At 65.3% G+C, this 111,836-nt stretch carries 121 protein-coding genes and 1 pseudogene (2 of these 122 running past the window's edge); 38 read left to right on the top strand and 84 right to left on the bottom strand.

Features of this window, described 5'->3' with window-relative positions:
- From ACZY1I_RS02235 to mdlC, 3 genes and pseudogenes are all read right to left on the bottom strand, one after another.
- A protein-coding gene (locus tag ACZY1I_RS02235) for an FAD-binding oxidoreductase (RefSeq protein ID WP_463753468.1) crosses the window boundary here: on the bottom strand, positions 1-1,855 show its 5' portion. It extends 17 nt beyond the left edge of the window; the window shows 1,855 of its 1,872 coding nt (coding positions 1-1,855); the start codon lies at positions 1,853-1,855; its stop codon lies off the left edge, out of view.
- A 1-nt stretch (position 1,856) separates the two neighbouring features.
- The gene (locus ACZY1I_RS02230) at positions 1,857-2,246 is read right to left on the bottom strand and encodes a tautomerase family protein (RefSeq protein ID WP_463753467.1); all 390 of its coding nucleotides are present in this window, start codon (positions 2,244-2,246) and stop codon (positions 1,857-1,859) included.
- Positions 2,247-2,282: 36 nt separating this feature from the next.
- Positions 2,283-3,900: pseudogene (gene mdlC / locus ACZY1I_RS02225) on the bottom strand (benzoylformate decarboxylase).
- A gap of 211 nt (positions 3,901-4,111) precedes the next feature.
- Between mdlC and ACZY1I_RS02220 the strand changes: the two are divergent.
- Both ACZY1I_RS02220 and ACZY1I_RS02215 read left to right on the top strand, forming a co-directional pair.
- Complete coding sequence (locus ACZY1I_RS02220) at positions 4,112-4,405, top strand: ATP-binding protein (RefSeq protein ID WP_463752640.1); 294 nt, start codon at positions 4,112-4,114, stop codon at positions 4,403-4,405.
- Positions 4,406-4,420: 15 nt separating this feature from the next.
- Positions 4,421-6,883: a helix-turn-helix transcriptional regulator gene (locus ACZY1I_RS02215; RefSeq protein ID WP_463752639.1), complete on the top strand. Its 2,463-nt coding sequence runs from the start codon at positions 4,421-4,423 to the stop codon at positions 6,881-6,883.
- Between the two features lie 76 nt (positions 6,884-6,959).
- Here ACZY1I_RS02215 and ACZY1I_RS02210 read toward each other — a convergent pair whose 3' ends face one another.
- Both ACZY1I_RS02210 and ACZY1I_RS02205 read right to left on the bottom strand, forming a co-directional pair.
- Positions 6,960-7,883 (bottom strand): NADP-dependent oxidoreductase, encoded by a 924-nt coding sequence (locus ACZY1I_RS02210; protein ID WP_463753466.1) that lies wholly within the window; start codon positions 7,881-7,883, stop codon positions 6,960-6,962.
- A 91-nt stretch (positions 7,884-7,974) separates the two neighbouring features.
- Complete coding sequence (locus ACZY1I_RS02205) at positions 7,975-8,832, bottom strand: alpha/beta fold hydrolase (protein ID WP_463752638.1); 858 nt, start codon at positions 8,830-8,832, stop codon at positions 7,975-7,977.
- A gap of 201 nt (positions 8,833-9,033) precedes the next feature.
- Between ACZY1I_RS02205 and ACZY1I_RS02200 the strand changes: the two genes are divergently transcribed.
- Together ACZY1I_RS02200 and ACZY1I_RS02195 are read left to right on the top strand one after the other, a co-directional pair.
- Positions 9,034-9,768, top strand: coding sequence for a superoxide dismutase family protein (locus ACZY1I_RS02200; RefSeq protein ID WP_463752637.1), 735 nt, complete (start codon positions 9,034-9,036; stop codon positions 9,766-9,768).
- Between the two features lie 70 nt (positions 9,769-9,838).
- A complete protein-coding gene (locus tag ACZY1I_RS02195) occupies positions 9,839-10,342 on the top strand; it encodes a hypothetical protein (RefSeq protein ID WP_463752636.1) in 504 nt (167 codons plus the stop codon).
- On the opposite strand, the gene ACZY1I_RS02190 is transcribed toward ACZY1I_RS02195, so the two are convergent.
- From ACZY1I_RS02190 to ACZY1I_RS02140, 11 genes are all read right to left on the bottom strand, one after another.
- A complete protein-coding gene (locus ACZY1I_RS02190; protein ID WP_463752635.1) occupies positions 10,339-11,856 on the bottom strand; it encodes an adenylate/guanylate cyclase domain-containing protein in 1,518 nt (505 codons plus the stop codon). The two genes, ACZY1I_RS02195 and ACZY1I_RS02190, sit on opposite strands and share 4 nt — an antisense overlap.
- An 89-nt stretch (positions 11,857-11,945) precedes the next feature.
- Complete coding sequence (gene groL / locus ACZY1I_RS02185; protein ID WP_463752634.1) at positions 11,946-13,568, bottom strand: chaperonin GroEL; 1,623 nt, start codon at positions 13,566-13,568, stop codon at positions 11,946-11,948.
- A 100-nt stretch (positions 13,569-13,668) separates the two neighbouring features.
- Positions 13,669-13,971: a co-chaperone GroES gene (gene groES / locus ACZY1I_RS02180; RefSeq protein ID WP_011739140.1), complete on the bottom strand. Its 303-nt coding sequence runs from the start codon at positions 13,969-13,971 to the stop codon at positions 13,669-13,671.
- 257 nt (positions 13,972-14,228) lie between these two features.
- A complete protein-coding gene (gene tsaD / locus ACZY1I_RS02175) occupies positions 14,229-15,257 on the bottom strand; it encodes a tRNA (adenosine(37)-N6)-threonylcarbamoyltransferase complex transferase subunit TsaD (protein WP_463752633.1) in 1,029 nt (342 codons plus the stop codon).
- Positions 15,254-15,721: a ribosomal protein S18-alanine N-acetyltransferase gene (gene rimI, locus ACZY1I_RS02170; protein WP_463752632.1), complete on the bottom strand. Its 468-nt coding sequence runs from the start codon at positions 15,719-15,721 to the stop codon at positions 15,254-15,256. Before rimI ends, tsaD begins: the two co-directional genes overlap by 4 nt.
- Positions 15,718-16,332 carry a tRNA (adenosine(37)-N6)-threonylcarbamoyltransferase complex dimerization subunit type 1 TsaB gene (tsaB, locus tag ACZY1I_RS02165; protein WP_463752631.1) on the bottom strand — a complete coding sequence of 205 codons (615 nt, stop codon included), beginning with the start codon at positions 16,330-16,332 and terminating at the stop codon, positions 15,718-15,720. The genes rimI and tsaB overlap by 4 nt, the downstream gene beginning before the upstream one ends.
- On the bottom strand, positions 16,329-16,793 hold the full coding sequence (gene tsaE, locus ACZY1I_RS02160) for a tRNA (adenosine(37)-N6)-threonylcarbamoyltransferase complex ATPase subunit type 1 TsaE (RefSeq protein WP_463752630.1): 465 nt from the start codon (positions 16,791-16,793) through the stop codon (positions 16,329-16,331). Before tsaE ends, tsaB begins: the two co-directional genes overlap by 4 nt.
- Positions 16,786-17,847, bottom strand: a complete 1,062-nt coding sequence (locus ACZY1I_RS02155) for an alpha/beta fold hydrolase (protein ID WP_463753465.1) — start codon at positions 17,845-17,847, stop codon at positions 16,786-16,788. The genes tsaE and ACZY1I_RS02155 overlap by 8 nt, the downstream gene beginning before the upstream one ends.
- Positions 17,848-17,905: 58 nt before the next feature.
- Entirely contained in the window at positions 17,906-19,072 is a 1,167-nt protein-coding gene (gene alr, locus ACZY1I_RS02150; RefSeq protein WP_463752629.1) for an alanine racemase, read from the bottom strand.
- Between the two features lie 45 nt (positions 19,073-19,117).
- On the bottom strand, positions 19,118-20,497 hold the full coding sequence (locus ACZY1I_RS02145; RefSeq protein WP_463752628.1) for a glutamate decarboxylase: 1,380 nt from the start codon (positions 20,495-20,497) through the stop codon (positions 19,118-19,120).
- Between the two features lie 24 nt (positions 20,498-20,521).
- Positions 20,522-21,937, bottom strand: coding sequence for an NAD(P)H-hydrate dehydratase (locus ACZY1I_RS02140; protein WP_463752627.1), 1,416 nt, complete (start codon positions 21,935-21,937; stop codon positions 20,522-20,524).
- 240 nt (positions 21,938-22,177) lie between these two features.
- Between ACZY1I_RS02140 and ACZY1I_RS02135 the strand changes: the two genes are divergently transcribed.
- Genes ACZY1I_RS02135 through ACZY1I_RS02125 form a run of 3 tightly spaced genes read left to right on the top strand, consistent with a single transcriptional unit; the run spans position 22,178 to position 24,035 of the window.
- Positions 22,178-22,618 carry a hypothetical protein gene (locus ACZY1I_RS02135; RefSeq protein WP_463752626.1) on the top strand — a complete coding sequence of 147 codons (441 nt, stop codon included), beginning with the start codon at positions 22,178-22,180 and terminating at the stop codon, positions 22,616-22,618.
- A 26-nt stretch (positions 22,619-22,644) separates the two neighbouring features.
- Entirely contained in the window at positions 22,645-23,568 is a 924-nt protein-coding gene (locus tag ACZY1I_RS02130) for a type III secretion system chaperone family protein (protein WP_463752625.1), read from the top strand.
- Entirely contained in the window at positions 23,565-24,035 is a 471-nt protein-coding gene (locus ACZY1I_RS02125; protein ID WP_463752624.1) for a YbjN domain-containing protein, read from the top strand. The genes ACZY1I_RS02130 and ACZY1I_RS02125 overlap by 4 nt, the downstream gene beginning before the upstream one ends.
- A 113-nt stretch (positions 24,036-24,148) precedes the next feature.
- On the opposite strand, the gene ACZY1I_RS02120 is transcribed toward ACZY1I_RS02125, so the two are convergent.
- From ACZY1I_RS02120 to glmS, 3 genes are read right to left on the bottom strand one after another with little or no spacing between them, the layout of a single operon-like run.
- Positions 24,149-25,060 carry a DUF4436 domain-containing protein gene (locus tag ACZY1I_RS02120; RefSeq protein ID WP_463752623.1) on the bottom strand — a complete coding sequence of 304 codons (912 nt, stop codon included), beginning with the start codon at positions 25,058-25,060 and terminating at the stop codon, positions 24,149-24,151.
- A 4-nt stretch (positions 25,061-25,064) separates the two neighbouring features.
- On the bottom strand, positions 25,065-25,955 hold the full coding sequence (locus ACZY1I_RS02115) for a DUF4436 domain-containing protein (RefSeq protein ID WP_463752622.1): 891 nt from the start codon (positions 25,953-25,955) through the stop codon (positions 25,065-25,067).
- A 12-nt stretch (positions 25,956-25,967) separates the two neighbouring features.
- Entirely contained in the window at positions 25,968-27,833 is a 1,866-nt protein-coding gene (glmS, locus tag ACZY1I_RS02110; protein WP_463752621.1) for a glutamine--fructose-6-phosphate transaminase (isomerizing), read from the bottom strand.
- Positions 27,834-27,915: 82 nt separating this feature from the next.
- Here glmS and ACZY1I_RS02105 point away from each other — a divergent pair, with 82 nt between their 5' ends.
- Genes ACZY1I_RS02105 through ACZY1I_RS02090 form a run of 4 tightly spaced genes read left to right on the top strand, consistent with a single transcriptional unit; the run spans position 27,916 to position 30,804 of the window.
- Entirely contained in the window at positions 27,916-28,494 is a 579-nt protein-coding gene (locus ACZY1I_RS02105; RefSeq protein ID WP_463752620.1) for a DUF2510 domain-containing protein, read from the top strand.
- 9 nt (positions 28,495-28,503) lie between these two features.
- Positions 28,504-29,355 (top strand): dienelactone hydrolase family protein, encoded by an 852-nt coding sequence (locus tag ACZY1I_RS02100; protein ID WP_463752619.1) that lies wholly within the window; start codon positions 28,504-28,506, stop codon positions 29,353-29,355.
- A 25-nt stretch (positions 29,356-29,380) separates the two neighbouring features.
- Complete coding sequence (locus ACZY1I_RS02095) at positions 29,381-29,731, top strand: nuclear transport factor 2 family protein (RefSeq protein WP_463752618.1); 351 nt, start codon at positions 29,381-29,383, stop codon at positions 29,729-29,731.
- 29 nt (positions 29,732-29,760) lie between these two features.
- Positions 29,761-30,804, top strand: a complete 1,044-nt coding sequence (locus ACZY1I_RS02090) for an LLM class F420-dependent oxidoreductase (protein ID WP_463752617.1) — start codon at positions 29,761-29,763, stop codon at positions 30,802-30,804.
- A 14-nt stretch (positions 30,805-30,818) separates the two neighbouring features.
- Here ACZY1I_RS02090 and ACZY1I_RS02085 read toward each other — a convergent pair whose 3' ends face one another.
- The 9 genes from ACZY1I_RS02085 to eccCa all read right to left on the bottom strand — a co-directional run bounded on the left by ACZY1I_RS02085 (position 30,819) and on the right by eccCa (position 40,610).
- On the bottom strand, positions 30,819-32,126 hold the full coding sequence (locus tag ACZY1I_RS02085) for a hypothetical protein (RefSeq protein ID WP_463752616.1): 1,308 nt from the start codon (positions 32,124-32,126) through the stop codon (positions 30,819-30,821).
- Between the two features lie 2 nt (positions 32,127-32,128).
- Positions 32,129-32,416, bottom strand: coding sequence for a type VII secretion target (locus tag ACZY1I_RS02080; protein ID WP_463752615.1), 288 nt, complete (start codon positions 32,414-32,416; stop codon positions 32,129-32,131).
- 48 nt (positions 32,417-32,464) lie between these two features.
- Positions 32,465-33,802, bottom strand: a complete 1,338-nt coding sequence (gene glmM, locus ACZY1I_RS02075; protein WP_463752614.1) for a phosphoglucosamine mutase — start codon at positions 33,800-33,802, stop codon at positions 32,465-32,467.
- A 140-nt stretch (positions 33,803-33,942) separates the two neighbouring features.
- Positions 33,943-34,410 (bottom strand): 30S ribosomal protein S9, encoded by a 468-nt coding sequence (rpsI, locus tag ACZY1I_RS02070; RefSeq protein ID WP_463752613.1) that lies wholly within the window; start codon positions 34,408-34,410, stop codon positions 33,943-33,945.
- Complete coding sequence (rplM, locus tag ACZY1I_RS02065; RefSeq protein WP_463752612.1) at positions 34,407-34,850, bottom strand: 50S ribosomal protein L13; 444 nt, start codon at positions 34,848-34,850, stop codon at positions 34,407-34,409. The genes rpsI and rplM overlap by 4 nt, the downstream gene beginning before the upstream one ends.
- 160 nt (positions 34,851-35,010) lie before the next feature.
- A complete protein-coding gene (locus ACZY1I_RS02060; protein ID WP_463752611.1) occupies positions 35,011-35,310 on the bottom strand; it encodes a WXG100 family type VII secretion target in 300 nt (99 codons plus the stop codon).
- 11 nt (positions 35,311-35,321) lie between these two features.
- A complete protein-coding gene (locus tag ACZY1I_RS02055; RefSeq protein WP_463752610.1) occupies positions 35,322-35,648 on the bottom strand; it encodes a WXG100 family type VII secretion target in 327 nt (108 codons plus the stop codon).
- An 82-nt stretch (positions 35,649-35,730) separates the two neighbouring features.
- Positions 35,731-36,996: a type VII secretion-associated protein gene (locus ACZY1I_RS02050; RefSeq protein WP_463752609.1), complete on the bottom strand. Its 1,266-nt coding sequence runs from the start codon at positions 36,994-36,996 to the stop codon at positions 35,731-35,733.
- The gene (gene eccCa, locus ACZY1I_RS02045) at positions 36,993-40,610 is read right to left on the bottom strand and encodes a type VII secretion protein EccCa (RefSeq protein WP_463752608.1); all 3,618 of its coding nucleotides are present in this window, start codon (positions 40,608-40,610) and stop codon (positions 36,993-36,995) included. Before eccCa ends, ACZY1I_RS02050 begins: the two co-directional genes overlap by 4 nt.
- Before the next feature lie 116 nt (positions 40,611-40,726).
- Here eccCa and eccD point away from each other — a divergent pair, with 116 nt between their 5' ends.
- Both eccD and mycP read left to right on the top strand, forming a co-directional pair.
- Positions 40,727-42,070 (top strand): type VII secretion integral membrane protein EccD, encoded by a 1,344-nt coding sequence (gene eccD, locus ACZY1I_RS02040; protein WP_463752607.1) that lies wholly within the window; start codon positions 40,727-40,729, stop codon positions 42,068-42,070.
- Positions 42,067-43,377 (top strand): type VII secretion-associated serine protease mycosin, encoded by a 1,311-nt coding sequence (gene mycP / locus ACZY1I_RS02035; RefSeq protein ID WP_463752606.1) that lies wholly within the window; start codon positions 42,067-42,069, stop codon positions 43,375-43,377. The genes eccD and mycP overlap by 4 nt, the downstream gene beginning before the upstream one ends.
- Here the strand turns inward: mycP and eccB are convergent.
- Positions 43,374-44,783: a type VII secretion protein EccB gene (eccB, locus tag ACZY1I_RS02030; RefSeq protein ID WP_463752605.1), complete on the bottom strand. Its 1,410-nt coding sequence runs from the start codon at positions 44,781-44,783 to the stop codon at positions 43,374-43,376. The genes mycP and eccB overlap by 4 nt on opposite strands.
- Positions 44,784-44,964: 181 nt before the next feature.
- Between eccB and ACZY1I_RS02025 the strand changes: the two genes are divergently transcribed.
- The 4 genes from ACZY1I_RS02025 to ACZY1I_RS02010 all read left to right on the top strand — a co-directional run bounded on the left by ACZY1I_RS02025 (position 44,965) and on the right by ACZY1I_RS02010 (position 48,782).
- Positions 44,965-45,747: a cutinase family protein gene (locus ACZY1I_RS02025; protein ID WP_463753464.1), complete on the top strand. Its 783-nt coding sequence runs from the start codon at positions 44,965-44,967 to the stop codon at positions 45,745-45,747.
- A 95-nt stretch (positions 45,748-45,842) separates the two neighbouring features.
- Positions 45,843-46,508, top strand: coding sequence for a cutinase family protein (locus tag ACZY1I_RS02020; RefSeq protein WP_463752604.1), 666 nt, complete (start codon positions 45,843-45,845; stop codon positions 46,506-46,508).
- A gap of 110 nt (positions 46,509-46,618) precedes the next feature.
- Positions 46,619-47,683, top strand: a complete 1,065-nt coding sequence (locus ACZY1I_RS02015) for a PPE family protein (protein WP_463752603.1) — start codon at positions 46,619-46,621, stop codon at positions 47,681-47,683.
- 13 nt (positions 47,684-47,696) lie between these two features.
- Complete coding sequence (locus ACZY1I_RS02010) at positions 47,697-48,782, top strand: PPE family protein (RefSeq protein WP_463752602.1); 1,086 nt, start codon at positions 47,697-47,699, stop codon at positions 48,780-48,782.
- Here ACZY1I_RS02010 and truA read toward each other — a convergent pair.
- The 8 genes from truA to infA form a co-directional block, all read right to left on the bottom strand.
- A complete protein-coding gene (gene truA, locus ACZY1I_RS02005; protein ID WP_463753463.1) occupies positions 48,779-49,621 on the bottom strand; it encodes a tRNA pseudouridine(38-40) synthase TruA in 843 nt (280 codons plus the stop codon). The genes ACZY1I_RS02010 and truA overlap by 4 nt on opposite strands.
- Positions 49,617-50,156, bottom strand: a complete 540-nt coding sequence (rplQ, locus tag ACZY1I_RS02000; protein WP_463752601.1) for a 50S ribosomal protein L17 — start codon at positions 50,154-50,156, stop codon at positions 49,617-49,619. Before rplQ ends, truA begins: the two co-directional genes overlap by 5 nt.
- A 116-nt stretch (positions 50,157-50,272) precedes the next feature.
- Positions 50,273-51,316 (bottom strand): DNA-directed RNA polymerase subunit alpha, encoded by a 1,044-nt coding sequence (locus ACZY1I_RS01995; RefSeq protein ID WP_055579866.1) that lies wholly within the window; start codon positions 51,314-51,316, stop codon positions 50,273-50,275.
- Positions 51,317-51,395: 79 nt separating this feature from the next.
- Complete coding sequence (gene rpsD, locus ACZY1I_RS01990; RefSeq protein ID WP_463752600.1) at positions 51,396-52,001, bottom strand: 30S ribosomal protein S4; 606 nt, start codon at positions 51,999-52,001, stop codon at positions 51,396-51,398.
- A 6-nt stretch (positions 52,002-52,007) separates the two neighbouring features.
- Positions 52,008-52,427, bottom strand: a complete 420-nt coding sequence (rpsK, locus tag ACZY1I_RS01985; protein WP_463752599.1) for a 30S ribosomal protein S11 — start codon at positions 52,425-52,427, stop codon at positions 52,008-52,010.
- Between the two features lie 5 nt (positions 52,428-52,432).
- Positions 52,433-52,807 (bottom strand): 30S ribosomal protein S13, encoded by a 375-nt coding sequence (rpsM, locus tag ACZY1I_RS01980; RefSeq protein ID WP_463752598.1) that lies wholly within the window; start codon positions 52,805-52,807, stop codon positions 52,433-52,435.
- 258 nt (positions 52,808-53,065) lie between these two features.
- Complete coding sequence (gene rpmJ / locus ACZY1I_RS01975) at positions 53,066-53,179, bottom strand: 50S ribosomal protein L36 (RefSeq protein WP_003879483.1); 114 nt, start codon at positions 53,177-53,179, stop codon at positions 53,066-53,068.
- A 59-nt stretch (positions 53,180-53,238) separates the two neighbouring features.
- Positions 53,239-53,460: a translation initiation factor IF-1 gene (gene infA, locus ACZY1I_RS01970; protein WP_003418601.1), complete on the bottom strand. Its 222-nt coding sequence runs from the start codon at positions 53,458-53,460 to the stop codon at positions 53,239-53,241.
- A gap of 239 nt (positions 53,461-53,699) precedes the next feature.
- Between infA and ACZY1I_RS01965 the strand changes: the two genes are divergently transcribed.
- The 5 genes from ACZY1I_RS01965 (at position 53,700) to ACZY1I_RS01945 (ending at position 57,654) form a co-directional block, all read left to right on the top strand.
- Positions 53,700-54,575 (top strand): LLM class F420-dependent oxidoreductase, encoded by an 876-nt coding sequence (locus tag ACZY1I_RS01965; protein WP_463752597.1) that lies wholly within the window; start codon positions 53,700-53,702, stop codon positions 54,573-54,575.
- Positions 54,572-55,432, top strand: coding sequence for an LLM class F420-dependent oxidoreductase (locus ACZY1I_RS01960; protein ID WP_463752596.1), 861 nt, complete (start codon positions 54,572-54,574; stop codon positions 55,430-55,432). Before ACZY1I_RS01965 ends, ACZY1I_RS01960 begins: the two co-directional genes overlap by 4 nt.
- A 9-nt stretch (positions 55,433-55,441) precedes the next feature.
- Positions 55,442-56,437, top strand: coding sequence for a dTDP-glucose 4,6-dehydratase (gene rfbB, locus ACZY1I_RS01955; RefSeq protein WP_463752595.1), 996 nt, complete (start codon positions 55,442-55,444; stop codon positions 56,435-56,437).
- A 1-nt stretch (position 56,438) separates the two neighbouring features.
- Positions 56,439-57,059, top strand: coding sequence for a dTDP-4-dehydrorhamnose 3,5-epimerase (rfbC, locus tag ACZY1I_RS01950; RefSeq protein ID WP_463752594.1), 621 nt, complete (start codon positions 56,439-56,441; stop codon positions 57,057-57,059).
- 76 nt (positions 57,060-57,135) lie between these two features.
- A complete protein-coding gene (locus tag ACZY1I_RS01945) occupies positions 57,136-57,654 on the top strand; it encodes a lipoprotein LpqH (protein ID WP_463752593.1) in 519 nt (172 codons plus the stop codon).
- Positions 57,655-57,661: 7 nt separating this feature from the next.
- Here ACZY1I_RS01945 and ACZY1I_RS01940 read toward each other — a convergent pair whose 3' ends face one another.
- Both ACZY1I_RS01940 and ACZY1I_RS01935 read right to left on the bottom strand, forming a co-directional pair.
- Positions 57,662-58,372 carry a Rieske (2Fe-2S) protein gene (locus ACZY1I_RS01940; RefSeq protein WP_463752592.1) on the bottom strand — a complete coding sequence of 237 codons (711 nt, stop codon included), beginning with the start codon at positions 58,370-58,372 and terminating at the stop codon, positions 57,662-57,664.
- Positions 58,369-58,938, bottom strand: coding sequence for an RNA polymerase sigma factor (locus tag ACZY1I_RS01935; protein WP_463752591.1), 570 nt, complete (start codon positions 58,936-58,938; stop codon positions 58,369-58,371). The genes ACZY1I_RS01940 and ACZY1I_RS01935 overlap by 4 nt, the downstream gene beginning before the upstream one ends.
- Before the next feature lie 81 nt (positions 58,939-59,019).
- Here ACZY1I_RS01935 and ACZY1I_RS01930 point away from each other — a divergent pair, with 81 nt between their 5' ends.
- From ACZY1I_RS01930 to mmsB, 4 genes are all read left to right on the top strand, one after another.
- Positions 59,020-59,244 (top strand): hypothetical protein, encoded by a 225-nt coding sequence (locus tag ACZY1I_RS01930; RefSeq protein WP_463752590.1) that lies wholly within the window; start codon positions 59,020-59,022, stop codon positions 59,242-59,244.
- Between the two features lie 114 nt (positions 59,245-59,358).
- Positions 59,359-60,879, top strand: coding sequence for a CoA-acylating methylmalonate-semialdehyde dehydrogenase (locus ACZY1I_RS01925; protein WP_463752589.1), 1,521 nt, complete (start codon positions 59,359-59,361; stop codon positions 60,877-60,879).
- 8 nt (positions 60,880-60,887) lie between these two features.
- Positions 60,888-62,057, top strand: coding sequence for an acyl-CoA dehydrogenase family protein (locus ACZY1I_RS01920; protein ID WP_463752588.1), 1,170 nt, complete (start codon positions 60,888-60,890; stop codon positions 62,055-62,057).
- Between the two features lie 11 nt (positions 62,058-62,068).
- Positions 62,069-62,956 carry a 3-hydroxyisobutyrate dehydrogenase gene (gene mmsB / locus ACZY1I_RS01915; RefSeq protein ID WP_463752587.1) on the top strand — a complete coding sequence of 296 codons (888 nt, stop codon included), beginning with the start codon at positions 62,069-62,071 and terminating at the stop codon, positions 62,954-62,956.
- A 6-nt stretch (positions 62,957-62,962) separates the two neighbouring features.
- On the opposite strand, the gene ACZY1I_RS01910 is transcribed toward mmsB, so the two are convergent.
- The 6 genes from ACZY1I_RS01910 to secY form a co-directional block, all read right to left on the bottom strand.
- Entirely contained in the window at positions 62,963-63,457 is a 495-nt protein-coding gene (locus tag ACZY1I_RS01910; RefSeq protein WP_463752586.1) for a MarR family transcriptional regulator, read from the bottom strand.
- Between the two features lie 81 nt (positions 63,458-63,538).
- Positions 63,539-64,348 (bottom strand): anti-sigma factor family protein, encoded by an 810-nt coding sequence (locus tag ACZY1I_RS01905; RefSeq protein ID WP_463752585.1) that lies wholly within the window; start codon positions 64,346-64,348, stop codon positions 63,539-63,541.
- A 48-nt stretch (positions 64,349-64,396) separates the two neighbouring features.
- Positions 64,397-64,924, bottom strand: a complete 528-nt coding sequence (locus tag ACZY1I_RS01900; protein WP_463753462.1) for a sigma-70 family RNA polymerase sigma factor — start codon at positions 64,922-64,924, stop codon at positions 64,397-64,399.
- Between the two features lie 98 nt (positions 64,925-65,022).
- Positions 65,023-65,823: a type I methionyl aminopeptidase gene (gene map / locus ACZY1I_RS01895; RefSeq protein WP_463752584.1), complete on the bottom strand. Its 801-nt coding sequence runs from the start codon at positions 65,821-65,823 to the stop codon at positions 65,023-65,025.
- Between the two features lie 2 nt (positions 65,824-65,825).
- Positions 65,826-66,371, bottom strand: a complete 546-nt coding sequence (locus tag ACZY1I_RS01890) for an adenylate kinase (protein WP_463752583.1) — start codon at positions 66,369-66,371, stop codon at positions 65,826-65,828.
- The gene (gene secY / locus ACZY1I_RS01885; protein WP_463752582.1) at positions 66,368-67,696 is read right to left on the bottom strand and encodes a preprotein translocase subunit SecY; all 1,329 of its coding nucleotides are present in this window, start codon (positions 67,694-67,696) and stop codon (positions 66,368-66,370) included. The genes ACZY1I_RS01890 and secY overlap by 4 nt, the downstream gene beginning before the upstream one ends.
- Before the next feature lie 288 nt (positions 67,697-67,984).
- On the opposite strand from secY, the gene ACZY1I_RS01880 reads away from it, so the two are divergent.
- Together ACZY1I_RS01880 and ACZY1I_RS01875 are read left to right on the top strand one after the other, a co-directional pair.
- Complete coding sequence (locus ACZY1I_RS01880) at positions 67,985-68,929, top strand: class I SAM-dependent methyltransferase (RefSeq protein WP_463752581.1); 945 nt, start codon at positions 67,985-67,987, stop codon at positions 68,927-68,929.
- A gap of 2 nt (positions 68,930-68,931) precedes the next feature.
- Positions 68,932-69,867: a class I SAM-dependent methyltransferase gene (locus ACZY1I_RS01875; RefSeq protein WP_463752580.1), complete on the top strand. Its 936-nt coding sequence runs from the start codon at positions 68,932-68,934 to the stop codon at positions 69,865-69,867.
- Here ACZY1I_RS01875 and ACZY1I_RS01870 read toward each other — a convergent pair.
- The 4 genes from ACZY1I_RS01870 to ACZY1I_RS01855 all read right to left on the bottom strand — a co-directional run bounded on the left by ACZY1I_RS01870 (position 69,851) and on the right by ACZY1I_RS01855 (position 75,266).
- Positions 69,851-71,158 (bottom strand): cytochrome P450, encoded by a 1,308-nt coding sequence (locus ACZY1I_RS01870; RefSeq protein ID WP_463752579.1) that lies wholly within the window; start codon positions 71,156-71,158, stop codon positions 69,851-69,853. The genes ACZY1I_RS01875 and ACZY1I_RS01870 overlap by 17 nt on opposite strands.
- Positions 71,159-71,162: 4 nt before the next feature.
- On the bottom strand, positions 71,163-72,908 hold the full coding sequence (locus tag ACZY1I_RS01865; RefSeq protein WP_463752578.1) for a peroxidase family protein: 1,746 nt from the start codon (positions 72,906-72,908) through the stop codon (positions 71,163-71,165).
- A 297-nt stretch (positions 72,909-73,205) separates the two neighbouring features.
- The gene (locus tag ACZY1I_RS01860; RefSeq protein WP_463752577.1) at positions 73,206-73,871 is read right to left on the bottom strand and encodes a GNAT family N-acetyltransferase; all 666 of its coding nucleotides are present in this window, start codon (positions 73,869-73,871) and stop codon (positions 73,206-73,208) included.
- A gap of 51 nt (positions 73,872-73,922) precedes the next feature.
- Entirely contained in the window at positions 73,923-75,266 is a 1,344-nt protein-coding gene (locus tag ACZY1I_RS01855; RefSeq protein ID WP_463752576.1) for a xylulokinase, read from the bottom strand.
- Between the two features lie 30 nt (positions 75,267-75,296).
- On the opposite strand from ACZY1I_RS01855, the gene ACZY1I_RS01850 reads away from it, so the two are divergent.
- The 3 genes from ACZY1I_RS01850 to ACZY1I_RS01840 are packed head-to-tail and all read left to right on the top strand — an operon-like array spanning position 75,297 to position 77,847.
- Positions 75,297-76,286 carry an NAD(P)-dependent oxidoreductase gene (locus ACZY1I_RS01850; RefSeq protein WP_463752575.1) on the top strand — a complete coding sequence of 330 codons (990 nt, stop codon included), beginning with the start codon at positions 75,297-75,299 and terminating at the stop codon, positions 76,284-76,286.
- On the top strand, positions 76,283-76,936 hold the full coding sequence (locus tag ACZY1I_RS01845; RefSeq protein ID WP_463752574.1) for an L-fuculose-phosphate aldolase: 654 nt from the start codon (positions 76,283-76,285) through the stop codon (positions 76,934-76,936). The genes ACZY1I_RS01850 and ACZY1I_RS01845 overlap by 4 nt, the downstream gene beginning before the upstream one ends.
- A complete protein-coding gene (locus ACZY1I_RS01840) occupies positions 76,933-77,847 on the top strand; it encodes an MBL fold metallo-hydrolase (protein ID WP_463752573.1) in 915 nt (304 codons plus the stop codon). Before ACZY1I_RS01845 ends, ACZY1I_RS01840 begins: the two co-directional genes overlap by 4 nt.
- On the opposite strand, the gene ACZY1I_RS01835 is transcribed toward ACZY1I_RS01840, so the two are convergent.
- Positions 77,844-79,070, bottom strand: coding sequence for a cytochrome P450 (locus tag ACZY1I_RS01835; RefSeq protein WP_463752572.1), 1,227 nt, complete (start codon positions 79,068-79,070; stop codon positions 77,844-77,846). The genes ACZY1I_RS01840 and ACZY1I_RS01835 overlap by 4 nt on opposite strands.
- A complete protein-coding gene (locus tag ACZY1I_RS01830) occupies positions 79,067-79,645 on the bottom strand; it encodes a TetR/AcrR family transcriptional regulator (RefSeq protein ID WP_463752571.1) in 579 nt (192 codons plus the stop codon). Before ACZY1I_RS01830 ends, ACZY1I_RS01835 begins: the two co-directional genes overlap by 4 nt.
- A gap of 76 nt (positions 79,646-79,721) precedes the next feature.
- Here ACZY1I_RS01830 and ACZY1I_RS01825 point away from each other — a divergent pair, with 76 nt between their 5' ends.
- Positions 79,722-80,759, top strand: a complete 1,038-nt coding sequence (locus tag ACZY1I_RS01825; protein WP_463752570.1) for an NAD(P)H-dependent amine dehydrogenase family protein — start codon at positions 79,722-79,724, stop codon at positions 80,757-80,759.
- Here the strand turns inward: ACZY1I_RS01825 and ACZY1I_RS01820 are convergent.
- Positions 80,728-81,588: a helix-turn-helix transcriptional regulator gene (locus ACZY1I_RS01820; RefSeq protein WP_463752569.1), complete on the bottom strand. Its 861-nt coding sequence runs from the start codon at positions 81,586-81,588 to the stop codon at positions 80,728-80,730. The genes ACZY1I_RS01825 and ACZY1I_RS01820 overlap by 32 nt on opposite strands.
- Before the next feature lie 74 nt (positions 81,589-81,662).
- Here ACZY1I_RS01820 and ACZY1I_RS01815 point away from each other — a divergent pair, with 74 nt between their 5' ends.
- A complete protein-coding gene (locus ACZY1I_RS01815) occupies positions 81,663-82,304 on the top strand; it encodes a class I SAM-dependent methyltransferase (protein WP_463752568.1) in 642 nt (213 codons plus the stop codon).
- A 15-nt stretch (positions 82,305-82,319) separates the two neighbouring features.
- On the opposite strand, the gene ACZY1I_RS01810 is transcribed toward ACZY1I_RS01815, so the two are convergent.
- Positions 82,320-83,075 carry an SDR family NAD(P)-dependent oxidoreductase gene (locus ACZY1I_RS01810; RefSeq protein WP_463753461.1) on the bottom strand — a complete coding sequence of 252 codons (756 nt, stop codon included), beginning with the start codon at positions 83,073-83,075 and terminating at the stop codon, positions 82,320-82,322.
- Between the two features lie 117 nt (positions 83,076-83,192).
- On the opposite strand from ACZY1I_RS01810, the gene ACZY1I_RS01805 reads away from it, so the two are divergent.
- Both ACZY1I_RS01805 and ACZY1I_RS01800 read left to right on the top strand, forming a co-directional pair.
- Entirely contained in the window at positions 83,193-84,146 is a 954-nt protein-coding gene (locus tag ACZY1I_RS01805) for a class I SAM-dependent methyltransferase (RefSeq protein WP_463752567.1), read from the top strand.
- Positions 84,147-84,159: 13 nt separating this feature from the next.
- Complete coding sequence (locus ACZY1I_RS01800; RefSeq protein WP_463752566.1) at positions 84,160-85,074, top strand: class I SAM-dependent methyltransferase; 915 nt, start codon at positions 84,160-84,162, stop codon at positions 85,072-85,074.
- On the opposite strand, the gene sppA is transcribed toward ACZY1I_RS01800, so the two are convergent.
- On the bottom strand, positions 85,071-86,861 hold the full coding sequence (sppA, locus tag ACZY1I_RS01795; RefSeq protein ID WP_463752565.1) for a signal peptide peptidase SppA: 1,791 nt from the start codon (positions 86,859-86,861) through the stop codon (positions 85,071-85,073). The two genes, ACZY1I_RS01800 and sppA, sit on opposite strands and share 4 nt — an antisense overlap.
- A gap of 49 nt (positions 86,862-86,910) precedes the next feature.
- Here sppA and ACZY1I_RS01790 point away from each other — a divergent pair, with 49 nt between their 5' ends.
- Entirely contained in the window at positions 86,911-87,837 is a 927-nt protein-coding gene (locus tag ACZY1I_RS01790) for an LLM class flavin-dependent oxidoreductase (protein WP_463752564.1), read from the top strand.
- 12 nt (positions 87,838-87,849) lie between these two features.
- On the opposite strand, the gene ACZY1I_RS01785 is transcribed toward ACZY1I_RS01790, so the two are convergent.
- The 15 genes from ACZY1I_RS01785 to ACZY1I_RS01715 all read right to left on the bottom strand — a co-directional run bounded on the left by ACZY1I_RS01785 (position 87,850) and on the right by ACZY1I_RS01715 (position 98,337).
- Positions 87,850-89,448, bottom strand: coding sequence for an FAD/NAD(P)-binding protein (locus ACZY1I_RS01785; RefSeq protein ID WP_463752563.1), 1,599 nt, complete (start codon positions 89,446-89,448; stop codon positions 87,850-87,852).
- A gap of 16 nt (positions 89,449-89,464) precedes the next feature.
- Entirely contained in the window at positions 89,465-89,905 is a 441-nt protein-coding gene (gene rplO / locus ACZY1I_RS01780; protein WP_463752562.1) for a 50S ribosomal protein L15, read from the bottom strand.
- A 2-nt stretch (positions 89,906-89,907) separates the two neighbouring features.
- A complete protein-coding gene (rpmD, locus tag ACZY1I_RS01775; protein ID WP_463752561.1) occupies positions 89,908-90,111 on the bottom strand; it encodes a 50S ribosomal protein L30 in 204 nt (67 codons plus the stop codon).
- A complete protein-coding gene (rpsE, locus tag ACZY1I_RS01770) occupies positions 90,108-90,785 on the bottom strand; it encodes a 30S ribosomal protein S5 (protein WP_463752560.1) in 678 nt (225 codons plus the stop codon). Before rpsE ends, rpmD begins: the two co-directional genes overlap by 4 nt.
- A 19-nt stretch (positions 90,786-90,804) precedes the next feature.
- Entirely contained in the window at positions 90,805-91,173 is a 369-nt protein-coding gene (gene rplR / locus ACZY1I_RS01765) for a 50S ribosomal protein L18 (protein WP_463753460.1), read from the bottom strand.
- Positions 91,174-91,211: 38 nt separating this feature from the next.
- Positions 91,212-91,751, bottom strand: a complete 540-nt coding sequence (gene rplF / locus ACZY1I_RS01760) for a 50S ribosomal protein L6 (protein WP_463752559.1) — start codon at positions 91,749-91,751, stop codon at positions 91,212-91,214.
- Positions 91,752-91,761: 10 nt separating this feature from the next.
- Complete coding sequence (rpsH, locus tag ACZY1I_RS01755; RefSeq protein ID WP_463752558.1) at positions 91,762-92,160, bottom strand: 30S ribosomal protein S8; 399 nt, start codon at positions 92,158-92,160, stop codon at positions 91,762-91,764.
- Between the two features lie 109 nt (positions 92,161-92,269).
- Entirely contained in the window at positions 92,270-92,455 is a 186-nt protein-coding gene (locus ACZY1I_RS01750) for a type Z 30S ribosomal protein S14 (protein WP_463752557.1), read from the bottom strand.
- Between the two features lie 4 nt (positions 92,456-92,459).
- Positions 92,460-93,023, bottom strand: a complete 564-nt coding sequence (gene rplE / locus ACZY1I_RS01745; protein WP_463752556.1) for a 50S ribosomal protein L5 — start codon at positions 93,021-93,023, stop codon at positions 92,460-92,462.
- Positions 93,023-93,340: a 50S ribosomal protein L24 gene (rplX, locus tag ACZY1I_RS01740; protein WP_463752555.1), complete on the bottom strand. Its 318-nt coding sequence runs from the start codon at positions 93,338-93,340 to the stop codon at positions 93,023-93,025. The genes rplE and rplX overlap by 1 nt, the downstream gene beginning before the upstream one ends.
- Positions 93,341-93,709, bottom strand: a complete 369-nt coding sequence (gene rplN, locus ACZY1I_RS01735) for a 50S ribosomal protein L14 (protein ID WP_055580336.1) — start codon at positions 93,707-93,709, stop codon at positions 93,341-93,343.
- Positions 93,710-93,943: 234 nt separating this feature from the next.
- Entirely contained in the window at positions 93,944-95,365 is a 1,422-nt protein-coding gene (locus ACZY1I_RS01730; protein ID WP_463752554.1) for an HNH endonuclease signature motif containing protein, read from the bottom strand.
- A gap of 51 nt (positions 95,366-95,416) precedes the next feature.
- The gene (locus ACZY1I_RS01725; RefSeq protein WP_463753459.1) at positions 95,417-96,322 is read right to left on the bottom strand and encodes a DUF4436 domain-containing protein; all 906 of its coding nucleotides are present in this window, start codon (positions 96,320-96,322) and stop codon (positions 95,417-95,419) included.
- 219 nt (positions 96,323-96,541) lie between these two features.
- Positions 96,542-97,387, bottom strand: a complete 846-nt coding sequence (locus ACZY1I_RS01720) for a DUF4436 domain-containing protein (RefSeq protein WP_463753458.1) — start codon at positions 97,385-97,387, stop codon at positions 96,542-96,544.
- Positions 97,388-97,497: 110 nt separating this feature from the next.
- On the bottom strand, positions 97,498-98,337 hold the full coding sequence (locus ACZY1I_RS01715) for a DUF4436 domain-containing protein (protein WP_463753457.1): 840 nt from the start codon (positions 98,335-98,337) through the stop codon (positions 97,498-97,500).
- Positions 98,338-98,904: 567 nt separating this feature from the next.
- On the opposite strand from ACZY1I_RS01715, the gene pstS reads away from it, so the two are divergent.
- The gene (pstS, locus tag ACZY1I_RS01710; protein WP_463752553.1) at positions 98,905-100,041 is read left to right on the top strand and encodes a phosphate ABC transporter substrate-binding protein PstS; all 1,137 of its coding nucleotides are present in this window, start codon (positions 98,905-98,907) and stop codon (positions 100,039-100,041) included.
- A 9-nt stretch (positions 100,042-100,050) separates the two neighbouring features.
- On the opposite strand, the gene ACZY1I_RS01705 is transcribed toward pstS, so the two are convergent.
- The 5 genes from ACZY1I_RS01705 to ACZY1I_RS01685 all read right to left on the bottom strand — a co-directional run bounded on the left by ACZY1I_RS01705 (position 100,051) and on the right by ACZY1I_RS01685 (position 106,415).
- A complete protein-coding gene (locus tag ACZY1I_RS01705) occupies positions 100,051-100,998 on the bottom strand; it encodes a DUF4436 domain-containing protein (RefSeq protein WP_463752552.1) in 948 nt (315 codons plus the stop codon).
- 103 nt (positions 100,999-101,101) lie between these two features.
- On the bottom strand, positions 101,102-101,995 hold the full coding sequence (locus ACZY1I_RS01700) for a formylglycine-generating enzyme family protein (protein ID WP_463752551.1): 894 nt from the start codon (positions 101,993-101,995) through the stop codon (positions 101,102-101,104).
- A gap of 4 nt (positions 101,996-101,999) precedes the next feature.
- A complete protein-coding gene (locus tag ACZY1I_RS01695) occupies positions 102,000-102,653 on the bottom strand; it encodes a hypothetical protein (RefSeq protein WP_463752550.1) in 654 nt (217 codons plus the stop codon).
- A complete protein-coding gene (locus tag ACZY1I_RS01690) occupies positions 102,634-104,991 on the bottom strand; it encodes an arylsulfatase (RefSeq protein ID WP_463752549.1) in 2,358 nt (785 codons plus the stop codon). The genes ACZY1I_RS01695 and ACZY1I_RS01690 overlap by 20 nt, the downstream gene beginning before the upstream one ends.
- A 104-nt stretch (positions 104,992-105,095) precedes the next feature.
- Complete coding sequence (locus tag ACZY1I_RS01685; protein ID WP_463752548.1) at positions 105,096-106,415, bottom strand: oxygenase MpaB family protein; 1,320 nt, start codon at positions 106,413-106,415, stop codon at positions 105,096-105,098.
- A gap of 101 nt (positions 106,416-106,516) precedes the next feature.
- Here ACZY1I_RS01685 and ACZY1I_RS01680 point away from each other — a divergent pair, with 101 nt between their 5' ends.
- Entirely contained in the window at positions 106,517-107,095 is a 579-nt protein-coding gene (locus tag ACZY1I_RS01680) for a TetR/AcrR family transcriptional regulator (protein ID WP_463753455.1), read from the top strand.
- A gap of 57 nt (positions 107,096-107,152) precedes the next feature.
- Here the strand turns inward: ACZY1I_RS01680 and rpsQ are convergent, their stop codons facing one another.
- The 10 genes in view from rpsQ to rplC are tightly spaced (at most 31 nt apart) and all read right to left on the bottom strand, a layout consistent with a single transcriptional unit that may run on beyond the window.
- Entirely contained in the window at positions 107,153-107,482 is a 330-nt protein-coding gene (gene rpsQ / locus ACZY1I_RS01675; RefSeq protein ID WP_463752547.1) for a 30S ribosomal protein S17, read from the bottom strand.
- Positions 107,482-107,733: a 50S ribosomal protein L29 gene (gene rpmC / locus ACZY1I_RS01670; RefSeq protein WP_463752546.1), complete on the bottom strand. Its 252-nt coding sequence runs from the start codon at positions 107,731-107,733 to the stop codon at positions 107,482-107,484. Before rpmC ends, rpsQ begins: the two co-directional genes overlap by 1 nt.
- Entirely contained in the window at positions 107,733-108,149 is a 417-nt protein-coding gene (rplP, locus tag ACZY1I_RS01665) for a 50S ribosomal protein L16 (RefSeq protein ID WP_463752545.1), read from the bottom strand. Before rplP ends, rpmC begins: the two co-directional genes overlap by 1 nt.
- 3 nt (positions 108,150-108,152) lie before the next feature.
- Entirely contained in the window at positions 108,153-108,992 is an 840-nt protein-coding gene (rpsC, locus tag ACZY1I_RS01660) for a 30S ribosomal protein S3 (RefSeq protein WP_463752544.1), read from the bottom strand.
- On the bottom strand, positions 108,992-109,540 hold the full coding sequence (rplV, locus tag ACZY1I_RS01655; protein ID WP_463752543.1) for a 50S ribosomal protein L22: 549 nt from the start codon (positions 109,538-109,540) through the stop codon (positions 108,992-108,994). Before rplV ends, rpsC begins: the two co-directional genes overlap by 1 nt.
- Positions 109,537-109,818, bottom strand: a complete 282-nt coding sequence (gene rpsS, locus ACZY1I_RS01650) for a 30S ribosomal protein S19 (protein ID WP_463752542.1) — start codon at positions 109,816-109,818, stop codon at positions 109,537-109,539. Before rpsS ends, rplV begins: the two co-directional genes overlap by 4 nt.
- A 21-nt stretch (positions 109,819-109,839) precedes the next feature.
- The gene (rplB, locus tag ACZY1I_RS01645; RefSeq protein WP_463752541.1) at positions 109,840-110,682 is read right to left on the bottom strand and encodes a 50S ribosomal protein L2; all 843 of its coding nucleotides are present in this window, start codon (positions 110,680-110,682) and stop codon (positions 109,840-109,842) included.
- A gap of 31 nt (positions 110,683-110,713) precedes the next feature.
- Positions 110,714-111,016, bottom strand: a complete 303-nt coding sequence (rplW, locus tag ACZY1I_RS01640) for a 50S ribosomal protein L23 (protein WP_463752540.1) — start codon at positions 111,014-111,016, stop codon at positions 110,714-110,716.
- Positions 111,016-111,699 (bottom strand): 50S ribosomal protein L4, encoded by a 684-nt coding sequence (gene rplD / locus ACZY1I_RS01635; RefSeq protein WP_463752539.1) that lies wholly within the window; start codon positions 111,697-111,699, stop codon positions 111,016-111,018. Before rplD ends, rplW begins: the two co-directional genes overlap by 1 nt.
- Positions 111,699-111,836, bottom strand: partial view of a 50S ribosomal protein L3 gene (rplC, locus tag ACZY1I_RS01630; protein ID WP_463752538.1) — the 3' end only. It continues 516 nt past the right edge of the window; the window shows 138 of its 654 coding nt (coding positions 517-654); its start codon lies off the right edge, out of view — the gene reads right to left on this strand; it ends in the stop codon at positions 111,699-111,701. The genes rplD and rplC overlap by 1 nt, the downstream gene beginning before the upstream one ends.

The following is a 111,836-nucleotide window of genomic DNA, read 5'->3' as shown; positions in this document are numbered from 1 at the left end:
GCTTGAAGATGAGAGTGGTCAACGCCCCGAAGGCACCGCGCGCACCAATGTAGAGGCGCTTAGCGTCATATCCGGCAACGTCTTTCATGTTCTCGCCGCCGAAGCGGGCTGGTTTCTGGTCACCGGCGACGATGACCTCAGCACCGAGAAGTGCGTGCCTCACTTCGATTCGCTCCTCGCCGGTGGCGGAGGCAACGAGCTGGCCGATGCTGCGTTGGCCGCCCGAAGCCGGGACCGCGGCACAGGTGATGCCGTTGCAGTCGAGGTAGAGGTTGATCTCGTCGAGGGTGGCGTCGGCGCCGACGACCAGGCTTAGATTGGCAAGGTTCACCGAGATCTCGGTATTGCCACCGGCGGTAAGCGGGGCGCCCGGATCCGGGCTCAGGGTGCCGTACAGCGCGTCGCGAACGGCCGTGCCGAGCGTTTCGGTGTCGAGTTCGCAGTCCGACGGGTCGGGCAGCATGATGCCCGGGTTGAGCAGCCCGGCTGGGTCGAACGCCTTCTTGATCGACCGTTGGGCAGCGATCTCCACCGCAGTGAAGCGCTTGGTCATGAACTGGATCTTTTCGGTACCGACGCCGTGCTCGCCGGTAATGGTGCCGCCCAGCTCCAATGCCGCTTCGACGATCTCGTTATTCGCCTCTTCCAGCGACGATGCCGCCTTCGGGTTGTCCTTGTCATAGAAGGTGGTCGGGTGCAGGTCGCCGTCGCCGGCGTGGCCACACACCGCGATGAACAACAGCCCGTCGGAGTGGCGCGCGGCGGTTGCTTGGATTGCCTGCTGCATCTCAGGGATCCGATCGCGGGGGACGGTGACGTCGCCGATGAAGAAGCCCTTGCCGCTCTGCACCACGGAGTCGGCCGCGTGCAGCCGGCCGTACCACAGCGCGGCACGATCCTTCTCGTCCTCGGCGACACGGACTTCGGTCGCTCGCTCACGCAGCACCCTGTCGACGATCGCCTGGTCGCGCCGGACCTCGTCGGCCGTGCCGTCGACGTCGATGAGAACGATGGAGTCCGCGTCCAGTGGGTAGCCGGTGTCGTAGAACTGCTGCAACCCGGCGATACCTGCACGGTCGAGCCATTCCACGGCGGCCGGCACGACACCGGTGGCGATAACCGCGGCGATGGTGTCGGCGGCTTCCCGGGCGCTGGCGAACGCACCCATCAGGCTATGAGTGACCGCGGCGATCGGACGCAGCGCGACGGTGGCCTCGGTGACTATGCCCAACGTGCCCTCCGAACCGATCAGGACACCGAGTAGGTCAGGGCCGTCGTCATCCGCACTGAGGGTGATTGCAGACCCGTCCGGCGGCACCACCTCGACCGACAGGATGTGGTTGTACGTGACGCCGTACTTCAAAGCATGTGGACCGCCTGCATTTTCGATGATGTTGCCGCCCACAGTGGCCAGATGCGCCGACACCGGATCGGGGGAAAAGCACAGGCCGTGTGGGGCAAGGTGCTCCTGCAAGTCGGAGTTGACCACTCCCGGTTCCACGCGGGCGCGCCGCCCTTCGATGTCCACATCGAGGATCTGGTTCAGTCCGGACAGGTCGAGCAGGACGCGTCCGCTGGAGGGCATCATTCCCCCCGAGCAGTTCGACGCTCCGCCGCGGGGAACGATCGGAACGTTGTAGTCGGACGCGGCGTGCATGATCGCCGCGATCTCGTCGCGGTTATGGGGACGCAGCAACACTTCTGCGGTAGCGCCGACTCCCCAGAAGTCGTGACCAAGGTCGGCCAGAATCGCGCCTTCGGTGATCAGCTCACCGTGAGCGGCAACGGCCTGGATGAAGCTGTCGATGGCGGTGGTATCCGGCGCAGCGAGGTTTCCTGTTACATCAGTGGACATTTCAGCCGATTCCGTCATGGTGGGAGGTTTCCTGCGCGCGCAACCAGGCCTGCTCTTCGCCGGGATCCGGCAGCACGCGTCCCCCTTCGATAGCGAGATATGCTGGGCTGCTTTGGATTACGACCAGCACCTGCTTGGCGGGTAGGCCTGTTATCCGGGTCGCCGCAGCCGCGATTTCGGCCACCAACTGGCTGCTTTGTGCTTCGGGATGTCCAGTGCGCACCCAACCGTTGATCAGCAGCGGTTGCGCGGGAAGCCCGTTGGTATAGACGTCGTCCGGGGCTAGTTCATGGAAAACCACGTTCACGTATGTGCCCGGCACGTGATTGATCATCGAATGAATCCGCGTCACTTCGCCGGCGAGACTGGCCTTGATATCGGCGCTCAGCATCGACTCCACCGTCGTGCAGGTGTAGACCGGCATCTCTCAGCCCAGGAACGGCAGTTGCGGTTGGGTGGGCACCACGATGACGGTGGGTCCGTCGGCTTCCAGTGCGGCCTTGAATTCGCGGGCGAGCTCCTCGGTGTTCTCCACATTTGGCGGTTCGGCACCCGTATCCGGTTGCCAGCGAGGCGATATCGAGACCGGGCAACTGCAACCCGGGTACTCCGGGAGTCTTCTCGAGCAGGGCGAAGGACTTCAAGATTGCGTATTCGCCGTTGCGCATTACCACGAAGATGATCGGGAGCTTGTGCTGCGCGGCCGTCCAGATGGCCTGGATGGAGTACTGGAACGACCCGTCGCCGATCGAAGCCAGGATGGTCCGCTTGACTCCGCGAGCCCGGTCTCCGAGCGCGAGGCCAACCGCCCCGGGTACTCCCCAGCCGATGCCTCCGCTGCCGGTGGCGAAAAAGCTGCCCGTCCGCCGGGTGGGCAGCCACTTCAGGAGTTCGGCCAGCGTGGAGGTCGATTCCATGACGATCGCGGCGTCGTCGGGTTTGACCGTGCTCAGCACGGCATAGACGTCGTTGGGCAGCAGTGGCGCCGATGCCACCGGAATCTCCGGGCTGGCTTCCCGGCTCAACGCCACCGGGGCCTGCCTATCAGGAGGTACATCCACCAGGGGCAGCAGTTGTTCCAAGGCGATGCCTACGTCGCCGACGAGGCTGTCACCCACCGGCGCCACCGCAGCAAGATGGGGATCGACAGTGATCTGCAACAGCTCGGTCCCTTCGGGCAGGTGGTCGCCCGCCACGTAGGGGTAATACCGAAACACCTGCGCACCAACCACAATCACCAGGTCGTGACCTTGCAGGGCCTGGTTCACACCAGCGATCGTCATCGGCAAGGGACCCGCATTCAGCGGGTGATCCTCGGGGAACGAGCACCTGTCCGACAGCGCACTGCCGTGGACCGGTACGCGCAGCTTTTCGGCAAATGCAATACCGGCATCCCAGGCGCCGGCGCGGTCCACTTCCGGGCCCAGCACCAACAGTGGCCGCTCAGCCCGGCTGATCCGGTCGGCGAACTCACGCAACCGGTCGGCATCTGGCTGGACGCGCTGGCTGACTGTCCTGATCACTGCGGGCCCCAGCGCCGGTTTGTTCCAGTCGTCGAGCGGGATGGACAGAAAAACCGGGCCGGTCGGCGGTTGGGTGGCGATGGCGTAAGCCTGCATGAACGCGGCAGGCACGTCCTCGGCGCGGGCCGGCTCGAGGGCTCGTTTGACCCACGGTTGCGGCTGCATCGTCGCATCGGGGTTATTCAAATAGGGGTCACATAACGACATTTCGCGGGTCTGTTGGCCGGCGGTAACGATGAGTGGCGTGTTCGCCCGGTAGGCCGCGACGAGGCTGCCCAATGAATTGCCGGTGCCCGCCGCGGTATGCAGATTGACCAGCGCAGGCTTGCCGGTGGACTGGGCGAAGCCATCGGCCATCGCCATCGCGGATGCTTCCTGCAGGGCTAAAACGTAGGTGAAGTCGACCGGGAAATCCTGCAAGAAGGTCTCCTCCGTGGAGCCCGGATTTCCGAATATCGTTGTCAGCTCCAGTGTTCGGAGCAGTTCGTAGGTAGCGTCGCGAACGGTCAGCTCTTCGGTCATCGTTGAACACCCTTCCCCGAGAATTCGTGCGGCACTGCCCGCGTCGATCCTCGAAAAATCACAGCACCTTGGCCTGCCGGCTGACCCCGTAGAAACCCCCGGTCAATGACAGACCGGTGTCCGCCCTGTCGCGCTGCGACGTCGAACTCACCGGAAATTCAGGTCCTTCGTCAGAAGGACGGCAGCTCGCTGACGTGCCAAGATGTCGAACATGGGTCGAGGTGCTCGTCGCGGCACACTATTGGGTCGACATCATGAGCAAGAGCTGCTGGTCGAGTTGCTGGACCGCGTACGAGGCGGCCGCAGCGGCGTCCTCGTCATTCACGGGGACGCGGGTATCGGTAAGACCGCCCTGTTGGAGGACGTTCTTGCCAGCGCCGCCGATCTTGGCACGATCGCGCTCAGCGGAGCGGAATCGGAAATGGAGCTGGCATACGCCGGACTGCAGCAGTTGTGTGGCCCGCTGCTCGGTCGCATCGACCGGTTACCCGACCCACAGAAGTAGGCGCTACGGATCGCGTTGGGATTGCGTGAAGGTGCTTCCCCGGACCGCTTTCTGGTGGGCTTGGCAGTGCTGACGCTGCTTGGCGACGCCGGCGCGGAACGTCCGACCGTCTGCATCATCGACGACGCCCAGTGGGTTGACAGCGCTTCACTGCAGGCACTGGCGTTCGTGGCGCGCCGCCTTCTTGCCGACCCAGTGGTGATGATCTTCGCGGCCCGCGAATCCAGCGCCGGCCAAGAACTCACGGGGTTACCTGAGCTGAGTCTCTGCGCGCTCGCTGACGTCGACGCGCGCGCACTGCTTGCCGAGGTGCTGCCGGGCCTGCTCGACGATCAAGTACGCGAGAACATTCTGGCCGAGGCGAGCGGGAATCCGTTGGCGTTGCTCGAATTGCACCGTGCGTTGGCTCCCGCGGAGTTGGCCGGCGGGTATGGGCTAGCCAGCGCAAAGCCGTTGGCGACGCGCATCGCACGGACCTACGACCGACGCCTGCGTGAACTGCCGCCGCAGACGCGGACCCTGCTGCTGCTCGCGGCGGCAGAGCCCATCGGTGAGCCGGCATGGTTGTGGGCGGCGGCCGGACAACTCGGCATCGATGCGGAAGCGAGCATCCCGGCCGAGCAGAGCGGCCTGATCACCGTCGAAACCCGTTTGCGATTCCGGCATCCGGTGGTCCGGTCCGCCGTCTATCGCAATGCCGCCCCATCGGAACGGAGACAAGCCCACGCGGCGTTGGCGGGAGCCATCGCCGGCCCCGCCGCAGCCGATCACCGCGCCTGGCACCGCGCCCACGCCACGGTCACACCCGACGAGACCGTCGCCGTTGAACTCTTACAGTCGGCCGAGCGGGCCCGCCGCCGTGGTGGTGCGGCGGCCGCCGCCGCGTTCTTGGCGCGCGCCGTCGAACTGACGCCAGACCCAGTCCGTCGGGCCGAGCGCGCCCTCGACGCCGCCCAGGCCAAGGTCGACGCCGGCGACCCGGATGCGGCCACCAGACTGGTGGTCTTCGCATCACGCTCCGACGACGAGTTGCTCAGTGCCCGAGTCGATCTGCTGCAAGCCAAGATTGCCTTCGCCGCCCGCCGCGGACGCGATGCACCCCCGCTGCTGTTGGCCGCAGCCGAACGGCTACGCCCACTCGACCCTGCGCTGTCGCGCGAGTCCTATCTCGAGGCGCTGATGGCGGCAATGATCGTGGGTCGCCTCCATGTTGACGAGCACGCGTCCCCGGCGGCGATCGCCGAGTCGGCCCGGCACGCCCCGCCGCCATCCGATCCCCCAACCGCGGTCGACCTGTTCCTCGACGGGCTCATCATCCGACTCACCAAGGGGAGCACGTTAGCGGTACCGCTGTTCAGACGCGCCATCTCTGAGTACTTGGCAGAGGAGTCAGCGGGCACCGCCGACGCGCGTTGGCACGACATCACCAACCGCGTGCTGCTCGATCTGTTCGATCAAGACATCTACGACGAACTCAACGCCCGCCAGCTCGAGATGCTTCGCACCGCAGGCGAATTGACGGTCTTACCCGCCGCGCTGACGACGTACGCGGGGGCGTGCGTCACCTCGGCCGACTTCACCCAGGCCGCAGTGCTACTCGAACAATCCGACGCCATCACAACCGCGACCGGCGCCCCTCCGCACCGTTCCATCGAGACCTATCTCGCAGCCTGCCGAGGACAAGAGCAATTGTGCCGCCAACTCGTTCAATCGACGATCGACGAGTCCACCTCGCGGGGTGAGGGCACCGAAGTCACCATTGCCCTCTTCGCGGCGACTATCCTGCACACCGGACTCGGCCAATATGAGGAGGCGCTCGCGGCGTGCACGTCAGGCCTGGAATATGACGACGTCGGCATGTACGGCCACCTACTGAACGAACTGGTGGAGGCTGCCACCCGGTCCGGCAAAATGGCCATCGCCGAAACGGCGGCCGAGAAGTTGATCGAGCGGGCGATCGCCAGTGGAAGCCCAACCGCCCTCGGTTACGCGGCCAGGGCGAGGGCCTTGATTACCACCGGACCGGAGGCGGAAGCCGAATACCGCGAGGCGATTTCCCAATTAGAGCGCTGCCCCCTCGTCGTTCTCCTGGCACGCACGCACCTGATCTTCGGCGAGTGGCTGCGGCGGATGAACCGCCGGTCGCAAGCGCGCGAACGTCTGCGCGTCGCTCACGACATGTTCGTGCAGATGGGCGCCGAGGGTTTCGCGGAACGGACCCGCCGCGAACTTCGGGCCGCCGGTGAACCGACCCGAAAGCACACCGAGCGATCGGCCGTCGAACTGACGACACAGGAGAGCTACATCGCCCGGCTCGCGGGCGAGGGCTTTACCAACTCCGAAATCGCCGAACAGTTGTTCATCAGCCCGCGCACAGTCGAGTGGCACCTGAGCAAGATCTTCGCCAAGCTGGGCGCCACCTCGCGACGCGAATTGCGGACCCTGACCCCGGTGAGACCGGTACGCAAGCAAAGCTGAACGTGCCGAACGTGGCGCCTTTCGTGGTGTGCGCCTCTCTCGGTTTCGAGCGAACCTCTGATGAGGCGCGCGAGCGCTACGGACTGGGGAAGACGCGGATGATTGCCTTGCCGGGCTTGCCGGGCGCCGGGTGGAACACCGCAGCGGCACCTTCGAGGGCATATGTCGCGCCGACGAGCGGACGCAGCCGTCCGTCCTTCAGCCTGCTCTCCAACGCCGCCAGCCCCGCGCGATCGGGCTCGACGACGAAGAAGACGGTTCGCACGTCATCGGTCTGGATTCGGGGTGGTTCAGCAATGCTGACAAGCGCACCGCCGGGGCGGACCAATACCGCTGAGCGATCAAGGATTTCACCACCGAGTACGTCGAACACCGTGTCCACCTGACCGACGTTCTCCAGCAGGTCGTCCTGCAAGTCCACGAAAATGTCCGCGCCCAAACCGAGCACGGTCTGCCGATGTGCGGCACGGCCGGTGGCAATCACGCGCGCACCCGCCTCGCGTGCCAGTTGCACTGCGACAGAGCCGACGCTCCCGGCGGCGCCGTGAATCAGGACTGTCTGCCCCGCCCCGAGTTGCGCGTGGGTGAACAGTGCCTGCCATGCCGTCAGGCCCGAAATCGCAAGCGCCGCAGCCTCGGTGTGGTCAACTCCGTCCGACAGCGGCGTGAGATTGCGCGCTTCCACCGCCACAAATTCGGCCAAAGTGCCGTTGCGGCACCAGTCCGTGATCCCGAAGACTCGCTGACCAACGGTCAATCCCGTTGTTCCGTAACCTAATTCGGCAACGACTCCGGAGAACTCGTGGCCGGGGACGGTCGGCGTCCGGTCCCGCCCGGCCCGGTCAGTCCAAGTACCTGGCCAGTCGAGTTCGCCCGAAGTGAACCCGGCCGCATGTACCCGGACGATGACGTCGTTCTCCGCGGCGTGCGGGTAGGGCAAGCGCTCCAGCGCAAGACCAGCGATACCGGCGGTGCGGTCACGCGCAACTATCGCTTGCATTGCTTGCGGCATCGACATGGCTTCCACGCTAACCGCGATATCGTCAGGATTGCGGGCCAGGCTGGATCCATCGGAACTCCGTTGACCCTCGTCAGAATTGGCTCTCCGCCGCGGCCAGGTTCCGCAAGATCGCCGGAAAAACAACCTCCGCATGGTCCAGATGCGAAGCGTGCTTGGCACCATCGACGCTCAGCAGCTGCGAGTGGACATACAACTGTGCGACGCGGCGACTGTTCGCAAACGGAGTGACGGAGTCGTTGGTGCCCCACACCACGAGGACAGGGCGCGGGTGTCGCCCCGCCACCGCCCACTGATCACCAGCATCGACATCGAAGTGTGCCACCGTCGATGCGAAGGACTCCGCCATGCCGGGGAACACCAGCTGTTCGCGGGCGCGTCGGTTGTAGTCGGGAAATCTGTCGGGCCGACTCAAGTGTTGATTTTCGAGGCGGTCGATGATGTTGCCGACGCGGTTTGCCATGACCTTGCGGGCACCTGGAGTTCGCATCACCAGCTTGCCGAAGTGCGTCAGCCGTCCGCCCAGATAGAGACCGGGCGCAATCAGCGTGAGGCTGACGACGCGGTCGGGAGATTCGGCGGCGAAGCGGGTGACGATCACACCGCCCATCGACCAACCGATGAGATGCATGGTGTCGATGCCGAGGGTGTCGACTAGTTCACGGAGTTGTAGTAGGTACAGGTCGAGGTCATATCGGATTGCGGGCCGGTCGGAGAGCCCGCGACCGAGTTGGTCATAGCGCAGGACCCGAAACCCTTGACCGGCAAGCATTTCAGCGAGTGGCTCCCATGCATAGCTAGGAGTCACCAGACCGTGCACCAGCACCACCCAGGGGCCGTGATCACCGAGGACGTGGTAGGCGGTGACGCCTTCGGACAGAGATGCCGATTGGGCGCGGGCCTGTGCCCGCGCCTGTGGCAATGTCGACATGCGCGCAGCGTATACCGGGCAAATCTCGGGCCCTGTGGACCCGGTCGCTGCAGGTGGAGATCAGCGACGCCTTGCACAGACTCGCCGACCTGTTGGCATCGAGCGGCGGACCCACCGGCGCTCTGACAATCGCCGCTTCACTGCAGCTCAGCAAGACTGTTGGTGGGTTTCGTCCGCTCCTTACCGGGGTAGGCACGGCTGATGAAGAAGAGTGCGTTATTCACGGTCGCTGTGCTTTCCCTGGCGGCCGCTTCGCTGGCAGCATGCGTGAACGAACACGGCGGCCAATCCACGACTTCACCGTCCTCCGGCGCGGACAGGATGACCACACCTTTGAAGAGCACTGACGGGACTCAAGTCGCAACTGCCACTTTTGAATTCGCCAACGGCTACGTGACGGTGACCGTGGAGGCCGGCCCTAACCAAGTCCTGAGCCCCGGTTTCCACGGACTGCAGGTCCACTCGGCGGGTGCGTGCGAGGCGACCGCAGGAGGCTCCGACGGAAGTTTCAGCTCGGCCGGAGAGGTTTACCAGGCACCGAACCACACGGGTTATCCCGCCAGCGGTGACCTGACCGCGCTACAAGTGCGCCCCGACGGCTCAGCAAAGCTCGTCACCACTACCAGTGCGTTCACCGCTGCGGACCTGCGCAACAGTGCCGGCACCTCATTGATCATCCATCAGAATCCCGGGACCTTCACCGCTGATGCCAGCGAGTCCGGCAAGCGGATCGCCTGCGGTGTGATTGCCGCTGCGACAGCGTCGACGGCCTCGTCCACCACGACGCCAACTACCAGCGTCAGCACGGTCACGACCACGATTGCCGTGCCGCCTCCTGAGACGAGCACGAGCACCGTCACGGTCACCAGCACCACTAGCTCCCCAACCCTCACGTCCACAGCACCGAAGACGGCGACGCCCGCTCCGGGCGGGTGACGCACCACGGCGGACGCCGTCCGGTAACTTCTGACCTGCGGGCGCAGAACTCAGTGAGGAAGGCAATCCAATGCCGAACAATCGCATTCGTGCCGTGGTCGCCATTTTCGTCCTGGCGTTGCCGGCCGCCCTCAACATCGCCTCGGCTCACGCTGACCCGTTGCCCGGATTTTGCGTGCCGTCCAGCGTCGTCGACAACGTGTGCACCGCGCGACTCACGTCGGTGACGGCGGATGCTGTCGACGGGACAATCACCGGGACACCCGTCGGCGGCGGCGCAGCTGTGACCCTTGCGGGGCAAGGCGATGCCTATCGAAAGTCGGTGGGATTCGGCGATTCACCGCCGGACCCGGTTCGACAGTGGGACGCCACTATCGATCAGGTGAGCGGCCTGGGCGTCGACCAGTCCGATCCCAATTGGTACGGCAATGCCAAGTCCAGAGCGTTCTTGCCCAGGACCTTAAATGACCTGGCCAGCCAGTTTCCCCCGAACGCTCTGGTGGTCCGGTTCACCCCTGACGATGAGCAGTCGGGCTCGTTCCGCCTTATTTCGATTCAGCCGACATCCCACTAGGGGGCGCCCGACTTGGCTGGGTCGAGACCGAAAACTTGGGCAGGTGCTGACTTGCCCTTCAGTGCGTGGGCACCCCGGTCGATGAGTCCGGGCAATCGGGAAGCCAGGGCATCGACGGTTTGAGAGGTCAGCAGGATTACGTCGCCAGTGGTCTTGGTGAGTTGCTCGACGCGGGCCGCGACGTTGACGGTGTCACCGATCAGAGTGAACTCCAACTTGCCGCCACCGCCGATGGTCCCGGCGATCACCATCCCCGTGTTGATCCCGATCCCGATGTGAAGCTCTCCGCCGAACCGCTCGGCGACCCGGCGGTGAATCAGCACAGCGGCGCCCACCGCGGCGTCGGCATGATCCGCAAGATCGTTCGGGGCGCCGAAGACGGCCAGTGCGCCGTCGCCGAGGAATTTGTTGACGTGCCCACCGGCGTCGACGACCGAAGGCACCACGACCTCGAACAGGGCGTTGAGGCGGGCGACCGTGTCCTCGGCGCTATTCGCCTCGGCGAATGGCGTGAAATCGCGGACGTCGACAAACATCACCGTCACTTCGCGACGCTCCCCGGTAAAGACGTCGTCGCCCTGCTCGAGCAGTCGGGACGCCAGGACCGGGTCGACGTAGGTGCCGAATGCGGCCTGAAGTCGTTGTCGCTCAGCAAGTCCCGCCTGCATCCGGTTGAACGATCCCGCCAGCGCGCCCAGGTCATCGTCCTGAACCACCGGCAGCCGTTGCGAATAGTCGCCCGCCGCAACGCGTTCCGTTCCTTCGGCCAGGTCGCGAATGGGCCGCAACGACGGTGCGAACCCGGCACCGACACTGACCGGCAACGCCAGGCTGAGCGAGAAACACCCGATCACGACGGCGAGCACGGGCTGTTGACTGACCTGATCGAACCCGGCGCCCAGCAACGCGGCGCCGAGTGAAAAGCCCGACGCGACCGCGATCATGGAAATTTTCGACCACGTCGCGAACGTCGGCCTGGAGCGTGGCGATGAGTCACCGATTCCTGTGTGACCTGAGATCGCAACCCGGGCCGGACGCAGCGCCCCCTCCACGAAACTGTGCGCACCGATCAGCTGGAGAGCGGCTCCGAAACACGCGCCAACAATCCCGTGTTGAACCAGGCGCCACTCGGTCGCCCTCGCGATCGCACTGACAACAATAAACAGCAAAGCCACCCCGACAACGTGGGTCGCCAGCCCTCGGGCTGCCATGCTCCGCGTGGTGTCGTAGGTGGCGTCGAGCGCGGCCGCCCGATCGACATCGTGACCGGCTGCCCACCGCTCCACAATGCGGAGCCGTCCCAGGCCGGGAAGAAAGTACAAGTACACCACCGGCAGCAGAGCGACGACGGTGACGGCAGCGACCTCGACATAGCGATCGGACTTCTCGTAGACGACGACGATGAAAGACAGCGTGAAGTAGGTCGGCAGGAGCACAACGAACCCGACCACGCACAGCGCCCACGAATACCTCGCCGCGTAGCGATCCCACGCCCACTGCCAGATGCGGTCCATCCCGCGAGACTAAACGGCCGGTAGTAGGCGCGAACAGACGCAAAACGCCCCCGCACATGTCGGGGGCGTTTGCGTCTGGTCAGTAGAAATTAGTGAGCGTGACCGTGGTGGCCGTGCCCGTGGTCGTCGGCAGCCTCGGCCGGCTTGTCGACGATCGCCGTCTCAGTGGTGAGCACCATCCGGGCCACCGAAGAGGCGTTGAGCACCGCGGACCGGGTCACCTTGACCGGGTCGACGACACCATCGGCGGCCAGGTCGCCGTACTCCCGGGTGGCGGCGTTGAGGCCGTGTCCGGTCGGCAGCTCCTGGACCTTGTTGACCACCACCGCACCGTCGAGCCCGGCGTTGGTGGCAATCCAGAACAGCGGTGCAGCCAGCGCCTCGGAGAACACGTCGACGCCGAGCTTCTCGTCGCCGCTCAGCTCCTCACGCAACGACTTGAGCACGTGGCGCGCCTGGATCAGCGCGGAGCCACCGCCGGCGACGATGCCCTCTTCGACAGCTGCCTTGGCCGCCGCGACCGCGTCCTCGACGCTTTCCTTGCGCTCCTTGAGGGCGGTCTCGGTGGCGGCGCCGACCTTGATGACGGCTACGCCGCCGGCCAGCTTGGCCAGCCGCTCGCCCAGCTTCTCGCGGTCCCACTCCGAGTCGCTGTTGTCGATCTCGCTGCGCAGCAGGTGAACTCGCGCCGCAACAGCCTCCTTGGTGCCGCCGCCGTCGACGACGATGGTGTCGTCCTTGCTGACCACGACACGACGGGCCGAGCCCAGCACCTCGAGGCCGACCTCGCGCAGCACCAGGCCGGCGTCGGGGTTGACCACCTCGGCACCCGTCACGGCCGCCAGGTCCTGCAGGAATGCCTTGCGCCGGTCACCGAAGTACGGCGACTTGACTGCGACAGCCTTCAACGTCTTGCGGATGGAGTTGACCACCAGGGTGGCCAGCGCCTCCCCGTCGACGTCCTCGGCGATGATCACCAGCGGCTTGCCCGCCTCGGCGACCTTCTCGAGCAACGGCAGCAGGTCCGGCAGCGAGCTGATCTTGTCCTGGTGCAGCAGGATGACCGGGTCGTCGAGCACTGCCTGCTGGGAGTCGAAGTCCGTCACGAAGTAGGCCGACAGGAAGCCCTTGTCGAAGCCGACACCCTCGGTGAACTCCAACTCGGTGTTCAGGGTCGAGGATTCTTCGACACTGACGACACCGTCGTGGCCGACCTTGCTCATTGCCTCGCCGACCAGGTCACCGATCACCTCGTCACGCGAGGACACGGTGGCGACCTGTGCGATGGCCTCCTTGCCGCTCACCGGGATGGCCGAGGCCAGTAGCGCCTCGGATACCGCGTCGGCGGCCTTGCTGATGCCAGAGCCCAACGCAATCGGGTTGGCGCCGGCTGCGACCAGGCGCAGCCCGCCCTTGACCAGCGCTTGGGCCAGCACCGTGGCGGTGGTGGTGCCGTCGCCGGCGACATCGTTGGTCTTGGTTGCCACCGACTTCACCAGTTGGGCACCCAGGTTTTCAAACGGATCTTCCAGGTCGATTTCGCGAGCTACGGTGACGCCGTCGTTGGTGACCTGCGGTCCGCCGAACGCCTTGGCCAGCACCACATGCCGACCGCCGGGTCCCAGCGTGACCTTGACCGCGTTGGCGAGCTTGTTGACGCCCGCCTCCAGGGCGCGGCGCGCGGTCGAATCGAACTCAATAAGTTTGCTCATCAGGATCCTTCCGCCCGGCTCCAGCCCGGCGACTAACGCATGCCGCCCCGGAAATCACCCGCGCGTCAACGCGGGGATCGCCGGGGCGGAACACGGTGTGTTACTTGGAAACGACAGCCAGCACGTCGCGTGCCGACAGAATCAGGTATTCCTCGCCGCCGTACTTGATCTCGGTGCCGCCGTACTTGCTGTAGATGACGGTGTCACCCTCTGCGACATCGAGCGGGATCCTCTTCTCGCCGTCCTCGTCCCAACGGCCGGGGCCGACTGCGACGACGGTGCCCTCTTGGGGCTTCTCCTTGGCGGTGTCAGGAATGACCAGACCGGAAGCGGTCGTGGTCTCGGCCTCGTTGGCCTGTACGAGAATCTTGTCCTCGAGTGGCTTGATGTTCACCTTCGCCACGATTGGGCCCTCCACTTTGTTGAATCGGGTCCGGGACGTCTGTCCCGACCGGAGTTTGGCGGTCGGCCCGGGGAATAACCCCGGAACCGTCCTAATTACCAGGTGATTCGGCAATCGTCCTAGCCCAAGCGCCGTCGTCGCGGGTGCCGACGCAGGGGTTGTGTTGACTGCCATCTAGCACTCTATACATGAGAGTGCTAGCACTCAAGGGCACCCCGGTGCTTCTCTGTCGGCGAACAACTCGACCGGCACTTCACCTAGGCCTTTACCTGGCTCGCCACCACCGGCAGGCCCGGATCAGTCGCCGCATCCAGCGGCGACGGCCGGGCGCCGGCGGCCACCAGATGCGCCGCGAACGCCGCGATCATCGCTCCGTTGTCGGTGCACAGCCGCGGCCTGGGGATTCGCAGCGTCAGACCGGCGTCGGCGCAGCGCTGGGTGGCCAGCTCACGCAACCGTGAGTTGGCCGCCACTCCCCCGGCGATGAGCAGGGTCGACACCCCCAGCTCAGTCGCCGCACGCACGGCCTTCTTGGTCAGTACATCGGCGACGGCTTCCTGGAACCCGGCCGCGATATCGGCGGTCACGGCGTCGGGATGACTCTCCACATAACGTGCGACCGCGGTCTTGAGGCCGGAGAAGCTGAACGCGTACGGGTCGTCCCTGGGACCGGTCATGCCGCGGGGAAACTTGATGGCGTCCCGGTCGCCGGTGTGGGCCAACTCGTCGAGGACCCGGCCGCCCGGGTAGCCGAGCCCAAGCAGCCGCGCCACCTTGTCGTAGGCCTCGCCGGCGGCGTCGTCGACGGTGCTGCCGAGCTCGACCATCGGCTCGGCGAGCGAACGCGCGTGCAGCAAATGGGTGTGCCCACCGGAGACCAGCAGTGCCACGCACTCGGGCAGCGGTCCGTGCTGATAGACATCCGCGGCGAGGTGCCCACCGAGATGATTGACCGCGTAGAACGGCACCCCCCAGGCGGCCGAATATGCCTTGGCGGCAGCAACTCCCACCAGCAGGGCGCCCGCCAGCCCCGGGCCGATGGTCGCGGCGACAACGTCGGGCCGCTGCAGTCCAGCGGCAGACAGGGCCCGGCGCATAGCGGGACCCAGCGCTTCCAGATGCGCGCGGGACGCTATCTCGGGGACCACCCCGCCGAAGCGCACGTGTTCGTCGACGCTGGAGGCAACCTCGTCGGCCAACAGGCTCAGGGTGCCGTCGGCCTCCAGCCGGGCAATACCGACACCTGTTTCGTCGCAGGAGCTTTCGATCGCGAGGATGGTTGTCATGTGGCCTCCCGCCGCATCGTGTAGGCGTCGGCCCCACTGACCCGGTAGTACCTGCGACGCAGACCGATCTGTTCGAATCCCACGCTGCGGTACAACTCTAACGCCACCTCGTTATCCGTGCGGACCTCCAGAAACACCACACCACCGCTGGCGAATTCGAGTAGATCGTTGAGCAACCGGCGGCCGATGCCGCGGCCGTGATATTCGGGATCGACCCCGATGGTGTGCACCTCGTACTCGAACGGCGCACTACGCCCCAACCGGGTGATGCCGGCGTAGCCGACCAGCGTGCTACCACAGCGCGCGCCGACGTAATGGTTACGCGCACTGTCCAACTCGCGCTCGAACGCTACCGCGGGCCACGGATCGTCGCCGTCGAACAACAGGGCTTCCAATTCGGCGCACCGGTCGGCGTCCGCGCGGGTCAACGCACCGATGATGACGGGGTCGACAGGGGTCGTCATGCCTTGGCCGCCAACGGTTTTGCGTCCGGACGACGCAGGTACAGCGCCACCAGCGGCGCGGGACCTTCGTCCCAGTTCACCGCGCGCACCAGGCCGTTCGCCGTCGGATAGACCGGCTCGCACCGGGGCAGATCGAACAGCGCCGCGTGCTCCGGCGACCCGGCGACCGCCCGCGCCGGGCCGGGGTCGACGTCGGCCGGGGCATTGACGTCGGGTCCGCCCGTCCGCACCCCGTCGCGGTAACGCGCCCAATAGATTTCGCGGCGGCGAGCGTCGGTCACGACCAGAGTGTCGCCGGTGGTGAGCACGCCGATGGCGTCCAGACTGCACACGCCGTAAACCGGGATATCCAATGCGTGACCATAAGCGGCGGCGGTGGCCATGCCCGCACGCAGCCCGGTGAACGGGCCCGGCCCGCAGCCCACCACAACGGCGTCCAGGTCGGCCATCGTCAGCCCCGCATCGGTGAGCGCCTCGATCACGTTGGGCGTCAACCGCTCCGCATGTGCCCGCGCGTCGAGGGTGACTCGCTCGGCCAGCACGGCGAGATCCGTGCGCCGGACGATTCCGGCCGTCACCGCCGGGGTCGAGGTATCGAGCGTCAGGATCATGTGCGGACCCACTCCCAAGTCGCGGTCCGCACTTCGGATTCGCTGGCACGCTCGAGCCGGATGTCCAAGTGCCGCTCCGCAAGTCGCTCGACGAGGCCCTCGCCCCACTCCACCACGACGACCGCGTCCTGAAGATCGGTGTCGAGGTCCAGCGAGTCCAGCTCACCCAGCAGATCGGCCGAGCCATGGTCGAGCAGTCGGTAAACGTCGACGTGAATCATCGCGGGCGTGCCCGTCCGTCGTGGCGGATGCACCCGGGCCAGGACGTAGGTCGGCGACGTGACCGGTCCGTCGACATCCATTGCCACAGCAATCCCCTTGGCCAGCACAGTTTTCCCGGCACCTAACGGACCGGAGAGCACCACGACATCACCGGCGCGCAGCTGCCGGCCCAGCTCGGATCCCAGTGCGATGGTGTCCTCGGCAAGCGCCAGGGTGGCCGTTCCTGCGGTATCACCCACGGCGTAACCGCTGCTTGAGTCGGTCCCCGAATCGCTGATAGCGCAGCGCCAGCTTGCCTGGCATGGCCCGCTCGATCAGGCGGACCAGCCCGTCGTTGATGGGCTCGGGCTTGTCCAGCAGCGCCAGGTGGCTGGCCCCGGGAATGATGATCAGCTCGGATTGCGGCAGCGAGGCCGCCATCAACCGGGAGTATTCGTCGGGAGTGAGCAGGTCGTGGTCGCCGCAGGCGATCAGGGTGGGGATCTTGAGCAGGGTCCACAGCCCGGCGGTCTCGTCGTGCACTTCCAGGGCGCGCAGGAAGCCCACCAGGGTGGCGATCGGGGTGCCGTTCATCATCCGCTGCGAGAACGCGTCGAGACTGCGGCTGACTTGCAGATCGCTGTAGGACGCGGCCCGAAGGATCGGGCCGATCAGTGAGCGTGACACGTTGCGGCCGCGGTGCATCAGCTTGGGCGCGGACTTTGCGGTGAACCGAACCGCTTCCAGCGCGGGGTTTTTCAGAAACTCTCCCAACGGAGAGCGCGTCACACCTTCGGCGGCCGAGGAGATCAGCGCGGCACCGACGATGCGGCGCCCGTAGCGCTCGGGAAACTGCCGGGCATGCGACATCACGGTCATGCCGCCCATCGAATGGCCGACCAGCACGATCGGCCCGCGCGGTGCGGTCACCTGCAGCACGGTTTCCAGGTCCTGGCCGAGTTGGGTCAGCGTGTAGGAGTCGGGCTCCCCTTCGCCGGACTGGCCGTGCCCGCGCTGGTCGTAGAAGACCATCCGGACCTGCGGGCCCCAAACCTCGCCGAGTCGCGCCCGCTGAAAGTGGTAGGCGCCCATGCGCAGGCAGAATCCATGGGCGAAGACGACAGTGAGCGGCGCGTCTTCGGGCCCGGCCTCGCGCACCGCCAGCGGAACCCCGTCAGTCGTGGTGACGACCTGGCTGCGATCGCTGTCCATGCGATCGAAATCCTCATCCGACCAAGGATCTTCGAGCCCGGCGGCACGTTCGATCATGGTCTTGCGGGCCGACGCTCCGACCAGGGTGGCGACGGCGGTGATCCCGGCGCCACCCGCGAGCCAGGCCCTACTCTTCGGGCCCACCTTGGGGTGGGTTTCATCAGGACTCAACGGCGTCAGCCTCGCGATACGTTCTGGCGATTCGCCCGCGGACGCCGGTGACCACTTCGTAATGAATGGTGCCGACCAGATCGGCCCAGTCCTGCGCGGTCGGCTCACCTTGGGCGCCGGGTCCGAACAGGATCGCCTCGTCACCTTCGGCCACGTCGGGCTGCTCCGGCCCCAGGTCGACGACAAACTGATCCATACAGACGCGTCCCACCCCGGGCCGCCGCCGGCCGTTGATCAGCACTTCCAGGCGACCGCCGAGGGACCGGATGACGCCGTCGGCATAGCCGATCGGCAGCAGCGCCAGGTTGGTGTCCCGGGGGGCGATCCAGGTGTGGCCGTAGGACACGCCTTCCCCCGCCTTGATCGACTTCACCAGCGCAACAGGACATTTCACGGTCATCGCCGGCACCAGCCCCATGTCACCCAGCTTAGGCACCGGGCTCAGCCCGTACACGGCGATACCGGGGCGCACCAGGTCGAATGTGAGGTCGGGCCGGACCATGGTCGCCGACGAGTTCGACAGGTGCGCCACCTCGAACCGCACCCCTTGGTCGCCGGCGTACGCGAGCATGTCGCGAAAGCGCTGTGCCTGCACGTCGTTGATCGGCTCGTCCGGCGAGTCGGCGTACACCATGTGCGACATCAGGCCCCGCAGCCGGATCTTCTCGTCGGCGACGGCCTGACGCAACGCGGCCAGTAGCGCCGGGTACTCGGCGGGCGCCACGCCGTTGCGGTTCAGCCCGGTGTCGACCTTGACCGTGACGGTGGCCCGCGTGCCCGTTCGGTGCACCGCATCCAGGAGTTCGGAGAGTTGGCGCACCGAGGAGACGGCGATCTCTACATCGCCCTGCAGCGCCGGCCCGAAATCGACGCCGGGCGGATGTAGCCAGGCCAGGATCGGGTCGACGATGCCGTCGGCACGTAGTGCCAGCGCCTCATCCACGGTGGCCACGCCCAGTTCGGCGGCGCCGGCCGCCAATGCTGCGTAGGCGACGCGGGCGGCGCCGTGACCGTAGCCATCTGCCTTGACGACAGCCATGACCTGCGCGTTCCCGGCGTGCTCGCGCAATACCCGGACGTTGTGCGCGATAGCGCCCAGGTCCACCACGGCCTCGGCGAGGACACCTGGGGTCAAGGAGATCGGCGTAACGGACACGATTCCTATTGTCCCAGAACCTCGCGACTGCCTCCCGCGGCACGTCTAGTGCGCGAAGTGCTCCGCGTCGTAGTGCCCGCCCGGCTTGAGCTTGTCCAGCGACGCCAGCGCGGTGCGGGCATCGTCGTGCAATGCCCGGGCCAGGTCGGCGGAGAGCCCTTCGCGTACCACGACGCGCAACACCGACACGTTGGTGGCGTTGTCGGGCATGGTGTAGGCGGGCACCTGCCAGCCGTAGCCCCTCAGTTCGTGGGACAGATCGAACTCGGTGTACCCGCGGTCCTTGGCCAGCCGGAAGGCCACCACCGGGATCGCGCTGCCGTCGGTGATCAGTTCGGCGTGCTCCCCGACGCGCAACTGCTCACCCAACCAGCGTGCGGTCTCCGACAAACACTGCATGACCTTGGTGTATCCGTCCCGGCCCAGCCGCAGGAAGTTGTAGTACTGCCCGACGACCTGGTTGCCGGCACGAGAGAAGTTCAGCGTGAAGGTCGGCATGTCGCCGCCCAGATAGTTGACCCGGAAGACCAGCTCCTCGGGCAGGTGCACGGCACTTCGCCACACGACAAACCCGATGCCGGGGTAGGTCAGGCCGTACTTATGGCCGCTGACGTTGATCGACACCACCCGGGGCAGCCGGAAGTCCCACTTGAGTTCCGGGTGCAGGAAGGGCACCACGAAGCCCCCGCTGGCGGCGTCGACGTGCACCGGGATGTCGACACCCCCGCCAGCCGCCAACTTGTCGAGTGCAGCGCAGATTTCGGCGACCGGTTCCAGCTCACCGGTGTAGGTGGTGCCCAGGATCGCGACCACCCCGATGGTGTCCTCGTCGACGGCGTCGATGACCTGTTCAGGCGTTATGACGTAACGCCCCTCCTCCATCGGCAGGTAGCGCGGTTCGACGTCGAAGTAGCGGCAGAACTTCTCCCACACCACCTGGACGTTGGAACCCAGCACCAGGTTCGGCGTCCGCTTCTCCCAGCCTTTTCCGACCTTCTGCCGCCAACGCCATTTCAGCGCCAGCCCGCCGAGCATGACGGCCTCGCTGGAACCGATGGTGGAGACGCCGACGGCGCTGTTGGGGTCGTCGTCACGCAGGTTCTCGGCGTGGAACAGGTCGGCCACCATGCACACGCAGCGCTGCTCGATGGCCGCGGTCGCCGGGTATTCGTCCTTATCGATCATGTTCTTGTCAAACGTTTCGGCCATCAACCGGCCGGCCTCGGGGTCCATCCAGGTGGTGACGAAGGTGGCCAGGTTCAGTCGCGAGCTGCCATCGAGCATCAGTTCGTCGTGGATGAAGCGGTAAGCGGCCTCGGGATCCATCGATTCCTCCGGCAACCGCAGCGCCGGTATCGGCGAGGTGAACATGCGGCCGGTGTAGGCGGGGGCGATCGAATGCGCGGGCACGGAGGGATGGGACACAGTGAGACCTTTCGTTGTGCGGTTCTAGAGGGCAGCCAGCGCGGCCCGGATGTGCTGCAGAATTCGCGACGCCGACGTGGGCGCATCGCCCGGTCCGGGATCGGCGGCCGACAGCGCCGCCGCCCGCGCGTGCACGTATGCCCCGGTGGCGGCGGCCTCGCCCGGCGGCAATCCGGACGCCAGCAGGGCGCCGATGATGCCGGACAACACATCACCGGACCCGGCGGTCGCGGCCCAGGATTGTCCGGCCGGGTTCAGGTAGACCGGGCCGCCGGGTTCGGCGATGACGGTGACGTTTCCCTTGAGCAGCACGGTCGCTCCGAACGCGTCGGCGAGTTTCCGCGCGGCACCCACCCGGTCGTTGCCAGGGGGTGACCCGGCCAGTCGGGCGAACTCGCCGGCATGCGGCGTCAGGACGGTCGGGGCGCTGCGGTCGACCACCAGTCCGGGATGGGCGGCCAGCATGGTCAGCCCGTCCGCGTCGACCAGTACCGGCAGGTCGCTGTCCAGGGCGAACCACAAGGCCGCGGCGCCTGCCTCGTCGGTGCCCAGTCCTGGTCCCACCACCCAGGCCTGCACGCGTCCGGCGGCCGCCGGGGATGCGGACGCGATGACCTCGGGCCACTGCGCGAGCACCTCGTGATGCGCGCCGCCGGCATAGCGCACCATGCCCGACGTCGCCGCGACGGCGGCACCGGTGCACAGCACGGCAGCACCCGGGTAAATCGAGGATCCGGCCAGGACGCCGGTGACACCCTGGGTGTACTTGTCGTCGCGGCTGCCCGGGATCGGCCACCGCGCCAGCACGTCGGCGGCCTCGAATCCCAGGACGTCGGTGTCGGGCAGGTCGAGGCCGATGTCGATCAACTGGACCCGGCCGCAGTCGGCCAGGGCATGCACTGGTTTGAGCCCGCCAAATGTCACGGTGAGCGCGGCGTGCACCGCCGGTCCGGTGCTGGCTCCGGTGCCGGCATCGATACCGCTGGGGAGGTCGACGGCCACCACCGGGATATGTTTCGCCGCCTCGAACACCTTCGCCGCGTCCGGCCGCAGCGGACCCGAGCCTGAGATACCCACCACCCCGTCGATGACGAGATCTGTTGCAGCCGAGACACTCTCGACGATCTGACCACCGGACTTCCGAAACGCCGCCAGCCCCTTTTCATGAGTGCGTTCCGGTTTGAGCAGTATCGCGTCGGCGGCCGCCCCGCGACGGCGCAGGAAGGTCGCCGCCCAGAGCGCGTCGCCGCCGTTGTCGCCGGACCCGACGACCGCACACACCCGGCGGCCCGCCACCCCGCCCGTTCGGTGGGTCAACTCGCGCAGGATCTCGGTGGCCAGTCCGTAGGCAGCGCGCTTCATCAGGGCGCCATCGGGCAGACTGGCCAGCAGCGGCGCTTCGGCGTCGCGGATTGCGTCTACGGAGTAGTAATGCCGCATCAACGCCAGCATCCCATGCCGGTGGCTCAGACGGTGGCCGGGTCAACATGGGGCACGCCGGATGCGGCCTGAGGCAGGCATGAATTTAAGCGGCCACAGCTATGCTGGGCGCCGCGAACGATTTACCGATTGGTGACGGAGGTCACCGCATTCCAGGACCTAATTAAAAGCGCCTGGTTATCTCGGGAATACCTTTCCATCGGTGACCGAGGTCACCGCAGCGACCGCACCAGGAGTTCCATGTCCGACCAGTTCATGAATCAGACGATCGAGCGGTTCTTCGACGAGCACCAGGTGCAGTACGTCCTGGGCGAGGAGGGGGCCTACTACGCGAGTTTCAGCGGCGGCGAGCTACCCGATCACCGGATTCAATTGTGCGCCCAAGGATCGGAGCGCGACGTGTTGTCGATCCGCATCTACACAGACCACTACTACCCAAATGTGATGCGCCACAACGTCGAAGCCTTCGTTGAGAATTGGAATCAGGAAACGCTGTGGCCGACGGCGTACTGCTACAACGACATGGCACCGGGCTTCGTGGTGGCCGGGGTGAATACCTATCCCCTGCGTGCCGACACCCATTGGGCGGCAATCAGACTCCTCATCGAAAACTCGTTGAGCAGCGGCCATCAGATGCTTGCGGAGATGGTCGGCGTGCTGGGGATGCCCGGAGTCCGCTAAGCGCATTGATGCAGCAAGGAGGCTTTATGATCGAACAATTCAGTCCCAGCATGGTCGAAGAATTCCTGCGCGACGAAAACTATTCCTACACGTCAGACAATAATGGCATTTTCTACTTGGACGGTGCAGCGTTCGACGGCGTCGTCGGCAAAGACTATCCACCATTCCAATTTGAGTTGAAGGCCGACCCGACCAACGCTGACGATCTTCTACTCATGACATTGATGCCGTCGGTCACCTATCCCCGGCATGCGGGTGATGACATCAAGGCGTTCATCGCCGTTTGGAACAAATTTCGTCCCGGGCCCAAGGCTTATGCCATTGCCGACGGCCGGGGCCCAGGGTTCGATGTCGTGGGCAAGGCCGCATTTCCGCTACGCCACGGCGTCTCCCGCGCGCAGTTGGCACTGTTCATCAACATCACCCTGGCCGGGTCGCAAGTCATGCTCGAGGAGTTGACGGCCGCGGTTGGCATCCCCGGTAACCCGCAAGCCGCGGACGCCGCGCAGGCCGAAGACTTCCTCTCGCCGCTGATCGAGACATTTCTGCGCGAGCGGGATCTGGCGTACCTCATCCGTAACGGCGCGTACTTCACCGACTTCGGCAGCATCGATGAGGCGGGCCTGACGGTGCAACTCTTCGCCCGCGGAACCGACCGCAACGTGCTCACCGTCCGCCTCTGGACCGACACCACCTATCCGGAAGCCGCACGCGGTTTCATCGACAAATTTATTGCCGAATGGAATCGCACCCGATTCTGGCCCAAGTTGTTCATCGATGAAGACGAACCCGGCCAGGGTGTCGACGTGGTTGGCGAGTGCTCGTATCCCCTGCTACCCGGCATCCATCGCAAGCTGTTCGATGAATTCATCGACCTCACGGTGGCGCTTGGGGTCAATGTGCTCGGCGAGATCTTCGGCGGTGTGCAGCGCACGGGAGTCCCTGCATGATCGAGAAATTCGAGCCGAAAATGATCGAACGGTTCCTCACCGATCGCGAATATCGCTACCAGATCGACCGACCCGGCACTTACCACGTCGACAGCGCAGATATTCGGCGTGCCGAACAGATGGCTGACGACGGTGAACCGAACTATCTCCTGGAAGTTGCTGTCGAAGGTTCTGACGGTGAGATTGCGTCCATCAGCATTTGGTCGGCAGCCGTATATCCCGAGGAAATGCGCAGTCGCGTCAAGGAATTCGCGGCCAGCTGGAATCGGCGGGCCCCGCTGCCCACTGCCTCGATCGCGGATCGCGCAGACGGGGCGGGAGTGGTGGTGGTCGGCACGACCGCGTTTCCACTCGCCGAAGGTGTTTCGCAAGAACTACTCGACCATTTCATCTTTTTCACCGTGATCGCCGGCGACGCCATGCTTTCCGAACTCGACCGACTGCTCGGCACGCCCAGCCAGATTTAGGAGCTAGGCTGCCTGCGCTTGCGGAAGCTCTCGCGAATCGTTGCCGGACTCCAGCCCGCGGCCCTGCGCTCGCTGGCCAGCGGATAGAACGCAAGTCCGCACGCCGAAGGCCGCTAAGTCGACGGAACCTCAGGCGGACTCGGGGCCGGATTCGACTCCGGCAGCGCAGGCTCCTGGTAGTCCGGGGCCAGGTGCTGCCACCAGCAGGAGATGTAGAGCACCAGCGAGATCGTCAAGACCACGATCACCCAGAGCACGACCGTGACGTCTATCCAACTGCCGAATGGGGGCGCGTCCGGCAACGCATTTCGCAACGGCATCACCGCGAACAGCATCGCCGCGTACCACGTCGTCATCGGCGGCTGGAATTTCCGTTTGTTGCGAACCGTCTTGAGCGCAACGAAAAGGGCCAACCAGGCGAGCGTAATCAGCGCCGCGAGGATGACGACGGCGAACGCCCAGGTGCCCCACGAGCGGTGCAGGCTCAAGCGGTAGGCCGAGTGCGGATCGAAGTTGCTGACCCGACTCACGTCGACTTCCCAGCCGACCTGACGGTCGACCAGTGTCACAGCGGAGGGCTCGGCCACTTGCGCAGGGCCGGAAAGGAGTTGGACGTTGATCGGTCCGGTGTCGTATTCGTCCAACGGCCAATTCGCGATCTCGCCGCTCAAGCCGATCGAGACGCGAAGGACGTCGGGCACCGTGCCCTTGGGCCAGATCCGCTTGCTCGCCTGTACTGCCGAGTTGGCAGTCATGCTGAGGTCCTCTTTGAGGGTGTCGGTCGCCTCGTCGAGCAGTGCGCGCCTGGGCACGACGCTGATATTGACGACCAGCTCGCTGCTGTTCGACTGGATGGCTTCGATGTCGACGGTCACCTTGGTCACGTCGTTGGACTGCACACCAGTGGAAATCTGGTGAGGGTGGTTGATTCCGCTGCTCACATACAGCCAAATCGCCCACGCATACGCGACGACGAAGACCACCGAACCCAGAATGATGCGTGCGGAGGTTGATAGCTTCGCCACGGCACTACTTTGGCACGTGCGGCAGCGACTCAACCTGGTTGGCGGGCGTGTCGAAGTCGGGAGCCAGGTGCCGCCACCAGCACGACACGTAGAGCCCCATCGCGATCACCAGGGCCACGATCACCCAGATGACCACCATGACATCGACCCAGGCCCCGAATGGCGGCGAGTCGGGAAGCGCGTTGCGCAGCGGTATCACCGCGAAAAGCATTGCGGCGAACCACGTGGTCATCGGCGGCTGGAACTTTCGCCGATTGCGTACCGTCTGGGCAGCAACAAATAAGGCAAAGCCGGCCAGCGCGACCAGCACCCCGAGCAGGACCATGGCCATGGCCACCGTGCTCGGCGACCGTTGCACTTCCGCCCGGTAGGGCACTAACGCATCGCCGGCCTTGCCGCCCGGTACCTCGACTTGCCAACCGGGAAGGCGATCGACGAATGTCACAGACGCCCGTTCCGGTTCTTGCACGGCGCCGCGGAACAGATCGACCGAGATCGGCCCCGAGTGGTAGCTGTCGAACGGCCAATCGGACACGTCACCGTTGATGTTCAGCGAGACCGGGAATACGCCCGGCTGCGTGCCCTTCGGCCAGGAATGTCTGGTCGGCGTTGTCGCGGATGTGACTGAGACGCTGAGGTCTTCGGTCAGATTGCCGGTTCGCGGATCCAGCAGGGCGGGCCCGGGCGTGACGGTGACGTCGGCAACGAGCACGCTGCGGTAAGGCTGGATACCCGCGATATCCACGGTCACCGTTGTACCGTCAGCCGCCGGCTGACCCTGAGTGACGGGATGAGGCGGGCCCATACCGGTCACCGCGTACAACACGGCCAAGCCGATGTATGCCGCCAGGAAGACAGCGAGACTGACCGTGACCTGGACGCGACCCGATCTCATCGCTGTGTCCCCCTACTCGACGGTGACCGACTTTGCGAGATTTCGTGGCTTGTCGACGTCGTAGCCACGGGCCCGGGCCACCGACGCGGCGAACACCTGCAGTGGGATGGTCGACAGCAGCGGCTGCAAAAGCGTTGACACCGCCGGTATTTCGATGAGGTGATCGGCGTAGGGGCGTACCGCTTCGTCGCCCTCCTCGGCGATCACGATGGTCACCGCCCCGCGGGTCTGAATCTCGCGGATGTTGGACATCAGCTTGGCGTGCAAGGTGGCCGCACTCTTGGGCGAGGGCATGACGACGATGACCGGCAGGCCATCCTCGATCAGGGCGATCGGGCCGTGCTTGAGCTCGCCGGCCGCGAACCCCTCGGCGTGCATGTAGGCCAGTTCCTTGAGTTTGAGTGCGCCCTCCAGCGCCACCGGGTAGCCGACGTGGCGCCCCAGGAACAGCACCGTTGACGACTGCGCGAATCGGTAGGCAAGGTCGGCCACCGGATCGGCTGCCGCGATCACCCGGGCCACCAGTTCCGGCATCGCTTCCAGTTCGCGATACTCCCGCTCGACCTCGTCGGGATACTTGGTGCCGCGCGCCTGCGCCAGGGCGAGGCCGACCAGGTAGTTGGCGGTCATCTGCGCCAGGAACGTCTTGGTAGACGCCACGCCGATTTCCGGTCCGGCGCGGGTGTAGAGCACCGCGTCGCATTCGCGGGGAATCTGCGAGCCGTTGGTGTTGCAGATGGCCAGCACCTTGGCCTTCTGCTCCTTGGCATGCCGAACGGCTTCGAGTGTGTCGGCGGTTTCCCCGGACTGAGAGATCGCCACGACGAGCGTGCTGCGGTCCAAAACCGGGTCCCGATAACGGAATTCACTGGCCAGCTCCACCTCTACGGGCAGCCGGGTCCAGTGCTCGATGGCGTACTTGGCCAGCAGGCCCGAGTGATAGGCGGTGCCACAGGCGACCACGAACACCTTGTCGACCTCGCGCAATTCCTGGTCGGACAGGCGCTGCTCGTCCAGCACGATCCGGTTGCCCACGAAATGGCCGAGCAGCGTGTCGGCCACCGCGGTGGGCTGCTCGGCGATCTCCTTGAGCATGAAGTACTCGTAGCCGCCCTTTTCCGCGGCTGCGAGGTCCCAGTCGATGTGGAATTCGCGGTACTCGACATCCTCATTGCCGTGAAAGTCGCTGACCCGATAGCCGTCCGCGGTGATCACCACGGCTTGGTCCTGACCGAGTTCGACCGCCTGGCGGGTGTGTTCGATGAATGCGGCGACATCGGACCCGACGAACATCTCGCCGTCGCCGACCCCGAGCACAAGCGGTGTCGAGCGCCGGGCGGCGATGATGGTGCCGGGCTCGTCGGCGTTGGCGAACACCAGGGTGAAGTGGCCCTCGAGTCGGCGTAGCACCGACAGCACGGCGGCGGTGAAATCACCGGCCGTCTCACCGTGGTGATAGGCATGTGCCACCAGGTGCACCGCGACTTCGGTGTCGGTGTCGCTGGCAAACTCCACGCCGTTGGCTTCCAAATCCTGGCGCAAGGAGGTGAAGTTCTCGATGATGCCGTTGTGGACGACGGCGATCTTGCCTGCGGCGTCGCGGTGGGGATGGGCGTTGCGGTCGGTGGGGCGCCCGTGGGTGGCCCATCGGGTGTGGCCCAATCCGGCGGTGCCGGCCAGGTCCGCCGGGCTCATCTCGGTGATCGCCGCTTCCAGATTCACCAGCTGACCTGCGCGGCGACGGACGGTGAGCTTGCCGTTCCCGTCAAGGAGCGCGATACCCGAGGAGTCGTAGCCGCGGTACTCCATGCGGCGGAGTGCATTCATCACGACGTCGCAGGCAGGGCGCTGCCCAACGTAGCCGACAATTCCGCACATTCTGACCAGGGTAGTGCAGACGCGGAATTACCACCGTGACCGCCGGTATCGTTTACCTGTCTACCTGCGTGAAAGGTTTGCTTTGTCTCAACCGCATCAAGCGCCGGGTGCGTATCAAACACCTGGTCCCTATGGCCAACCCGGCCCGTACCAGCCCGGCCCGCCGCAGCCGTCGGGTTATCCGAATTCGGGGCCGCTGTTCCAGATCAGCCTGTGGAAACACACCGGCATGGTGATCATGTGGCAGAACCAGACCGTGCGATGCACCGGGACGCTGCAGCAGTGCGAGCAGGCTTACCGTGACGCGCAGACCCACTGTCTGGCCGCCGGATGGTGGAGCGTGGCGTCGTTCTTCGTGATGAACTGGGTCTCGCTGTTCTACAACATGAATGCCATCCGGAAGGTGCGGAATATCGCCAAGGATCCGCATGCCGTGGCTCAGCAGCAGCAAGCACTAGTCCAGCACCAACAGGCGTTGGCGCAGCAACAACAGGCGTTCGCGCAGCAACAACAGGCGTTCGCGGAGCAACGGCAGGGCGGCGCCGCGCAGCAATCTGGCACGCCGGCAGCCTGGTATCCCGACCCGTCCGGACAACCCGGGCAGCGCTACTGGGACGGCACCAACTGGACCCACTGGACCAATCCCCCGGGACACAGCTAACGTCGACCGGTGGCCCGCATCCGCAAGCTCTTCACCGCCCTCAGCCGCCGTGGTCCGCACCGAGTTTTGCGTGGTGACCTGGCCTTTGCGGGGCTGCCCGGGGTGGTGTACACCCCGGAGTCCGGGTTCAACCTGCCCGGCATCGCCTTTGGCCACGACTGGCTCACCAGTTCTGCCAACTACTCAGGCTTGTTGGAGCACCTGGCGTCGTGGGGCATCGTCGCCGGCGCACCCGACACCCAACGAGGATTCGTGCCATCTGTGATGAATCTCGCGTTCGACATGGGCGTCGCTCTCGACATCTTGGCGGGCGTGCGGTTGGGACCCGGCGAAATCAGCGTCCATCCCACCAAACTCGGCTTGGTGGGCCACGGCTTCGGCGGCTCTGCGGCGGTGTTCGCCGCCGCAGGGATGGCGGGCTCGTCGGGCAGACCACTCAAGGCGGTTGCGGCGCTCTTCCCAACAGTGACCGCTCCCCCGGCCGAGCAACCGGGCGCGGCCCTGAAGGTCCCTGGACTGATCCTCACCGCACCCGGCGACACGAAGGCGCTGAACTCCAACGCACTGTCGTTGTCCCAGGCGTGGCAAACGAGCACCCTGCGTATCGTCGGCAAAGCCGACGGCGGCGGCTTGGTAGAGGGGCGGCGCCTGCCAAAAGCCGTAGGGCTGGCCGGCTCGAATCGTAAGACACAACGTACGGTTCGAACGCTTCTGACCGGCTATCTGCTCTACACCCTCGGCGGAGACAAGACCTATCGCGACTTCGCTGACCCGGACGTGGTGCTGCCCAAGACACAACCGGTGGACCCCGAGGCGCCGCCGGTGACTCCCGAGGAAAAGATCGTCGCGCTGCTGAAGTAGTGCCTGAAGGAGGGGCCTGCGCACCATGTCTGACGTGCACACGTTGTACACGCGCTGGATCAACGAACTCTGGGCCGGCCGGTCGATCGCCGCGGAGATCGTCACCGAGGATTTTGTCGGCCACTGGCCCGATCAGGATGTGCATGGACCGGACAGCCTTGAGCGAATCGTTGAGCAAACCCGAAACATGTTGGCGGACTTGACGTTTACGGTGCAAATCGGCCCGCTGCGCGACGGGCACTTGGTCGCCGGCCGCTGGATTGGCTCCGGGCGCGGACCCGATGGCCCGGTCACGTTTACCGGCAACGACATCCTGCGACTTGCCGACGACGGTAATCGGTTCGTCGAGTACTGGACGGGCACCTCGGCAGGCTGAAGGACAAGTGAGCGTGGTAAGAGTCGTTGATGCGAATCGGCATCGCCCTGGACTACTCGGGCGGTTTTTACGAAGCCGTCGATCGGGTCGTCGAACTCGAAAAATCCGGCATTGACGTTGCGGTGGTGGCTGAAGCGTATGCCTTCGACGCCATCAGCCAGTTGGGATTTCTGGCGGCGCGCACGTCCAGAGTGGAATTGGCCTCGGGTGTGCTTCCGCTGTATATCCGCACGCCGTCGCTGTTGGCGATGACCGCCGCCGGTCTGGACTACGTGTCCGGTGGCCGCTTCCACTTGGGCATCGGCACCTCCGGACCACAGGTGATCGAGGGATTCCACGGCGTGGTATTCGACGCACCGTTGGGCCGCACTCGCGAGGCCGTGGAGATCTGCCGGCAGGTGTGGCGCAGGGAACGGCTCGAATACGCCGGGAAGCACTACCAGGTGCCGCTGCCCGCGGATCGCGGGACGGGCCTGGGCAAAGCGCTCAAACTCATCAATCATCCTGTACGCGAACGCATTCCGATATCGATCGCGTCGCTGGGGCCCAAGAATGTCGCACTCACCGCCGAGATCGCCGAAGGATGGCAGCCGGCGTTCTTCTATCCGGACAAGGCGCGTGAGGTGTGGGGTGAGGCGTTGGCCGCCGGTGCCGCGAAGCGAGATCCCGCGCTGGGTCCGCTCGACGTGATGGTCGGTACGTCGCTGGCGATCGGCGACAACGTCGAGGACCGATTGGCTTGGACCAAGCCGCAATTGGCCCTCTACATCGGCGGTATGGGCGCCAAAGGCCGCAACTTCTACCACGATCTTGCGACCCGATACGGGTTCGGCGAGGTCGCGGATCGAATCCAGGAGCTTTACCTGGCCGGCCGCAAGCGTGAGGCGATCGATGCGTTGCCAGACGAACTGGTCCGGGGTGTGTCGCTGATCGGTCCGCGCGGGTTCATCGCCGAGCGATTGGAAGTCTTCGCCGCTGCCGGAGTGACCACGCTGCTGGTGCGGCCGGTCACCACAGATCCCGCCGAAGCCGTTCGGTATGTCGAGGAACTGTTGCAATTGGCGGCCTCCTGACGCTCGCTGACCCGCTACTGCCCAGCCTGGGGAAGCTCGTTTGCGGCAATCTCGCACGGAGTAGAGCCCCCGACTGGCGGCGTGGCCGGGGGTGCTGAGGGCGGCGAGCCCGCAACAACCGGCGGGCCGGCCGGCGACGCGGGGGGCGGCACCGGTTGAGTACCGGCAGCCGCCTGATCGCCCGGTGGCGTCGCCGCCAAGGCCACGTCATCAATCTTGGCGACGCGCTCGGCCTTCCCCGCAGCTTCGTCGGGATCCTCCGGGTCGTGCTCGGCACTCTCGTCGAAAAGATCGTCGTCGCCAGGCGGATCACCCGCGGAACCCAACAGGCCACCCATCGCCTGAACGATTCGGCCGGCCAGGCCACCGAGCCCACCTAGGTCGCCTCCACCGAGTCCGCCACTGCCACCGGACATTCCGGCAGTGCTGCCCAGTCCCGAACCCCAGTCCGGTTGCGTCAAAGCTGAATTCGGTGTCGGAGGGTTCGTCGGGGCACCCAGCGCAGCAGGCGCCGCTGGGGTCACGGCCGCGGCGGGCGGCTGCGACCCCGAGGACCACGGAATACTTGCCGCACCGATCTGACCAGGCAGCACCGCTGTGACGGTTTGCGGCAACGCTCCGGGCGCCATGCCCGGGGGTCCCAGATCGCCGGGGATCTCAAAGTACGTTCGGGGTGCGGCGGCCAATGCCTGGTTGACCATGTCGTAGGAGGCCGCGATTGCGCTCTTGGTCGAATTGATCGCGTTGAGCCAGTCATTGCGAATGTCGTTGTCCACATAGGGTTTCACCTGCTGATGGACTAATTCCTGTGCGGCGCGGTCGCCAGCCGCCACACCCGCGGCCGCGGCCAACCACACCGATCGCTGCGCCAGCGTGCGGTCATCGATGGCAACGACCGTAGCGACCTTCGCGTCGACCAGGTACCACAGGTTGTCGCGCAGCGACTCGCAACGCTGGGCCGCCGCGCGCACCTCGGCCGCCAATATGTTGGCGGTTTCGCAGTGACGCAGCAGAAAATCGATCGCGGATTGCGCCCCCGGCCCCTCCCATGCCGCAGCCAAAACACCTGCCTGGGCGCGCTGCAGCCGCAGCGCTTCGGAGACCACAGCCGCCGCTGACCGCAACTGTTCGCAGTCAGCGTCAAGGGCGTGCAGGTCGAGCCCGTCCTCGCTGAGATACCGGTCGCGAATCTGCGCGGGGTCGCCGGTCAGGTCTGGGTGCTGGTAGCCAATCTGTTGGCAGGCAAGCACATAGCGCTGAGTGTGATCCACGGCAGACCGGCCTTCGGCGAGGCGACCCGCGACGTCCAACCGCTCGGCCACGGTCACGCTATCCGGGCCGCGGCATTGAAGTCTGCCTCGGCGTATCGATCGACGCCCGCTCGCAGCGCCACCGCGATCTCGGCGGCGGCCCGCGACCACTCCGCCAATTCGACGGTCAACCGGTCCAGCGCTGTCCGTATCGCATCGCCACTGGCTCGATAACCCCGGCCGGCCCGGCCGCCGTCAAAGATCAGCTGCGCGAGATGTTTTCCTAGCGCGCCGTCGATGAGATCCGCCACGTCGGCTATCCGGTTTGCGACCCTGTGTACCTCGGCACTATCAAGTCTCATACCTATTTCGACGCCGCGGAGGGCGTCGAGGTTCCAGCGAGTTTCGAATCAGCTGGCGGCGCTGACCGCGTCGGCCACCCCGGTGGCCAGTCGCTGCGCGATTTCCTCGTCGGCCGCCTCCACCATGACGCGGATCAACGGCTCAGTTCCCGAGGGACGCAACAAGATTCGACCGGTGTCACCAAGCTCGGCCTCGGCCTCGGCCACCGCGGTCTGTACCGACGGCGCCGCGGCGGCCGTGGCCTTGTCGGCAACCCGGACGTTGATCAGCACCTGCGGCAGCGTCTTCATCGCCGAAGCGAGCGTGGCCAATGATGATCCGCTGTGCACAATGCGCGTCATCAGCCGCAGCCCGGTGACGATGCCATCGCCGGTCGAACCCAGCGCCGGCATCACGATGTGGCCGGACTGTTCGCCACCCAGGCTGTAGTCGCCGGCCCGCAACTCTTCCAAGACATAGCGGTCGCCGACACCCGTGGTCCGCACCGTCACGCCGGCCGCGCGCATCGCCAGGTGCAGTCCGAGGTTGCTCATGACGGTCGCCACCAGCGTGTCGGAAGTCAATTCCCCCGCGTCTTTCATGGCGAGTGCGAGCACCACCATGATTGCGTCGCCGTCAACAAAGTCGCCGTTCGCGTCCACCGCAAGGCAACGATCCGCGTCACCGTCGTGCGCGAGGCCGAGGTCGGCCCGGTGGGCGATGACCGCTGCCCGGAGTGACTCCAGGTGGGTCGAACCGCAGCGATCGTTGATGTTGAGGCCGTTGGGGTCGGCGTTGATGGCGATGACCCGCGCACCGGCAGCGCGGTAGGCGCTGGGTGCTGCGGTGGACGCCGCGCCGTGGGCACAGTCAACGACGACGGTCAGGCCGTCGAGGCGATGGGTGCTGGCCTTGCTCACGTGGCGCAGGTAGCGTTCGGCGGCATCTTCGGCATCGACCACGCGGCCGATTCCTGCGCCGACCGGACGCAAACCGGGTCCGGCCGCCACCAGGTTCTCGATCTGATCCTCGGTGTCGTCGTCGAGTTTGCGACCACCGGGACCGAAGATCTTGATGCCGTTATCGGGCATCGGGTTGTGCGACGCCGAGATCATCACGCCGAAATCGGCGTCGTAGGCGCTGGTCAGATAGGCCACAGCGGGTGTCGGAAGAACCCCTACCCGCAGCGCGTCAACGCCCTGGCTGGTGAGGCCGGCGATCACCGCAGCCTCGAGCATTTCGCCGCTGGCCCGCGGGTCGCGACCGATCACGGCGACCCGGCGACCCGGACCGGGCGAACTCGCCAGCTGGCGCGCTGCTGCGGCGCCCAGCGCGAGTGCCAGTTCGGCGGTCAACTCGCGATTGGCGACTCCGCGGACGCCGTCGGTGCCGAAAAGTCGACCCATACGGACAAACCTCTCACAGTAGGCGGTATTGCACATAACCACTGTTGGCTGCGAGCGTGCTTCCTATACCCGCGACACGCCGAAAGATGCGTATCGGTGGCTGGGAATATGCACGCCCGCAGCCAATCAGTGGTCGTCGATCAGCGCTTGCTGTACTGAGGCGCCTTGCGGGCCTTCTTGAGGCCGTACTTCTTACGCTCGGTGGCACGCGGGTCACGCGTGAGGAAACCGGCCTTCTTCAGCGGCGGCCGGTCCTCGGGCGTGGCGATAATGAGCGCCCGAGCGATACCCAGGCGCAGCGCGCCGGCCTGGCCCGACGGGCCACCACCGTGCAGCAGCGCGAAGATGTCGTAGTTTTCCAGCCGCTCGACGGTGACCAGCGGAGCCTTGATCAGCTGCTGGTGCACCTTGTTCGGGAAGTAGTCCTCGAGGGTGCGGCCGTTGAGCTTGAACTTGCCGGTGCCGGGCACCAGGCGCACCCGTACGACGGCCTCTTTACGACGGCCGACGGTCTGGATCGGACGTTCGAACACGAACGGTTCGGCGACCGGGGCGCTCTCGATCTCGGTTTCCACCACTTCGGTGGTTTCCACGCTGGTTTCGGTCACTGGGCCACCTGCTTGATCTCGAATGGAATCGGCTGCTGACCGATGTGCGGGTGCTCCGGACCTGCGTAGACGCGAAGCTTGCTCTGGATCTGACGGCTGAGCTTGTTCTTCGGCAGCATGCCGATGATCGCCTTCTCCACCACGCGGTCGGGGTGCTTCTCCAGCAACTCGCCGATGCTGCGCTTGCGCAGACCGCCGGGATACCCCGAGTGGTTGTAGGCCATCTTGCTCTTCAGTTTGTCGCCACTGATGGCGACCTTCTCGGCGTTGATGACGATGACGAAGTCACCACCATCGACATTGGGCGCGAACGTCGGCTTGTGCTTGCCGCGCAGCAGAACAGCTGCTGCTACGGCGAGGCGGCCAAGCACCACGTCCGTGGCGTCGATGACGTACCACGACCTCGTGGTGTCACCCGCCTTGGGCGCATATGTAGGCACAGCGCTTACCTTCTTCTTCTCGGGTGGATCCCGGTGCGACCCGGGGGCCGGTCAAGGCGTCTTGCGGTTGGGGTGGTCTCGGCGACCGACATTGACCCGAGCCCCGGCGTACCGCACGCCAACGGAGCAGCTTACCGACGCGCATCCCCGCAGGTCAAAATCACTGACGCCCCCAGCTGCCTGCTGCCCGGCGATCGGCGCCCGCCACATCGTCAGCACCGTCACGCACGGCGTTGCCCAGTTCGACGAGAATCCCATTGAGTGCGGTGACCGCCTGGTGCCATTTCAGCTGCTCAACCTGGTAAGCAGCCGCCGCCTCACGGGTCCACAGCTGCTGTAACGGCATGATCTGTGACCCCAATTCCTCGAGCGCCGCGTTGAGGCGGACGGACGTGGTGTGGATCTCCTGCCGGACGGAGTGTTCGATCGCGCCGAAGTCGTAGGACAAAGCGGTGTCCACGGTTACTCCAATCAGAGGTTCGCGCCGGTAGCGGCGATGCGGTGGGCATGGCTTTGACCGGCCTCACGCAGCACCGACTCGTTGTGGCGGATGGTTTCGGCGATGTCGTGCAGGACGTGATAGAGCCGCATCGACTCCGCGTTCCAGCGATCCACCACATCCTTGAACCGTGCGGCCGCCAGCCCACCCCACATCGACGGCGGCACACTGCTCATCCCGCTGATGAAGGCGTGCAGCATCACGCGGATCTCCTCATTGCGGGCATCGGTGGTTGCGGCGACCGAGCGCATCAAGTCGAAGTCGGCGTTGAGCGCACCGGCGCCCGATGGCGTGCTCATCTGGTGCTCCTTCCTTCTCAATCTCTACTAAGTTCGACCGCCGCCGGCCCGTTTTGGTTCCAACCAATTTCCAGGCCGCACCTCAGCCCAGGACGTGCGCGGAGCTCACCGCTTCCGTGCACGCGGCGCTCACGGCTTCCTGGGCTCCCGGCCTGCTCTGGCATCCGACGCTGATTCGGACCGACCCGTCCAGCAACACCGTCCACCGCACATCGTGAGCTGGGCGCACTTCGCGGTAGGTCACTGCGGGCCTTCCAGCGCTCACCCCGGACGGATTGAAGTCGACGAATACCCCGGCGGGTGCCTCATCGATGGCGCGTTTCAACAGATCGGCGGCGCCTGGCAGCGTCTCGCCGGGCGTCGGCGATTGGGTGAGGTGCAACGCGACCTCCGGGTCAGCCGGGGATGTGACCTGGACCCGCGCCGAGCCCGGTCCAACGAGGATCCGTTGGGTGCGCCAACCTGCGGGGACCGTCAGCGCCACCCGACCCTCAACCAGAACAGTCGGAGGTATCGGCTGCGCGGTCGGCGAGCGGCGAGGCTCCACTCCAGTACTTGTCGCGGCCAGCACCGTCAGCACTACACCCGCGGCTGCGGTCCAGACACCGGCTCGAGATCGAGTTCGCCGCGGCCTGATTGCGGCGACCCGCTGCGCCCGGCTTCGCCGCGCTGGCGATCGCCGCGGCCTGATTGCGGCGACCCGCTGCGCTGCGGTCGCGGCCCGGGCCAGTCGCTTGAGCCCGGCGTCGTCGATGACCTTGACGAGACGCCCGCTGGATCCGACCGCGTCGGCAATCAGTGTGGACAGCGACGTCGCCCCTGCGACCGCGTCCGGCGCGTCGATCACCACGACGGTCCCCGCCATCGTCGAGATGACTCGCGTAACTTCCTGCGCCACGTCACACAGGTCCACTCGGCGCGGCAAAGCGACGACGTCGGACTCCGGGCTGGCTCCGGTTACCGCTACCAACCGGTCGGCGATTTCCACCAGCACCACAGACCGGTCCGACCCGGCCCGCGCCAATACCCAAGACCGGGGCCGGATCGAGACGGTCTGTCCTAACGACTTCGCGGCCGCGCTGACTACTGCGACCCGCGACGCCGACCACCACGACGGATGCACGACGACGGCACCAGCCGACGATCCATCTCTGTGCCCGTCGGCCAACTCCGGAAAAACGGCGGCCCACAACGACTCGACAGCGACAGGGACTTCGTCAACCAGCGCCACTGCATCGTCTATCGCCTCCAGCGCGACCGTCACGATCTCGCCGAAATCATCTGTGCCACAACATAATCGATGAACAGAGCCCGGACCCGCCGCAATGACCGCGACATGGTCGGTCATGCGGGCGAACTCCAGGCAACCTGAATTGGCTGTTCGCCAATGCCATTACCGACCAGGACGCCACGGCCCGGCGGCAGCGGTGCCGAAATGATCGAACCGAGCAGCGGGCCTTCGTCCGGCCGCCCACTCATCATCAGCCCCAGGCAGCCGAGGTCACGCAGGCTGGCCAGCATCGGCTCGAACAAGGCACGCGCCGCCCCGCCGCTGCGTCGCGCCACAATGACATGCAGCCCGAGATCCGCTGAGTAAGGCAGGTATTCGAGCAGTGCCAGCAGCGGATTTCCGGCCGAGGTGGCGACCAGGTCATAGTCGTCAACGACAAGATAGAGTTCCGGCCCTTCCCACCACGACCGGGCGCGCAGCTCTATCTCGCTGACATCGGCAGCGGGCATCCGGCGCCGCAACATTTCAGTCAGCCCTGGCAGCAGCGCCCGCAGGGCCGGGAGCGAGAAGGCATAACCGCCGAGATATTCGGGCGCCAGCGTGCCCAGCAGGGTGCGGCGGAAGTCGACGACGAACAGCTGGGCCTTCGCCGCGGTCCCGCTTCGGATGACCTCTCGGCACAAGGTGCGCAATGCGGCCGTCTTCCCGCAGCCGTTGTCGCCGAGCACCAACAGGTGACGATGATTCTCCAGATCGACGGCAACCGGTCCGTGTTCCCCGACCCCGAGCAGCAATTGGGTCCCAGCGCCGGGAACGACCGCGTCATAGGCAACTTCGACGGGCAACAGCGGGATCGGCGGTGCCACCGACGCGCCGCACCGCACCTCGGCAGCGTCCAGCAGCGGCAGCGCGACCATCATGTGCAGACCGTCGGGGGAAACCCCGCGGCCGGGTCGGTCGCCGGGTACCTGGCGAGCCATCTTTCGATCGAGTTCGGAATCCGCGGGATCGCCGAGTCGCAACTCGATCCGGGTGCCGATCTGGTCCTTCAGCGCCGGCCGAATCTCGGCCCAGCGGGTCGCTGACAACACCACATGCAGGCCGTACGAAAGCCCCTCGGCTGCCAGCGCTGTGATGCTCTCCTCGATCCCGTCGAACTCATGGCGCAGCACCGTCCAGCCGTCGACGACCAGGAATACGTCCGCGCAGCACTCGTCGGCAGAGGCGGCGCAACGCTGCCGAAATTGCCTGATCGTGCCGATCCCGCCGTCGCGGAAGAGGACCTCCCGGGTGCGGACCGTCGACTCCAGTTCGGCGACCATCCGCCGCACCAGTTCGGGCTGGGTGCGGTCGGCTACGTCGCCCACGTGTGGCAATCCACGTAACGACGACAGCGCGCCGCCGCCGAAGTCCAGGCAGTAGAACTGCACCCGGGCTGAATCGTGTGTTGCCGCCAACGCGGTGAGCAGCGTGCACAACGCGGTCGACTTGCCCGACTGCGGTGCGCCTACGATCGCGACATTGCCTGCAGCGCCGGATAAATCGACAGTCAGCGCAGTTCGGGCCTGATCGTAAGGTCGGTCGACGACACCGATCGGGACAGCCAATTCGGCCGGTGCCTCAGCTTGCAACAGGGCGCTCAACGTCGGTGCGGTGTCTAGTGGCGGCAACCAAACCCGGTGGGCGGGCGGCCCTTGACCTGCCAGCCGATCCAAGATCGCGCGCATGACCGACGACCCCGGATTCTGCACCACCGAGCCGTTATCTCGCACTGGACCAACGGCTTCGGCGGTGAACCGCCGTGCCAGTTGCGAACCTGAGCTGATGTCGGCCTTGGCGGTAAGCGACCCCGAAACATAGGACACCTGGAACCGGACCAGCTCTCCGTTCCCGGCACGCAGCACACCGGCCCCCGGTGTGCCCGGCAACTCGTAGCCGTCGAGCGTGCCCAGCACAGTGCGCGACTCGTTGGCGGACAACGTTTTCAGACAGATGCGATAGGACAGGTGAGCCTCCAGTCCGCGCAGCCGCCCCTCGTCGATTCGCTGACTGGCCAGCAGCAGGTGCATCCCCAACGACCGGCCCAGGCGTGCGATCGCGACGAATGTCTCGGCGAAGTCAGGATGCCGGCTCAGCAATTCGGAGAATTCGTCGACGATGATGAACAACGTCGGCAGGGCAGGTGATTCGGCGTCACGGGCGTTCTCGTATGCTGCGGCGCTGACGAAATTGCCCGCGGTGCGGAGCAGCTGTTGGCGACGGTTCATCTCGCCCGCCAATGCGTCCTGCATGCGCGCCACCAGCGGCGCTTCCTCAGCGAGATTGGTGATGACCGCCGCGACGTGGGGCGCCGTGGCCAGGTCGAGAAATGTTGCGCCACCTTTGAAGTCAATCAGCAGCAGGTTGAGCACTTCGGGAGAGTTGCGGACCATCATGCCCAGGGCAACCGTACGCAGCAGCTCCGATTTTCCCGATCCCGTGGCACCGATGCACAGACCGTGCGGCCCGATGCCGCGCTCCGCGGCTTCTTTGATATCCAGGCTCACGGCTCGGCCATCGAGGGTGGCGCCGATCGGGACACAGAGGCGGTCCCGACGATCCTGGCTACGCCACCGAGGAACCGGGTCGAAGTCGCTGATCTCACCGATACCGAGCAAGGTGAGCCAGCCGGCATCGACCCGGGGAGCGGAATCGCCGGCGTAGGGGGCCAGTCGTCGTGCGCACACTGCCGCCTCGTCGAGCCCCAGCCAGTCCGGCGACACCAGCTCCTCGCGCCCGCCAGCATGTCGGACCACAACCGAAGCTTCCTCGCGCCCGACCACCAGGACGGTCGCGCCGGGGATCACGCTGCCAACATCTTCAGGCGAATCGGCGACCACCACCAGCTGAGCCGGGGCGATCGCGGCTAGTGCGGCTTGGGCCGACGCCAGGGTGCAGTACACCATCCGCGCCGAGCCCGCGTTGTCGGCGGCACTGCGATGTTGGTTGTGTGGCAACCATTTCAGCCAATCCCAGTCCGCTCGATCGCCCGGGCCGGCGATGCAGGCGATCAGCAAGAGATCGGGCGGGTGCGATACCGCCAACTGGCAGATCACCGCGCGGATCAGACTGCGCACCCGGGTCGGCTCACCGTCGATCACCGTCCGTTCCCGCAGCCGAATCACGATCGGGGCTTCGAAGATCGTCGATTGGGCACGCAGGAAACGACGAAGGGCGGCGACGGTGACCGGATCGCAGCGCTGCGGCGCCGGGATCGGCGCGCTCACCAGGCGGGCGGCCAGCGGTTGGGTTCCGACGCCGACGCGGGCGTGGCAGAAATCGGAATCGGCCGGCTTTCGCGCCCACATGTCCGGGCCGCCGACGATCGCCCACAACGCGGCCGGGTCCGGATTGGCTCTACTCAACGAAAGATGTTGCGCTAGAGCAATTTCAGTGACCTGACCGCGCACGCCGGCCAGATACTCCAGGTAGTCCTCGCGGTCAGCCGCGATCGCAGCGCTCCGGCGGCGACCTCGCCCAGTCAGCGCTGCCGCCACCACAGATCCCACCATCATCGTCGGGAAGACGAGGAAGGTGGGACTGCGCGTCACCGGTGACCCCGCCACGAACGCCGCGCCCGTGACTCCCAGCGTCACGAAAGACATCACCAGCGGCGCCAGCACGACCAGCAGGCTGGACGCCGTCGGTCGCGGCACCTCGGGTGGCGCGGTGATCTCGATGACCGTGGTCATGGTTCGACGACGTTATGCAGCAGCGGAATTCACCGCAAGTCAGCTGTGGATCAACGAAAGCGCTTCGCGGCAGCACCGACTAGCGTGCCGTTGATCCGACTCTTTGGGGGCCCGCATTGCCTGATCCCTTCTTGCGCCGCGTAGCCGTCCACGCCGACGGCACCACCGTCGACCTCGCGCTACCCGCCACCGTCCCGGTAGCCGCTCTGATCCCGTCGATCGTCGACATCCTCGGCAACACCAGACACGCCGCCGGGCGCTATGGGCTGTCCCGCCTGGGCGCATCTCCACTACCGGATTCGACGACGTTGGCGCAAAACGACATTCACGATGGCAGCGTCCTCGTCCTGAGCCAGGAGACGCCGCAGCCCCCCTCGCGGCGCTGCGACGAGGATGCCGTGGCGGTAACAGCGGCGCTCGGCCCCGCGGCCGAACACACATCCCGCCGCGCGATGCACCTCACCGGCGCGGGCGCGGCCATCGGTCTCACCGCACTGGGCGCGCTGCTGCTGGCGCGCACCACAACCGGCGGCAATCAGGCGGCCGCCGCCGTTTCAGCCGCAGCCGCGGTCGCCGCGCTGACTTCTGCGGCCTTCGCAGACCGCCGCTTTCGCGCGACGATCGCCGGGCCGGCGCTCGTAATCGTCGCCACGATCTTCGCCGCGCTCGCCGGTCTGCTCATCGTCCCCGGCACGGAAGGCGCCCCCAATGTGCTGCTCGCCGCGATGGCTACCGCAGTCGCCGCCGTGGTAGGGCTGCGCATAATCCATTGCAGTGCAGTCATATTGATCCCAATTGCGGGTAGCGCCGTACTCATCGCAGCAATGGCGCTGGCCGGCGTGGTCGCCGAGGCGCCACCGCAGGTCATCGGAACGGTCACCGCGCTGGCGTGCCTTGGCCTGCTCGAGATGGCGCCGCGCGTTTCGATTCGGTTAGCGGGGTTGTCGCCAACACTGCCCGTCGCACTGGAAATGGACCACATCGATGCGACTCCGGCCGAAGGCGAAGTGGCCGCCAGAGCCTTTCGCGCCGACAATCTGCTGACCATTCTGAGCGCCGTTCTCGCGGTGGGAGCAGGACTCGGCGCCACACTGGCCGCGTTCACCGCACATCGCGCCATCGCGTTCGCCGCCGTCACTGCGGGGCTACTGCTGCTGCGTGCCCGAGTGGACCCACTCCGAGCGCTGATCCTTTCCATCAGTGGGATGACCGTTACAGCAGCAACATTCGCGATCGCCGCCACCAGTGCGCCGAAGCACGCGGCGTGGATCGCCACGACGACGGCGGTACTGGCCGCCGTGGCTGCGTGCCTGGGTTTTGTCGCACCCGCGATAGCGTTCTCGCCGCTCGCGCGTCGGGGTATCGAGGTGCTGGGGTGCCTCGCGATGATCGCGGTGGTGCCGCTGGGTTGCTGGACATGCGGCGCTTTCGCCGCTGTTCGGGGGACGGTGCTGCTGTGAGGGCGGTTCGCCTCACGCGACTGCTGCTGGCCGCGGCGTGGGCGTGCCAGTGCGGGACGCCTGCGGCGCATGCGGTGTCGCCGCCTCCTGTCGACGAAAAGTGGCTGCCCGCGGCGGCTTTGCCATCACCATCGGGTCCCACGGCACAACGTGAGGTGTGTGCGGTGACAACCGTCGGCAACGTCGCGCCGTCCGCTCAACTGGCAGACCTCGATTTGCCCCAGATTTGGCAGCTAACCCGAGGGGCCGGGCAACGCGTCGCAGTCATCGACACCGGCGTTCATCGGCACTCGCGACTCAAGGACCTGGTGGCCGGCGGCGACTATGTGTCTTCCGGCGACGGCACCCAGGATTGCGACGCGCACGGCACCTTGGTCGCCGGAATCATCGCTGCCACCCAGGATTCGGAGCCGGGCGGATTCAGTGGCATCGCCCCCGATGTGACGCTGATCAGCATTCGTCAATCAAGCTCCCGGTTCGGCCCGGCCGGCAACCGGTCCGGCGCGGGCTCGGGCGTGGGAGACGTCCAAACCATGGCGAAAGCCGTCCGGACTGCCGCCGATCTCGGCGCTTCGGTCATCAACATCTCGTCGGTGGCGTGCGTCCCCGCCACGGAGGCGATCGACGACCGAGCGCTGGGCGCCGCGCTGGCCTATGCCGTCGACGTCAGGAATGCCGTCGTGGTTGCCGCGGCCGGAAATACCGGCCGGGCGATGCAGTGTCCGGCGCAACCGCCGGGCGCCACCCGCGAAACCGCCGCGGTTGTGGTCAGTCCGGCCTGGTACGACGACTACGTGCTCACCGTCGGTTCGGTGAACGCCCAGGGTGCGCCGTCGGCGTTCACGCTGGCCGGGCCCTGGGTGGACGTCGCCGCCACCGGCGAGGGCGTGACCTCACTGAGCCCGCTCGGTGACGGGGTCGCGAACAGCGTCAACGCAGGGAATGGTCCGCAGGCCCTGTCCGGCACCAGCTATGCGGCACCGGTCATCAGCGCGGTGGCAGCCCTGATCCGGGCGCGGTTCCCGACCCTGACGGCGCGCCAGGTCATGCAGCGCATCGAATCGACCGCGCACCATCCACCCGGTGGATGGAATCCCCTCGTGGGCAACGGAACCGTAGACGTCCTGGCCGCGGTCAGTACCGATGCCGCCTCCGAGATCATCGCCTCGCGCCCCAAGCCACTAGATGCACCAACGGCGATCGCGCCTGCCCCTTCGGACCGTCGCTCCCGCGAGATTGCGCTCGGCGGCGCGACGTTCTGCGCGGTTGTGCTGCTGGCAGCGGGTATTCGATGGCGGCCCGGTTAGGGCGCCGCCACGACCGTGTCACGTGCGACGGACGCATTCGCCCGACTGAGTTCGGGGCCGCACGGCAACGCCGCCAGCACCGGCCACGGCGCCGGCACCGCGGCCGGCGGCAATCCCAAGTCGTGTGCCGATTCGTCGTCGCCGATCGCGAATCGCACCCCGGTGTCGGTCACCAGATAGCGCGTTCCCCGCCGGACGTCGCTCCGCGAATGTCCTGCGGACAGACTGCGCGACTCCACATAGGCGCTGCGGCCCGGCGGCAGGTAAACGGCATCCACCGCAGGGCCACGGCCATCCGCCTGCGCAAGCGTCACCGCCCGCTGCCCGCCGGGCAACGACGGGCCGGCCAGGAACGCGATCTCGGCCGGGCCTGATTGCGCAGGGGTCCACGCCACACACACCGTCGACTCCGGCGACGCCTCCGACTGCATAGGAGCCTGCTCGGGAAACCCGGACACCGGCAACGGGCTGACCATCGGGGCTTCGCGCAACGCATCGGGCGCTATAGCGACAACCCCCTTGGCGCCCTGCGAGTCGCGGAACCGCAATAGATCCGCAGCAACCTGGCCGATTCGCTGGACGCCGGTGCTGAGCACAAGGTAGTACTCGTCGCCAGTCGCCCGGGTGATCCGCAACACACTGCCGACAGTGAATCCAGGCAGCCAGGATCCTGCGGGGTCGCCCTTCCCGTCGATCCGGGGCGCCGCGATCGGCGCCGTCTCGGGCACCGCGCTCAGCAAAGACCGCGAGACAATCTGCGGGGCCCGGTTGCCCAGCCGCAGAGCGTGCCGAACCGAGAGATCAGCCAGGTCCACCACCGCCCGATGGCCGCGGTAGAGCAGATACGCCGGCGAACCGGGCCCCGACGCCACCATGATGGCCTGGTCGGCGGCAAGTCGCTGGATGGGCGATCCCACAGCGGGACCGACGAGCACCGTTGTCTGCGCGCCATTCGTGCTGTCGCAGATCGTCCAGACCGCTTCCGTGGTCGGCAGCCGCTCTCCGACCGTCTGTGGGGCGCCCGGGATACCCAGCAACGGGCCACGTTTGACGCGCGCGAGTTCGGACGCCCGCACCGGCCGTGGGTCGGCGGCGGACGCCGCGATCAACCGCGCCGATGCCAGGTTGAGCACCGGATGCCAGGTATCGCCGACCCGCACGTACAGCGCACCGGACGCCTTCTCCATCACGATCTGGCTGTTCCCGAGGTCCGGCTGGGGCCGGACCAAACCCAGGAGTGCACATCCCGCCAGGACGACAAACGCCAGGACAAACCCCACCGCCGGCGCGCCACGGCTAGCGCGCCCGACCGCCGGACCGTCCCGGCGCAGCAACGCATCCTCCATCCGGCGCAGCAGAAATCTGTGGCCGCTGATGTGCAGCCAATCAGTCGCCTGCACCGGCATTGGCGCCCCTCCCGACCTCGACTTCCGCGAATCAAAGTCAACGGTAAAGCCGTCGGGTCGCTCCATTTCGCCCTTCATCCACAGCCCCGACGGGTAAAATTTCGGCGTGTATCAGTACTTCTTCAGCCGCCTTGCCGGCCTGGCCGGCGCGGGCGCTCTCGCGTTGTCGGCCACCGCCGTGATGCTCGCCAATCCCATCAGCGATATTCCGTCCGCACGGGCTGACGACTGCCCCGACGCCGAAGTCATTTTCGCGCGGGGAACAAACGAGCCACCAGGCATGGGACGGGTGGGCGACGCTTTCGCAGACTCATTGCGCCAGCAGACCGGCGGCATGAACATCCGGGACTACGGGGTGAACTACGCCGCCAGCAAGCTGCAGCTGCACGGTGGCGACGGTGCCAACGATGTGATCAACCACGTCAAGTCGACGGTGTCGGCATGCCCTAACACCAAGATCGTGCTGGGTGGCTACTCGCAGGGCGCCTCGGTCATGGACATCGTGGCCGGCGTTCCGATCGGCGGCATCAACTGGGGTAGCTCGCTGCCGCCGGAGTACGTCGAGAACATCGCTGCGGTGGTCACGTTCGGCGATGTCGCCGACCGCGCCGGCGGATCGCTGCCGACCAAGAGTGCCCTGCTCGGTTCCAAGGCCATTGATTTCTGCAATCCCGTCGATCCGATCTGTCACGCGGGCGCCGGCAACGAATGGAGCGGCCACACCGAGGGCTACGTTCCCGTGTACACGACCCAGGGAGCGGCCTTCGCTGCGCCGAAGTTGATGTCCGGCGTTCCCCACATGCCCGGACAGCTGCCAATTCCGCAGGTACCCGGCTCGCAGCCGCAGGTGCCTGGCGCGGTTCCGCAGGTTCCCGGCGCGGCCACCCCGGCACCCATTTCGGCCTCGCCGGTACCCGGCGCGCCCGCTACCGCCGTCCAGCAACCTGTGGTGCAGGTGCACTGACGCGGGTGCGGCTTGCCGGTCAGGTGAGCCGGTCGTTGCGCAATCGCGATCAATCTGACGCGGTTTCGCACTATCTGGAACATCAAGATTGATTCATGGCTCAAAACACGCTAGGCCGAAAACGACGTCGCCGATGCGTTGCCGGACTGACGGCCGCCGCGATCGCGGCGGCCGTGTTGTTGCTGGCGCCTCCACTGGCACCGCCCGCCAAGGCGTCTTGCCCGGACGCTGAAGTGATTTTCGCTCGTGGCACCGGCGAGCCCGCAGGCCTCGGTCGGGTGGGCAATGCCCTAGTCAGCTCACTTCGCCAACAGACACACCAGAACGTCGGCGCCTACGGCGTGAACTATCCGGCCAGCAACGACTTCCTCGCCGCGACCGACGGCGCGAACGACGCCAGCGACCATGTGCAGCAGATGGCGAACAACTGCCCCGACACGAAGTTGGTCCTGGGCGGGTACTCGCAGGGCGCCGCGGTGATGGACATCGTCACCGCCGCCCCGTTGCCCGGTCTCGGTTTCAGTGCGCCGTTGCCGGCCGACGCCGCCGACCACGTGGCGGCGGTAACCCTCTTCGGCAACCCCTCGGGCCGGGCCGGTGGCCTGCTGACAGCGCTGAGCCCTCGGTTCGGCGGCAAGATCCTCAATCTGTGCAACGACGGCGACCCGATCTGCTCGGACGGCAACGTGTGGAAAGCACACATGGGTTACGTGCCCGGCCTGACCAACGACGCAGCGAACTTCGCCGCGGGCAAGCTTTAGCCGGGCCAACTCCCGGCCGAGGCGAACGCCTAGCCGTCAACCGAAATATCCCCTGCAGCAACTAATTTCTCAACACATCATGGGTCACGAGTTCCCCTTATGCTGACCCGGTGAAGTCGCAGCAGGGGGCTGCCGTGTCGTTCAATCCCAACGCCTACGGGGCGCTGCCACCCGAGGTCAACTCCGGCCGCATGTACGCCGGGGTGGGCTCGGGTCCGCTGCTGGCGGCGGCGGCCGAGTGGGATGGGCTGGCGGCCGAACTAGGCTCGGCGGCCAGCGGTTACGACTCCGTGCTCGTGGAGTTGACCAGCCTCACCTGGGTAGGGCCCACGTCGGCCGCGATGATCGGCGCGGTCACCCCGTTTGTCGCCTGGCTGCAGACGACGGCAACCCAGGCCGAACAGGCCGGTATGCAAGCCAGGGCCGCCGCCGCGGCTTACGAGGCGGCTTTCGCGATGACGGTGCCACCACCGGTCATTGCGGCGAACCGCAGCCTGCTGATGGGTCTGATCGCCACGAACCTCCTCGGCCAGAACAGTGCCGCGATCGCCGCCACCGAAGCCGAATACGCCGAATTCTGGGCGCAAGACGCCGCGGCCATGTGCGACTACGCAGATTCCTCGACGGCAGCCTCGACCTTCCCCCGGTTCGGACCGCCGCCGAACACCACCAGCCCCGACGGACTCATCCAGCAGTCCACCGCGGTGGGCCAAGCCGCCGCGTCAGCATCCCGCGAGTTTCCGATACTGCCGACCAACGACTGGAACGTGCTGGTGAACACCTGGGGATTGGCCTATTTCGGCATGGGCATCATCCAGTTGGGCACCCTGTTCGCCCAGCAATTCCTGCCCGACACCGTCGGTGCGTCAGCCGGCGGCGCCGCCACCTCGGCAGCGGGCTTGGTGCGCGTCGCTACCGCACCGGTCTCGGCAGGCTTGGCCCAGGCGGGAAAGATCGGCCTGATGTCCGTGCCATCGAGCTGGTTTTCCTCGCCGTCGGCGTTAACCGCTGGCCCGCAAGGGGTTTCGGCCACAACGACCACCACCGCCGCGGCCCAGGCGCCGGGTTCGCTGGTTCCGGCACCACAGCCGAATGGGGAGCGCCGCAAGGCATTCGGCCGACGCCGGTACGGGCGACGCTTCAAAGTGATTTCGCGCCCGCCGGCTGCGGGCTGAAAGAGGAGGAAAGATGGATTTTGGGGCGCTGCCGCCGGAGGTCAACTCGGCACGTATCTACTCCGGACCGGGGTCGACTCCGCTGTTGGCCGCCGCTTCATCCTGGAGTGCGCTGGCAGCCGAATTGCACTCGACCGCAAACGAATACGAGAGTGTGATCGAAACGCTGCGCTCCGAAGAGTGGGTGGGACCGTCCTCGGCGGCGATGGCCGACTCGGCAGCGCCTTACGTCGACTGGCTGCGTACCACCGCCAGCCAAGCCGAGCAGTCGGCCGCCAATGCGCGCCAGGCCGCGGCCGCCTATGAGTCCGCGCTCGCAGCCTCCGTCCCGCCGCCGCAGATCGCGGCCAACCGCGTCCAGCTGACCGCGCTGGTCAACAGCAATCTGTTGGGGGTCAACACCGCTGCGATCGCCGCCACCGAGGCCCAGTACGGACAAATGTGGACCCAGGACGCCGCGGCCATGTACGGCTATGCCGCCGCGTCGGCATCCGCCGCCACGGTGACTCCCTACGCTGCACCACCGCAGACCACCGCCGCGGGCACGGCGGGCGCGGCGGAGTCCACGCTGGCGGAGCTGATCTCCGGGGTGCCGGGCGCGTTGCAGGCCATGGCGGCGCCACTGACCGCCGCATTCGGACCGATCGAGCAGTTCCTGAATTGGTATGCCCCGTTTGCGAACTTCTTCTACGACACGCTCGGATTGCCGTTCTTCGGGGCCGGCATCGCCAGCTTCTTCGCCGTCACAAGCGCCCATACTGCCGCTGCCCTGCCGGCAGTCGCCGCACCCGAGGCCGCCGCGGCTGCCCTCGGTGCGGCACAAGTCGTCAGCCGCGCCCCCATCACTGCCGCATCCGGTAGCGCGAATTTGGTCGGTAAGTTGTCGGTCCCCGCGACCTGGGCTGGGTCGAGTCCGGCCGCACAGGCCTTGCCCGCCTCCGAATGGGTCAGCGAAGTGGTGGAGCCGGCGGAGTTCGCGCCGTCCGGCAATGTGCTGGGTGGCGTGCCGACGGGCAACTCCGGCCGCAACGCCGCGGGTGCCGGTCCGCGGTACGGAGCGCGTCTCACCGTCATGGGTCGGCCGCCCTCGGCGGGTTAGCGAGTCCGAATATCCCGGGTGATGAGGGTTCTCGACTCGAGCTGGTCGTCCGGCGGATAGTCCACCTGAACCAGCGTCAAACCCTGCGCCGGGGCCGCCGTGAAATCGCTGGATCTGGCTGTGGCGTTGAGCATTTCGCGGCACCAATCGGGAGTGCGCCGGTGCTCTCCCACCGCCAGCAGGGCACCCACCAGCGATCGCACCATCGACCAACAGAACGCGTCGGCAGTGACTTGCGCGGTGATCATGTCGCCGTCATGCGACCAGTCCAGCCGTTGCAGTTCACGAATGGTGGTGGCACCTTCGCGATGCCGGCAGAACGCAGCGAAGTCATGCAGGCCCAACAGATCCCGTGACGCGGCAGCCATCGCATTCACGTCCAGATCGCGCGGCCAGGCGGTGACGAAGCGCGCCTGGTGCGGCCTGACACCATAGGGTGCCGTCGACAAGCGGTAGGTGTAGTGACGCCGCAGCGCCGAGAAGCGGGCGTCGAAACCCGCTGGCGCACGGACGATTCCGACGACCCGCACATCGCCGGGCACGTACTTGGCCAGCCGTCGCACCAACGACAGAAACTCCGGGTCGTCGGGCCGGGGCGACCGAGAATAGGCCTTCGACACCGCATCCGCCGGCACATCCACATGGGCCACTTGCCCCGTGGCGTGCACTCCGGCGTCGGTGCGTCCGGCAGCCCGCAGCCGCACCGGAGTGCGAAACACGGTCGTCAGTGCCTCATCGAGCACACCGGCGACCGTGCGCTGCTCGGCTTGCGCCGCCCAGCCCGCGAAATCAGTTCCGTCGTAGGCGATATCGAGCCGTAGACGGACTACCGCATTAATTCTCGGTGGCCTCTTCGGTGGCCTCTTGCGTGGTCTCCTCGGTGGCCGCCACTTCGGCGGTCTCCGCGACCGGCTCGGCAACTTCCTCAGCCGGCTTGACCTCAGCCTCCTCGGCCTTCTTGGTCTTCGTCTGCTGGGCAGCCACCCGACGAGCCCGGTCGGCCTCCGCAGTCGCGGTCTTCTCCCGCACCAGCTCGATCACGGCCATCGGAGCGTTGTCGCCCTTACGCGGCTCGACCTTGATGATGCGGGTGTAGCCACCCTCGCGGTCGGAGAAGAACGGTCCGATCTCGGCGAACAAGGTGTGCACTACATCCTTGTCGCGGATCTTCTTCATGACCTCACGCCGGTTGTGCAGCGAGCCCTTCTTGGCGTGGGTGATCAGCTTCTCCGCGTACGGCCGCAATGCCCGCGCCTTGGGCTCAGTGGTCTTGATCCGTCCGTGCTCGAACAACGACGTAGCCAGGTTGGCCAGGATCGCCTTCTGGTGCGAGGACGATCCGCCGAGGCGAGGTCCCTTGGTGGGCTTGGGCATTGCGACTGTCTCCTAAGTGGGGCCGGTCCCCGTATCAGGTAGGACCGGGACGAACGTTGCTGCATGTGTCCGGTTCCTCAGCGGCCGCTGCACGGCCGCATCGTCGCCGGACGGTTTTAAAGCTGTTCGGTTTCGGCGTAGTCCTGGTCGTCGTAGGCACCCTCGGTGGACCAGGTGCCCGTGGCGACGTCGTAGCCGGCGACCTCGGACGGGTCGAAGCTCGGCGGGCTGTCCTTGAGCGACAGGCCCAGCTGGTGCAGCTTGACCTTCACCTCGTCGATCGACTTCTGCCCGAAGTTGCGGATGTCGAGCAGGTCGGACTCGGTACGCGAGACCAACTCGCCGACGGTGTGCACACCCTCGCGCTTGAGGCAGTTGTACGAGCGAACCGTCAGGTCGAGATCATCAATGGGCAGTGCGAACGAGGCGATGTGGTCGGCCTCGGCCGGCGAAGGCCCGATCTCGATGCCCTCGGCCTCGACGTTGAGTTCCCGTGCCAGACCGAACAATTCGACCAGCGTCTTACCGGCGGATGCCAGCGCGTCACGCGGGGTGATCGAGCTCTTGGTCTCCACGTCGAGGATCAGCTTGTCGAAGTCGGTGCGCTGCTCGACACGGGTGGCGTCCACCTTGTAAGTGACCTTGAGCACCGGCGAGTAGATGGAATCGACTGGGATACGGCCGATTTCGGCACCCGAAGCCCGGTTCTGCACCGCCGGAACGTAACCGCGGCCACGCTCGACGACCAGCTCGACCTCGAGCTTGCCCTTGTCGTTCAGGGTCGCGATGTGCATGGACGGGTTGTGCACGGTGACGCCGGCCGGCGGCACGATGTCACCCGCGGTGACCTCGCCCGGACCCTGCTTGCGCAGGTACATGGTGACGGGCTCGTCCTCCTCGGAGGACACCACCAGGCTCTTGAGGTTCAGGATGATGTCGGTGACGTCTTCCTTGACCCCGGGCACGGTGGTGAACTCGTGCAGCACACCGTCGATGCGGATGCTGGTGACGGCTGCGCCGGGAATCGACGACAGCAGCGTGCGCCGCAGCGAATTGCCAAGGGTGTAACCGAATCCCGGCTCCAGCGGTTCGATGACGAACTGGGACCGGCTGTCAGTGAGGATGTCCTCGGACAGTGTGGGCCGCTGAGAAATCAGCATGTTTTTCTTTTCTCCTTCTCGGCACCCGCTATTTGATGCCGTTTAGGTACCTGCACCGGGCGGTGCAGGACAACCTGGGTTACTTCGAGTAGTACTCGACGATCAGCTGCTCGGTGAGCGGGACGTCGATCTGTGCGCGGTCAGGCAGCTGGTGGATCAGGATGCGCTGCCGCTCCCCCACCACCTGCAGCCAGCTCGGCGTCGGGCGGTCGCCCTGGGTCTCCCGCGCGATCTGGAACGGCACGGTGTTCAGCGACTGGTCACGCACATCGATGATGTCGTACTGCGACACCCGGTAGCTGGGCACATCGACGCGCACGCCGTTGACCGTGAAGTGACCGTGGGTGACCAGCTGGCGAGCCATCCGCCGGGTCCGGGCCAGGCCGGCACGGTAAACGACGTTGTCGAGCCGGCTTTCGAGGATCTTCAGCAGCTCCTCGCCGGTCTTGCCGGAGTGGCGAGTCGCTTCTTCGTAGTAGCGGCGGAACTGCTTCTCCATCACGCCGTAGGTGAAGCGTGCTTTCTGCTTCTCCTGCAGCTGCTGACGATATTCGCTCTCCTTGACCCGAGCGCGGCCATGCTGGCCGGGCGGGTAGGGACGCTTCTCGTACGACTGGTCGCCACCGACGAGGTCAGTGCCCAAACGACGCGACTTGCGCGTCATGGGTCCGGTATAACGTGCCATGGTTTCCTAGACCCTTCTGCGCTTGGGCGGGCGGCAGCCGTTGTGCGGCTGGGGGGTGACATCGGAGATCGCGCCTACCTCCAGGCCGGCGGCCTGCAGCGACCGGATCGCGGTCTCGCGGCCCGAGCCCGGGCCCTTCACGAACACGTCGACCTTCTTGACGCCGTGCTCCTGTGCCTTGCGGGCGGCGTTCTCGGCGGCCAGCTGGGCAGCGAAGGGAGTCGACTTCCGAGATCCCTTGAAGCCCACGTGACCCGACGATGCCCAGGCGATGACGTTGCCCTGAGGGTCGGTGATGGTCACGATGGTGTTGTTGAACGTGCTCTTGATGTGGGCAGCACCATGCGGGATGTTCTTCTTTTCCCGACGGCGAGTCTTCTGGCCCTTCTTCGCGGAGCTTGCTTGCCCCTTTTTCACTGGTGGCATCTGGACTACCTGGCCTTCTTCTTGCCGGCGATGGTGCGCTTGGGGCCTTTACGGGTCCGCGCGTTGGTCTTGGTGCGCTGGCCACGCACCGGCAGGCCACGGCGGTGCCGCAGGCCCTGGTAGCAGCCGATCTCGATCTTGCGGCGAATGTCGGCCTGCACCTCGCGGCGCAGGTCACCCTCGACCTTCAGATTCGCTTCGATGTAGTCACGCAGATGGGTCAGCTGGTCGTCCGTGAGGTCTTTGGTGCGCAGGTTCTTGTCGATGCCTGTGGCAGCAAGGATCTCGTTGGAGCGGGTACGACCGACGCCGAAAATGTACGTCAGCGCGATCTCCATGCGCTTGTCGCGCGGCAGATCGACGCCTACTAGTCGAGCCATAGGTGGCGTTTCCTCTTTCTAGGCGGAGGTCTTTTCCCAGTCCGTTCCCGCCCCCGATGTGGGTTTACTAGCGGGGCCCGGCCTCCGTCCGGGCGTGGATGAGCTAGCCCATCTCTAAAAGATGCCAGCCGCTCATTGGTGCTGGGAGGTCTGCATTCAGTTGTCGCTGGCCGGCACTGGGCCGGCCGCCGGGGAACTCTACCCCGATTTTGTTCAACTCCTCCTCGGTCTGCTTACGCAGAACGAATCGTCGCCGAACTATCCTTGACGCTGCTTGTGACGCGGGTCGGAGCAGATCACCATGACCCGTCCGTGCCGACGGATCACCCTGCACTTGTCACAGATCGGCTTGACGCTCGGGTTCACCTTCACGGCAGTCTCGGTCCTGTTCTCTGATATCTGGTCTTATCTGGGTGTGCGTGTCGTCGCTGCTACTTGTACCGGTACACAATGCGGCCCCGGGACAGGTCGTAGGGAGACAACTCCACTACCACGCGGTCCTCAGGCAGGATGCGGATGTAGTGCTGCCGCATCTTGCCGCTGATATGGGCGAGAACCTTGTGGCCGTTCTCCAGCTCGATGCGAAACATCGCATTGGGCAGGGGCTCCACCACGCGACCCTCGACCTCGATGGCACCGTCCTTCTTTGCCATTACTTTTCGACGATCCTCTACTTATTGTCCGTGCGCTGGTTTGGCGCAGCATTCGTCCTGACTGCAAAACGTGGGCCAGAGAATGGAAATTCCCGAGGGAAATTCAGACAGGGCACGCAAAGAGTCGGCACGGACGCCGCACCGTTGGTCCACGATACCCGCACCGCGGCTGTCGACGCAAAAACGCTGGAGTTCGCTCTGCGCGGAATGCTGCAACGGACCCCGCGGTTGGACCAGCCATGACGGATTCTCAGGCCAGTTCAGCAGCTGGCAAGCCCGATCTTGGGAGGTTCGGATCGTTCGGGACCGGCGTTACACCCCAACAGGCCAAGGAGATTGAAGCCCTTGGCTATGGGGCGGTCTGGGTGGGCGGCTCGCCGCCCGCGGAACTGGCTTGGGTAGAGCCGATCCTGGCAGCCACCTCCACGTTGCAGGTGGCCACCGGCATCGTCAACATCTGGACCGCGCAGGCCAAACCCGTCGCAGAATCTTTTCACCGCATCGACAAGGCCTACCCGGGCCGATTTTTGCTGGGCATCGGCGTCGGCCATCCCGAAGCGCACGCGGAGTACCGCAGCCCGGTGACTGCCTTGACCGAGTATCTCGACCAACTCGACGAGTACGGCGTTCCCGCCAACCGTCGAGTGGTAGCCGCACTCGGACCCCGGGTGCTCAAGCTTTCCGCCGAGCGAAGCGCGGGCGCACACCCCTACCTGACCACTCCCGAACACACCGCGCGCGCCCGCGAGCTGATCGGCCCGGACGCTTTCCTGGCCCCCGAGCACAAGGTGATCCTGACGACAGACGCCGATAAGGCCCGCGCCGCCGGGCGCAAATCTCTCGGCGTCTACCTCAACCTCGCCAACTACCTGAACAACTGGAAGCGGCTCGGCTTCAGCGATGAGGACGTCGCCAAACCGGGCAGTGATCGCCTGGTAGACGCCGTCCTCGCCTATGGAACCATCGACGCGATCGCCGCCCGGCTGCGCGAACATCTCGACGCCGGCGCCGACCACGTTCCCGTTCAGGTACTCACCCGCGGCGAGAATCTGGTCCCGGCTCTGGCCGAATTGGCCGAGGCACTCGAGCTGCAAACGGGTAACAGGAACTCATGACTGACGCAGTTTCTCTCAAACCTGACCTGGGCCGGTTCGGTGTATGGCTGGGTAGCCGTTCCATCTCCCCCGATCTGGCCGCGAACATCGAGTCGCTCGGCTATGGCGCCGTGTGGATCGGCGCTTCTCCCGACGCGGAGTTGGCCTGGGTAGAGCCTGCGCTGGAAGCGACCACCGGGTTGCAGCTGGCCACCGGGATCGTGAACGTCTGGACCGCACCCGCCGCGCAAGTCGCCGCGTCGTACCAGCGCATCGAATCCGCGTATCCGGGCAGATTTCTGCTCGGCGTCGGAGTGGGCCATCCCGAGCACACCCAGCAGTATCAGAAGCCCTACGACGCCCTGGTGTCCTATCTGGACGAGCTGGACGACGCGGTGGTGCCGAACAGCCGCCGGGTGCTTGCCGCCCTCGGGCCCCGGGTGCTGCAACTCGCAGCCGAACGCAGCGCCGGCGCGCACCCCTATCTGACTACGCCCGAGCACACCGGCAAAGCACGCCACCTGGTTGGGAACAGCGTGTTCCTGGCTCCGGAACACAAGGTCGTGTTGACCACCGATGCTGCCGAAGCGCGCGCGGTCGGACGCAAGTTCGCCGACTTCTACCTCGGCCTGAGCAACTACGTGAACAACTGGCTGCGACTCGGCTTCACCGAGGAAGACGTGCGCAAACCAGGCAGCGACCGGCTGATCGACGCCCTGGTCGCCTACGGCACCCCCGACGCGATCGCGCAACGCCTCAACGAGCACCTCGACGCCGGTGCCGACCACGTGGCGATCCAGGTCCTGGGAGTCCAGCGTCCCGAGAAGCTCATACCGGTGCTCGAGGAATTGGCAGGACCGCTGGGCCTAAACCGTTAGGGTGTCCCCATGCGGCTGCTAGTCACCGGGGGGGCGGGTTTTATCGGTGCCAATTTCGTGCACAGCACTGTGCGCGAAAATCCGGAGGACTCGGTAACAGTCATCGATGCACTCACCTACGCCGGCCGGCGCGAGTCGCTGGCCGACGTCGAGGACGCTGTCAGGCTGGTCGAAGGCGATATCTGTGACGCCAAGCTGGTGTCGAAGCTGGTAGCCGAGTCCGATGCCGTGGTGCATTTCGCGGCCGAGTCGCACGTCGACAACGCACTGGACAACCCGGAGCCGTTTCTGCACACCAACGTCGTCGGAACGTTCACCATCCTGGAGGCGGTGCGTCGGCACGGGGTCCGGCTGCACCACATCTCCACCGACGAGGTCTACGGCGACCTGGAACTCGGCGACCCGCAGCGGTTCACCGAATCCACGCCCTACAACCCGTCGAGTCCGTACTCAGCAACCAAGGCCGGCAGCGACATGCTGGTGCGTGCCTGGGTGCGGTCCTACGGTGTGCAGGCAACCTTGTCGAACTGCTCCAACAATTACGGACCGTTCCAGCACATCGAGAAGTTCATTCCGCGCCAGATCACCAACGTGTTGACCGGCCGGCGGTGCAAGCTCTACGGCGCCGGCGCCAACGTCCGCGACTGGATACACGTCGAAGACCACAACAGCGCGGTCCGACGCATCCTGGACAAGGGACAGATCGGCAAGACCTACCTGATCAGTTCCGAAGGCGAGCGCGACAACTTGACCGTGCTGCGCACGATTCTGCAGTTGATGAATCGCGATCCCGACGACTTCGATCAAGTGACCGACCGCGTCGGCCACGACCTGCGGTACGCCATCGACCCGTCCCTGCTCTACAACGAATTGAACTGGGCGCCGAAGCACACCGACTTCGAGGATGGGCTGCGCAGCACGATCGACTGGTACCGAGACAACGAATCCTGGTGGCTGCCAATCAAAGAAGCCGCCGAAGCACGCTACGAAAAGCGCGGTCAGTGAAATGAAGGTACGCGAACTCAAGGTCCCCGGCGCCTGGGAGATCACCCCGACCCTGCATGGCGATTCCCGCGGCATCTTCTTCGAATGGCTGACCCAGACCGGGTTCAGTGGGTTCGCCGGCCACAGCTTCGACGTTCGGCAGGCCAACTGCTCGACCTCATCGGCCGGTGTCCTGCGTGGTCTGCACTTCGCCCAGCTGCCGCCGAGTCAGGCCAAGTATGTGACCTGCGTGCGCGGAGCCATCTTCGATGTAGTGGTCGACATCCGGCTCGGCTCACCGACATTCGGCCAGTGGGACGGCGTGCTACTCGACGATAAGGACCGTCGATCGATGTACGTCTCCGAAGGCCTGGCGCACGGTTTCCTTGCGCTGCAAGATGATTCGACGGTCATGTACCTGTGTTCGGCGCAATACAGTCCGCAGCGCGAGCACACCATCGCCGCAACCGATCCGACGCTAGGGGTCGAGTGGCCACTGGTCGACGGCAAGCCGCCCAGCTTGTCCGACCGCGACGCCGCGGCCCCCAGCTTCGCCGAGGTGCGCGAGTCCGGGATCCTGCCCACCTGGGCGGAAACCCAGAAGTTCATCGGGGACTTGCGCGGCGCTTTCAAAGCCGATTAGTGGTGCCTACTAGGCATCTGTACGACAAGCTCAGCAACGTACATACTGCTTTCACAAGCGACTGAAGGAGACCTTGGTGAAGCGTGAGTTGTTGATCGCCGTCAGTGCGGCAACCCTGGTAACCGGCCTGGCCGGGTGCTCCAAAGACGAGAAGCCCGCCAGTCCGTCATCAAGTCCCGCATCCAGTTCCGCGGCCTCGAGTCCGGCATCGTCCAGCGCAGCCACCAGCGCGCCACCGGCGTCCAGCACCCCGGCCGCGGCCGGAGAGACGAAGGTCATCATCGGCGGCGCGCCGCAGCCGGTCAGCGGGCCGGTGGTTTGCGAAACGAATCAGGGCAAGTTCTCCATCGCCATCGGCGACCCCATTACCGGGGTGATCGTGGGCTTGGAGCAGGACGCCTCGGCTGTCCGCAGCGCAGGACTGGGCACCGTCGACGGCATTGTCCTCAGCTTCACCGACGGCGCGCCAGGCAACAGCGCCAAGGCGACCAAGAACGGCAACACCTACCAGATCACCGGTACCGCAACCGGTACCGATAACTCGGGCGCGAACCAGGTCAGCAAGACCTTCGAGGTCGACGCCACGTGCCCCTGATCATGGACTAGACCGGTCGGTCGGGCGGCGCGAAAACCTCAATCATCCCGTTGTTCTCGCGAACCATGAACTTGGGCAACGGCTTTGGGGCAATAGGCAGCTGATGGGTGAGCACCTGCCCGGCGGGTGAGAACGACGTCGAATGACACGGGCAGCGCAACCGGTCGTCGGGGGCGTCGAACCACAGTCGGCACCCTTGATGAGTGCAGACCCCGGAGACCGCCTCGACCTTGCCGTTGACCCGGCGGATGAATCCGTTGATCACGCCGAGGTCGAATGGCCGCACGGCACCGTCGGGCACGTCGTAACCGGCGCCGACCGCCATCCAGCGTCCGTCGTTGGGTGTGAGCTCATCGGCCGCACCGCCCGCCTCGGTAGCGGCAGGCGGCGCTGCGTCGCGATCACCGACAACCAGACGGTCGACGGAAACCGCGGCAACTGCCGCGGCCGCGGCCGCCGAGGTGCCGACGACAACCTGCCTGCGTGTCGCATTCACCACCGGCCGCTCCGGCGGCGTTGCGCCGGCCTGCTGTTGGGCGAGACGGCGATGCAGGTCGGCGAGGAACTCCGGTCGTGGCGCATCGCCTTCGGGACGCGCCGCGCTCAGCTCGATGGCCGCTCGGATCTCCTCCGCCTCGGACTCGTCAGGCTGGAAGGGCTTGGGGCGCTGCCCACGTGCCAGATCGTCGAGGTATTTGCGCATCCCTCGCCCGTTCATGACTGGCTCCCCACATTCGCCTCTGCCGCTAGTCGCAGCGCGCGATGTTGGAGCACTTTGGCGTTGGCAACGCTGACGCCGAGTTCGGCAGCGGATTCTTTGATCGAGTTACCTCCCAGGAACCTCAGTTCGAGGATCCGACGATATTTTTCCGGCAGTTTGTCCAAAACCTTGGCGACGCGCTGGGGTGCGGTGCTGATCGCCTCCTCGCTCTCGGGCGGCTGCTCGATGTCGTCGATCGAGGTGATCTCCCGGCCCAAGGTCTCGCGCCAGTGCGCAGCCAGCACGGTCCGCGCGGTCGTTCGCAGGTATGCGCGCACCTCACCGATGCTGGCGGTCAAACGCAGCGGCCGCAACGCGGCGAGGAAAACCTCGGTGGTGAGGTCCTCGGCGTCTGCCTGGTTGCCGACCCGTGCGAACAGCGTCCGATACACCCAGGTGACGTTGTCCTGATAGACCGCCTCCCAGGAGTGATAACTGTCGTTCGGCACCGCGCGCAACAGACGCGGATTGACAGGGTCATCGCCGGCCGTCGCACGCCTCCTACTCTGGGCGGATCCACTCATAACTAGTCAATAGCGAGGCGGGTTACAACCACAAGGTCACGAGGTGTTTCGAATCGGCGGAAGTCTGGGAGTGTAGGGAAAATGGTGCATCCTGGCCTGGACGGGGTTGCCGACCCTGACCCGCATAACGTGTTCTTCGCGATGTGGGGCGACTACCTGATCGCCGAATCCGCGCGCATATGTTCAATGTCGTCGACGGTCTGCCGACGGGCGACTGAGGCACTCGCGCAGGCCCAATCCGTCGTCGATGCTGGCTTGACCGCATACATCTCGTGCCAAGAAACGGTGATCACGCGGTCCCGGTGAATTGCTGGGTGTGAGCCAGACCAACTTGCGAACGCCAAACTCGATTTACTAGGATATGCAAGTATTACACTTGCTCTCCCCTCTTGCATCCTTTCCTGACTTGTATGGGACATCATGACCACACAGATTTCGCACTTCATCGATGGGCGCCGTAGCGCGGGCCAGTCCACTCGCACCGCCGACGTTTTCAACCCCAGCACCGGCGAGGTTCAGGCGACGGTACCGCTGGCTTCGCAGGCCGACATCGACGCCGTCGTGGCCTCTGCCGTTGAGGCCCAAAAGGATTGGGCAGCTTGGAATCCGCAGCGCCGCGCGCGGGTGCTGATGCGCTTCATCGACCTGGTCAACAAGAACATCGACGAGCTGGCCGAGTTGCTGTCCATTGAGCACGGCAAAACCGTGCCCGACGCCCGCGGCGACATCCAGCGCGGCATCGAGGTGATCGAGTTCTGCATCGGCATCCCGCATCTGCTCAAGGGCGACTACACCGAGGGCGCCGGACCCGGCATCGACGTCTATTCGCTCCGCCAGCCGCTGGGCGTGGTCGCGGGGATCACCCCGTTCAACTTCCCGGCGATGATCCCGTTGTGGAAGGCCGGCCCCGCCCTGGCATGCGGAAATGCGTTCGTGCTCAAGCCAAGTGAGCGTGACCCGTCGGTACCGGTTCGGCTGGCCGAGTTGTTCATCGAGGCGGGCCTGCCGCCAGGGGTGTTCCAGGTCGTCCACGGCGACAAAGATGCCGTCGACGCGATCCTGCAGCACCCCGACATCAAGGCGGTCGGATTCGTCGGCAGCTCCGACATCGCGCAGTACATCTACACCCAGTCAGCGGCGACCGGCAAGCGTTCGCAATGTTTCGGCGGCGCCAAGAACCACATGGTCGTCATGCCCGACGCCGACCTCGACCAGGCCGTCGACGCGCTGATCGGCGCGGGTTACGGCAGCGCCGGCGAACGCTGCATGGCGATCAGCGTCGCGGTCCCGGTGGGTGAGCAGACCGCAGACCGGCTGCGCGCCAGGTTGATCGAGCGAATCAACAACCTGCGCGTCGGCCATAGCCTGGACCCCAAGGCCGACTATGGCCCGCTGGTCACCGAGGCCGCATTGGCACGCGTGCGCGACTACATCGGTCAAGGCGTGGAGTCCGGCGCGGAGCTGGTCATCGACGGGCGCGAACGGGCCAGCGACGACTTGACATTCGGGGACGCAAGCCTCGAGGGCGGCTTCTTCATCGGACCCACCCTCTTCGACCATGTCACTCCCGAGATGTCGATCTACACCGACGAGATCTTTGGGCCGGTACTGTGCATCGTCCGGGCGCACGACTACGACGAGGCGCTGCGACTGCCGTCCGAGCATGAGTACGGAAATGGGGTGGCGATCTTCACCCGCGATGGCGACGCCGCTCGGGACTTCGTCTCCCGGGTGCAGGTCGGCATGGTCGGTGTCAATGTCCCGATCCCGGTTCCGGTGTCCTACCACACCTTCGGGGGCTGGAAGCGGTCCGGCTTCGGCGACCTCAACCAGCACGGGCCGCATTCGATCCTGTTCTACACCAAGACCAAGACGGTCACCTCGCGTTGGCCATCCGGCATCAAAGATGGTGCCGAATTCGTCATTCCGACCATGGATTAGAGCAAAACATGTTGCCCTTCAACGATGTAGAACGGGTGATCATCGAAACAGCGGCCGCGTTCGCTGAGAAACGGATCGCCCCGTACGCCCTGGAATGGGACGCCACCAACCATTTCCCCACCGATGTGCTGCGCGAAGCCGGCGAGCTCGGCATGGCAGCGATCTACTGCCGCGACGATGTGGGCGGCAGCGGGATGAGCCGCCTCGATGGTGTCCGCATTTTCGAGCAACTGGCCATGGCCGACCCGGTTACCGCGGCCTACCTGTCCATCCACAACATGTGCGCGTGGATGATCGACCGCTTCGGTACCGAAGTGCAGCGCAAGGAATGGATTCCACGGGTCGCATCGATGGAAGCCATCGCCAGCTATTGCCTCACCGAGCCGGGCGCCGGTTCGGATGCGAGCGCACTCAGTACCCGTGCCGTCCGCAACGGCGGTGACTACGTGCTCGACGGCGTCAAGCAATTCATCTCCGGCGCAGGCGCATCCGACGTCTACGTGGTGATGGCCAGAACGGGTGGCACCGAAAAGCCAGGGCCACGGGGCATTTCGGCGTTCCTCGTCGAAAAGGGCACACCCGGACTGAGTTTCGGCGCCCTCGAGCAGAAGATGGGCTGGCATGCCCAACCCACCGCCCAGGTGATTCTGGACGGCGTGCGGGTGCCGGCCGACGCCATGCTGGGCGGCCCCGAGGGCGAAGGCACCGGCTTCGGCATTGCCATGAACGGTCTCAACGGCGGTCGGCTCAACATCGCCGCTTGCTCGTTGGGTGGGGCGCAGTCCGCGTTCGACAAAGCCGGCTCGTACGTGAAGGACCGTCGGGCTTTCGGCTCCGCGTTGCTCGACGAGCCCACCATCAGGTTCACGCTGGCCGATATGGCTACCGGCCTGGAGACCTCGCGAATGATGTTGTGGCGGGGCGCAAGAGCGCTCGACGATGACTTACCCACCAAGGTCGAGTTGTGCGCGATGGCCAAGCGGTACGTCACCGACACCTGCTTCGACGTCGCCGATCAGGCGCTCCAGATGCACGGCGGCTACGGCTACCTGCGCGAGTATGGTCTGGAGAAGATCGTCCGGGACCTGCGGGTGCACCGAATCCTGGAGGGAACCAACGAGATCATGCGGGTCGTCATCGGCCGGGCCGAGGCCGCGCGGTTCCACGCCAACGCGTAGGAAGGGGCTCGATGACCGACCAGCCACTCAAGGTTGCATTCCTTGGGCTCGGCCACATGGGCGCGCCGATGGCAGCGAATCTTCTTGCCGCAGGCCATATTGTGCGCGGGTATGACCCCGTGCCCGCGGCGGTCCAGGCGGCGGCCTCGAGCGGCGCATTGGTGTTCGGCAGCGCGGCCGAAGCGGTGGCCGAGGCTGACGTCGTCATCACCATGTTGCCCAGTGGCAACGTGGTCAAGCGTTGCTACGACGAGATCCTGCCCGCCGCGCAGTCCGGCACACTGTTCATCGACAGCTCTACCATCTCGGTCGACGATGCACGCGAGGTGCACGGACTGGCCGAATCACACGGTATGGCTCAGCTCGATGCGCCGGTGTCCGGCGGGGTCAAGGGCGCCGTAGCCGGGACGCTGGCATTCATGGTCGGCGGGGACGAACCCGCGGTAGAGCGAGCCCGTCCAGTACTGGAGCCCATGGCGGGCAAGGTCATTCACTGTGGTGCGGCCGGGGCGGGCCAGGCGGCCAAGGTTTGCAACAACATGGTGCTGGCCGTGGAGCAGATCGCCATCGGCGAAGCATTCGTGCTGGCCGAGAAGCTGGGGCTGTCCGCGCAGTCACTGTTCGACGTCATCACCGGCGCAACCGGCAACTGCTGGGCGGTGCACACCAATTGTCCGGTGCCCGGACCGGTTCCGACGTCGCCGGCCAACAACGACTTCAAGCCCGGTTTCGCGACGGCATTGATGAATAAGGACCTGGGCTTGGCCATGGATGCGGTGACCTCGACCGGTTCGTCCGCGCCGCTGGGCACCCACGCCGCTGAGATCTACGCCAAGTTCGCTGCTGCCCACGCCGACAAGGACTTCAGTGCGGTGATCGAGACGCTGCGCGGCAGCTGAGTCGGCTCAGAAATCCCCCGCGTTGCGCCGTAATGTCTCGATGGATGACACCAGCGCCTTCGACTCGGCCCCGCCGATACCGATGTCGGCGAACACCTGCTCGTTGAGCGTGACGGTGGCGTCCTCGACCGTCGAGCGACCCAATTTGGTGATCTGAACCAGCGTGGTCCGTCCATCGGTGGGATGCGGCACGCGCCGCACCAGGCCGTCGGCCTCCAGTCGCCGGATCGCGTGGGTGACGCTGGTGACGTGCACCTGCAACCGGTCCGACGCCTTGGTGATGGGCAGCGAACCGGCGCGGCTGAATGCCAGCAACCGCAGCAGTTCGTAGCGGGAGAAACTCAAATCGAAGGGACGCAGCGCCGCCTCTACGCGGCCCAACAGAATCTGATGCGCACGCATCACAGACGTCACAGCCACCATGCCCTGCGATACGTCGCCCCAACCGGACCGTTCCCAGTTGGCCCGCGCCAGGTCGATCGGGTCAGGTTTCTGGGTCATCACAGTATTTTTTACCCTCTGCCGGGACAAACTGAACATCTCATGCCCCGGCCGACCCCTCGACGGCGGGGGCATGAGAAGTCAGAGTGTGCGCTCGAGCAGAACCTGCCCACTTTCCGCCGCCACCACTTGCACTGACGCAATCTGGTCCAAGGGCGTCGAGATGCTGCCGGCCGGACTTGCCGTATGGCCCGGTTCGGCCACCCAGGTGGCCAGCCGCGTCTGACTGCCGTCGCGGCCCACTACCACCATGGCCAGCGTGTCGTGGTGGGCGTCCGGTGGCGCCAGGCAGTAGCACTGCAGGTTGATGAATGTTCCCCAATGCTGACTGCTGACCGAGATCGTCGAAGTCAACAGCTTGGTGCCAACCTGCGACATCGGTTGCGCCGAGGTGATCGTGGGTTGCGGATGAGTCCCGAACATGCCTGAACCGTTGAGGCCGACCAGCACGCCGACCCCCAGCACCACCGCCGCGGCGGCCGAAGCCACCCAGGTCGTAATCCGGGCCCGGCGACGGCGCCAGCGCACCGTCTCCAGCAATGACGGCAACAGCTGGGGTGACAGCTGTGGCCCCTGCGCCCGGAGTTCCTCCGCGCTTGCGATCGCGGCGGGTCCAATGGCCGCGACCCGCTGCGCCCGGAGTTCCTCCGCGCTTGCGATCGCGGCGACATCATCAATGCTCAGCTGCGACAGCAGCGCCGGAACACCGCTGAGCTCAGCGATGGCATCGCGGCAGGCCGGGCAACCGGCCAGGTGCGCTTCGAACTCGCGACGGTCGGCCGCGGACAGAGACCCGAGCACGTAGGCGGCATCCCATGAGGCGTACGGGTCCTCCGCGCCGCCCTCAAAAGGCGGTCCGTGGCCGCGCACCGGCTGCTTCATGTCATCCATCTCCTGTCGCCCTTAAGTATTCGGAGCCGAAACCCGCCCGGATGGCCCTCATCGTGTGACTCCGAGTTCTTGCAAGGTGAGCCGCAAGGCGCGCACCGCGTAGTGCAGTCGCGACTTCACAGTTCCCTCTGCGATTCCCAAATCGTTGGCTATCTGCGCGGTGGTCCAGCCGCGGTAATACGACCGCTCGATCACGGCGCGATGCTCACCAGACAACTGGGCCATCGCGTCGGCGATCAGTAGTCGGTCCAGGGCCGCATTCACTTCGTCCGGCGTGGCCTGCTCCGGCGCCCCCGACTCGTCGGTGGATCCGACGACGTTGCGGAACCGGGCGCTACGTCGATCGTCGATGATCATGTTGCGCGCGACGGTGAACAACCACGCCCGAGCGGGTCGGTTCGGGTCCCCGATGACCTCCGGATGCTGCCAGGCCCGCAGCAGAGTCTCCTGCACGACATCTTCTGCTTGGCTGGCATCGCCCGTCAGCCGCAACGCATAGCGCCATAACACTCCGGCATGCTCGTCGTAGAGCGCCTGCATCAGAGCGGCTTCGGCAGCCCCCCCAGTATTGGCCAGACGAGCCACCTCATCACCTCCCGACTACTGACACGAGTCGAGTAGCTGTTCAGTTCAACGCAGCACGCGGCGAAGCGATACCGCGGCGCAGGGTCGGTTCAGGCCAGCGTGAGAATGCGGGGACCATCTTCGGTGACCGCCACCGTGTGCTCCCAGTGCGCCGCGCGAGATCCGTCGGTCGTGATGACGGTCCATTCATCGTCGAGGACCTTGGTCTTCCCCGTTCCCAGGGTGAGCATCGGCTCGATGGCCAGTACCGAGCCGACCGCCAGCAAGGGACCCCGGCCGGGGCTCCCCTCGTTGGGCAGGAACGGGTCCATGTGCATCTGGCGGCCGATACCGTGCCCGCCGTAGCCGTCGACTATCCCGAACTTGCGGTCGTAGCGAACCTCGGCGGAGTGCGTGCCGGTCTCGATGGCGTGCGACACGTCGGTCAGCCGATTGCCGATCACCATGGCCGCGATTCCGGCGTCCAGGGATGCCTTGGTGGCCATTGATAACGCTTCATCCACGTCAATGAGCTTGCCGACCCCGAAGCTGACAGCCGCGTCGCCGTGCCAGCCGTCGAGTACCGCGCCGCAGTCGATGGACACCAGGTCGCCAGACGCCAGGATCTCGGCCGCAGACGGTATGCCGTGCACAACGCGGTCGTTGACCGAAGCACAGATCGAGGCCGGGTAGCCGTGGTAACCGAGGAACGACGGAACTGCGCCGGCTTCGCGGATGACCGATTCGGCGATCTCGTCGAGACTCAGACTGGATACTCCGGCGACCGCGGCCGTTTGCACCGCGCGCAATGCGGCGGCCACAACAGCGCCCGCGGCGGCCATTGCGTCAAGCTCGCCGGGAGTGCGCTGAGGTACGGTTCTGCGGCCCCGCAGCCGTGCCAGGGCGCCCATGATTACTGCCCTAGTGCCTGCAACGCGCGAGCGAACACCTCATCGAGGGAGCCGACGGCTTCGACGGTCTTCAGCTCATCGCTGTAGTAGTCCAGCAGTGGCGCGGTCTCGTTCTGGTAGACCTTCATCCGGTTGAGGATGACGTCCTCGGTGTCGTCGGCGCGGCCACGGCTCTTCAGCCGGGTTAGCAGTTCGTCTTCGGACACCCGGAAGTTCACCACGGCGTCGATGTCGGTGCCGCGGCGCTCCAGCATCTGGTGCAGCGCCTTGGCCTGCTCCACCGAGCGGGGATACCCGTCCAGGATGAAGCCGTCCGCCGCGTCCGCGTCATTCAACCGGTCGTCGACGAGTTCGTTGGTCAGTTCGGCCGGCACCAGGTCACCGGCGTCGAGGTACCGCTTGGCTTCAAGGCCGAGCTTGGTGCCCTCGGAGATGTTGGATCGGAACAGTTCCCCGGTGGAGATCTGCGGAATCCCGAGCTTTTCGGCGAGCTTGACGGCTTGTGTGCCCTTGCCCGCCCCAGGCGGCCCCAACAAAACGATTCTCACTTGAGGAACCCTTCATAGTTGCGCTGCATGAGCTGACTCTCGATTTGTTTGACCGTATCCAATCCGACGCCAATCATGATCAGAACCGCCGTACCGCCGAAAGGCAAATTCTGGATGCCGCCGCCGTTACCTATCTGCAAGAAGAGATTAGGCAGCACAGAGATCAGACCTAGGTAGATCGAGCCCGGCAGGGTGATTCGGCTCAGCACATAGCGCAGATAATCGGCGGTCGGGCGACCCGGGCGAATACCAGGAATGAAGCCACCGAACTTTTTCATTTCGTCGGCGCGCTCGTCGGGATTGAAAGTGATCGACACGTAGAAGTACGTGAAGAAGATGATCAGCCCGAAATAGATGCCGATGTAGACGGGACTGCTCGGGTCGGTGAGGTAGCTTCCGACGAACTTGTCCCACCAACTGTGGCCACCACCACCGCCGCTGCCGCTGCGGACCAGTTGGGTGATCAGATTCGGGATGTAGATCAGCGACGACGCGAAGATGACGGGGATGACGCCGGCCTGGTTGACCTTGAGCGGCAGATACGTCGAAGTTCCGCCGTACATCCGCCGGCCGACCATGCGCTTGGCGTACTGCACCGGAATACGCCGCTGACCCTGCTCGACGAAGACCACGCCGACGATGATCAGCAGCGCTGCCCCACAGACCGCCGCGAAGATCATGCCGCCACGGCTCTGCAGGATCTGGTTGCCTTCAGCGGGAATGCGGGCGGCGATGCCGACGAAGATCAGCAGCGACATGCCGTTGCCGATACCGCGCTCGGTGACCAGCTCGCCCATCCACATCACCAGGGCGGCGCCGGCGGTCATCACCAGCACGATGACGATCTCGGCGAAGATGCTCTGGTCGGCCAGGATGTCCAGCGAGCAGCCCTGCAGCAGCCCGCCATTGGCCGCCAGCGCCACGATGCTGGTGGCCTGTAGGACGGCCAGCGCGATGGCGAGGTAGCGCGTGTACTGCGTCATCTTGGCCTGGCCGGCTTGACCCTCTTTTCGCAGCTCTTCGAACCGCGGGATGACCACGGTGAGCAACTGCACGATGATGCTTGCGGTGATGTAGGGCATTACGCCTACCGCAAACACCGTGAGTTTCAGCAGCGCGCCACCGGAGAACAGGTTGATCAGCGAATAGATCTGGCCGGCCTGGCCACCGCTGGCCTCTTTGATGCACTGCTGCACGTTGACGAAGTTGACGCCGGGCGACGGCAGTGCCGCACCGAGCCGGTACAGCACGACAATGCCCAGCGTGAAGAGAATCTTCCGTCTCAGGTCGACTGTTCGCAGCGATGAGATGAAAGCCGAAAGCACTCTTCCTCCTGCGCAGCCAAAATCTGGTCGGTTGTGCCAACCGGACTCGGCCGACTGGGTCAATTCTGAGGTTGTCCCGCGTTTTGCGCGCCCAACACCCGCAGGCCAGGGACGTACGGCATCGCGCGTCAAACCGTGTACGAGACTAACAGCTGATCTGGGCTAACCCTTCCAGGGTGGCCCGGAAGACGGAGATGAGGCACTTCGCAGAAACCTCACAGTCAGATTTGAGGCGTACAGTTCTGCCGAGTCATTATATTGGCTAAGTATCGAGCTAGGGGGCGACGGATGACCCAGACGGGGAGTGCACGGTTCGACGGAGACACCTGGGACCTGGCGTCCAGCGTGGGCCTGACGGCCACCATGGTCGCCGCGGCACGCGCGGTGGCGGCCCGGGATACCCAAGGTGCGGGTGCGGTGGCGACGGACAACTTTGCCGAGCCGTTGGTGCGCGCGGTGGGCGTCGACTTCTTCTCCAAGCTGGCGAGCGGCGAGCTGGATCCGGCCGACTTCGATGAGGAAACGGCCGCCGGCACTGCGCACTTCGCCAATGCGATGGCCGTCCGCACCAGGTTCTTCGACGACTTCTTCGCGGCCGCAACCGATGCCGGCATCCGGCAGGCGGTCATCCTGGCTGCCGGCCTGGACTCCCGTGCCTACCGGTTGCCCTGGCCGCCCGGCACGACTGTGTTCGAAGTCGATCAGCCACAAGTCATCGAGTTCAAGACCGCGACGCTGTCGGGCCTGGGCGCCGAACCGACCGCTGAGCGCCGGACGGTCGCGATCGACCTTCGCGAAGACTGGCCGACCGCACTGCGCAACGCCGGATTCGATCCCACCCAGCGCACCGCATGGATCGCCGAAGGGCTGCTGGGTTACCTGCCGGCCGACGCGCAGGACCGACTGCTCGACCAGGTCACCGCGCTGAGTGTGCCGGGTAGCCGCTTCGCCACCGAAGGCCTGCTGGACATCAACAAGCTCAACAGCCAAGAACTCCGCAGCCGCATGCAACGCAACAACGACCGGTGGCGCCAGCACGGGCTGGATTTCGACATGGCCGCGCTGGTGTATTTCGACGACCGCGCCGACGCGGGAACCTATCTCGACGGCCACGGCTGGCAGTCCGCCGGTAGCAAGAACGCGGATCTGTTCGCCCAACACGGACTGACACCGGCGTCCGGCGACGATGCCCCGTTCGGTGAGGTTGTCTACCTGAGCGCAGAGAGGCAGTAGAGATGGCTGAAATCGAATCGCAACGATCAACCGGCGACAGCTGGGATCTGGCATCCAGCGTGGGTGCGACGGCGACGATGGTCGCCGCGGCCCGCGCGGTGGCCAGCGAACACGAGAACCCGATAATTAACGACCCGTTCGCGGCGCCGCTGGTGCGAGCGGTCGGCCTGGATTTCTTCACCCGACTGGTCGACGGTGAGCTCAAGCAGGCGCGGGCGCTGGCCGAGCAGTCCGACGACTCCGGAAGCGACTTGCAGTTAGAGACCGATTCGATCGCGGTCCGCACCCGGTTCTTCGACGACTTCTTCCTCGATGCCGCCGGCGCCGGCGTTCAGCAGGCGGTCATTCTGGCGGCAGGGCTCGACGCACGCAGCTACCGTCTGCCCTGGCCGCACGGCACCGTGGTCTTTGAGGTCGACCAGCCCCGGGTCATCGATTTCAAGAACGCCACCATGTCGGAACTGGGCGCCACCCCGTCGGCGGAGCGCAAAGCGGTCAGCATCGATCTGCGCGAGGACTGGCCGGCTGCATTGCGGCTCAGTGGGTTCGACCCGACCAAGGCCACTGCCTGGAGCGCCGAAGGCCTGCTGATGTATCTGCCGCCTGACGCCCAGGACCGACTCTTCGACAACATCACTGCGCTGAGCGGACCCGGCAGCAGAGTGGCCACCGAGTTCCATCCCGATTCGGGTGTGGCAGTAGCCCAGCGCGCGCAGGAGTTCAACCAGCGCTGGTCCAACCTGGGCTGCGACGTCGACCTGTCGAGCCTGTTCTACGACGGCGAACGCAACAACGTCGTCGACTACCTCACGGGACTGGGCTGGCAGGTGGCCACTCGACCCCGACGGGAGTACTTCGCCGATTACGGGCGGGTATTCCCCGACGGAGACGAGATGGCCAACCTACGCAACATGGTCACCGTTACTGCGACACGCTGAAGCTGTACAAGTCGTAGCCGTGCGGCAGCGACTTACCCGAATTCAGCCGGTTACCTGAAACATTGGTGACCCCGGCGTCGATCAGGTTGGCCAGCACCGCCTGACCCAGGAACACCGACAGACCCGCCCCGGGGCAGACCTGCGGTCCATGGCTGAAGAAGTTGAACGACCAGTCCTTGCCCGCGTCTCCGCTGACCCACTCCCCCGGCGAGAATCGGTCCGCGTAGCTGATGCGCTGCCGGTTGCGGTGGTTGAAGACGTTGTAGATCAGCACCTGCCGACCCTCCGGCAGTACGGCGCCGCTGGGGAACTCGACGTCCCGGGTGGTCACCCGACCGAACAGCTGGGTGGTGGGCCACAGTCGCATCGCCTCGAACAAGCACCCGGCCAGGTACTCCAATTTCGCGACGTCGGTGGCCGACCCGATATCCGCGCCGGCCAGTTCGGCTTTCACTTCGCGCAACTGCTCATCGTGGCTGGACAGCACGGCCAACGCACGAAATGAGTTGGCCGCCAGCGTATCTCCCATCGCAAACATCCAGTGCACCAACTGGCCGGCGACCGAGGAACCCGGATCGGGCGCCTTCGGAATCAGTGCCGCAAGGCTGCCCTCGGGCGCGCCCGCGAGATAGCCCCTGACCTTGTCGATGAACTCGTCGTAACCCGGTGCCGGTGCGTCGGGCATCTTGTTGCCCGCCGACATCAGCTCACCCAGTTGCTCGCTGAGTCCGTCGTCGTCGGCCGCCGGGTCACCGAAGATCACCCGTCGCGTCAACCGCTGAAAGGCCTTATTCGCGGTCGGCCAGTCGATGCTCCCACCCGCCAGGTCTGCAGCGGTGTCGGCGGCAACACCGACGAACGATTGCGCAAGCCGGTGTATCGGCTTGCCGGTGTCGAGTACAGATTCGGCGAACTTGCGACGCTCTTCCCATTCCCGACCCCGCGAGATCGTGAGGGCATCTGGCTGAAATGCCGTCATGCCTTTGCGTTTCGCTTCCGGGTCGGACGCGAATGGGTCCGGCGAGCCGCCCAGCACGAACTGCAGATCGTCGGGATGGTGCAACAGCAGCGCTTCGTCCTTGGCGACGCGGACATAAAACGGCGCCGAACCGTAGCTGCGCACCATCCCTTCCACCAGTCGGTAGCCGAGATAGTCGGCCCCGACGGTGGAAGCGATCCTGCTGGGTAACTCCCGCTTGTTGAACAGGCCCAGGATCACGTTGGGAACGGCTACCTGAGCGGTGAATCTGATCCCTTCGAGCGTGGACGCATGCTTGAAATCGTCAGCCACCGACTCAACCCCACGGAACGTAAGCGCGCACCGTGTCGGCCAGACGCACGATCGTGCGCTTCTTACCCTCTGCGGGCGACCCAAGTGTGGGCCACGGCGCGAAGATCCGCTCCACATCGCCGATTACCGGCTGCAGCTCCGGGTAGTGGCGCAGCAGAACATCTTTCATCGACGTGTGGTTGACCCAGTCGTAGCCGACCTGGGTGTACACCTCGGGCCGGAAGTCCTTGGTGAAGAACCTGTCGCTCTTGAGCCGGCGCGACGCCATCAGGATGAAGATGCGGAATGCGGTGTCGGAGAAGCCGAATCCCTTGGGCGGCTGCTCGGCCTGCATACCGATCTGCAGGTCCACCGCGTCGACGTCGCCGTTGTAGATGTCGTTGATCTCTTTGGCCCATTGCTTATTGGGCGTGATCTCGTCGATGGTCTTGCGCCGCGGCATCCGCAGGGCTTCCCGGAAGTCGTTGTACCGGGGCACACCGCGCTCGCGGTCGCGCACGATGTCCAGGGTGGCCAGGTCGGTGATCTGTCCGTCGATCCGGGTCAACTGGCGCAGCGCGTTCGGATAGTTGTGCAGGCACACCGCGCCCGCGCTGGCCACACCGAACGAGTACCACAGGTCACCCATCTCCATGCGGTCCATGAAGTCGCGGGTGTAGCGGCCCTGCAGTTCGGTGAAGTCGCGCTTCTCGAGGTGCTCACCCGACTCCAGCGAGAAGAAGTTCCAGTCGTCCGGGATCAGCGGGTGCATCCGGTAGACCGATACGAATTCCTCGGTCAGCGAGAACGGCGCCTTGTGGTGGTCCGTCGAAGATCCGATGATGCCCGACAGCACTTCGCTGCTGCCGACGCGACCGACCCGGTCCTTGAAGGTCTCACCCAGAGCCCCGTACCAGTTGGCGTTCATGCCGATCTGCAGCGCGGGATGGCGCAGCACACAGCAGGTCCACTCGACGGTGTGGATCTTGGCGATCAGCGCCGAGATCACCAGCACGCCCAGTTCGTAGAGTCGCTGGTCGTCCAGGCTTGGGTAGGCCTTCTTCAGCGCATCGCACACGGAGTTGTGTTCGCGCGCGAACACGGTGTGCAGGATGCCGACCCCGACCCACCAGTTCTCCCGCATGCCGGTGAGGTCGACACCCGGGATGTCGCTCTTGGGAAGCCTGCCGTCGTCACCGACCTTGATCTTGCCGTCGACGAAGGTGCGGACCTCGGCTTGCCGCTCGTTGCCACTGCCGTAGATCTGCGACCCGTCCCACCAGTGGGTTTCGACGTTGCTGAATACCGGCGCCTCGGTACCGTCAACGATCTCCCCCTCTAGCGGGATGGTGCGACGGATCTTCATCGGGTTCTCCGGGAAGTCGTCGCCCTTGCGCAGCGGAATCTCGATGTTGCGCTCCGCGTTACCGTCGCCGTGGAAGAACCAGTTGTGGTTCTCGAACTGCAGCCACGCCGCGGCCAGCGCGTTGATGATGCCGGCAGGCTTGAACGAGTCGCGGGCCATCAACCGGCGACTGATCACCCGCGGGTCGGGCTCGAGCAGGCGCTTGGTGTCGGTGATGGTCTTGGCAAGCGGCACGTTGCGTCCGAAGCCCGAATTCTTCGAGCCCATGTGCGGGCAGGACAAGTCATTCCATGTCCCGTCCGCCGTGCGGGCCCGCTTGACTGCCTCCGTGGGCTCGCCGAGATCCTCTTTGGGGCGTGTCCCCTCGGCCTCGAACAAATTGTTGTCGCGCAAATCATCGCGCAATCCGGATAAAGCTTTCAGTTGTAGTACTAACGAGGGGTGTTCATACCATTGACGACTCACCTGAACCACCGTTCTTTAATGGCAGTCACGATCAACTCAGGCACGGAGAAAAACCCATGCGCACAACGGCTTTCGAGTCGAACATCCGTTGGCAACATACCCCCCCGACACTGGGCTGTTCGTGACATACGAGGCGCTGACGGGCTTGATCATATGCGTGAGCTACCAGCGTGTAAATGAAGGGTAGATACGAACCCGCAAAATGTGCCGGCCGGCATGGCGGCCGCGATGGGAGTCTTAGCCGGGATTTGCGGCAGGCGCCCGAACAACCATGGGCACGGCCGGGAACGCCCACGCCATTTCCGAGCGCGACTTACGCAGTGCGGCTGTGCCATAGCCTTTCTTGCGGTGATCGGGGTGAATCCAGATTCGGACATTCACCTCGCCCTGATGAAGTTCGCCGAACACCATTCCGACCTTCTCACCGGAATCGACCGCCACGAACCAGACGGCCTCTTCGTCGTGCAGACGCTTCAGTGCCGAGCGGATTTCGTCGTCGATGTCGCCCGCCGGTGCGCCGGATCCGTCACCGGCGGCTTTGATCTCGTCGGTGCGGGTGACGAAGATGTCCCGGTCCGAAGTGGCGGAGAACGAACGCAGCTCCAGCGTCTCGCCTGAACTCGCCGGCCGGTCGAACAGAGTGAAGCTGAGTTGCTTGTTCAGGTCGTCGAGTTCGGCCAGGATCTTGTTGCGCGCGTCCTGGGTGAGTTGCTCGAACGACATGCTCATCACCGCTTCGGCAGCAAGGTGAGATGTGCCGAGCAACTTGACGATCGACTCGACAGCGGCGGACTTGTTCTTCGCGTCGACAATGGCGTCGGCGACCTCATGCCGACGTTCCAACGCGGCAAGCAAGGTATCTGCGATCTCTCGACGAACTGCGGTCTGGTCGTGATCAGTCATTGCACGATCGTAGAACGACACACGTGATCGCGCGCCACCCAACCTGGAGATTCAAACCAGTCGGGATCCGCTGAGCTCCAGGAACTTGCGGTAGCGATCCTTCGTCGGCCCGACCCAGTCCGGCCGCGGGTCCACGACGCGCTCCACGGATGCCCAACGGGCAGCGTCGGTGATCACCGATTCCAGCCCGAGCGCCATGCGGCCCAGGAACGCGGCGCCCAATGCCGCACCCTCGGCCACCGCGGATACCTCGACCGGCCGGCCGGTTGCGTCGGCGATGGCCTGCATCCACGGGTCTACCCGGGTGCCGCCACCCGAAGCGACGATGCGGCGCACCGGCGCACCGCTCAATTCGAGGATCTGCCGAATCACAAAGCCGGACGCCTCGTAGGCCGCTCTTCGCAAGGACGCGGCGTCGTGGGTCAGATCCACGCCGCTGAGCAGGGCACGCCGGTCGGGCTCGTGGAACGGCGTGCGTTCACCGCGGATGTAGGGCAACCACACCGGCACCCGCCGTGGGTCGGCACTCATCGGATCTGCTTGGGCGACAACGCGATCCACCCAGCCGAGGAACATACCGCCGGCGTTGCTGGCACCGCCGATCTGGCTCTTGCCGACGGCCGTGTGAGGAATGGTCCACAACCCGGGTACCTGCCGGGCTTGCGCAACGGTGACCCACACGATCACGGTGGTGCCGCACAACACCAGCACATCACCGTCACGATCGGCACCGGCCACGATCTGCTCGCACAACGCGTCGATGGCACCAACCGCCAGTACCGCCGAAGACCCGTAAAGCTGCCCGACCGGAGCCCCGAAAGTGTCGACCCGCGGCATCTGATCGACGCTGGCGCCGCGTTCGGCGCATGCCGCCGGATTCCAGCCGGCGCCGTCGAACAGCGGCAGAGTGGTGATAGCCGTCGCAAAGTCGATCACCGACTCCCCGGCCAGCGCGTGATTGGCGACCGCAGGCGCGGGCCAGTAGCCGGCGGCATCCGGAGCCTGGGCGGCCGTCCAGCGCAGGAACTCGGCGGCCTCACCGACCGCTGGAACAGGTTGCGGGACGGCATCGGGCACCCGGCCACGGCCGTCGCCGTACAGCAACCCTGGGGTGATGGGCCGGCCATCGGAATCGACCGCCGTCATCGACGGCACCATCGACGAGACGGCCACCGCTTTCGTCTTTATCGCGGAGGCGGTCAGCCTGCCCAGAGCGGTTACCGGCCCTTCGCGCCACGCTTCTCCGGCGTTGTGCTCGAGTCGATCGGGCGCCGGGACCGACACCTGATGCGGAATCCGCACCCGCGCGAGCACCTGGCCATTTTCGTCAGCCGCCACCGCTTTGACCGCCGTCGTGCCGACGTCAATACCGATTGTGACGTCGTCGCGTGACACCGGGGCCACGGTACGCCAGCATTGGCAGACGTGACGTCTCGACTGCGCGCCTTGGTGACGGCCCCGCTGCGGGGGCCGGGGTTCAACCAACTGCGAGCGCTCGCCGATGTGGTCTACGACCCTTGGATAAGTGAGCTCGAGCAAACCACCCTGCGCATCTACAGCCCCGAGCAGTTGGCTGAGCGGATCGCCGCCGAATCCGCTGATGTCATTGTGGTGGAGAGTGATTCCGTCCGGGGGCCGGTGCTGCAGCAGGGCCTGCTCGCGATCGCCGCCACCCGGGGCGACCCCAACAACATCGATGTCGCGGGCGCGACCGCGGCCGGTATCCCGGTGCTGTACACCCCCGGCCGCAACGCCGACGCGGTCGCCGAAATGACGGTGGCCCTGCTGCTCGCGGCCACTCGCCGAATATTGCCCGCAGACGCAGATATGCGTAACGGCAACACTTTTCGCGACGGCACCATCCCCTACCAACGGTTCCGCGGCTGGGAGATCGCCGGTCGCACCGTCGGCCTGATTGGCCTGGGTGCGGTCGGCCGAGCAACTCGGTGGCGGCTGTCGGGCCTGGGTCTGCGGGTCATCGCCTGCGATCCCTACAGCGAGGAAGCCGAGCACACTCTTGACGAGTTGCTGGCCGAATCCGACATCGTCTCGCTGCACGCCCCGGTAACCGACGACACCGTCGGGATGATCGGCGCAGCGCAGTTCGCGGCTATGCGCGACGGCGTCGTCTTCCTCAACACCGCCCGCGCCCAACTGCACGACATCGATGCACTCACCGACGCGCTCGCCGGCGGCAAGGTCGCCGCGGCCGGATTGGACCACTTCGCCGGCGAATGGCTGCCGACCGATCACCCACTGGCTGCGATGCCCAATGTCGTGCTGACACCACATATCGGCGGGGCAACCTGGAACACCGAGGCTCGGCAGGCCCAGATGGTCGCCGACGATCTGGAAAGGCTGCTCACCGGCCGTAGGCCGATCCACATCGTCAACCCGGAGGTACTGCCCTTATGAAGTGTGTAGAAGACGCGGAACACAAGGTACTGGCGGCAGCCAAGGACATGCTGCGGCGAGGCCTGGTGGAGGGTACAGCGGGCAACATCTCGGCCCGGCGCTCGGACGGCAACCTGGTGATCACCCCGTCATCGGTGGACTATGCCGACATGGCGCTGGATGACCTGGTGCTGGTTGACCCGGAAGGCGCTGTGCTGCAAGCCAAAAACGGCCGCATGCCGTCGACCGAGATGCAGCTGCACCTGGCCTGCTTCAGCGCGTTCGACGACATCGGCAGCGTCATCCACAGCCACCCGATCTGGGCCACCATGTTCGCGGTGGCCCACCAGTCGATCCCGGCCTGCATCGACGAGTTCGCGGTGTATTGCGGCGGCGATGTGCGGTGCGCCGAATACGCCGCGTCCGGCTCTCCCGATGTGGGCACCAACGCGGTGAAGGCGCTGGAGGGCCGCGGCGCCGCCCTGGTTGCCAACCACGGACTGGTGGCCGTCGGGCCGCGCCCCGACAAGGCGCTGCACATCACCGCCCTGGTGGAACGCACTGCCCAAATTGCCTGGGGTGCACGTGCTCTCGGTGGCTACGTGCCGGTTCCCGAGGAAGTCAACCGAAACTTTGCCGGCGTCTACAGCTACCTGCGCGCCAACCAGTGACCGGTCGGGTACAGCTTGGCCGCGCCAGCGTGACTCGGGTGCTCGAGCTGAAGTTCGACCTGCCGGCCCGCGCCTTTGCGAACACGCCGCCGGCCGGGTGGGGTGACAATGCCGATCTGCTGACACCGGACTTCTTCGACCCTGCCACCGACAAATGGCACATCGCGATCCAGAGTTGGGTGATCGAGGTCGACGGGCTGACCGTGGTCGTGGACACCGGCGTCGGCAACGACCGCACCCGCCCGCAGACTCCGCCGCTGGACCACCTGAACACCGGCTACCTCAACGCACTGCAATCGGCGGGCATCGACCGCAATGCCGTCGACGTCGTGGTCAACACCCACGTCCACTCCGACCACGTCGGGTGGAACACGCTGCTGGACAACGACTTCTGGGTGCCCACCTTCCCCAACGCCCGCTACCTGGTGCCCGCGCCCGACTACCGGCACTTCGAACCGGACGGGCCGGCCGCGCGGCAATCGCCACGCACCGACGAAGAAGCACTCGCACAGCGCGGCAACCTGCTGGTGTTCGAGGACAGTGTGCTGCCCGTCGACGAACAGGTCGTCCAATGGTCCGACGACTACGAGATCAGTCCGTCTTTGCGATTGCGGCCCGCACCGGGCCACACGCCCGGGTCGTCGGTGTTGTGGCTGGATGCCGGTCAGCCGGCCGTCTTCGTCGGCGACCTCACCCACAGCCCGCTACAGGTGCGCCGGCCCGCCGACCCGTGTGCTTTCGACATCGACGGCGGTGCGGCCACCGTGACCCGGCACCGGATATTCACCGAATCGGTCGCCGCCGGCGCGACCGTGATTCCCGCGCACTATCCCGGCCATGGTGGCGCGATTCTGCGGGCCGTCGAGGACCGATTCGACATCGACGCTTGGCTGGACATCGAAAAGCTTTAGTTGAGGCGAACCGGCAACGACTCGTAAACGGTCATGTTGTTGGACAGGTCTGGCAGTCTCATCTTCGGCGTATCGATGTCAATGTGGTTGGCATTCAACAGGATCTCGTCGAGCGCGGCCCTGACTTCGGCCCGGGCCAGCATCGCGCCCAGGCAGTGGTGGGCCCCCCCGCCGCCGAAGGATTGGTGAGGGTTCGGATCCCGGCGAATGTCGAATCGGTACGGATCGGCGAAGACGTCCTCGTCGCGGTTGGCCGAGCGCAGCATGGTCACCACGCGAGCGCCGGCGGGGACCATCGTGTCACCGAACATCACATCCCTGGTCGCACCGCGTACCCAGAACATGATCGGCGTCGAGTAGCGGATCACCTCCTCGACCGCGGTACGCCGCGCGTCCGGATCCGACCGGTAGATGTCGATCTGGTCGGGGTTGGCGACGAACGCCCGGATCCCGTCGCACAGCGCGTTTCGGGTGGTGTCGGCGCCGGCCAGGCCCAGGATGAAGAAGAAGATCTCCAACTCGTTGGCAGGCAGCAGGAAGCTGTCCCCGGATTCCGCGGTGATCTCGGTCGTGCACAGCGTGCTCCAGATGTCGTCGACCGGATGCGCACGCTTGTCCGCCGTCAACTCGCTGGCGTACTGAAACAACTCCATGAAGGGCATCAGGTCGTCACCATCGGGAACTGACATCTGCCCGCCGGCGGTCTTCAGGACGCGGTCGATGAGGCCGAAAACCCGGGGCCGGTCGGCTTCTGGGATACCGACGATATCGCCGATCACCGAGATCGGTAGTCCCGCAGCCAGATTCACGAACTCGCCGCCACCGTTGTGCAACAACTCCCCCGCCATGGCCTTGGCCCGGTCCCGGATGCCGTCTTCCAACCGGGCCACGGCACGTGGGGTGAAGGCGCGCGTGATGACTCTGCGACGGATCGTGTGGTCCGGCGGATCCAGGCTCACGATCGCCGGATAGGCGTCGAACAGCGGCACGTCCTGAATGAGCGGACCGCGCGTCGCCGTGAAGGATTCGTAATCGCGATGCACCCGCGCCACGTCCGCGTGCTTCGTGCACACCCAGAACTCGCGTCCCACAACCGACTTCACGTCATCGGTGAGTTGCTGGTGGAACACAGGCGCACATCCGCGCAACTCGGCGAACAGATCTTCGGGAAATTGCGACGCCCATAGCGCCGGCGCGGCGAGATCGATCGTCGTATCCGTCATGACGCTCCCCCCTTGTTGCCAACTTCAATACGCAGACCGTCGAGGATCAGTTGCAATCCGTAGGCGAATGCCCAATCGCTCGGCGCGACCGACTTGGCACCCACCGGACGGATGTGCTCGAGCTGCACCGAGCCCAACAGATGGACATAGAGGGCGGCGTGTGCCGCTTCGAATCGCCTTCCGCGCAAGCCGGATTCGCGCAGGATGCCGCGTGAGGCCCGGTTCATCTCCGAGGCCGCGGCAGTATGCGGATGTCCCAGCAGCAACGCGGCGATTCCGGGCACCGCGATCAGGACGTGCCACGCGTTCGTATAGAGCGCGACCAACCGCGCGTCCCAGTTGCCCGCTTCGGGCAGTTCGATCTGGGCGAGCACCGATTCGATCAACAGATCGAGCAGTTCGGACTTGTCGCGGACGTGGTAGTACACCGACGACGGCCTGGTTCCCGCCTCGGCGGCCAGCTCGCGCATGGTCACCCGGCTCACCCCGACCCGGGTCGCCAGCTGCCAGAGGTGCTTGGTCAGATGCTCGCGGTCCAGCGCGCCATACCGCAACACCGGCGCACTTGACTCCATGGTCCCCCCATAGTTTCGAACACTGTTCTGATTAGAACAGTGTTCGACTCGGCCTGTCAACGGTTACCGTTAGCCGATGACGCAGTACCGGGTAGTGCAATGGTCCACCGGCAATATCGGCACGCGGGCGCTCGGCATCCTGCTCGACCGCGACGACTTCGACGTCGTGGGTGTGCATGCCTTCGGCGCGACGAAAGTCGGACAGGATGCGGGCGCGCTTGCCGATCGCGCACCTACCGGGATCGTTGCCACCGACGATGTGGCTGCGCTCCTCGACCTGCAACCGGCTTGCGTGAACTACCAACCTCGCGTCATCGACTTCGACCTGGTGGCCGCAATGCTGCGCCGCGGCATCAATGTGGTCACCACCGGCGATTTCCTGACCGGGAGCCACCGCCCGCCCGAACGCGCGGCGCTCGAGTCTGCCGCCCGCGAAGGGGGTGCGACGTTCTTGGGGACGGGATTCGAACCCGGCTTCATCAACGTCGTCGCCGGCTTCCTCACCGGCGCTTGCCGGGAGGTGCACCGCGTCACGCTCGTGGAAACCCTCGACTGCACCACATATCCAGTCCAGGATGTGTGGAAGGTGCTGGGCTTCGGCAAGATACCCCGGCAACGGGTGGTACCGATTGACCCGGCCACCCAACGGTACGGCCTCGGCTACTTCGAGACACTGGACATGATCGCCGCCATGCTGGGCACCGAACTCGACTCGAAGGAGGCCCTTGTCGAGAATGCAATCCTGACAAAGGATTTGAGTCTCGGCTGGACCGATTATGCGGCCGGAACGGTGGGTGGCCAGCGCCGCACTTACCGAGGCCTACGCAACGGCCGTCCAGTGATCGAGTTGGCCATCTGCTGGACCATGAGTGACGACGCACTCGATCCACAGTGGACCGACACCAAGGGGTTCAGCGTGGTGATCGAAGGGACACCGCACGTGGACGCGACGATTCGGTTCGGCCACCCCGGCCAGGATGTGATGACCGTCTTGATGGACAGCACCGCCGTCGCCGCGGTCAACGCCATACCTTTCATCTGCGACGCGCCACCGGGTGTGGTGACTCCGATAGACCTGCCTATCAACGGATCTCGTGGTGCGCTGACGCCCTGAACTGCCGAGGGGTGCCGCCGTGGGTCCGGCTGAACAGCCTGCTGAAATATCCGGGGTCGGATATCCCGACGCGTCTGGCGACCTCGCCGACGGGAAGATCGGTCTCAGCCAGCAGGTCACGGGCCTGCGCCATGCGGCGCTCGATGATCCATTCCTGCACGGTGCGCCCGGTGCGCCGACGCACAACGGTGGTGAGGTGTCCCGGCGTCATTCCGATCGCGCCCGCGACATCCCGCAACGACAGTTGCTCTCCGTGCCGCTGATCGATCACCGCGAACACTTCGGCCAGTAACGGTTCGCCGCTTCGTCGCAGATCCGCGACGACGTCGCGGGCCAATCGCGCGAGTTCGATCAGCAGCAGCGTCAGGTGCGCCAGTGCCGCCTGCCGGTAGCCCTCCTGACGGCGACTCAGCTCTGTTTCGATCGCCCGAATCGTATTATCCCACAACGACTGCCGGTCCGCGGGTACCTCCAAGCACAACACTCCGCCCGATTGTCCGTGCAGAAAGGGAAACAGCAGAGGGTGCGTCTGCCATGCCGGCCAGGGAGACCGGGCATCCTCACCGAGGGCAGCCGGATCGAAGAACACCGCAAACCCGTCGTCTGCCGGAACAATCTGTTTGGGGTCGAGCACCTTGCCGGGGGCCACCACCCGGACCAGGCCGACCGCGGGTGCGTACCAGAGCGCCGGGAAGTCGTGGATATGCGGATGCGGTTCCACGAGTTGGTCGCGCCGGGCCACCGAGACCGGAGGAGTGTCCGGATCGCTCCGATAGCGATAGACCGGCACACCATCGCGGTGTCGACTGAGCCGAGTTGGTTGAGCCATGTAACCAAAGATAGTCCTGATTTTGACAATGATCACCCAATTATCAAGTCAAATCATGAAGGACTATGGATTCTATGACCAAACATCATCCACATGACTATCTCCCGGCGACCGGTCATCAGGCGCTGCTACCCGCCTACGACCTGATCGCCCGACTCATGGGACTGAGCAGCATCTATCCGAAGCTGATCGCGCAGGCCGAACTCGCGGACGACCAACGTGTCCTGGAAGTCGGCTGCGGCACCGGGAACGTCATCATCAGGGCCAAGCGCTCGCGACCGGGGATAGACGCGGTCGGGTCTGACCCGGACCCACAGATACTCGACCGGGCACGACGAAAGGCGGCCAATCTGACGGGGATCCGGTTCGAACAGGGCTACGCCCAAGAATTGCCCTATGCCGACGGCGAGTTCGACCGGGTGCTGTCATCGATGATGTTGCACCATATCGGCGCCGACGCCAAAGCCGCTGCGGCCGCGGAAATTTTCCGGGTGTTGCGTCCCGGCGGCCGGCTGCATCTGGTGGATATCACCGGCGACAGCCATACCCATGGCGGCCCGTTGGCGCGATTCCTGCGGCGCAACCCCCATGCCGCCGGGAATTTCGGCGACGCGATCCCGCGACTGCTGACCGGGGCCGGATTCGACTGCGAAGAAATCGCCGTCGCACCCCACCGGCTGCTCGGACAGCTCACCTTCTACCGGGCCACCCGCTGACGGCCACCTTGCGCCTCACTGCCCGGCCGCGTCGGCGATGAATGCGTCAAGGTCGGCATTCTTGTAGTCGACCGCAGCTTTCAAGTCGGGCAGGTAGTGCTCGAAGCGGTCACTCTCCATGGCCGCGATGATGCCCTCGGCGACTTCTTCGGCACTGACCTTGGGTCCGCGGTAGAACGGCGCGTCGTTGTCGGGCTGATCCCAGATCTCGGTGTCGACCGGGCCGGGCTCGATCAGCCGCACCGAGACCCCGGTGTCCGCCAAATCGATCGCCAGCGCTTCGCTCCACCCGCACAACGCGAACTTGCTTGCACAGTAAGCGGATTCATGTTTGATGCCGAGCCGCCCGGCCACACTGGACACATTGACGATCAGCCCCGAATTCCGGGTCAGCATCCGCGGCAGGAGCGCCAGCGTCAGCCGCATCGGCGCGAGAAAGTTGACTCGCATGACGCTCTCCACGTCGTCGGGTATCAGCGCCGCCGCGGCACGCCGCTTGGGCACGGCCGCGTTGTTCACCAGTACGTCGATGCCACCCAACGCCACCCAGGCCTGCAGCGCGAGCCGGCTCGCCGCCATCCCGTCGGCCAGGTCGGCGACCCACATCGCCGAATCAGGTGAGCTTTCGTGGCAGGCGGCCAGGACCTCGCGCAGCCGGTCTTCCCGTCGGGCGATCAGCCCGACCACAGCGCCCTGCGCGGCCAACCGCTTCGCCAGTGCTGCACCAATTCCCGACGAAGCCCCCGTGATAAGCACGCGCTTACCCATCATCGTGTTCGGCATGGCTCATCATAAGGTGGCGCACAGCGCGCACCCTGGGCCGGTTTGACCGCCGAATCTTTGTTAGATTAGCGAAGTATCGGCCGGCCACTACCGAATGAGGCATACATGACGTCCAGCGGTTCACGGCATGATGGCGACACCTGGGACCTTGCTTCCAGCGTCGGGGTAACCGCAACCATGGTCGCCGCCGGCCGCGCGATGGCCACCCACGCCGACAACCCGTTGATCGACGATCCGTTCGCCGAACCATTGGTCGCAGCGGTCGGCATCGACCTGCTCACCCGCCTGGCGACCGGCGAGACGACCGTCGCAGATCTCGACAACGATCCGCAACGCCCGTTCAGCGGCGTGGCCAACGTGGCAGGGAACATGGCGGTGCGCACCAAGTTCTTCGACCAGTTCTTCCTGGACGCGACCCGGGCGGGCATCAGGCAGGCGGTGATCCTGGCCTCCGGCCTGGACGCGCGCGCCTACCGGCTGCCGTGGCCGGATGGGACCGTCGTGTACGAGATCGATCAGCCGAAAGTCATCGAGTTCAAGTCACGCACACTCGCCGAACTCGGTGCCCAACCCACCGCGCAGCGGCGGACGGTGGCCGTGGACCTCCGCGACGACTGGCCCGCTGCCTTGCGCGAGGCAGGTTTCGATCCTTCCCAGCCCACCGTTTGGAGCGCCGAGGGCCTGCTGGGTTACCTGCCGCCCGAAGCCCAGGATCGCCTGCTGGACACCGTCACTGAGCTGAGCGCCACCGGCAGCAGGTTCGCCAGCGAAAGCATGAGCAGGAGCGAGTCCGGCACCGAAGAGGTGTTGAAGGAACGGATGCAGGCCAATTCCGATCGCTGGCGAGCGCACGGCTTCGACCTCGACATGTCCAGCCTGTTCTACTTCGGGGACCGCAATGAGGCCGGGCCGTACCTGACCGACCGTGGTTGGCTGACGGACAGCATCCCGCTGACAGAACTTCGCGCGGCAAGCGGGCTGCCACCGATTGACGACGACAACTTGCCCAGAGTGGAAATGCTCTACATCAGCGGCACGTTGCACAACAGACATCAGTAGATAAGGAGCGGGTATGCCACGCACGCATGACGACAACTGGGATCTGGCTTCCAGCGTCGGCGCCACCGCAACACTCGTCGCGGCAGGGCGCGCGATGGTGACGAAGGCATCCGACGGCTTGATCAACGATCCGTTCGCCGAGCCCCTGGTCCGAGCCGTAGGGGTGGACTTCTTCATCAAGATGATGGACGGCGAACTCGACCTCGACGCCATCCAGAATTTCTCGCCCGACCGTCTGCAGGCGTTGATCGGTGGAATGGGAGTGCGCACCAAGTACTTTGACGAGTACTTCCTGAAGGCCGCCGACGGCGGAATTCGGCAGGCGGTCATCCTGGCGTCTGGTTTGGACGCGCGTGCCTACCGGTTGCCGTGGCCGGACGGGACGGTGGTCTACGAGATCGACCAACCCCAGGTGATCGAGTTCAAGACCACCACGCTCGCCGGTATCGGAGCCGAACCTACCGCAACTCGGCGCACCGTCGCGATCGACCTGCGTGGCGACTGGCCCACGGCGCTGAAGCAGGCGGGCCTGGACCCGACGCAACCGACCGCCTGGCTGGCCGAGGGCCTGCTGATCTATCTGCCCCCGGATGCCCAGGACCGGTTGTTCGACAACATCACCGCGCTCAGCGCCCCCGGCAGTACCGTGGCCACCGAATTCGTGCCTGGCATCGTGGATTTCGACGCCGACAAGGTACGCGAGATGTCCGGTTCGTTCCGCGATCACGGGGTGGATATCGACATGGCGTCGTTGGTCTACTCCGGCGAACGCAACCACGTCGTGGACTACCTACGCAACACCGGCTGGGAAGCCGAGGGCGTGACGCGCACCGAGCTGTTCCAGCAAAACGACTTGAAGGTGCCCGACCCGTCGCAGGATGACCCGCTCGGCGAGATCATCTTTATCAGCGGGAAATTGGGTAGCTAGAAGCGCGCCTGCCCCAACCACAACACGCTGGCACCGCTCATCGTCTGCTCGACCTGGTCGATGGCCCCGGCCAACGAGCGGGCCAGCAACACACCGACCGCTTCGGGCAACGAAGCCGCGACCGGCTGCGAGGAGGCCCGCGGCCGCACCATGTCCAGCAGCGACGAACCCGGATAGCTCAACACCCGAACCTCGGTGTCCGGGTCCAGACCGGCGAGCACCTTCGCCCGGCGCACGGCCGCTCGCAGTCCCCCGAGTTCGTCGACCAGGCCGCGCTCAAGCGCGTCGGCGCCCGTCCAAACCCGGCCCCGCGCAACCACATCCACGTCTTCAACGGTGAGATTGCGACCATCGGCGACCCGCTGGACGAAGTCGGCGTAGAACAAATCCGCCTCTGCCTCCCGATGCGCCTGCTGCTGTGGCGTGAATGGCGCGTCGTTCGACCAGGCATCGGCATTGGCGTTGGTGCGCACGGTGTCCGAGCCGACTCCGAGCCGGTCCTTGAGATCCCGGACCACCAGCTTTCCGGTGATGACGCCGATCGAACCGGTGATGGTGCCCGCGTTCGCCACGATCGCGTCGGCACCCATCGAAACGTAGTAGCCGCCGGACGCCGCGACCGAGCCCATCGAAGCCACCACCGGCTTGCCGCGTTCGCGGGCGCGCTTCACCTCACGCCAGATGGTTTCCGACGCCGTCACCGAACCGCCAGGACTGTCCACCCGCAGCACGATCGCCGACACGGAGTCTTCGGCCGCCACCTCGCGAATGGCCGCGGCGATGGTGTCGCCGCCGGCATTCGACGGACCCAACGGCAGACCCTGCGGCCCACCACGTCCGTTGACGATCGCACCTTCGAGGGTGACTACCGCAATCGTTGGCTTGGCCCGCCTACCCGGGATCGACGGAACCGGGGGCGCCAGCCGTGGCCGGGCCGAGCTCGCGTAGCGCGCCAGGTACATCCGCGGGGGCTTCTCGTCCGGATCGGCATCGTCGGTTGAATCACCTTCCGGGTCAACCCATTCCGCCATCCGGGCGTACGCCTCGTCACGGAATCCGATCCGGTCGATCAGTCCGGACGCCACCGCGTCGTCGCGCATCAGCGGCGCACGATCGGCTAACTCATCGAGTGTGGCGGCATCGATATTGCGGGCCTGCGCAACGGCCTGCCAGACCTGGCTCTGCAGACTTTCCAACATCCGGGTGACCGCTTCACGGTGCGCATCGGTGAAGCCATCTTCGGTGAAAAGGTTTGCCGCCGACTTGTATTCGCCCCTGGCGATGAACTGCGCTTCGATGCCGACCTTGTCCAGCGCGTCGCGCAGGAACATCGCGTTGGAGGCGAAGCCGATCAGCCCGACATCACCGGACGGCTGCATCCAAACCTCGCGGAACGCCGAGGCCAGATAGTAGGACAGGGTGCCCGGATAGGTCTCCGCCCAGGCTAGGGAGGGCTTGACCGCGCTGAACGCCGCGATGGCGTCCCGGAGTTCCTGAACCACCCCGATCGGCGAGGCGGGCAACTGCACCTGGGCGATCAGCCCGGCGATGCGGGGGTCGTCGGCGGCGCGGTGGATCGCCGCTACGGCGTCACGCAGCGCGAGCTGGCGGCCACCACCGGTGAGGATGGTGAGAGGGTCGAACCCCGTCGTCTCCGGCGGCGCAGCACGCAGGTTCAGCTCCAGCACACATCCGTTGGGTACGCCGTGGTGGCGGGCCGTGTCGACCCGCTCGAACAGGGAGCGCACATCGTCTAGACCGGGGAGACTCGGTAGGAAGGCGAACATCTCTGCAGCGTACCGATCCCTACCGACCCCTCACCCGTACGGTAGATGCGTGAGGTTCTCGATCTCGATCCCGCAACTCGGCTCGGAAAACTTCGACGCCGCGCAACTGCGCGCGTATTTGCAACGCGCTGAAGCATTCGGATTCGAGGGCGGCTGGACGCTTGAACAGGCCATCGGCGGATCGGCCCTGCTGGCGCCACTGGAACTACTGGCTTACGCGGCGGCCTGTACCGAGCGGATGCGACTTGGGGTCGCCGTGTTGGTGACGTCCCTGCACGATCCTTTGCAGCTGGCCTCGGCGGTGACCGCCGTCGATCGGCTCAGCAACGGCCGACTCGACCTCGGCGTTGTGGCAGGCGGCGGATCCCGCCAATTCAGCGCTTTCGGCATCGAGAAGGCCACCCACGTCCGGTACTTCACCGAAGGCCTGGAATTGATGCGCGCGGCTTGGTCGGACGAGCCTCGGGTGACATTCCACGGACGGTTCCGCGACGTCGACGATCTGCCGATCCAGCCCAAACCGGTGCAGCGGCCCCATCCGCCGATCTGGTTCGGCGGTCGCGCGCCTGCCGCGCTGGCCCGGGCGGTGCGGTTGGGCGACGCCTTCATCGGCGCGGGCTCGTCCACCACGGAGGCATTCGCCGACGCGGTGGGCATCGTGCGCGGGGAACTCGCGGAGCAGCAGAAGGATCCCAAGAGTTTCACCATCGCCAAGCGGGTGTACCTGATGATCGACGACGACTCCGATCGCGCCCGCGAACGGGCACTGGCCGGGTTGGCGCGTATCTACGGAGACCGACCAGGACTCGATTCGGTGGCGGTTGCCGGCACTCCGGCTGAGGTGGTCCGTGGCCTGGCTCAGGTGATGTACGCGGGTGCGCAGATGCTGCTGCTCAACCCCGTCGGCGCTGACATCGCCGAGGACCGCGAGCAACTGGAACGGCTTGCAGTGGAAGTGATTTCGCGGCTCGGCTGATAGGTGGGCGGCCTACGGCTCGCCCGCAAAAGTCATGCGGGGCGACGACCGATTCAGCGAGCACGCGAGGATGGCGGCCAGCGACTTGGCCAGTGCACGGATCCGCGGCGCGCTCTCCACGTGCCAATAACGCAGGTTGGCGGTGAAGTTGCCACCGATCAGCGGCCCGATGACGTAGAAGCCGGGACTGGCTTCGAAGTCGTCATTCACCAGCAGTCCGCGGTTGGTGCGATTCGGGCGGGCCAGTCCGTTCTCGACGATGCTGACCAGGAACGGCGACGAGCATGCGTCCAACTCTTCGAAGCCACCGCAATTCACCACCACCGCAAAAGGTTCCGGGTGAATGTGCTCGGAGCCCCCGACACGGTAGCTCAAGGTGGCAAACCGCTCGCCGGAGTCGCCCGCGCGCACGCCGAGCACTTCGCCTGCAAGCAGGGTGAGCGCACCGACGGTGGTCAATTCCTCCGATGCCTGCCGGCAATCGCGTCCGGCGCGCCGCACCAACTTGGTGAAAGTCATGCCGTGGACGCAGTGGAACTCCTCTTGTTGCAGAAGGTCCATCGTTCCCAGCACCTGCCAAACCAGCGCGCAGATCGCGGCGTAGAGATCGGCCAGGTTCAACGACCGCGCTTCGGCCACCTCGAGGTCGGTGCGGATCGCCGCGATCAGATCCTCCGCGCTGGCCGTACCCGCCGCGAGCAGCGTTGTCAGACAATGGAATTCAAATTCCGGCGGCTGCTCGCAGATCTTGTAGGGCAGCGCTCCGGAGCGCGAGATGACCGTGATGGACCGCACCAGCTCGCGAATCGCCGCGTCATGACGGATCAGATAGAGAGCCTCGATCGAACTGGCGTTGGAGCCCACCACCAATACGTTGCGCGCCTCGTGCGAATCGATACCCTCGAGCGCCTCCCGCAGCCGCTCCAGGTTGGCTTCTTCACCGGGTGAATAGATGTCGTTGATATAGGCGAACGACGGCTCGGTCGCGCCGACCAGAATGGTTTTGGGTGGTGGGCTTCCGGTGGCGACGATCACTTTGTCCGCCACGATCGAGGCCGGACCGTCGCCGGCCGGTTCGAGACCGATCAGGTGGCGACCGTCTTCGCGGTCCGCGCTGATCGCCTCGGCGTGGATCGTCACGACTTCGGCCAGGTCGCGCTCATCGAGATCGGCGACCGCGTCAGCTACCTGCTCGGCAATGAACGCGCCGAAAAGGTAACGGGGCAAGTAAATTTCGCCCCAGTCGTTGGCTTCCAACGCGGCGCGGTTGTCATCGATCCAGCGCGTCGCGGCGGCACCGCCGTGGGCGACGAACGACGCCAGCCACTGCGGCTTGTTCTGCTCCAGCCAGGACCTGTACGACGCCTTCTCGGGCTCGTTGACGAACTCGTCGAACTTCTGAATGGCCAGCGACCGCATGCTGGTGCGGGGACCATACGGGATGCCGCTCCAGAACTGCTCGTGCCGTTCCACCACCGCAATGCGCAGCTTGGCCGGCGGATGCGGCGAGCTCAACAGTGTCTGCGACAGCTCCAGCAGCGTCATGGAGGACGCGATACCGCTCCCGATGAACGCAATATCAAAGGCGTCCGGAGCGGTCGCGTGCAGCATGCACCCTTTGGTTAACTCAGAGTTCGGTGGCTGAGCCGCCGGCCGCGGTGATCTTCTCGCGAGCGCTACCGCTGAACTTGTGCGCCGTCAGGTCGACCTTGACCGACAGCTTGCCGTCACCGAGGACCTTGATGAGGCTGTTCTTGCGGACGGCACCCTTGGCCACCAAATCGTCGACACCGACGGAGCCACCCTCCGGGAACAACCGGTCGATGTCGCCCACGTTGACAACCTGGTACTCGGTGCGGAACCGGTTGCGGAAGCCCTTGAGCTTCGGCAGACGCATGTGGATGGGCATCTGCCCACCTTCGAAAGTCGCCGGAACGTTCTTGCGTGCCTTGGTGCCCTTGGTGCCGCGACCCGCGGTCTTGCCCTTGGAACCCTCACCACGACCGACTCGCGTCTTAGCCTTCTTCGACCCGCGCGCAGGCTTCAGGTCGTGCAGCTTGATCGTCACTTCTACTTACCTCCGCCTGCCTGCTCTGATGCCGGCTCAACCACGACGAGGTGGTTCACTACCGCGATCAGCCCGCGGGTCTGTGCGTTGTCGTCGCGGATCACCGAGTGGCGAATCTTGCGCAGACCCAGCGTGCGCAGGCTCTCGCGCTGCTTCCAGCGCGCACCGATGGTGCCACGCACCTGGGTGATCTTCAGTTGGCTCATGATTGTGAAGCCTCTCTTGCCGCCGCGGCGCTGGCCAGCGCTTCGCTTTCGCGACGCGCCTTCAGCATTCCGGCCGGGGCGACATCCTCGATCGGGAGACCGCGTCGAGCGGCCACCTCCTCGGGACGCTGCAACATCTTGAGGGCGGCGACAGTGGCGTGAACCACGTTGATCGCGTTGTCACTGCCCAGCGACTTGGCCAGGATGTCGTGCACGCCAGCGCATTCCAGCACCGCGCGCGCCGCACCGCCGGCGATCACACCGGTACCCGGGCTGGCCGGACGCAGCATGACCACGCCGGCGGCCGCCTCACCCTGCACGGGGTGCGTGATGGTGCTGCCGATCAGCGGCACCCGGAAGAAGCCCTTGCGAGCCTCCTCGACGCCCTTGGCGATCGCGGCCGGCACCTCTTTGGCCTTGCCATAGCCGACACCGACCATGCCATGGCCGTCGCCCACGATGACCAGGGCGGTGAAGCTGAAGCGTCGACCACCCTTGACCACCTTGGAGACACGGTTGATCGCTACGACGCGCTCGATGTGGTTGCTCTTGTCGCCGTCACGGTCACGGTCACGGCCACCTCGGCCACCACCATCGCGTCGGCCACGGCCACCACCATCGCGGTTGTCACGGTTGTCTGGGGCGCCATGCCCCCCAGTCGGCTGATCCGCCATTACGCGGTCCTTCCGTTCATCAGAAACTCAATCCGTTCTCGCGGGCGGCATCCGCCAACGCCGCAATCCGTCCACCGTAGGTATAACCGCCGCGGTCGAATACCACGGTGTCAACGCCGGCAGCCTTGGCACGCTCGGCGATCAATTGCCCGACCCGCACGCTACGGGATTTCTTGTCCCCATCCAGGCCACGGACGTCAGCCTCGATCGACGAAGCAGCGGCCACCGTAGTGCCGTTGAGGTCGTTCACCAGCTGCACGTGAATGTGCCGTGATGACCGGTTCACCACCAGGCGCGGACGCTCGGCGGTGCCGGATACCTTCTTACGAAGACGTGCGTGCCTACGCAGCCGCGAAACCCGTCGGGCCGCGGATACGCTCTGCCCCACTGGCTTTCGCACACCGGATTCAGCTGTTTGCGCCATGACTACTTACCTGTCTTTCCGACCTTGCGGCGGATCTGCTCGCCTTCGTAGCGCACGCCCTTGCCCTTGTACGGGTCGGGACGACGCAGACGACGGATATTCGCCGAGATTTGGCCGACCTTCTGCTTGTCGATGCCTGAGACGGTGAACTTCGTGGGCGTCTGTACCGCGAAGGTGATGCCTTCGGGTGCCTCGATCAAGACCGGGTGGCTGTAACCGAGCGCAAACTCCAGGTTGGCGCCCTTGAGCACCACACGATAGCCGACGCCGTAGATCTCCAACTTGGTCGTGTAGCCCTCCGTGACGCCGGTGACCAGGTTGGCCACCAGAGTCCGGGAAAGCCCGTGCAACGAGCGGTTCAGCCGCTCGTCGTTCGGACGGGTGACCACAATGGCGCCATCGTCGTTGCGGGAGACCGTGATCGGCTCGGCGATTGTCAGGTCCAGGGTCCCCTTGGGCCCCTTGACCGAGACGCTCTGCCCCTCGATCGATACATCGACTCCGGCGGGAACCGGAACCGGCTGCTTACCAATACGCGACATAGTTAACCCCTCACCACACGTACGCGAGGACTTCGCCGCCCACGCCTTGTCTGGCTGCCTGTCGGTCGGTGAGCAGACCCGACGACGTCGAGATGATCGCGACGCCAAGGCCGCCGAGCACCCGGGGCAGGTTGGTGGACTTTGCATACACCCGCAGACCGGGCTTGGAAACCCGCTTCAAACCGGCGATGCTGCGCTCCCGACTGGGACCGTACTTGAGCTGGACGATCAACGACTTCCCCACCCGAGCATCCTCGGTGTGGAAATCGGTGATGTACCCCTCACTCTTGAGGATCTCGGCGATGTTCGCCTTGATCTTCGAGTGGGGCAAGCTCACTTCGTCGTGGTACGCCGAGTTGGCGTTGCGCAGACGAGTCAAGAAGTCTGCGATCGGATCCGTCATGGTCATGACAGCGTCTGTAACCTTCCTCGCGGCGGTTCCCGTCCGGGCCTACCGCAACTATTTTTGGGCAGCGATTTCCGAGTAGCGGAGATCGTGGCGTGGTTCCTGGTCCGAGTTACCAGCTGCTCTTCTGCACGCCGGGCAGTTCGCCCGCGTGCGCCATCTCGCGCAGGCAGATCCTGCACAGCCCGAACTTGCGGAACACCGCACGCGGACGGCCGCATTTGTTGCAGCGTGTGTAGCCACGCACGCCGAACTTCGGCTTGCTTGCGGCCTTGTTGACCAGTGCCTTCTTCGCCATCTGCTCAGTTCTCCTTGAAGGGAAAGCCGAGGGCCCGCAGCAGCGCTCGTCCCTCGTCGTCGTTAGTCGCCGAGGTGACGACGTTGATGTCGAGACCGCGGACCCGATCGATCCTGTCCACGTCGATCTCGTGGAACACGGACTGCTCGGCAAGCCCGAAGGTGTAGTTTCCGACGCCGTCGAACTGCTTGGGCGACAAGCCGCGGAAGTCACGGATACGGGGCAGCGCGATCGACGTGAGCCGGTCGAGGAACTCCCACATCCGGTCGCCGCGCAGCGTGACCCGGGCGCCGATCGGCATGCCCTCACGCAACTTGAACTGCGCGATGGACTTGCGCGCCTTGCGGATCTCCGGCTTCTGCCCGGTGATCAGCGCAAGATCGTTGACCGCGCCGTTAATCAATTTGGCATCCCGCGCAGCCTCGCCGACGCCCATGTTGACCACGACCTTGGTGACGGTCGGGATCTGCATGACGTTGGCGTAGCCGAACTGCTTGTGCAGCCCGTCGCGAATCTCGGCCCGGTAGCGCGCCTTGAGGCGCGGCTGAACCTTCTCAGCTGTCGTCATCAGATGTCCTTGCCATTGCGCTTCGAGATACGGACCCGCTTGCCGGACTCCTCGTCGACGCGGTAGCCGATGCGGGTGGGCTTGCCGTCCGAGTCGACCACCATCACGTTGGAGACGTGGATGGGTGCCTCCTGGGTGACGATGCCACCCGAACGGGCGCCACGCTGGTTGGTCGAAACCGCGGTGTGCTTCTTGATGCGGTTGACACCTTCGACCAGCACGCGGTTGCGCTCCGGAAAGGCCTGAATGACCTTGCCTTTAGCGCCTTTGTCCTTGCCGGCGATGACCAGCACGGTGTCGCCTTTGTGGACCTTCACTTACAACACCTCCGGGGCGAGCGAGATGATCTTCATGAACTTCTTCTCCCGGAGTTCACGGCCGACCGGCCCGAAGATACGGGTACCGCGCGGGTCGTTGTCGGGCTTGATGATCACCGCGGCGTTCTCATCGAACTTGATGTAGCTGCCGTCTGGACGGCGGCGTTCCTTGACCGTGCGCACCACGACCGCCTTGACCACGTCACCCCGTTTGACGTTGCCGCCGGGGATAGCGTCCTTGACAGTGGCGACAATGATGTCGCCGATGCCGGCATAGCGTCGCGACGAGCCGCCGAGCACCCGGATGCACAAGATCTCCTTGGCGCCGGTGTTGTCGGCGACCTTCAGCCGCGATTCCTGCTGAATCACTCGATCTCCTGACCTGGTTGACGTGTGCGCGGCGAGAAAAGGCCGATGAAACCCAGGCGGGCAGCACCGACGGCAGCTCTGGCCGTGCGCGGTCTTGGAAAAGCACTGTCACCCAAGGGCACGCGGGGCTGGTATCGCTTGCACGCACCAGCCGAGGTCTGCTCAAGGCAACCCCTAGAGTCTAGGGGACAGGTAGCCCAGCGCCAAATTGCGCGGGCTTGGCGATTAATCCACCTAGAAAGGTGGGGGTTCGCAGTCGGTTGGCGGTGGTGGTGGGGTGTGTGCCATCCGGGCGGCGCGATTGTGGCGGCGTTCGGTGGCGATGCGGTGGGCGCGGTCTTGGGCGCGGGTGCGGTGGCGTCGGGGCATCATCGCGGTGCGTTCGGCGCAGTAGTCCTGGGGTGGGGTGGTGTCGGGGGTGGGCATGCCGGCGACCGGGGTGCACAGGGAGGGGAACAGCAGGGCGCTGCCCGGGGTGGTGACGTAGGTGTCGCCGTCGGGTGAGGTGAGGATGAGGGTGCCGTCGGCCAATTGTTGTTCGGTCCAGCCCCAGAAGGTTTTGAAGAGGTGATGGGTTTTGCATTTGCAGTTGAGGTTCCCGGCGTGGGTGGGGCCACCGTGGGACCAGGGGATGGAGTGGTCGAGTTCGCAGCTGGTGGCGGGGACATCGCAGCCCGGCCACCGGCAGGTCAGATCCCGGGACCGCACGAAGTCGGCCAATGCTTTCGAGGGCCGGTAGTGGGGTTCCGGTGCCGCGTAGCCAGGATGGGTGAGCGGTACCCGCCTTGAGGACAAGGCGAGCTCACGAAGCCGTTCGGCGGTGATCAGCCCGTCGGCATTCCATTGCCAGGCAGGGGTGTCGCTGGTGCCGTCGAGGGTGGCCTGCTCGGCGATCACATGAATCACCACCGCTGAGGCCGCAGGCTTGCCGCCGGCGGTGCAGTCGGGGCGCCCGCACAGGCATCCCAATCGCTTGGAGTAGACGGCCAGCGGCCCGAACGCATCGGCGCGGCGCTGGGCTTTGGTCCGCGGATCGTGTGGGCAGACGGTGGCGGCGAGGTTGTCCAGGGCCTGGTCGACCGCGATCGCGTCCAGGGTGTGCACGGTGGCGTGGATCTCGGTGGTGCCCTCACAGTCGCCGCCGACCCACACGTCACGGCTTGTGGCTTGTTCTTGGCGGCGGTGCACGGCGTCGAGGTCTTCGCGGGCCACGATCGCATCGACTTTGCCGGCCAGGCGGCCGCGGGTCAGCGACGGCCACCGCAGCACCTGGGTCGCTACTTTCTCATCGACCCGCGCCAACACCGCAGAGTCGGTGATCAGATCGGTGCGCCCGGCGATGGTGCGAAACGCCTGCAGATCGATGTCACCGTTGCAGAACACCGCCGCGACCTTGGGGAGTCGTTCGCGCATCGCCCGGGCGGTATGTACCCGGCCCTCGGCGCGGCCTTTGCTGATCCGCAACAGCGTCCCGACCTCGATCGCGACGGCGTCCATGGTGTCCATCGCCCAGTCCTCGGTCTCGGCGTAATCGGCCAACGAGTTAGCGAACCAGTCCCCGATCATCACCAACTGCGCCGCGGTGGCCTGATTCTCCCACCGCGCCGCCGCACGAATCCGCGCCTTCCGATCCGTGGGAAACGATCCTTCGAACATACATTCGATTCTAAACGGACCCACCGACACGGATTCAGCTCCGAGCGCGGCTCAGTCCCCTTGCCGGTGCCAGGCGATCACATACAGCACCAACGCGGTGGCCAGCCCGATCAGCACCCAGATCACGACTGCCTGGTCGACCCAGGACCCGGCCGGTGGTGAACCGGGGAGGATGTTGCGCAACGGCACCACGGCAAACAGCATCGCGGCGTACCAGGTAGAGAACGGCGGCAGAAACTTCCTTCGCCCGGTGAACATCTGGACGGCCACGAACAGCGCCAGCGTGGGAAGCGCTACAAGGACCAGACAGATTCCCAGGTCGAAGACAAGCGGCCCCTTCGCCCGCTGCAGGGTGATGATCACGTTGTCGGGCCGGTTCGGGTCTTGGCTGTCCCGCCCGACGCGGTTGACCGACACGTCCCAGCCTTCGAGCAATCCGGTCACTTCCACCCGGGCATGTCTGGGTTGGCGATTGTCACCGGACCCGAACAGCACGTCGGCCTGGATGGTGTCGGTGCGGTACGTGTCGAATGGCCAGTCACCGGGGTTGCCGTTGGCCGCAACGGTGGTGGCGACCTGCGCCGGCGCCTTGCCCTTCGGATACTGCAGGTCCCCCAGGTCGTTGTCCGGGTCGAAGCGCACCGACGCTTCGGTGGTCAGTACGTCGAGTCGCTTGTCGATCACCGACTGGTCAGGCATCACCAGCACCTTCACGTCGAGTCGATGCTCGACGGGGTGCATCTGCTCGATGCGCACCAAGACCACACTGTTATCCGTTGTGCTCAAATCCGGGCTGGGCAGAGCGCCCGGCGCGGTCGCCAGCCAGTGGTAACCGAAGAGCGAAAGCAGGTAGACGACAGCGACGCCCAGCACGACAGAGAAATCGAGCACAAGGTTGCGGCGCTTGCGGGGCGGTTCCGGGGCGGTCGTCGGCGGCGCTGACTCGGCCTCTACCAACCGGATCTCGTGGCTGTGTGCCGGCAGCGTGAGGGTCGTGGCCAGGTCCAGCCCGCTCAGGTTTCTTTGCACGGTCACGGAGCCAGATATTAGCAATGTATGTGTTTGCTAGCACTTTTTGATGCGACGCGCTACGAGCACGTAACAATCCATGTCATCAGCGTTAACAATGCAGCGCGAACCCGCGTCGCGATAAGGGAGTTTCGTTGCCGGGCGCCGCTACGCCCGGTCGCGATACCACGCCACGATGTAGGTCACCATGGCCGTGGCGAGGCCGAGCAGCACCCAGATCACCAAGCCCTGGTCGACCCACGCCCCCATCGGCGGGTTGCCGGGCAGGAAGTTGCGCAGCGGCACTACGGCGAACAACATCGCGGCGTACCAGGTGCCGAACGGCGGCAGGAATGGCCGTCTGCGGGTGACCATCTGGATGGCGACGAACAGCGCCAGCGCCGGCAGCGTGATGAGGACCAGGCAGATTCCGAGGTCGAAAAGGAGCGGACCACTGGCCCGCTTCAGCTTGATGATGACGGCGTCGGGATTCGGATCGTTATCCCGCACCCGCTCGAGGGTGATGTCGAAACCGTCGACCATCCCGTCCACCTCAAGGCGGGCGGTCTCGAAATGAGCAGTCTCACCTGCGCCGACCAACCACTCGGCCTGGATGGGGTCGGTGACGTATACGTCGAACGGCCAGTGCAGCGCGTCACCGCGCGCATCGATATTGGCATCGAACGGTTGCGGCGCCATTCCACTCGGATACTGCAGCTCGCCCAGATCGTCTTGGGACGAGAACCGCACTGCCGTGTCGGCGGTCAAGCGATGCAGGCGCTTGTCCAAGATCGATTCGTTGGGCTTCAACAACACCTTCACCACGAGGCGCTGATCTTTGGTGTCCAACTTCTCGACGTGCAGCACGACCACGGTCTCATTGATTTTGCCCGCGTCGACCTTCTGCAGCGGAGGCTCGGTGAGCCACTGGTAACCGAATATGACGATCAGCCAGGCCACGGCAACGCCGATGATGATGGACGTATCGAGCATGAGGTGCTTACGCACCGACATGTGCTTGTGCTCGGGCGGCCCCGGCGGGGGGTTCTCGTCGTTAGCTGTCACCTGGGCCGACACGGTGTCAGATGGTAGCAATCAGCCGCTTTGCCGGCACCGCTGCGAGATCAGTCCCCTTGCCGGACCCAGGCGTAGATATACAGGCTCATCGCAGTCACCAGAGCGATCAGCACCCATTGGACGATGGCTTGGTCAATCCAGGAACCGGGCGGCGGCGAACCCGGAAGGATATTGCGCAGGGGGACAATGGCGAACAAGTTCGCGGCGTACCAGGTTGCGAACGGCGGCAGAAACTTTCGTCGACCCAATGCCATCGGAACGGCGACCAACAGCGCCAAGGTGGGCAGGGCGATGAGCACCAGGCAGATGCCCAGATCGAAAATCAGCGGCCCCTTCGCCCTCTTGAAGGTGATGACTACATTCCCGTTGTCCAAAGTGCGTGACGTAGGCAACGCGGCCGTGTCGTGAACGCGATTGACGCTGATGTCCCAACCGTCCAGCGATCCGGTTACTTCGACACGCGCCGGCACCTTCCGGAGCGCATCGCCGGGCCCGACGAACGCGTCGGCCGAGATCGGCTCGGTGCTGTAGGTGTCGAAAGGCCAGTTACCGGGGTCTCCGTGCGCCTCGACCGTGCTGGTCAGCTGGGCCGGCGCCCTTCCTTTCGGATAGTGGAGGTCTCCTAGATCGCTCGGCGGATACAACCGCACGGCGACGTCGGTGCCCAACACGTCGAAGCGATTGTCGTATGCGGAAATCGCAGGGTAGACAAGCACATTCACCGTCAGGCGGTTAGCTACCGGCTTCAGCTCCTCCAGGCGCAGCTGCACGATAGTGGCGTCGCCCCCGCCCTGGCTCAAGTCCAACGGCGGCAGCGGGCCTTCTGACCTCTGCAGAAAGTGAACGCCGACCAGCGACAGGGCATAGGCGATGATGACCATCGCCATAATTCCGACGCCGATCAAGATGCGCGGTTTACTTGACTTCTTTGTGAATTTCTTTTTCTTTTTCTGTGGCTTTTCCGCCGCCTGCGGTTTATCCGCCGGCGGGCTTGGCGGCGCCTCGGTGGTCATTGACCGCCTCCATTTAGGGCCCGCGAATTCGATTCAGCTCGTCGGGACAGCACGGGGTCCGATGCTAGCGAACTGACGCCGCCCTCGCGTCCCCACGAAAATAGCTTCACCCGCACGCCATCTTGCGGTAAACCACAGGTCGTTTTGGGCCCGTTCCGCAATTCGACGACACGGCGACCTTTGCCATACAGCAAATTAGCCGACCGCAACATTTGACGTGGAGAGGGACGCGTCCGGCAAACGAGAGCCGACTGCAACTACCGCGCCTACCTGCAAGGATTCTGCGGCGATGGCGCAGGCGCGAGACATTCACCTAGCGACGCCTGCTGGTTCATCTGTTGTTTGCTTGCGAGCCGATTTCGACAGTTGTAAATGTCAACATGTGCCGATAGCGGCCTCGCCATTGCTGCTGGGCGCCGCCGTGCGAGGGAGCCAGAAAAAATGAAGCGCAAACAACCGATTGCCGCAACGATCCTGCTGGCCGCGAGTGCGGCACTACTGTCAGCCTGCGACACCGAGGCCCACGCGACCCTGCCCTACGTGAACGGGGCCAAGGTGGACTGCGGCGGCAAGCAGACCTTGGTCGCCAGCGGTTCGACCGCACAATCGCACGCGATGTCACACTTCCTCGACGCGTACCACAAGGCCTGCTCCGGACAGAACCTCAAGTACGACGCCAACGGGTCGGGCGCCGGAATCAGCGATTTCCTCTCCGGTAAGACCGATTTCGCCGGATCGGACACACCGCTGTCCGGCGATCAATACGCTGCCGCCAAAGCGCGATGCGGCGGGGCCGACGCGTGGAACCTTCCCGTGGTGTTCGGTCCGATGGCCATCACCTACAACCTCGCCAACGTCGACTCTCTGGTGCTTGACGGGCCCACCCTGGCCAAGATCTTCAACGGCACCATCACCCGCTGGGACGACCCGGCCCTGACGGCGCTGAACGCGTCAATGCCGGCAGAGGACATCCGCGTCATCTACCGCAGCGACGCGTCCGGCACCACCTACAACTTCCAGTCCTATTTGCACGCCGCTTCCGGGGGGGCCTGGAACAAAGACGCCGCCAAGACGTTTTCCGGAGGCGTCGGCATCGGCGCCGCGGGCAACGACGGTACGGCGGCGCTGGTGAAATCCACCGAGGGTGCGATCAGCTACAACGAATTGTCCTTCGCGCTCAAGCAAGGGCTGTTCGCTGCCGAGATCAAGACCCCGGCAAGCCGCAGGTCGCTGCGCCCGGTGCGGATCGGCACCGACACGGTCGGCAAGACAATCAGGGGCGCCAAGATCGTCGGCCAGGGCAACGACATCGTGCTCGACATTTCGTCGTTCTACAATCCCGCCCAGCCAGACGTCTACCCGATCGTCATGGCCACCTACGAGATCGTCTGCTCCAAGTACCCCACCCAAGACGTCGCCCAGGCGGTAAAGGCGTTCTTGCAGGCGGCGATTGGCCCCGGTCAGGCTGACCTGAACAAGATCGGTTACATCCCGCTGTCGCCTCAGTTCCAGTCACGGGTCTCCGACGCCGTCGATGCGATCAGCGCCGTCGGAGGTTCCGCGCAGGCCGAGGAATGAACCTGAAGATCAGTCCGACTGTTTTCGATAGGCCAAAATAAACAGGGTCATCGCGACGACCAGTGCCAGCAGCACCCAGAGCGTGATGGCCTGGTCGACCCAGGACCCTTCGGGCGGCTTTCCGGGGAAGATATTTCGCAGCGGGACAACCGCGAACAACATCGCGGCGAACCACGATACGAACGGCGGCAGGAACTTCTTCTTGCCCAACGCCATCGGGATAGACACCCACAGCGCCAGAGCGGGCAGCGCAAGCAGGACCAGCACGATGCCCAGGTCGAAGATCAGCGTGCTCTTGGACCGGTGCAAGGTGATGATCACGTTGTCCGGCCGTGGCGAACTCTGAGTGGATTCACCGACGCGCCGGACGCTGACGTCCCAGCCACCCACCGATCCGGTGACCTCGATGCGGGCGTCTTCGACGGAACGGTTCTCACCGGTCCCGCCGAACACCTGGGCGGAGATGGTTCCGGTGCTGTAGGAGTCGAACGGCCAGTTGGCGGGGTCGCCCTCCGCATCAACGAAGGTGCTCTGCTGCGCCGGCGACTTTCCGACCGGGTACTGCAGATCACCCAGGTCGTTTTCGGGATACATGCGAACCGCAAGGTCTTGGGTCAGTACATGAAATTTCTTATCGAACTTCGAATCCTCTGGAACGACAAGCACACTCACCTTGAGACGGTTATTGACCGTGTCAAGCTCCTCCACCTTCACCTGCACCACGGTGTCGTCGGTGGTGCCGAAGTCGGGTTCGGGTAACCCCTCGGCTGAGGTAGCCAGCAAGTGGACGCCCACCAGGGAAAGCACGTACACGGCCACCACGGCCGCGATGACCCCGATATCGAGCAGGATGCGCTTTCCCCGCGAGGACCCCGCGGGTTTCGTCGCCGGTGGCGGCGCGGGCGCTGGGGCCGGCGCTGCGGGCGGCGGGCCGGGCGGCGGGACGTGATGGCTCATCGGTCGCTCGTTTCTTTGGAAGCAACGTTCGATTTGCTGCAGGAAGGCTATTGAAACTCATAGATATTCCAGCCGCAATGCGCCGCGACGATCTCCTGCCAAATTATTCGACGTGAGTTGAATCAGCCACGCACCGGAAGCCGATGTGGGTGGTCGCGGTGTCCTGCGATTGTGGCGAACGGGCCGCCGGACGGTAGCGGTGGCAGTATTCCGGCGCACACAGGTGCGACCCCCCCTTCAGGGCCTGACTGATCCCCGGGTCGGCGGGGCCGACGGGCGTGCAGCACGACTTCGGCGGGTGATCGAGCCGGTGATGAGCGCTGAATTCGGTTGCGGTCCACTCCCATACGTTGCCGATCATGTCGAGAAGACCGAACCCGTTGGCCGGAAAGCTGCCCACCGGCGATGTGCCGATCCAGCCCAGCGCGCCGTCGTTGCGATACGGGAACCGACCCTGCCAGGTGTTGGCCATCAATTTGCCGCCGGGCTTCTCTTCCTCCCCCCACGAGTAGGTCCCGGTCGCACCGGCCCGGGCCGCGAACTCCCACTCCGCCTCGGTGGGCAGGCGCCGCCCGGCCCACCGCGCATAGGCCGCCGCGTCCGGATAGGCCACCTGCACAACGGGATGATCGGCCCGGTCGCCGGCGTCGCTGTTCGGACCGAACGGGTGCTGCCAGTTCGCTGCGGGCACCCAGTCCCACCACTGCCGCCAGTCACGCAGGTCGACAGGTCCTGCCGTCGGCCGGAAAACCATGGCCCCCGAAACCAAGTCAGCGGGATCGGCGCCCGGATAAAGCGCGGGGTCAATGGGTTGTTCGGCAACCGTCACATAGCCTGTCGCCGCGACGAATTCGGCGAACTGTGCAGTGGTGACCGGATGCCGCTCCACCGCGAACGCGGCGACCGTCACGGTGTGGACCGGCACCTCTTCGGGGTAGAAGCTGGTCGAACCCATCCGAAAGGATCCGCCGGGCAACTCAACCAGCTCTGTCAGCACTGCTTCAGGGTATGACGATGGAGAAGTCCTGCGTCAACGTGCCTTTCGCGCTTGTGAAGTCGGCCGCACCCGAATGTGCCTGCAGATGGATGGCGACCAGGTATTGCTTGGTGTCGGTCCAGACGTGGGTAATTCGGTCGGCGAAGTCGATGCCGCCGTCCGCACCTTGCAGGGTGCCGGTGAGTTGCTGACTACTGAAGCCGCAGAACGGCGCACCCGTCACCGAGAATTTCCGACGCTGCATGGTGCCGCCGACAGCGGCGGTGTACTGCAAGAACGCACTTTCCGGAGTCAGGCCGGTCTCGGTGATACGCACGGTCGCCGCCAACGTATCGGGGCCACTCATCGTCAACGCGATGTCGCCGCTACCGGGCGCCGACTGCCACCCCTTGGGCACGCTGATCGTGATCCGCGGAGCAGCGGGGTCGGCCACCACGGCCTGGGTCGCATTGCCCTCGCCCATAGATGTGACGGCGCAGACGATCGCATCGGCCGGGATATGCACCTGTCGGGTGGCGACAATTCCGGGCACCGACTCGGCGGGGTCCGAATGCCGACTCGGCACAGCCGTGCCCCCGCTGTTCTGCTGACAGCCGACCAGCGCGGCTGCCAGACAGACCAGAACCAGCGCGGACCAGTCAGTCGCGCGAAAAGGCAAGCGCGAGGTCCTTTTCCACGTCTTCATAGGGTCGACCCGACAGGTCCACAGTGACCTGCGCGATGGTGCCGCCGGTGAACTTGAACGGCGCCTTGTACTTGCTGGACACCCCCGAACCACCGTTGCGCCCCACCGTGATTCCGGCGCCCGCGAGGCCGAAGGTGCCGGGGTGGGTGATGACGTCCGGAAGTGTGCCAACCGGGTGGTCGTCGAAGTACAACGTCGCGCTGCCGATCGGAGTGTGACTGTTCGGGACGGTGCCTGCGCGTTCGTAGCGAACACCCAACAGGTGCCGACCCAGCGGAATCGGACCGTTCGACTGAATCACCTGTTGACGTTCACCGAGGAAGTTGTAGACGTACTGCAGGCGGCCGTCCTGGATGAACAACACATGCCCGCCGTGGGCTCCCCCCTGCTTGAACAGCACCCCTTCGGCACCCGTGGTCTCCACGGTCACCTCGGCCACCACGTTGAACGATCGGCCGCGGATCTCGACCGCTGCGCCGATACCGACGTCAGCGCAATCGGGGTAGTACACGTAGCTGTCGCGATCAGCCGCCAGGTAGGGCCGGAACCTCGTCATCGTCTCGAAGATGTTCAGATCCGCCAGCGGCAGCCCGTTGTACTTGGCCGCCTCCGAGAACCACAGCGCCTTGAGTTCTTCCAGCTTGTCGGGTTGCTCAGTAGCGAGATCGTGGCACTGGCTACGGTCGGCCTCGATGTGGAAGAGCTCCCAGCGGTCCTTGTCGAAGTTCCCCCAACCTGCGGGTGAGGCGGCGTGGATGGTGTTGGCGAACCAGCCCTTGTGCCAGATCCCACGGGTGCCCAGCATGGTGTAGAACTGCGTTTCCTTGTCGGTTTCGGCCCCCGGAGCATCCAGGGCCGCTTTGAAACTGACGCCATCGAGCGGCTTCTGCGCAATGCCTTTCACGGTGTCCGGCGCAGTGATGCCGAGCAATTCGTAAACGGTCGGAGTGATGTCGCAGACATTGATGTAGTTGTCGACAACCGCACCATGCGCGGCAATTCCGTTGGGCCAGGAGATGATTGCCGTATCCGCGATACCACCTTCGTGAGAGGAGTACCGCTTGAACAGCTTGTAGGGCGTGTTGAATGCCATCGCCCAGCCGATCGGATAGTGGTTGTAAGTCTCCGTCCCGCCGAGGTGGTCGAACAGCCTCATGCTCTCTTCGACGGTGTCGATGTAGCCGTTGAAGAACTTGCCCTCGTTGACCGATCCGTTCGGCCCGCCCTCACCGCTGGCACCGTTGTCGGAGATCACCACGATGATCGTGTTGTCCAGCTGACCGGACTCCTCCAGGTAGTCCAGGATGCGACCGATCTGCGCGTCGGTGTAGCTGAGGAAACCGGCGAACACTTCGGCCAACCGACTGAAAAGTTTCTTCTCCTCGTCGTTGAGGCCGTCCCAGGGCCGGACCGTGTCCTGCAGCGGCCACGGCTCGCCGTTGGGCCCCTTCACGTCGATGTAGGGATTCATCGGCGACAACTCGGTGTCCGAGGGCACGATCCCCATCGCCTTCATCTTTTCGAGAACGATCTCCCGGTACTTCTCGTAGCCCATGTCGAACACGCCGTCGTACTTGTCGGCCCACTCTTTGAAAACGTGGTGCGGCGCGTGGCCCGCACCGGGGCAGACATAGCTGAACCACGGCTTGTCCGGCGCGATCACCTTGGCGTCACGGATGAACTCAATCGTCTTGTCCGCGATGTCTTTTGAAAGGTGATAGCCCTCTTCGGGGGTGCCGGGCGGGTTCACCGGGTGGTTGTCGTACATCAGGTCGGGGTACCACTGGTCGGTCTCCCCGCCCATGAATCCGTAGAAGCGCTCGAAGCCACGAGATGTCGGCCAGTGTCGTTTGGTCGCCGCCATGCTGGACTCCTCCAGCGGCGTCAGGTGCCACTTACCCACGCAGTAGGTGTTGTAGCCGCGTTCATTGAGAACCTCGGAGAGCAGCGCGGTGTCAGCCGGGATGCGGCCGTTGCAATTGGGGAACCCGTCGGTGAACTCTTCGATGGTGGCCATGCCAACGGTGGTCGCATTGCGGCCCGTCAACATCGAAGCCCGGGTCGGCGAGCACAACGCGGTGGTGTGAAACTGCGAGAGCCGCACTCCGCGCTCGGCGATCCGCGACATCGCCGGCATGTCGACCAGACCGCCGAAGCAGTCCCAGGTTGCGATGCCGATGTCGTCCCACACCATGTACAGGACGTTCGGCGAGTTCTCCGGTGCGGTCGGCGCAGCGTACGGGCCCCAATCGGGCTCCGAATCGCGGATATCAAGCTCGATCTTGCCCTTAAACTCCGTCGACCCAGTCATACAGCCTCACTTGTTATGAACCACCCCGAACGTCCGTGGACATTACACGCGGCAGGTTGAAAAAGGCTGAGGATTTCCGACCTTTGACGACGAGAGATCTGCGGTTATTGCGGTATCGGGGTGTAATGCGCAGAGTCGCTGGTGAATTCGGGCTTGCCGTAGGTAGCCAGCCTGAGCTTGAGAAGCCTGATGACATAGCGGTCCACGACGTGACGAAGCCACGGGATATTGCTGGCGCGGCTGACGGCGACGAAGCGTCCCGCGATGAACGGCCCGGTCACAGCGATGCGAATGCGGTCGGCCAGTCCGATCGAGACACCCATGGCCGTGGCGGCACTGCGGTCGCCGTTGCAGAACGCGCGGACGAAGGTTTCCTTGCTGTAGCTCTTCTCGACCGCTTCTGCGGCGCGGTCGAACCACGTAGTCGCGGGTCGCAGGTAGGCATCCATCGTGGAGTCGACGAGTTCGCGACAAACGGAGTCAAACCCGTCCCGCAGCAGTGCCGCGCGTGCGTGCATCACATGCACGGTGCCTGCCGGGGTCGTGGGTAGCAATTCCTGGGGCAAGCCGAGCAGGAAGCAACGGTAACGTCCGAATTCCACCAGGGCGCGTTCGGAGTCGTTGAACTCATCCCGTTCCTGTCGCAGCACTTGCTGAGAGGTCAGATACTGACCGATCATTCCGGCCGGCATCTGGTCAACCTGCGGCACCGGCACGCCATAGACGTCGACGTCCCACTTGGTGGACCTCTTCAGCGCGTTGTAGCGAACCATCGAATGCATCAATCGGACCATTGCGGCCGCTTCAAAGCCCGGGCCATAACGCCCTAGCGCACCCGGCAAAGTGGTGACGGCGAAGAAGCTCGCGGTCTCATTGACGCGCCTCGCGGCACGGCGGCCCGAGAGCGCACCGGTCAGTCCCATCGGCAGGGCCGCGTACATGTTGGTGAAGGTGGCGATGAAAGCGCCGCGCGTGATGAAATGGGCCAGCAACGCCGCCGCGGTGCGCGCCTGCCGCGCGCCGTCTTCGATCAGATCGAAGTCGATCCAATCCGGCTTGATTTCCATGGCGGCGATGAACGCCACCAGTTCGTCGGGCGCGTCGGGCACCGCCTCGATACCCTCGCGGCAGGCCGTCTTCAGCATGTCGATCAGATGCGGGACGCTGTGGCTGCTCATCAGAGCCGCGTAGGGATCCGCCACCACGTCGCCGAGCATGGTCGCCGTTTCCAGCAGCTCCAGGACGCGGTCGTCTTCGAGGATCAGTGCACGGTCGCCGGCCCAGGGCGGCAGCGATGACTTGTCCCCGAGCTTTTTGGTCAGCCGGTACGGCCGCTCGTCAAAGTTGATCTCGCCGTACAGATCCGGCTGCAGTCGCCGTTGACTTGCGACCCGATGCGCGAGTTCCGGGTAGTACGTGACCATGTGAACCTCTCCATAACTAACAACTTGTGAGTAATACTCACAAAGTGTTAGTTATGCTGTCAAGTGTGACCCCCGCGACCAAGGACGTCCCAAAACGGCGGATGACCGCAGAAGGGCGGCGCGAACAGATTCTGGATATCACCCACGCCATCGTCGATACCGAGGGGTTTCACGCGGCCACGCCGAACCGCATCGCACGCGAAGCCGGCATCAATCGATCGTTGATTTATCAGCAATTCGGCGATCCCGCAAAGCTTTTCGTCGCGTTGATCGACCGGGAAGCCACCCGCGCCGGCATACAGTTCCTCGAGGCGATCAGCGGATTGGGCGAGCCGAGCGAGGACAACCAGACCCTGGTGCGCGCGTTCGACGGGGTACTGACCGCGGTCGACGCCAATACCGCGACGTGGCGGTTGTTCCTCATTCCGCCGCAGGGCGCGCCGCCGGAATTGCATGAGCGGCTTGCTCAATCGCAGACGCTGGTGCGGAACTTCCTGCAGGGCGCGGTGCTCCGCCTCAATCCCGAACTACAAGATCCCGAATACACCGCAAGAATCCTCTACGCCGCCGGTCGGGAACTCCTGCAACTGCGCCTTAGTGACCCCGACGCCGCGACGCCGGAGCGACTGCGCACGTTTGTGCAGGGACTGCGATCGGATCTGATCGGCCCGACCCGATAGCCGCAAAAAGCCCCAATTCCCGTCGGGGAATGGGGCTTTCGCGTGTAATCGGTAGAACTACTTTGCCTTCTCGAGAATCTCGACGAGCCGCCAGCGCTTGGTCGCCGACGTCGGTCGCGTCTCCATCAGCGAAACGCGGTCGCCGATACCGGCAGTGCTGTTCTCGTCGTGCGCCTTGACCTTCGTGGTGGTACGAATGATCTTGCCGTACAACGGGTGCCGAACGCGGTCTTCCAGCTCGACCACGATGGTCTTCTGCATCTTGTCGCTCACCACGTAACCGATGCGGGTCTTACGACGGCCGCGCAGCTTCGGGTTGGCCGGAGTGTTCTTCGGACCCTTTTCCTTGGTGCCGTCGGCGGCTTCCGCCTTCTTCGCCTCTGCCATCAGGATTCCTTCCCGTCACTCTCGTCAGAACCATCGGGACCGGAGGCCAGACCCAGTTCTCGTTCACGCAGCACCGTGTAGACGCGCGCGATTTCATGACGCACAACACGCAGCCGGCGGTTGTTGCTGAGCTGGCCGGTAGCCATCTGGAAGCGCAGATTGAACAGCTCTTCCTTCGACTCGCGGACCCGCTCGTTCAACTCTTCGTCGGTAAGCTCACGCAGTTCGCCAGAGGAAACTCCCACTGCCATCAGAACTGCTCCTCTCGGGTAATGATGCGTGCCTTGATCGGCAGCTTGTGGATCGCCCGGGTGAGCGCCGCGCGAGCGGTCTGCTCGTTGGGGAAGCTCAGCTCGAACAGCACCCGGCCCGGCTTCACGTTGACGATCCACCACTCCGGCGAGCCCTTACCTGAACCCATCCGGGTCTCGGCGGGCTTCTTGGTCAGTGGGCGGTCCGGGAAGACGTTGATCCAGACCTTGCCGCCACGCTTGATGTGCCGGTTGATGGCGATACGAGCGGACTCGATCTGCCGGTTGGTGACGTAGGCGTGCCCAAGGGCCTGGATGCCGTAGTCACCGAAGCTCAGCGTCGTTCCGCCACTGGCAATACCCCGTTGACGGGGGTGGTGCTGCTTGCGGTGCTTGACCTTGCGGGGAATCAACATGATTTAGCTCTCCGTGCTCGGCGCTTCAACTGCTGGCGCGCTTTCGGCGGCAGGCGCTGCGGCCGCACTCTCTTCGCTACCCGCGGCACGACCGGCGTCAGTGCCGGTCGCCGTGGTGCCCGAAGCACCGCTGCGGCGCGGACGGGTGCCCGACGGACGCTCGCGGCGCGGACGGTCGGCGCCTGCCGGGGCGGCAGCGGCCAGTTCGCGCTTGCCGCCGACGATGTCGCCCTTGTAGATCCATACCTTCACGCCGATCCGGCCGAAGGTGGTCTTGGCCTCGTACAGGCCGTAGTCGATGTCCGCACGCAGTGTGTGCAGCGGAACCCGGCCTTCGCGGTAGAACTCCGAACGGCTCATCTCAGCACCGCCGAGACGTCCCGAGCACTGCACCCGGATGCCTTTGACGTTGGGCTGACGCATGGCCGACTGGATGGCCTTACGCATCGCGCGACGGAATGCCACCCGGTTGCTCAGCTGCTCGGCGACCCCCTGGGCCACCAACTGCGCTACCGACTCAGGGTTTTTCACCTCGAGGATGTTGAGCTGGACCTGCTTTGCGGTCAGCTTCTCCAGGTCGGCGCGGATGCGGTCGGCTTCGGTGCCACGGCGGCCGATGACGATGCCCGGACGCGCGGTGTGGATGTCGACCCGGACCCGGTCGCGGGTCCGCTCGATCTCCACGTCGGCGATACCGGCGCGCTCCAGGCCGCTGGACAGCAGCCGTCGGATCGCGACGTCTTCCTTGACGTAATCGGCGTACTGCTTGTCGGCGTACCAGCGCGACTTCCAGTCGGTGGTGATGCCCAACCGGAAGCCATGCGGATTGATCTTCTGGCCCACTAGTCTGAGCCTCCCTTCGCGTCGGAAGTCTCAGACGTCTTGGCTTCGGATTTGGTTTCAGCCTTCTTGGCCGGAGCCTTCTTGGCCGGAGCCTTCTTGGCGGGTGCCTTCTTGGCCGGTGCCGTCGCGGCAGCCTTGCTGCCCTCGGCGCGACGCGTCCGCGACGACTTCGCCGACCGCTCGTCCTTGCTGGGCCGGCTCTCGACGATCACGGTGATGTGGCTGGTGCGCCGGCGAATCCGGAACGCACGCCCCTGGGCACGCGGACGGATGCGTTTGGCGGTCGGGCCGCCGTCGGCGTAGACCGTGGCCACCACGAGGGTGGCCGGGTCCAGTCCGTCGTTGTTCTGGGCGTTGGCCGCGGCACTGGCAATCACCTTGGCCACCGGCTCGCTGGCGGCCTGCGGCGCCCAGCGCAGGATGTCGAGCGCGTCAGCCACCGACTTGCCACGCACCAGGTCGATGACCCGGCGCGCCTTTGTTGGCGACACCCGGACGAACCGCGCAACGGCGGTCGCCGACGGATATTCGGTAGTGGTGGTACTCATCGCCTCTTGCTCTTTCGGTCGTCCTTGATGTGCCCCTTGAAGGTGCGCGTAGGCGCGAATTCGCCGAGCTTGTGGCCCACCATCGATTCCGAGACAAACACCGGGACGTGCTTGCGGCCGTCGTGCACCGCAAACGTGTGCCCGATGAAGTCGGGAATGATGGTCGAGCGTCGCGACCAGGTCTTGATGACCTGCTTGCTGTTCTTCTCGTTCTGCACGTCGACCTTCTTGAGCAGATGGTCGTCGACGAACGGGCCCTTCTTAAGGCTGCGTGGCATGGCTGGCTACTCCCTGACTTCCTAGCGACCGTGCTTTTTGCCGGTGCGCCGGCGTCGGACAATGAGCTTGTTACTGGCTTTGTTCGGGTTACGGGTACGACCCTCGGGCTTGCCCCACGGGCTGACCGGGTGCCGGCCACCGGAGGTCTTGCCTTCACCACCACCGTGCGGGTGGTCGACCGGGTTCATCACGACACCACGGACGGACGGGCGCTTGCCCTTCCACCGCATACGACCGGCCTTGCCCCAGTTGATGTTCGACTGCTCGGCGTTGCCGACCTCGCCGACCGTCGCGCGGCAGCGGACGTCGACGCGGCGGATCTCACCACTCGGCATACGCAGCGATGCGTAGGTAGCTTCCTTGCCGAGTAACTGAATGCTGGAGCCGGCCGAACGGGCAAGCTTGGCGCCGCCCCCGGGCCGCAACTCCACGGCATGCACCAGGGTGCCGGCCGGGATGTTGCGCAACGGGAGGTTGTTGCCGGGCTTGATGTCGGCGTTGGCGCCGGTCTCGACGATATCGCCCTGCGAAAGACCCTGCGGCGCAATGATGTACCGCTTCTCCCCGTCGAGGAAGTGCAGCAGCGCAATCCTTGCGGTGCGGTTCGGGTCGTATTCGATGTGTGCGACCTTCGCGTTGACGCCGTCCTTATCGTTGCGACGGAAGTCGATCACCCGGTAGGCGCGCTTGTGCCCGCCACCCTGGTGCCGGGTCGTGATGCGGCCGTGGGCGTTACGCCCACCCTTGCTGTGCAGAGGGCGCACCAACGACTTCTCCGGCGTCGTCCGAGTGAGCTCGGCGAAGTCGGACACGCTGGCGCCGCGGCGACCGGGGGTCGTCGGCTTGTATTTGCGAATTGCCATGTCTAATCAGGTCTTTCTCTCGCCCGCGGCCCTAGGCCGGCGCTCCGAACAGGTCAATTTGCTTGCTGCCCGGGGCCAGGGTGACGATCGCGCGCTTGGTGCTCTTGCGCGTGCCGTAACCGGACCGGGTCCGCTTGCGCTTGCCCTGCCGGTTCGCGGTGTTCACCGAGGCAACCTTGACGGCGAAGATCTTCTCGATAGCGATCTTGATCTGCGTCTTGTTCGAGTCGGGGTGCACCACGAAGGTGTACACGTTGTCGTCCAGTAGCGCGTAGGACTTCTCGGAGATCACCGGTGCCAGGATGATGTCGCGGGGGTCAGCGATGGTCGCCATCAGGCCGAAACCTCCTCGGTCGCCTCGGAACTAGCCTTGCCGGCTGCACTGTGGCTCGCGATGTAAGCGTTCAGCGCCTCGACGCTGAACACCACGTCGTCTGCAAGCAGCACGTCATAGGTGTTGAGTTGGTCCGGCGGCAGGATGTGCACACCCGGGAGGTTGCGCACGCTCTTGGTTCCGGCCTCGTCACTGCGCCCGATGACCACCAGTACCCGCTTGCGCTCGGTCAGCGTGGCCAGAAACGCCTTGGCGCTCTTGGTCGAAGGGGTCTGCCCCTCCAACAATTCGGTGACCGCGTGGATGCGTCCGTTGCGCGCCCGGTCCGAGAGCGCCCCGCGTAACGCGGCGGCGATCATCTTCTTGGGCGTGCGCTGGCTGTAGTCGCGCGGCTTGGGGCCGTGCACCACGCCACCACCGGTGAACTGGGGAGCCCGCGTCGAACCCTGACGGGCCCGACCAGTCCCCTTCTGCCGGTAAGGCTTACGGCCACCACCGCTGACGTCACCGCGAGTCTTCGTCGAGTGCGTGCCCTGACGTGCCGCCGCGCGCTGCGCGGTGACCACCTGGTGCATCAGTGCGATGTTGGCCGGTGCGTCGAACAGCTCGGCCGGCAGCTCGATGGAGCCGTCGGTCTTGCCGGCCGGCGTCTTCACGTCGATCTTGAGTGTGTTGTCAGCCATTACTTTTCACCTCGCTTGATCGCGCTGCGGACCACTACGAGCCCACCGGTGCGGCCGGGGACCGCACCCTTGATCAACAGGACGCCGTTCTCGGCGTCGACCTTGTGTACAACCAGGTTCTGGACGGTCACCCGGTC

The organism is Mycobacterium sp. IDUB_37 (assembly GCF_055419245.1).
The sequence above is the reverse complement of the archived record's forward strand: the minus strand, read 5'-3'. Positions and strand labels throughout refer to the sequence as shown.

Excerpts from the sequence above, each read along its gene's own strand:
- ACZY1I_RS02230 (WP_463753467.1), bottom strand. The coding sequence starts at position 2,246 with ATGCTGAGCGCCGATATCAAGGCCAGTCTCGCCGGCGAAGTGACGCGG.
- ACZY1I_RS02220 (WP_463752640.1), top strand. The coding sequence starts at position 4,112 with ATGGGTCGAGGTGCTCGTCGCGGCACACTATTGGGTCGACATCATGAG.
- ACZY1I_RS02210 (WP_463753466.1), bottom strand. The coding sequence starts at position 7,883 with ATGCAAGCGATAGTTGCGCGTGACCGCACCGCCGGTATCGCTGGTCTT.
- ACZY1I_RS02205 (WP_463752638.1), bottom strand. The coding sequence starts at position 8,832 with ATGTCGACATTGCCACAGGCGCGGGCACAGGCCCGCGCCCAATCGGCA.
- ACZY1I_RS02200 (WP_463752637.1), top strand. The coding sequence starts at position 9,034 with ATGAAGAAGAGTGCGTTATTCACGGTCGCTGTGCTTTCCCTGGCGGCC.
- ACZY1I_RS02195 (WP_463752636.1), top strand. The coding sequence starts at position 9,839 with ATGCCGAACAATCGCATTCGTGCCGTGGTCGCCATTTTCGTCCTGGCG.
- ACZY1I_RS02190 (WP_463752635.1), bottom strand. The coding sequence starts at position 11,856 with ATGGACCGCATCTGGCAGTGGGCGTGGGATCGCTACGCGGCGAGGTAT.
- groL (WP_463752634.1), bottom strand. The coding sequence starts at position 13,568 with ATGAGCAAACTTATTGAGTTCGATTCGACCGCGCGCCGCGCCCTGGAG.
- tsaD (WP_463752633.1), bottom strand. The coding sequence starts at position 15,257 with ATGACAACCATCCTCGCGATCGAAAGCTCCTGCGACGAAACAGGTGTC.
- rimI (WP_463752632.1), bottom strand. The coding sequence starts at position 15,721 with ATGACGACCCCTGTCGACCCCGTCATCATCGGTGCGTTGACCCGCGCG.
- tsaB (WP_463752631.1), bottom strand. The coding sequence starts at position 16,332 with ATGATCCTGACGCTCGATACCTCGACCCCGGCGGTGACGGCCGGAATC.
- ACZY1I_RS02140 (WP_463752627.1), bottom strand. The coding sequence starts at position 21,937 with ATGCGGCATTACTACTCCGTAGACGCAATCCGCGACGCCGAAGCGCCG.
- ACZY1I_RS02135 (WP_463752626.1), top strand. The coding sequence starts at position 22,178 with ATGTCCGACCAGTTCATGAATCAGACGATCGAGCGGTTCTTCGACGAG.
- ACZY1I_RS02130 (WP_463752625.1), top strand. The coding sequence starts at position 22,645 with ATGATCGAACAATTCAGTCCCAGCATGGTCGAAGAATTCCTGCGCGAC.
- ACZY1I_RS02125 (WP_463752624.1), top strand. The coding sequence starts at position 23,565 with ATGATCGAGAAATTCGAGCCGAAAATGATCGAACGGTTCCTCACCGAT.
- ACZY1I_RS02115 (WP_463752622.1), bottom strand. The coding sequence starts at position 25,955 with ATGAGATCGGGTCGCGTCCAGGTCACGGTCAGTCTCGCTGTCTTCCTG.
- glmS (WP_463752621.1), bottom strand. The coding sequence starts at position 27,833 with ATGTGCGGAATTGTCGGCTACGTTGGGCAGCGCCCTGCCTGCGACGTC.
- ACZY1I_RS02095 (WP_463752618.1), top strand. The coding sequence starts at position 29,381 with ATGTCTGACGTGCACACGTTGTACACGCGCTGGATCAACGAACTCTGG.
- ACZY1I_RS02090 (WP_463752617.1), top strand. The coding sequence starts at position 29,761 with ATGCGAATCGGCATCGCCCTGGACTACTCGGGCGGTTTTTACGAAGCC.
- ACZY1I_RS02080 (WP_463752615.1), bottom strand. The coding sequence starts at position 32,416 with ATGAGACTTGATAGTGCCGAGGTACACAGGGTCGCAAACCGGATAGCC.
- glmM (WP_463752614.1), bottom strand. The coding sequence starts at position 33,802 with ATGGGTCGACTTTTCGGCACCGACGGCGTCCGCGGAGTCGCCAATCGC.
- ACZY1I_RS02055 (WP_463752610.1), bottom strand. The coding sequence starts at position 35,648 with ATGAGCACGCCATCGGGCGCCGGTGCGCTCAACGCCGACTTCGACTTG.
- ACZY1I_RS02050 (WP_463752609.1), bottom strand. The coding sequence starts at position 36,996 with ATGACCGACCATGTCGCGGTCATTGCGGCGGGTCCGGGCTCTGTTCAT.
- eccCa (WP_463752608.1), bottom strand. The coding sequence starts at position 40,610 with ATGACCACGGTCATCGAGATCACCGCGCCACCCGAGGTGCCGCGACCG.
- eccB (WP_463752605.1), bottom strand. The coding sequence starts at position 44,783 with ATGCCGGTGCAGGCGACTGATTGGCTGCACATCAGCGGCCACAGATTT.
- ACZY1I_RS02025 (WP_463753464.1), top strand. The coding sequence starts at position 44,965 with ATGCTCGCCAATCCCATCAGCGATATTCCGTCCGCACGGGCTGACGAC.
- ACZY1I_RS02020 (WP_463752604.1), top strand. The coding sequence starts at position 45,843 with ATGGCTCAAAACACGCTAGGCCGAAAACGACGTCGCCGATGCGTTGCC.
- ACZY1I_RS02010 (WP_463752602.1), top strand. The coding sequence starts at position 47,697 with ATGGATTTTGGGGCGCTGCCGCCGGAGGTCAACTCGGCACGTATCTAC.
- rplQ (WP_463752601.1), bottom strand. The coding sequence starts at position 50,156 with ATGCCCAAGCCCACCAAGGGACCTCGCCTCGGCGGATCGTCCTCGCAC.
- ACZY1I_RS01995 (WP_055579866.1), bottom strand. The coding sequence starts at position 51,316 with ATGCTGATTTCTCAGCGGCCCACACTGTCCGAGGACATCCTCACTGAC.
- rpsD (WP_463752600.1), bottom strand. The coding sequence starts at position 52,001 with ATGGCACGTTATACCGGACCCATGACGCGCAAGTCGCGTCGTTTGGGC.
- rpsK (WP_463752599.1), bottom strand. The coding sequence starts at position 52,427 with ATGCCACCAGTGAAAAAGGGGCAAGCAAGCTCCGCGAAGAAGGGCCAG.
- rpsM (WP_463752598.1), bottom strand. The coding sequence starts at position 52,807 with ATGGCTCGACTAGTAGGCGTCGATCTGCCGCGCGACAAGCGCATGGAG.
- infA (WP_003418601.1), bottom strand. The coding sequence starts at position 53,460 with ATGGCAAAGAAGGACGGTGCCATCGAGGTCGAGGGTCGCGTGGTGGAG.
- ACZY1I_RS01965 (WP_463752597.1), top strand. The coding sequence starts at position 53,700 with ATGACGGATTCTCAGGCCAGTTCAGCAGCTGGCAAGCCCGATCTTGGG.
- ACZY1I_RS01960 (WP_463752596.1), top strand. The coding sequence starts at position 54,572 with ATGACTGACGCAGTTTCTCTCAAACCTGACCTGGGCCGGTTCGGTGTA.
- rfbB (WP_463752595.1), top strand. The coding sequence starts at position 55,442 with ATGCGGCTGCTAGTCACCGGGGGGGCGGGTTTTATCGGTGCCAATTTC.
- rfbC (WP_463752594.1), top strand. The coding sequence starts at position 56,439 with ATGAAGGTACGCGAACTCAAGGTCCCCGGCGCCTGGGAGATCACCCCG.
- ACZY1I_RS01940 (WP_463752592.1), bottom strand. The coding sequence starts at position 58,372 with ATGAACGGGCGAGGGATGCGCAAATACCTCGACGATCTGGCACGTGGG.
- ACZY1I_RS01935 (WP_463752591.1), bottom strand. The coding sequence starts at position 58,938 with ATGAGTGGATCCGCCCAGAGTAGGAGGCGTGCGACGGCCGGCGATGAC.
- ACZY1I_RS01930 (WP_463752590.1), top strand. The coding sequence starts at position 59,020 with ATGGTGCATCCTGGCCTGGACGGGGTTGCCGACCCTGACCCGCATAAC.
- ACZY1I_RS01925 (WP_463752589.1), top strand. The coding sequence starts at position 59,359 with ATGACCACACAGATTTCGCACTTCATCGATGGGCGCCGTAGCGCGGGC.
- ACZY1I_RS01920 (WP_463752588.1), top strand. The coding sequence starts at position 60,888 with ATGTTGCCCTTCAACGATGTAGAACGGGTGATCATCGAAACAGCGGCC.
- mmsB (WP_463752587.1), top strand. The coding sequence starts at position 62,069 with ATGACCGACCAGCCACTCAAGGTTGCATTCCTTGGGCTCGGCCACATG.
- ACZY1I_RS01910 (WP_463752586.1), bottom strand. The coding sequence starts at position 63,457 with ATGACCCAGAAACCTGACCCGATCGACCTGGCGCGGGCCAACTGGGAA.
- ACZY1I_RS01905 (WP_463752585.1), bottom strand. The coding sequence starts at position 64,348 with ATGGATGACATGAAGCAGCCGGTGCGCGGCCACGGACCGCCTTTTGAG.
- map (WP_463752584.1), bottom strand. The coding sequence starts at position 65,823 with ATGGGCGCCCTGGCACGGCTGCGGGGCCGCAGAACCGTACCTCAGCGC.
- ACZY1I_RS01880 (WP_463752581.1), top strand. The coding sequence starts at position 67,985 with ATGACCCAGACGGGGAGTGCACGGTTCGACGGAGACACCTGGGACCTG.
- ACZY1I_RS01875 (WP_463752580.1), top strand. The coding sequence starts at position 68,932 with ATGGCTGAAATCGAATCGCAACGATCAACCGGCGACAGCTGGGATCTG.
- ACZY1I_RS01860 (WP_463752577.1), bottom strand. The coding sequence starts at position 73,871 with ATGACTGATCACGACCAGACCGCAGTTCGTCGAGAGATCGCAGATACC.
- ACZY1I_RS01845 (WP_463752574.1), top strand. The coding sequence starts at position 76,283 with ATGAAGTGTGTAGAAGACGCGGAACACAAGGTACTGGCGGCAGCCAAG.
- ACZY1I_RS01835 (WP_463752572.1), bottom strand. The coding sequence starts at position 79,070 with ATGACGGATACGACGATCGATCTCGCCGCGCCGGCGCTATGGGCGTCG.
- ACZY1I_RS01830 (WP_463752571.1), bottom strand. The coding sequence starts at position 79,645 with ATGGAGTCAAGTGCGCCGGTGTTGCGGTATGGCGCGCTGGACCGCGAG.
- ACZY1I_RS01825 (WP_463752570.1), top strand. The coding sequence starts at position 79,722 with ATGACGCAGTACCGGGTAGTGCAATGGTCCACCGGCAATATCGGCACG.
- ACZY1I_RS01820 (WP_463752569.1), bottom strand. The coding sequence starts at position 81,588 with ATGGCTCAACCAACTCGGCTCAGTCGACACCGCGATGGTGTGCCGGTC.
- ACZY1I_RS01815 (WP_463752568.1), top strand. The coding sequence starts at position 81,663 with ATGACCAAACATCATCCACATGACTATCTCCCGGCGACCGGTCATCAG.
- ACZY1I_RS01810 (WP_463753461.1), bottom strand. The coding sequence starts at position 83,075 with ATGATGGGTAAGCGCGTGCTTATCACGGGGGCTTCGTCGGGAATTGGT.
- ACZY1I_RS01805 (WP_463752567.1), top strand. The coding sequence starts at position 83,193 with ATGACGTCCAGCGGTTCACGGCATGATGGCGACACCTGGGACCTTGCT.
- ACZY1I_RS01800 (WP_463752566.1), top strand. The coding sequence starts at position 84,160 with ATGCCACGCACGCATGACGACAACTGGGATCTGGCTTCCAGCGTCGGC.
- sppA (WP_463752565.1), bottom strand. The coding sequence starts at position 86,861 with ATGTTCGCCTTCCTACCGAGTCTCCCCGGTCTAGACGATGTGCGCTCC.
- ACZY1I_RS01785 (WP_463752563.1), bottom strand. The coding sequence starts at position 89,448 with ATGCTGCACGCGACCGCTCCGGACGCCTTTGATATTGCGTTCATCGGG.
- rpmD (WP_463752561.1), bottom strand. The coding sequence starts at position 90,111 with ATGAGCCAACTGAAGATCACCCAGGTGCGTGGCACCATCGGTGCGCGC.
- rpsE (WP_463752560.1), bottom strand. The coding sequence starts at position 90,785 with ATGGCGGATCAGCCGACTGGGGGGCATGGCGCCCCAGACAACCGTGAC.
- rplF (WP_463752559.1), bottom strand. The coding sequence starts at position 91,751 with ATGTCGCGTATTGGTAAGCAGCCGGTTCCGGTTCCCGCCGGAGTCGAT.
- rpsH (WP_463752558.1), bottom strand. The coding sequence starts at position 92,160 with ATGACCATGACGGATCCGATCGCAGACTTCTTGACTCGTCTGCGCAAC.
- ACZY1I_RS01750 (WP_463752557.1), bottom strand. The coding sequence starts at position 92,455 with ATGGCGAAGAAGGCACTGGTCAACAAGGCCGCAAGCAAGCCGAAGTTC.
- rplE (WP_463752556.1), bottom strand. The coding sequence starts at position 93,023 with ATGACGACAGCTGAGAAGGTTCAGCCGCGCCTCAAGGCGCGCTACCGG.
- ACZY1I_RS01730 (WP_463752554.1), bottom strand. The coding sequence starts at position 95,365 with ATGTTCGAAGGATCGTTTCCCACGGATCGGAAGGCGCGGATTCGTGCG.
- ACZY1I_RS01720 (WP_463753458.1), bottom strand. The coding sequence starts at position 97,387 with ATGTCGGTGCGTAAGCACCTCATGCTCGATACGTCCATCATCATCGGC.
- ACZY1I_RS01715 (WP_463753457.1), bottom strand. The coding sequence starts at position 98,337 with ATGGCGATGGTCATCATCGCCTATGCCCTGTCGCTGGTCGGCGTTCAC.
- pstS (WP_463752553.1), top strand. The coding sequence starts at position 98,905 with ATGAAGCGCAAACAACCGATTGCCGCAACGATCCTGCTGGCCGCGAGT.
- ACZY1I_RS01705 (WP_463752552.1), bottom strand. The coding sequence starts at position 100,998 with ATGAGCCATCACGTCCCGCCGCCCGGCCCGCCGCCCGCAGCGCCGGCC.
- ACZY1I_RS01690 (WP_463752549.1), bottom strand. The coding sequence starts at position 104,991 with ATGACTGGGTCGACGGAGTTTAAGGGCAAGATCGAGCTTGATATCCGC.
- ACZY1I_RS01685 (WP_463752548.1), bottom strand. The coding sequence starts at position 106,415 with ATGGTCACGTACTACCCGGAACTCGCGCATCGGGTCGCAAGTCAACGG.
- ACZY1I_RS01680 (WP_463753455.1), top strand. The coding sequence starts at position 106,517 with ATGACCGCAGAAGGGCGGCGCGAACAGATTCTGGATATCACCCACGCC.
- rpsQ (WP_463752547.1), bottom strand. The coding sequence starts at position 107,482 with ATGGCAGAGGCGAAGAAGGCGGAAGCCGCCGACGGCACCAAGGAAAAG.
- rpmC (WP_463752546.1), bottom strand. The coding sequence starts at position 107,733 with ATGGCAGTGGGAGTTTCCTCTGGCGAACTGCGTGAGCTTACCGACGAA.
- rplP (WP_463752545.1), bottom strand. The coding sequence starts at position 108,149 with ATGTTGATTCCCCGCAAGGTCAAGCACCGCAAGCAGCACCACCCCCGT.
- rplV (WP_463752543.1), bottom strand. The coding sequence starts at position 109,540 with ATGAGTACCACCACTACCGAATATCCGTCGGCGACCGCCGTTGCGCGG.
- rpsS (WP_463752542.1), bottom strand. The coding sequence starts at position 109,818 with ATGCCACGCAGCCTTAAGAAGGGCCCGTTCGTCGACGACCATCTGCTC.
- rplB (WP_463752541.1), bottom strand. The coding sequence starts at position 110,682 with ATGGCAATTCGCAAATACAAGCCGACGACCCCCGGTCGCCGCGGCGCC.
- rplW (WP_463752540.1), bottom strand. The coding sequence starts at position 111,016 with ATGGCGACCATCGCTGACCCCCGCGACATCATCCTGGCACCGGTGATC.
- rplD (WP_463752539.1), bottom strand. The coding sequence starts at position 111,699 with ATGGCTGACAACACACTCAAGATCGACGTGAAGACGCCGGCCGGCAAG.